This is a genomic window from Crossiella sp. S99.2, from assembly GCF_023094165.1.
Taxonomy (GTDB): domain Bacteria; phylum Actinomycetota; class Actinomycetes; order Mycobacteriales; family Pseudonocardiaceae; genus Crossiella.
In genome coordinates, this window is record NZ_JALMDK010000005.1 from 630,042 (window position 1) to 744,596 (window position 114,555).

103 protein-coding genes, 5 pseudogenes and 1 riboswitch (2 of these 109 running past the window's edge) are annotated in these 114,555 nt (G+C 70.2%); of the genes and pseudogenes, 69 read left to right on the forward strand and 39 right to left on the reverse strand.

Annotated features, from left to right (window positions below; translation table 11 throughout):
- The 8 genes and pseudogenes from MZC64_RS22245 to MZC64_RS22280 all read left to right on the forward strand — a co-directional run.
- Positions 1-138, forward strand: the 3' end of a protein-coding gene (locus MZC64_RS22245; RefSeq protein WP_247758450.1) for a discoidin domain-containing protein. It extends 1,443 nt beyond the left edge of the window; 138 of the gene's 1,581 nt are visible here — the last part of the coding sequence; its start codon lies beyond the left edge, outside the window; the stop codon is at positions 136-138.
- A gap of 14 nt (positions 139-152) precedes the next feature.
- Positions 153-1,382, forward strand: a complete 1,230-nt coding sequence (locus tag MZC64_RS22250; RefSeq protein WP_247758449.1) for an MFS transporter — start codon at positions 153-155, stop codon at positions 1,380-1,382.
- Positions 1,379-2,383, forward strand: coding sequence for a hypothetical protein (locus MZC64_RS22255; protein WP_247758448.1), 1,005 nt, complete (start codon positions 1,379-1,381; stop codon positions 2,381-2,383). Before MZC64_RS22250 ends, MZC64_RS22255 begins: the two co-directional genes overlap by 4 nt.
- Positions 2,384-2,408: 25 nt before the next feature.
- A complete protein-coding gene (locus MZC64_RS22260; RefSeq protein ID WP_247758447.1) occupies positions 2,409-3,266 on the forward strand; it encodes a metallophosphoesterase in 858 nt (285 codons plus the stop codon).
- Positions 3,263-3,907 (forward strand): 4'-phosphopantetheinyl transferase superfamily protein, encoded by a 645-nt coding sequence (locus MZC64_RS22265; protein WP_247758446.1) that lies wholly within the window; start codon positions 3,263-3,265, stop codon positions 3,905-3,907. The genes MZC64_RS22260 and MZC64_RS22265 overlap by 4 nt, the downstream gene beginning before the upstream one ends.
- 55 nt (positions 3,908-3,962) lie before the next feature.
- The gene (locus MZC64_RS22270; protein WP_247758445.1) at positions 3,963-4,559 is read left to right on the forward strand and encodes a hypothetical protein; all 597 of its coding nucleotides are present in this window, start codon (positions 3,963-3,965) and stop codon (positions 4,557-4,559) included.
- 176 nt (positions 4,560-4,735) lie between these two features.
- Positions 4,736-5,327 (forward strand): annotated as a pseudogene (locus tag MZC64_RS22275) (nucleotidyl transferase AbiEii/AbiGii toxin family protein).
- Positions 5,328-5,454: 127 nt separating this feature from the next.
- Positions 5,455-6,624: a serine hydrolase gene (locus tag MZC64_RS22280; protein ID WP_247758443.1), complete on the forward strand. Its 1,170-nt coding sequence runs from the start codon at positions 5,455-5,457 to the stop codon at positions 6,622-6,624.
- Positions 6,625-6,667: 43 nt separating this feature from the next.
- Here MZC64_RS22280 and MZC64_RS22285 read toward each other — a convergent pair whose 3' ends face one another.
- Entirely contained in the window at positions 6,668-7,042 is a 375-nt protein-coding gene (locus MZC64_RS22285; protein ID WP_247758442.1) for an FKBP-type peptidyl-prolyl cis-trans isomerase, read from the reverse strand.
- Positions 7,043-7,165: 123 nt separating this feature from the next.
- Between MZC64_RS22285 and trxB the strand changes: the two genes are divergently transcribed.
- From trxB to MZC64_RS22315, 6 genes are all read left to right on the forward strand, one after another.
- A complete protein-coding gene (gene trxB / locus MZC64_RS22290; RefSeq protein ID WP_247758441.1) occupies positions 7,166-8,077 on the forward strand; it encodes a thioredoxin-disulfide reductase in 912 nt (303 codons plus the stop codon).
- A gap of 62 nt (positions 8,078-8,139) precedes the next feature.
- Positions 8,140-9,015: a hypothetical protein gene (locus MZC64_RS22295; RefSeq protein WP_247758440.1), complete on the forward strand. Its 876-nt coding sequence runs from the start codon at positions 8,140-8,142 to the stop codon at positions 9,013-9,015.
- Positions 9,015-9,944, forward strand: coding sequence for a hypothetical protein (locus MZC64_RS22300; RefSeq protein WP_247758439.1), 930 nt, complete (start codon positions 9,015-9,017; stop codon positions 9,942-9,944). Before MZC64_RS22295 ends, MZC64_RS22300 begins: the two co-directional genes overlap by 1 nt.
- Before the next feature lie 96 nt (positions 9,945-10,040).
- A complete protein-coding gene (locus tag MZC64_RS22305) occupies positions 10,041-10,640 on the forward strand; it encodes a hypothetical protein (protein WP_247758438.1) in 600 nt (199 codons plus the stop codon).
- Between the two features lie 78 nt (positions 10,641-10,718).
- Positions 10,719-13,919, forward strand: coding sequence for an amidohydrolase family protein (locus tag MZC64_RS48755; RefSeq protein ID WP_247758437.1), 3,201 nt, complete (start codon positions 10,719-10,721; stop codon positions 13,917-13,919).
- Between the two features lie 346 nt (positions 13,920-14,265).
- A complete protein-coding gene (locus MZC64_RS22315) occupies positions 14,266-14,892 on the forward strand; it encodes a vitamin K epoxide reductase family protein (protein WP_247758436.1) in 627 nt (208 codons plus the stop codon).
- Between the two features lie 69 nt (positions 14,893-14,961).
- On the opposite strand, the gene MZC64_RS22320 is transcribed toward MZC64_RS22315, so the two are convergent.
- Both MZC64_RS22320 and MZC64_RS22325 read right to left on the reverse strand, forming a co-directional pair.
- A complete protein-coding gene (locus tag MZC64_RS22320) occupies positions 14,962-16,995 on the reverse strand; it encodes an FG-GAP-like repeat-containing protein (RefSeq protein ID WP_247758435.1) in 2,034 nt (677 codons plus the stop codon).
- Positions 16,996-17,144: 149 nt separating this feature from the next.
- The gene (locus tag MZC64_RS22325; RefSeq protein ID WP_247758434.1) at positions 17,145-17,507 is read right to left on the reverse strand and encodes a DUF5313 family protein; all 363 of its coding nucleotides are present in this window, start codon (positions 17,505-17,507) and stop codon (positions 17,145-17,147) included.
- Between the two features lie 86 nt (positions 17,508-17,593).
- Between MZC64_RS22325 and MZC64_RS22330 the strand changes: the two genes are divergently transcribed.
- A complete protein-coding gene (locus MZC64_RS22330) occupies positions 17,594-18,706 on the forward strand; it encodes a glycosyltransferase (protein ID WP_247758886.1) in 1,113 nt (370 codons plus the stop codon).
- A 56-nt stretch (positions 18,707-18,762) separates the two neighbouring features.
- On the opposite strand, the gene MZC64_RS22335 is transcribed toward MZC64_RS22330, so the two are convergent.
- Positions 18,763-20,613, reverse strand: coding sequence for a ricin-type beta-trefoil lectin domain protein (locus MZC64_RS22335; RefSeq protein ID WP_247758433.1), 1,851 nt, complete (start codon positions 20,611-20,613; stop codon positions 18,763-18,765).
- A gap of 114 nt (positions 20,614-20,727) precedes the next feature.
- Between MZC64_RS22335 and MZC64_RS22340 the strand changes: the two genes are divergently transcribed.
- The 3 genes from MZC64_RS22340 (at position 20,728) to MZC64_RS22350 (ending at position 24,896) form a co-directional block, all read left to right on the forward strand.
- Positions 20,728-21,933, forward strand: coding sequence for an ROK family transcriptional regulator (locus MZC64_RS22340; RefSeq protein ID WP_247758432.1), 1,206 nt, complete (start codon positions 20,728-20,730; stop codon positions 21,931-21,933).
- Positions 21,934-22,004: 71 nt separating this feature from the next.
- Positions 22,005-23,507, forward strand: a complete 1,503-nt coding sequence (locus tag MZC64_RS22345) for a glycosyltransferase family 39 protein (RefSeq protein ID WP_247758431.1) — start codon at positions 22,005-22,007, stop codon at positions 23,505-23,507.
- Between the two features lie 90 nt (positions 23,508-23,597).
- Complete coding sequence (locus MZC64_RS22350) at positions 23,598-24,896, forward strand: DUF418 domain-containing protein (protein WP_247758430.1); 1,299 nt, start codon at positions 23,598-23,600, stop codon at positions 24,894-24,896.
- A gap of 11 nt (positions 24,897-24,907) precedes the next feature.
- Here the strand turns inward: MZC64_RS22350 and MZC64_RS22355 are convergent, their stop codons facing one another.
- Positions 24,908-25,720 carry an SAM-dependent methyltransferase gene (locus MZC64_RS22355; RefSeq protein ID WP_247758429.1) on the reverse strand — a complete coding sequence of 271 codons (813 nt, stop codon included), beginning with the start codon at positions 25,718-25,720 and terminating at the stop codon, positions 24,908-24,910.
- 166 nt (positions 25,721-25,886) lie between these two features.
- Here MZC64_RS22355 and MZC64_RS22360 point away from each other — a divergent pair, with 166 nt between their 5' ends.
- Together MZC64_RS22360 and MZC64_RS22365 are read left to right on the forward strand one after the other, a co-directional pair.
- Positions 25,887-27,221 carry a cytochrome P450 gene (locus MZC64_RS22360; RefSeq protein ID WP_247758428.1) on the forward strand — a complete coding sequence of 445 codons (1,335 nt, stop codon included), beginning with the start codon at positions 25,887-25,889 and terminating at the stop codon, positions 27,219-27,221.
- Between the two features lie 80 nt (positions 27,222-27,301).
- Positions 27,302-28,363, forward strand: coding sequence for an alpha/beta hydrolase (locus MZC64_RS22365; RefSeq protein ID WP_247758427.1), 1,062 nt, complete (start codon positions 27,302-27,304; stop codon positions 28,361-28,363).
- Here MZC64_RS22365 and MZC64_RS22370 read toward each other — a convergent pair whose 3' ends face one another.
- Positions 28,364-29,464, reverse strand: coding sequence for a cytochrome P450 (locus MZC64_RS22370; protein ID WP_247758426.1), 1,101 nt, complete (start codon positions 29,462-29,464; stop codon positions 28,364-28,366).
- A 73-nt stretch (positions 29,465-29,537) separates the two neighbouring features.
- On the opposite strand from MZC64_RS22370, the gene MZC64_RS22375 reads away from it, so the two are divergent.
- Positions 29,538-30,104, forward strand: coding sequence for a TetR/AcrR family transcriptional regulator (locus tag MZC64_RS22375; protein WP_247758425.1), 567 nt, complete (start codon positions 29,538-29,540; stop codon positions 30,102-30,104).
- 139 nt (positions 30,105-30,243) lie between these two features.
- Here MZC64_RS22375 and MZC64_RS22380 read toward each other — a convergent pair whose 3' ends face one another.
- From MZC64_RS22380 to MZC64_RS22390, 3 genes are read right to left on the reverse strand one after another with little or no spacing between them, the layout of a single operon-like run.
- The gene (locus MZC64_RS22380; protein WP_247758424.1) at positions 30,244-30,759 is read right to left on the reverse strand and encodes a nuclear transport factor 2 family protein; all 516 of its coding nucleotides are present in this window, start codon (positions 30,757-30,759) and stop codon (positions 30,244-30,246) included.
- Positions 30,756-32,129, reverse strand: a complete 1,374-nt coding sequence (locus tag MZC64_RS22385) for a DHA2 family efflux MFS transporter permease subunit (RefSeq protein WP_247758423.1) — start codon at positions 32,127-32,129, stop codon at positions 30,756-30,758. The genes MZC64_RS22380 and MZC64_RS22385 overlap by 4 nt, the downstream gene beginning before the upstream one ends.
- A 5-nt stretch (positions 32,130-32,134) precedes the next feature.
- On the reverse strand, positions 32,135-32,719 hold the full coding sequence (locus MZC64_RS22390) for an NADPH-dependent FMN reductase (protein WP_247758422.1): 585 nt from the start codon (positions 32,717-32,719) through the stop codon (positions 32,135-32,137).
- A gap of 102 nt (positions 32,720-32,821) precedes the next feature.
- On the opposite strand from MZC64_RS22390, the gene MZC64_RS22395 reads away from it, so the two are divergent.
- The 3 genes from MZC64_RS22395 to MZC64_RS22405 are packed head-to-tail and all read left to right on the forward strand — an operon-like array spanning position 32,822 to position 35,024.
- Entirely contained in the window at positions 32,822-33,469 is a 648-nt protein-coding gene (locus tag MZC64_RS22395; protein WP_247758421.1) for a TetR/AcrR family transcriptional regulator, read from the forward strand.
- Entirely contained in the window at positions 33,466-34,434 is a 969-nt protein-coding gene (locus MZC64_RS22400) for a contact-dependent growth inhibition system immunity protein (protein ID WP_247758420.1), read from the forward strand. Before MZC64_RS22395 ends, MZC64_RS22400 begins: the two co-directional genes overlap by 4 nt.
- Positions 34,431-35,024 (forward strand): hypothetical protein, encoded by a 594-nt coding sequence (locus MZC64_RS22405; RefSeq protein WP_247758419.1) that lies wholly within the window; start codon positions 34,431-34,433, stop codon positions 35,022-35,024. Before MZC64_RS22400 ends, MZC64_RS22405 begins: the two co-directional genes overlap by 4 nt.
- 22 nt (positions 35,025-35,046) lie before the next feature.
- Here MZC64_RS22405 and MZC64_RS22410 read toward each other — a convergent pair whose 3' ends face one another.
- Positions 35,047-36,480, reverse strand: coding sequence for an ATP-binding protein (locus tag MZC64_RS22410; RefSeq protein ID WP_247758418.1), 1,434 nt, complete (start codon positions 36,478-36,480; stop codon positions 35,047-35,049).
- Between the two features lie 100 nt (positions 36,481-36,580).
- On the opposite strand from MZC64_RS22410, the gene MZC64_RS22415 reads away from it, so the two are divergent.
- Positions 36,581-37,120, forward strand: a complete 540-nt coding sequence (locus MZC64_RS22415) for a hypothetical protein (protein WP_247758417.1) — start codon at positions 36,581-36,583, stop codon at positions 37,118-37,120.
- On the opposite strand, the gene MZC64_RS22420 is transcribed toward MZC64_RS22415, so the two are convergent.
- On the reverse strand, positions 37,121-37,909 hold the full coding sequence (locus MZC64_RS22420) for a TetR/AcrR family transcriptional regulator (RefSeq protein ID WP_247758416.1): 789 nt from the start codon (positions 37,907-37,909) through the stop codon (positions 37,121-37,123).
- A 121-nt stretch (positions 37,910-38,030) separates the two neighbouring features.
- Here MZC64_RS22420 and MZC64_RS22425 point away from each other — a divergent pair, with 121 nt between their 5' ends.
- Both MZC64_RS22425 and MZC64_RS22430 read left to right on the forward strand, forming a co-directional pair.
- Entirely contained in the window at positions 38,031-40,265 is a 2,235-nt protein-coding gene (locus MZC64_RS22425) for an excinuclease ABC subunit UvrA (protein ID WP_247758415.1), read from the forward strand.
- Positions 40,266-40,267: 2 nt separating this feature from the next.
- The gene (locus MZC64_RS22430; protein WP_247758414.1) at positions 40,268-41,689 is read left to right on the forward strand and encodes an SIP domain-containing protein; all 1,422 of its coding nucleotides are present in this window, start codon (positions 40,268-40,270) and stop codon (positions 41,687-41,689) included.
- A 21-nt stretch (positions 41,690-41,710) separates the two neighbouring features.
- Here MZC64_RS22430 and MZC64_RS22435 read toward each other — a convergent pair whose 3' ends face one another.
- From MZC64_RS22435 to MZC64_RS22445, 3 genes are all read right to left on the reverse strand, one after another.
- Complete coding sequence (locus MZC64_RS22435) at positions 41,711-43,612, reverse strand: UvrD-helicase domain-containing protein (protein ID WP_247758413.1); 1,902 nt, start codon at positions 43,610-43,612, stop codon at positions 41,711-41,713.
- A 101-nt stretch (positions 43,613-43,713) separates the two neighbouring features.
- Positions 43,714-44,175, reverse strand: coding sequence for a ribonuclease HI (gene rnhA, locus MZC64_RS22440; RefSeq protein ID WP_247758412.1), 462 nt, complete (start codon positions 44,173-44,175; stop codon positions 43,714-43,716).
- Positions 44,176-44,197: 22 nt separating this feature from the next.
- A complete protein-coding gene (locus MZC64_RS22445) occupies positions 44,198-44,719 on the reverse strand; it encodes a hypothetical protein (RefSeq protein ID WP_247758411.1) in 522 nt (173 codons plus the stop codon).
- Between the two features lie 147 nt (positions 44,720-44,866).
- Between MZC64_RS22445 and MZC64_RS22450 the strand changes: the two genes are divergently transcribed.
- Positions 44,867-45,469, forward strand: coding sequence for a hypothetical protein (locus MZC64_RS22450; RefSeq protein ID WP_247758410.1), 603 nt, complete (start codon positions 44,867-44,869; stop codon positions 45,467-45,469).
- Between the two features lie 407 nt (positions 45,470-45,876).
- Positions 45,877-48,327: a LuxR family transcriptional regulator gene (locus tag MZC64_RS22455; protein ID WP_247758409.1), complete on the forward strand. Its 2,451-nt coding sequence runs from the start codon at positions 45,877-45,879 to the stop codon at positions 48,325-48,327.
- Here the strand turns inward: MZC64_RS22455 and MZC64_RS22460 are convergent.
- Together MZC64_RS22460 and MZC64_RS48760 are read right to left on the reverse strand one after the other, a co-directional pair.
- On the reverse strand, positions 48,298-50,100 hold the full coding sequence (locus MZC64_RS22460) for an ABC transporter ATP-binding protein (RefSeq protein ID WP_247758408.1): 1,803 nt from the start codon (positions 50,098-50,100) through the stop codon (positions 48,298-48,300). The genes MZC64_RS22455 and MZC64_RS22460 overlap by 30 nt on opposite strands.
- Positions 50,093-51,904, reverse strand: a complete 1,812-nt coding sequence (locus MZC64_RS48760; RefSeq protein ID WP_247758407.1) for an ABC transporter ATP-binding protein — start codon at positions 51,902-51,904, stop codon at positions 50,093-50,095. Before MZC64_RS48760 ends, MZC64_RS22460 begins: the two co-directional genes overlap by 8 nt.
- Before the next feature lie 344 nt (positions 51,905-52,248).
- Here MZC64_RS48760 and MZC64_RS22470 point away from each other — a divergent pair, with 344 nt between their 5' ends.
- Positions 52,249-53,283 (forward strand): radical SAM protein, encoded by a 1,035-nt coding sequence (locus MZC64_RS22470; RefSeq protein ID WP_247758406.1) that lies wholly within the window; start codon positions 52,249-52,251, stop codon positions 53,281-53,283.
- A gap of 110 nt (positions 53,284-53,393) precedes the next feature.
- On the opposite strand, the gene MZC64_RS22475 is transcribed toward MZC64_RS22470, so the two are convergent.
- On the reverse strand, positions 53,394-54,089 hold the full coding sequence (locus MZC64_RS22475) for a hypothetical protein (RefSeq protein WP_247758405.1): 696 nt from the start codon (positions 54,087-54,089) through the stop codon (positions 53,394-53,396).
- 459 nt (positions 54,090-54,548) lie between these two features.
- Between MZC64_RS22475 and MZC64_RS22480 the strand changes: the two genes are divergently transcribed.
- Both MZC64_RS22480 and metH read left to right on the forward strand, forming a co-directional pair.
- A complete protein-coding gene (locus MZC64_RS22480) occupies positions 54,549-54,968 on the forward strand; it encodes a VOC family protein (RefSeq protein ID WP_247758404.1) in 420 nt (139 codons plus the stop codon).
- Between the two features lie 44 nt (positions 54,969-55,012).
- A riboswitch (S-adenosyl-L-homocysteine riboswitch) is annotated at positions 55,013-55,088 on the forward strand.
- 20 nt (positions 55,089-55,108) lie between these two features.
- Positions 55,109-58,741: a methionine synthase gene (gene metH, locus MZC64_RS22485; RefSeq protein ID WP_247758403.1), complete on the forward strand. Its 3,633-nt coding sequence runs from the start codon at positions 55,109-55,111 to the stop codon at positions 58,739-58,741.
- 289 nt (positions 58,742-59,030) lie between these two features.
- Here metH and rnhA (MZC64_RS22490) read toward each other — a convergent pair.
- From rnhA (MZC64_RS22490) to MZC64_RS22505, 4 genes and pseudogenes are all read right to left on the reverse strand, one after another.
- Positions 59,031-59,471 (reverse strand): annotated as a pseudogene (gene rnhA / locus MZC64_RS22490) (ribonuclease HI); the annotation flags it as partial.
- A gap of 92 nt (positions 59,472-59,563) precedes the next feature.
- Positions 59,564-60,853, reverse strand: a complete 1,290-nt coding sequence (locus tag MZC64_RS22495) for a hypothetical protein (protein WP_247758402.1) — start codon at positions 60,851-60,853, stop codon at positions 59,564-59,566.
- A 260-nt stretch (positions 60,854-61,113) separates the two neighbouring features.
- On the reverse strand, positions 61,114-62,322 hold the full coding sequence (locus MZC64_RS22500; protein ID WP_247758401.1) for an ATP-binding protein: 1,209 nt from the start codon (positions 62,320-62,322) through the stop codon (positions 61,114-61,116).
- A 235-nt stretch (positions 62,323-62,557) separates the two neighbouring features.
- Positions 62,558-63,238 carry an MBL fold metallo-hydrolase gene (locus MZC64_RS22505; protein ID WP_247758400.1) on the reverse strand — a complete coding sequence of 227 codons (681 nt, stop codon included), beginning with the start codon at positions 63,236-63,238 and terminating at the stop codon, positions 62,558-62,560.
- Between MZC64_RS22505 and MZC64_RS22510 the strand changes: the two are divergent.
- Positions 63,228-64,409: pseudogene (locus MZC64_RS22510) on the forward strand (acyltransferase family protein); the annotation flags it as partial. The gene MZC64_RS22505 and the pseudogene MZC64_RS22510 overlap by 11 nt on opposite strands.
- Before the next feature lie 71 nt (positions 64,410-64,480).
- On the opposite strand, the gene MZC64_RS22515 reads toward MZC64_RS22510, so the two are convergent.
- On the reverse strand, positions 64,481-65,230 hold the full coding sequence (locus MZC64_RS22515) for a maleylpyruvate isomerase family mycothiol-dependent enzyme (RefSeq protein WP_247758399.1): 750 nt from the start codon (positions 65,228-65,230) through the stop codon (positions 64,481-64,483).
- Between the two features lie 222 nt (positions 65,231-65,452).
- Between MZC64_RS22515 and MZC64_RS22520 the strand changes: the two genes are divergently transcribed.
- On the forward strand, positions 65,453-66,754 hold the full coding sequence (locus MZC64_RS22520) for an MFS transporter (RefSeq protein WP_247797731.1): 1,302 nt from the start codon (positions 65,453-65,455) through the stop codon (positions 66,752-66,754).
- A 1,817-nt stretch (positions 66,755-68,571) separates the two neighbouring features.
- Here the strand turns inward: MZC64_RS22520 and MZC64_RS22525 are convergent.
- Positions 68,572-68,727 (reverse strand): hypothetical protein, encoded by a 156-nt coding sequence (locus tag MZC64_RS22525; protein ID WP_247758397.1) that lies wholly within the window; start codon positions 68,725-68,727, stop codon positions 68,572-68,574.
- Positions 68,728-69,262: 535 nt separating this feature from the next.
- On the opposite strand from MZC64_RS22525, the gene MZC64_RS22530 reads away from it, so the two are divergent.
- Positions 69,263-69,961, forward strand: coding sequence for a Crp/Fnr family transcriptional regulator (locus tag MZC64_RS22530; RefSeq protein WP_247758396.1), 699 nt, complete (start codon positions 69,263-69,265; stop codon positions 69,959-69,961).
- Positions 69,962-70,193: 232 nt separating this feature from the next.
- Here MZC64_RS22530 and MZC64_RS22535 read toward each other — a convergent pair whose 3' ends face one another.
- The 4 genes from MZC64_RS22535 to MZC64_RS22550 form a co-directional block, all read right to left on the reverse strand.
- Positions 70,194-71,960 (reverse strand): VWA domain-containing protein, encoded by a 1,767-nt coding sequence (locus tag MZC64_RS22535; protein WP_247758395.1) that lies wholly within the window; start codon positions 71,958-71,960, stop codon positions 70,194-70,196.
- The gene (locus tag MZC64_RS22540; RefSeq protein WP_247758394.1) at positions 71,957-73,438 is read right to left on the reverse strand and encodes an AAA family ATPase; all 1,482 of its coding nucleotides are present in this window, start codon (positions 73,436-73,438) and stop codon (positions 71,957-71,959) included. Before MZC64_RS22540 ends, MZC64_RS22535 begins: the two co-directional genes overlap by 4 nt.
- 270 nt (positions 73,439-73,708) lie before the next feature.
- Complete coding sequence (locus MZC64_RS22545; RefSeq protein WP_247758393.1) at positions 73,709-74,509, reverse strand: hypothetical protein; 801 nt, start codon at positions 74,507-74,509, stop codon at positions 73,709-73,711.
- Complete coding sequence (locus MZC64_RS22550; protein WP_247758392.1) at positions 74,506-75,432, reverse strand: ABC transporter ATP-binding protein; 927 nt, start codon at positions 75,430-75,432, stop codon at positions 74,506-74,508. Before MZC64_RS22550 ends, MZC64_RS22545 begins: the two co-directional genes overlap by 4 nt.
- A gap of 246 nt (positions 75,433-75,678) precedes the next feature.
- Here MZC64_RS22550 and MZC64_RS22555 point away from each other — a divergent pair, with 246 nt between their 5' ends.
- The 4 genes from MZC64_RS22555 (at position 75,679) to MZC64_RS22570 (ending at position 80,764) form a co-directional block, all read left to right on the forward strand.
- A complete protein-coding gene (locus MZC64_RS22555; RefSeq protein WP_247758391.1) occupies positions 75,679-76,302 on the forward strand; it encodes a TetR/AcrR family transcriptional regulator in 624 nt (207 codons plus the stop codon).
- Complete coding sequence (locus MZC64_RS22560) at positions 76,299-77,582, forward strand: nucleotide disphospho-sugar-binding domain-containing protein (protein ID WP_247758390.1); 1,284 nt, start codon at positions 76,299-76,301, stop codon at positions 77,580-77,582. Before MZC64_RS22555 ends, MZC64_RS22560 begins: the two co-directional genes overlap by 4 nt.
- A gap of 366 nt (positions 77,583-77,948) precedes the next feature.
- Positions 77,949-79,976, forward strand: coding sequence for a polymorphic toxin-type HINT domain-containing protein (locus MZC64_RS22565; RefSeq protein ID WP_247758389.1), 2,028 nt, complete (start codon positions 77,949-77,951; stop codon positions 79,974-79,976).
- Positions 79,973-80,764, forward strand: coding sequence for a HEAT repeat domain-containing protein (locus MZC64_RS22570; RefSeq protein ID WP_247758388.1), 792 nt, complete (start codon positions 79,973-79,975; stop codon positions 80,762-80,764). Before MZC64_RS22565 ends, MZC64_RS22570 begins: the two co-directional genes overlap by 4 nt.
- Positions 80,765-80,919: 155 nt before the next feature.
- Here MZC64_RS22570 and MZC64_RS22575 read toward each other — a convergent pair whose 3' ends face one another.
- Entirely contained in the window at positions 80,920-82,548 is a 1,629-nt protein-coding gene (locus MZC64_RS22575) for a heavy metal translocating P-type ATPase (RefSeq protein ID WP_308301056.1), read from the reverse strand.
- Positions 82,549-82,611: 63 nt separating this feature from the next.
- Between MZC64_RS22575 and MZC64_RS22580 the strand changes: the two genes are divergently transcribed.
- Both MZC64_RS22580 and MZC64_RS22585 read left to right on the forward strand, forming a co-directional pair.
- Positions 82,612-83,394, forward strand: coding sequence for an MFS transporter (locus tag MZC64_RS22580; RefSeq protein WP_247758387.1), 783 nt, complete (start codon positions 82,612-82,614; stop codon positions 83,392-83,394).
- A gap of 8 nt (positions 83,395-83,402) precedes the next feature.
- The gene (locus MZC64_RS22585; protein WP_247758386.1) at positions 83,403-84,008 is read left to right on the forward strand and encodes a copper resistance CopC family protein; all 606 of its coding nucleotides are present in this window, start codon (positions 83,403-83,405) and stop codon (positions 84,006-84,008) included.
- Positions 84,009-84,140: 132 nt separating this feature from the next.
- Here MZC64_RS22585 and MZC64_RS49150 read toward each other — a convergent pair.
- Together MZC64_RS49150 and MZC64_RS22590 are read right to left on the reverse strand one after the other, a co-directional pair.
- Positions 84,141-84,341, reverse strand: a pseudogene (locus MZC64_RS49150) (VanZ family protein); the annotation flags it as partial.
- Positions 84,342-84,825: 484 nt separating this feature from the next.
- Positions 84,826-85,440, reverse strand: a complete 615-nt coding sequence (locus MZC64_RS22590; protein WP_247758385.1) for a TetR/AcrR family transcriptional regulator — start codon at positions 85,438-85,440, stop codon at positions 84,826-84,828.
- Positions 85,441-85,529: 89 nt separating this feature from the next.
- Here MZC64_RS22590 and MZC64_RS22595 point away from each other — a divergent pair, with 89 nt between their 5' ends.
- The 4 genes and pseudogenes from MZC64_RS22595 (at position 85,530) to MZC64_RS48770 (ending at position 87,867) form a co-directional block, all read left to right on the forward strand.
- Positions 85,530-86,183, forward strand: a complete 654-nt coding sequence (locus MZC64_RS22595) for a class I SAM-dependent methyltransferase (protein ID WP_247758384.1) — start codon at positions 85,530-85,532, stop codon at positions 86,181-86,183.
- Positions 86,184-86,281: 98 nt separating this feature from the next.
- Positions 86,282-87,100, forward strand: coding sequence for an ion transporter (locus MZC64_RS22600; protein ID WP_247758383.1), 819 nt, complete (start codon positions 86,282-86,284; stop codon positions 87,098-87,100).
- A gap of 73 nt (positions 87,101-87,173) precedes the next feature.
- Positions 87,174-87,374: pseudogene (locus tag MZC64_RS48765) on the forward strand (CNNM domain-containing protein); the annotation flags it as partial.
- A 94-nt stretch (positions 87,375-87,468) separates the two neighbouring features.
- On the forward strand, positions 87,469-87,867 hold the full coding sequence (locus tag MZC64_RS48770) for a CNNM domain-containing protein (RefSeq protein WP_308301057.1): 399 nt from the start codon (positions 87,469-87,471) through the stop codon (positions 87,865-87,867).
- Between the two features lie 56 nt (positions 87,868-87,923).
- Here the strand turns inward: MZC64_RS48770 and MZC64_RS22610 are convergent, their stop codons facing one another.
- The gene (locus tag MZC64_RS22610) at positions 87,924-88,313 is read right to left on the reverse strand and encodes a hypothetical protein (RefSeq protein ID WP_247758382.1); all 390 of its coding nucleotides are present in this window, start codon (positions 88,311-88,313) and stop codon (positions 87,924-87,926) included.
- Between the two features lie 153 nt (positions 88,314-88,466).
- Positions 88,467-90,116: a DnaB-like helicase C-terminal domain-containing protein gene (locus tag MZC64_RS22615; protein WP_247758381.1), complete on the reverse strand. Its 1,650-nt coding sequence runs from the start codon at positions 90,114-90,116 to the stop codon at positions 88,467-88,469.
- A gap of 267 nt (positions 90,117-90,383) precedes the next feature.
- Between MZC64_RS22615 and MZC64_RS22620 the strand changes: the two genes are divergently transcribed.
- The 4 genes from MZC64_RS22620 to MZC64_RS22635 all read left to right on the forward strand — a co-directional run bounded on the left by MZC64_RS22620 (position 90,384) and on the right by MZC64_RS22635 (position 93,917).
- Positions 90,384-91,013, forward strand: a complete 630-nt coding sequence (locus MZC64_RS22620) for a hypothetical protein (protein ID WP_247758380.1) — start codon at positions 90,384-90,386, stop codon at positions 91,011-91,013.
- Entirely contained in the window at positions 91,010-92,761 is a 1,752-nt protein-coding gene (locus tag MZC64_RS22625) for a hypothetical protein (protein WP_247758379.1), read from the forward strand. Before MZC64_RS22620 ends, MZC64_RS22625 begins: the two co-directional genes overlap by 4 nt.
- A 107-nt stretch (positions 92,762-92,868) precedes the next feature.
- Complete coding sequence (locus tag MZC64_RS22630; protein WP_247758378.1) at positions 92,869-93,198, forward strand: hypothetical protein; 330 nt, start codon at positions 92,869-92,871, stop codon at positions 93,196-93,198.
- The gene (locus MZC64_RS22635) at positions 93,195-93,917 is read left to right on the forward strand and encodes a sigma factor (protein WP_247758377.1); all 723 of its coding nucleotides are present in this window, start codon (positions 93,195-93,197) and stop codon (positions 93,915-93,917) included. Before MZC64_RS22630 ends, MZC64_RS22635 begins: the two co-directional genes overlap by 4 nt.
- 66 nt (positions 93,918-93,983) lie before the next feature.
- Here MZC64_RS22635 and MZC64_RS22640 read toward each other — a convergent pair whose 3' ends face one another.
- The 4 genes from MZC64_RS22640 to MZC64_RS22655 all read right to left on the reverse strand — a co-directional run bounded on the left by MZC64_RS22640 (position 93,984) and on the right by MZC64_RS22655 (position 97,875).
- The gene (locus tag MZC64_RS22640; protein ID WP_247758376.1) at positions 93,984-95,612 is read right to left on the reverse strand and encodes a DNA polymerase; all 1,629 of its coding nucleotides are present in this window, start codon (positions 95,610-95,612) and stop codon (positions 93,984-93,986) included.
- Between the two features lie 186 nt (positions 95,613-95,798).
- On the reverse strand, positions 95,799-97,115 hold the full coding sequence (locus tag MZC64_RS22645) for a hypothetical protein (RefSeq protein WP_247758375.1): 1,317 nt from the start codon (positions 97,113-97,115) through the stop codon (positions 95,799-95,801).
- 67 nt (positions 97,116-97,182) lie between these two features.
- Positions 97,183-97,539 (reverse strand): hypothetical protein, encoded by a 357-nt coding sequence (locus MZC64_RS22650; protein WP_247758374.1) that lies wholly within the window; start codon positions 97,537-97,539, stop codon positions 97,183-97,185.
- A gap of 78 nt (positions 97,540-97,617) precedes the next feature.
- Positions 97,618-97,875, reverse strand: a complete 258-nt coding sequence (locus MZC64_RS22655; RefSeq protein WP_247758373.1) for a hypothetical protein — start codon at positions 97,873-97,875, stop codon at positions 97,618-97,620.
- An 87-nt stretch (positions 97,876-97,962) separates the two neighbouring features.
- On the opposite strand from MZC64_RS22655, the gene MZC64_RS22660 reads away from it, so the two are divergent.
- Both MZC64_RS22660 and MZC64_RS22665 read left to right on the forward strand, forming a co-directional pair.
- On the forward strand, positions 97,963-98,259 hold the full coding sequence (locus MZC64_RS22660; protein WP_247758372.1) for a hypothetical protein: 297 nt from the start codon (positions 97,963-97,965) through the stop codon (positions 98,257-98,259).
- On the forward strand, positions 98,256-98,939 hold the full coding sequence (locus MZC64_RS22665) for a hypothetical protein (protein ID WP_247758371.1): 684 nt from the start codon (positions 98,256-98,258) through the stop codon (positions 98,937-98,939). Before MZC64_RS22660 ends, MZC64_RS22665 begins: the two co-directional genes overlap by 4 nt.
- Before the next feature lie 13 nt (positions 98,940-98,952).
- On the opposite strand, the gene MZC64_RS22670 is transcribed toward MZC64_RS22665, so the two are convergent.
- Entirely contained in the window at positions 98,953-99,561 is a 609-nt protein-coding gene (locus MZC64_RS22670; RefSeq protein ID WP_247758370.1) for a 2'-5' RNA ligase family protein, read from the reverse strand.
- Between the two features lie 34 nt (positions 99,562-99,595).
- On the reverse strand, positions 99,596-100,930 hold the full coding sequence (locus MZC64_RS22675) for a hypothetical protein (protein ID WP_247758369.1): 1,335 nt from the start codon (positions 100,928-100,930) through the stop codon (positions 99,596-99,598).
- A 376-nt stretch (positions 100,931-101,306) separates the two neighbouring features.
- Between MZC64_RS22675 and MZC64_RS22680 the strand changes: the two genes are divergently transcribed.
- The 12 genes from MZC64_RS22680 to MZC64_RS22735 all read left to right on the forward strand — a co-directional run bounded on the left by MZC64_RS22680 (position 101,307) and on the right by MZC64_RS22735 (position 109,092).
- Positions 101,307-101,513 carry a hypothetical protein gene (locus MZC64_RS22680; protein WP_247758368.1) on the forward strand — a complete coding sequence of 69 codons (207 nt, stop codon included), beginning with the start codon at positions 101,307-101,309 and terminating at the stop codon, positions 101,511-101,513.
- A complete protein-coding gene (locus MZC64_RS22685; protein WP_247797733.1) occupies positions 101,506-101,880 on the forward strand; it encodes a sigma factor in 375 nt (124 codons plus the stop codon). Before MZC64_RS22680 ends, MZC64_RS22685 begins: the two co-directional genes overlap by 8 nt.
- Positions 101,877-102,167, forward strand: a complete 291-nt coding sequence (locus MZC64_RS22690) for a hypothetical protein (RefSeq protein WP_247758366.1) — start codon at positions 101,877-101,879, stop codon at positions 102,165-102,167. The genes MZC64_RS22685 and MZC64_RS22690 overlap by 4 nt, the downstream gene beginning before the upstream one ends.
- 1,193 nt (positions 102,168-103,360) lie before the next feature.
- Complete coding sequence (locus MZC64_RS22695) at positions 103,361-103,654, forward strand: hypothetical protein (protein WP_247758365.1); 294 nt, start codon at positions 103,361-103,363, stop codon at positions 103,652-103,654.
- Positions 103,655-103,754: 100 nt separating this feature from the next.
- Entirely contained in the window at positions 103,755-104,138 is a 384-nt protein-coding gene (locus MZC64_RS22700) for a hypothetical protein (protein WP_247758364.1), read from the forward strand.
- Complete coding sequence (locus MZC64_RS22705; protein ID WP_247758363.1) at positions 104,131-104,724, forward strand: DUF3558 family protein; 594 nt, start codon at positions 104,131-104,133, stop codon at positions 104,722-104,724. The genes MZC64_RS22700 and MZC64_RS22705 overlap by 8 nt, the downstream gene beginning before the upstream one ends.
- A gap of 29 nt (positions 104,725-104,753) precedes the next feature.
- A complete protein-coding gene (locus tag MZC64_RS22710; protein ID WP_247758362.1) occupies positions 104,754-105,950 on the forward strand; it encodes a hypothetical protein in 1,197 nt (398 codons plus the stop codon).
- Positions 105,947-106,708 (forward strand): ESX secretion-associated protein EspG, encoded by a 762-nt coding sequence (locus MZC64_RS22715; RefSeq protein WP_247758361.1) that lies wholly within the window; start codon positions 105,947-105,949, stop codon positions 106,706-106,708. Before MZC64_RS22710 ends, MZC64_RS22715 begins: the two co-directional genes overlap by 4 nt.
- A 125-nt stretch (positions 106,709-106,833) precedes the next feature.
- Entirely contained in the window at positions 106,834-107,223 is a 390-nt protein-coding gene (locus MZC64_RS22720) for a hypothetical protein (RefSeq protein ID WP_247758360.1), read from the forward strand.
- Positions 107,220-107,960, forward strand: a complete 741-nt coding sequence (locus MZC64_RS22725; RefSeq protein ID WP_247758359.1) for a hypothetical protein — start codon at positions 107,220-107,222, stop codon at positions 107,958-107,960. The genes MZC64_RS22720 and MZC64_RS22725 overlap by 4 nt, the downstream gene beginning before the upstream one ends.
- A 100-nt stretch (positions 107,961-108,060) precedes the next feature.
- Positions 108,061-108,288 (forward strand): hypothetical protein, encoded by a 228-nt coding sequence (locus MZC64_RS22730; RefSeq protein WP_247758358.1) that lies wholly within the window; start codon positions 108,061-108,063, stop codon positions 108,286-108,288.
- A gap of 15 nt (positions 108,289-108,303) precedes the next feature.
- A complete protein-coding gene (locus tag MZC64_RS22735) occupies positions 108,304-109,092 on the forward strand; it encodes a hypothetical protein (protein ID WP_247758357.1) in 789 nt (262 codons plus the stop codon).
- A gap of 501 nt (positions 109,093-109,593) precedes the next feature.
- Here MZC64_RS22735 and MZC64_RS22740 read toward each other — a convergent pair.
- Positions 109,594-110,622, reverse strand: coding sequence for a hypothetical protein (locus MZC64_RS22740; protein WP_247758356.1), 1,029 nt, complete (start codon positions 110,620-110,622; stop codon positions 109,594-109,596).
- Positions 110,623-110,765: 143 nt separating this feature from the next.
- On the opposite strand from MZC64_RS22740, the gene MZC64_RS22745 reads away from it, so the two are divergent.
- From MZC64_RS22745 to MZC64_RS22770, 6 genes are all read left to right on the forward strand, one after another.
- The gene (locus tag MZC64_RS22745) at positions 110,766-111,506 is read left to right on the forward strand and encodes a ParA family protein (RefSeq protein ID WP_247758355.1); all 741 of its coding nucleotides are present in this window, start codon (positions 110,766-110,768) and stop codon (positions 111,504-111,506) included.
- On the forward strand, positions 111,503-112,495 hold the full coding sequence (locus MZC64_RS22750) for a ParB N-terminal domain-containing protein (protein WP_247758354.1): 993 nt from the start codon (positions 111,503-111,505) through the stop codon (positions 112,493-112,495). Before MZC64_RS22745 ends, MZC64_RS22750 begins: the two co-directional genes overlap by 4 nt.
- Positions 112,496-112,530: 35 nt before the next feature.
- The gene (locus MZC64_RS22755) at positions 112,531-112,755 is read left to right on the forward strand and encodes a hypothetical protein (protein ID WP_247758353.1); all 225 of its coding nucleotides are present in this window, start codon (positions 112,531-112,533) and stop codon (positions 112,753-112,755) included.
- Positions 112,756-112,956: 201 nt separating this feature from the next.
- Entirely contained in the window at positions 112,957-113,667 is a 711-nt protein-coding gene (locus MZC64_RS22760; RefSeq protein ID WP_247758352.1) for a Crp/Fnr family transcriptional regulator, read from the forward strand.
- A gap of 12 nt (positions 113,668-113,679) precedes the next feature.
- On the forward strand, positions 113,680-114,393 hold the full coding sequence (locus MZC64_RS22765; protein ID WP_247758351.1) for a Crp/Fnr family transcriptional regulator: 714 nt from the start codon (positions 113,680-113,682) through the stop codon (positions 114,391-114,393).
- A 126-nt stretch (positions 114,394-114,519) separates the two neighbouring features.
- Positions 114,520-114,555, forward strand: the 5' portion of a protein-coding gene (locus tag MZC64_RS22770) for a hypothetical protein (RefSeq protein WP_247758350.1). The gene runs 534 nt beyond the window's last position; 36 of the gene's 570 nt are visible here — the first part of the coding sequence; the start codon lies at positions 114,520-114,522; its stop codon lies off the right edge, out of view.

Below are 114,555 nucleotides of genomic sequence, written 5' to 3' on the forward strand. Positions count from 1 at the left end.
AACCGCGAGGGGGTCGAAGCCTCCTTCGCCAAGCACGGTGTGATGAAGCTGATCCTCAACGGTCCCACCATTTCCTGGGAGATCATCGGCATCGACGGCAAGCTGCTCGACAAGGCCGGCCCGTACACCTGTCGCTGAGGGGGTAGCACCCGATGTACCTCGCCACCACCCGGTCCGCTGACACCCCACGCCGCGAACGTGGCGGTGCTCGGCGGGCGGTAGCCGGAAATGTGCTCGCACTGGGTATGGTCAGCCTCATCACAGACATCTCCGCCGAGATGGTGACGGCTGTCCTGCCGCTGTACCTGGTGCTGGGACTGGGATTCAGCCCACTGCAGTTCGGTTTGCTGGACGGGCTGTACTCCGCGGCCACCGCGATCGTGCGGGTCCTCGGGGGGCACCTCGCGGACCGGTGGCAACGCCGGAAACTGGTGGCGGGGCTTGGTTACGGCATGTCCGCCGTGGCCAAGCTGGGGCTCATCGCGGCGGGCGGTTCGGCCGCCGCGATGGGCCTCGTCCTCGCCGTCGATCGCACGGGCAAAGGATTGCGCACCGCGCCAAGGGATGCGCTGATCTCCTTGTCCACACCCGAGGACCAGCAGGGCCGGGCCTTCGGGATCCATCGCGCGATGGACACCGTGGGCGCGTTCCTCGGTCCGCTGACCGCGTTCCTGTTGCTGGGCTTCGTCGCAGGCGGCTACGACACGGTGTTCTTCGTCAGTTTCTGCTTCGCCACCCTGGGCGTGCTGGTCTTCGGCCTGTTCGTGCGGGACCAGCGCGGACCGGCCACCACCCAACGGATTCCGCTGCGTGCCTCCTTCGCCCTGTTGCGCGGCAAGCGGTTCCGCCGGATCGTCGGCTGGGCCACCCTGCTCGGCCTGGTCACCGTCGGCGATTCCTTCCTGTACCTGTTGCTGCAGAAGCGGTTGGAGCTGGAACCGGCCTACATCGCGATGCTGCCGCTGGGCACCGCGGGGGTGTACCTGTTGCTGGCCATGCCCTTCGGCAGGCTGGCGGACAAGATCGGCCGCTGGCAGGTCTTCATCGGCGGCCACCTGTTGCTGCTGCTGGCCTACGCGCTGGTGGCCGGGCTGGCCGACGGGATCGTGCTGCTCTTCGGCGCGTTGCTGGCGCACGGCATGTTCTACGCCGCCACCGACGGGGTGCTGATGGCCGCGGTCGCGCCGCTGCTGCCCGAGGACCAGCGGACCAGTGGCATGGCCGTGCTGCAGACCGCGCAGGCGGTGGCGAAGTTGTTGTCAGCGGTGGCCTTCGGCGCCGCGTGGACCTGGTGGGGCCTGTACCCGGCCGTGCTCGTCGCCTGCGGCGCGCTCGCGATCGTGGTGGCCGGCGCGATGTTCCGGTTGCGGGAGGCACGATGAGCACGCGGTTGCGGATGTTGCTGGCGGCCTTGGCCGCGGTGGTGCTGGGCTCGGCCGCCGTCCTCTACACCATGCACGCCAGGGCCACCGCGCCCGACCGGCAGCCCGCGGTCGACCTGGCCGTGGACCCGGCGCCGTTGCGGCTGGGCGAACCGGGACGGCTGGTGTTCCGCAACACCGCGCCCGGTCCGCATTTCGGCGTCATCGCCTCGGTGTCGCTGACCGATCCCGGCGGCCCGCGCCGGCTCAGCCAGCTGCGCTGCGAGCGGTTCTCCACCGCCGCGGGCCGCGGGCTGTGCGTGGCGGCGCACCCCGCGCCGACCCCGCGGGCGATGGTGCTGCTCCTCGACGATCAGCTGCGCGAGCTGAAGCGGATCGAGATCGTCGGCACCGTCAGCCGCGCCCGGTTGTCCGCGGACGGCGAGATCGCCGCCTGGACCACCTTCGTCACCGGCGACGCCTACAACTCGGCCAGCTTCTCCACCCGCACCGGCATCTACAGCCATCGCGAGGACCGGCTGCAGACCAACATCGAGGAGATCCCGCTGCAACTGGGCGGTCAGCAGCACATGGCCGAGGACGTCAACTTCTGGGGCGTGAGCTTCACCCCGGACAACGAGACCTTCTACGCCACCGTGTCCACCGGCGGCCGCACCCACCTGGTCCGCGCCGCCTACCAGGACTGGCAGGCCGAGACCCTGCGGGAGAACGTGGAATGCCCCTCGCTGTCCCCGGACGGCAAGCGGATCGCATTCAAGAAACGCATCGCCTCCGACGGCGCCCGGCCCTGGCGGATCCACGTGCTGGACCTGGCCACCATGACCGAGACCGCCATCGCCGAACCCGCCGGGATCGACGACCAGGTGGCCTGGCTGGACGACAAAACGCTGGTCTACGGCCTGCCGGGGGAGGAGGTGTGGACCGCGGCCGCCGACGGCAGCGGCGCCAGCCGGAAGCTGGTGGCCTGGGCCTCCTCGCCGTCCGGTCCGGGGACGCGCTGAGCGGCGCCGGGTATCGTCGGCGGTCGTGTCGAGTCCGCAACTGCTGGCCACCAGCGACCTCCACTGTGACCGCGCCGCCAACCGCGAGGTGGTGGCCGCCATCCGGCCCGAGTCCGACCAGGACTGGTTGATCGTCGCCGGGGATGTGAGTGACACGGTCGCGGACGTCGACTGGGCGCTGCGCACCCTGCGGGAGCGCTTCGCCAAGCTGATCTGGGTGCCCGGCAACCACGAGCTGTGGACGGTGCCCAAGGACGAGGTGCAGCTGCGCGGCGAGGCCAGGTACCGGCACCTGGTCGAGCTGTGCCGCAGCCTGGACGTGGTGACCCCGGAGGACGAGTTCCCGGTCTGGCACGGCGAGCAGGAGGACCTGGTCATCGCGCCGCTGTTCCTGCTCTACGACTACTCCATCGGCCGCCGCCCCGGCGAGACCAAGGAGCAGGCGCTGGCCAGGGCCAGGGAGGCCGGCGTGGTCGGCACCGACGAGGTGCTGCTGCACCACGACCCCTACCCCAGCCGGGACGCCTGGTGCCACGCCCGCGTCGAGTATTCCCAGAAGCGCCTGGACGCCATCCCCGCAGACCGGCGCACCGTGCTGGTCAACCACTTCCCGCTGCACCCCGGCCCGACCAAACGCCTGCACTACCAGGACTTCGCGCTCTGGTGCGGCACCACCCTGACCGAGGACTGGCACCTGCGCTACCGCGCCGCCGTGGTCGTCTCCGGCCACCTGCACATCCCGCTGACCGACAAGTTCGACGGCGTCCGGTTCGAGGAGGTCTCCCTCGGCTACCCGCGCGAATGGCAGCCCCGCAAAACCCGCCGCCCCCTGCTCCGCCCCGTCCTGATCGACTCCGAACCCCAGCACCCCCTCCCGTCGTGATCGAGGAACTGCTCCCCACCGGCGTCCGCGCCGCCGAAATCCTCGGCGACGACCCCACCGCATACCTGCTCCCCGAGGAAACCGCCGCCGTCGAACGCGCCGTGGAACGCCGCCGCAAGCAGTACACCCAGGCCCGCACCTGCGCCCGCCGTGCCCTGTCCGCCCTGGGCCTGCCGGAACAACCCATCCTGCGCGGCCCGAAGCGAGAACCGTTGTGGCCCAACGGAGTCGTCGGCAGCATCACGCACTGCGAGGGCTACTGCGCGGCCGCGGTCGCCGACCGGGAAACCATCCGCTCGGTCGGTATCGACGCGGAGGTGCACGACGTGCTGCCCGACGGGGTGCAGCGGCTGGTGGCGGTGCCCGCCGAACACGAGTGGCTGGCGGCGGCGGGGGATGAGCTGCACTGGGACCGGGTGCTGTTCAGCGCCAAGGAATCGGTGTACAAGGCGTGGTTCCCGATCACGGGGGCCTGGCTGGGCTTCCAGGACGCGGAGCTGACCTTCGACCGCTCAGGCGGCTTCCGGGCGAAGGTGCTGATCGAGCCACCGGTGGTGGACGGGCGAGCGGTGACCGGGTTCGAGGGGCGGTACCTGGTGCGGGACGGGCTGGTGCTGACCTCGGTGGTCGTGCCCAAGTAGCCACGACCGGAGGAAATCGTACACACGACCACCCTTCATGTGTACGATTTCCTCCGTGGAGACCGGCACGGCGGACGAACGGGCGATGCTGCCCTCGCCGTTCACCTACAACGACGCCCATCACCGGGGCATGTCGGACCGCCGCCTGTACGCGTTGCGGGACTCCGGCGCCATCGAGTCGATCGGGTGGGGCCTGTTCCGCTGGGCGGAAGACGGTGAACTCACCGATCCCGATCTGCTGGAGATCAGTGTGCGGGCGCCGGAAGCGACGCTGTGCCTGACCACCGCCCTGGCCCGGCACGGGCTGACCGACCAGATCCCACCCAAGATCGACATCGCGCTGCCCCGTGGCCGCCGCCGCCCGCAGGTGCGCGCCCCGGTCTCCTGGCACCTGTTCGCCCCCGGCACCTTCCCGATCGGCCGGGAACGGCTGGCCCTGGACCAGATTCACGGCATCGGCATCTACAACGCGGAACGCTGCCTGCTCGACGCCTTCCGGCTCCGCAGGTGGGAAGGACCGGAGTTAGCCAACGAGGCACTCCGGCGCTGGCTCCGGCGACCAGGCACCCAGCCTTCGTCGCTGCTGCGCATGGCCCGGGAGTTCCCCCGTACCGAGAGGTCCCTGCAACACGCGCTTGAGGTTCTGCTGTGACTCCGGCTCGACCCACCCGTTCCACCAAATCCGGCTCCATCTATCTCGACCTGCAGAACCTGGCCCGCCGGACCAAGCGGCCAACCGACGAACTGCACCAGCTCTACGCACTGGAGGGTTTCCTGGTTCGCCTGGCGGGTTCCGCCAGCGCGGATCGACTGGTGCTCAAAGGCGGCGTGCTGCTTGCCGCCTACGACACCCGTCGCCCCACCAGAGATGTCGATCTCCTGGGCCGACGACAGCGGGGTCCGGGTGACCATGACCGGAAGCCTTGCCACCGCACGGCTGAGCCTGCACGTCGATGTCAACGTGGGTGATCCGGTCTGGCCGGAACCGCAGACCGTCCTGTTGCCCCGATTGCTGGGCGATTCGTTGGCCATCACCGGATATCCGCTGACCATGGTGCACGCGGAGAAGATCGTCACCGCCGTTGCGCGGGGCGTGGTGAACACCCGGTGGCGTGACTTCACCGATGTCCACCTGCTGAGCAGACGTCACGACGTGCCCGGCGACGAACTGCGTGCCGCGCTCACTACCGTTGCGGCCCACCGGAAAACGGACCTCGCGCCGCTCAGCGAGGTACTGGCGGGCTTCGCCGATCTCGCCCAGCCGCGCTGGCAGGCGTGGCGGCGCAAACAACAGCTCCAGGAGCGGACACCGGCGAATTTCTCCGAAGTTCTCACGCAGGTGATGGCCTTCGCTGATCCCTGTCTGGCCGACCAGGTCGGCGGGCAGACGTGGCGGGCGGCTGAGGGGCACTGGACCTGAGTACTACGCCCCAGGGTGGGTGCCCCGGGGTCAGATCAGGGAGATAGCCGGATGACCGCGACCCACCCTCCTCCCTAACCTCAATGATCACCAGGCGCGGACTCGCGCGCCCACGAGGAGGTCACTGATGCGCACGCACCCGGCTCTGCTCGCCACCAGCGTGGCCCTGGTCGCCGGTCTGCTGACGGCCGGCGCCGCGCCCGCGGTGGCCCAGGACCGGCCGGAGATCCGCCAGGTCATGCAGGAGTTGCTCACCCAGGGTGCGGTGGGCGTCCAGGTGCGGGTGCACGACGGGTACGGGGACTGGGCGGGCAGCGCGGGCGCCACCCGGATCGGGGGCCGGACGCCGGTGCGCACGGACGCGCGGTTCCGGGCTGGCAGCATCACCAAGACCTTCGTGGCCACCGTGCTGCTCCAGCTCGTGGACGAGGGGCGGATCGGGCTGGACGACCCGGTCGCCCGGTACCTGCCGCGGTTCGGGCTGGACCAGCGGATCACCGTGCGGATGGTGCTCCAGCACACCAGCGGCCTGTTCAGCCACACCGGCGAGTTCCGCCCGGACGGCACCATGGACCACCCGATCCCCCTGGAGGGCAGGAAGTTCGCCGCCAACCGGTTCCGCAGCTACTCGCCGGACGACCTGGTGCGGGCCGCGCTGACCCGGCCGCCGCGGTTCGAGCCGGGGGCGGACTGGTCCTACTCCAACACCAACTACGTGATCGTCGGACTGCTCATCGAGCAGGTGACCGGCACGCCGTACGCCACCCAGGTCAACCGCCGGATCATCAAGCCGCTGGGCCTGCGCGCCACCAGCCTGCCGGGCACCAGGGCGCTGATCCCCGGCCCGCACGCGCAGGGCTACTACTCCTTCCGGGACGGTGCGGAGGTGGCCACCGAGAACGCCACCGTGCTCAACCCGTCCTGGGCGCACGCGGCCGGGGAGATCATCAGCACCACCGTGGACCTGGACACCTTCCTCGCCGCGCTGCACGGCGGGAAGCTGCTCGCCCCGCACCTGCTCGCCGAGATGCGCAAGCTGGTGCGCAAGGGCAACGGCGGCTACGGGCTCGGCCTGGCCGCCTCGAACCCCGCCCCGGGCTGTGACGTCTTCTTCGGCCACAGCGGCGGCATCCACGGCTACAACTCGCACCTGTACGGCAACGCCGACGGCAGCAGGCGGATCCAGATCTCGATCAACACCGCGGGCGGCGACCTGGACTCCGGCGACGTGGTGCCGCCCACCACCGAGCCGACCGCGTTCAAGGCGATCAAGGCCGTCTTCTGCGCGAAGGCCTGACCGGGTGCCGGCCGACGCCCAGTGCGCCGGCCGGTCACCGGGGTCAGCCGACCGCGATCAGGTCCACCACGAAGATCAGCGTCTCGCCCGGCTTGATCGCCGCGCCCGCGCCCCGGTTGCCGTAACCCAGGTGCGCCGGGATGACCAGCTGGCGGCGGCCGCCGACCTTCATGCCCTTCACGCCCATGTCCCAGCCCTTGATGACCCGGCCCCCGCCCAGCGGGAAGGAGAAGGTGTCGCCGCGGTCCCAGCTGGCGTCGAACTGCTGGCCGGTGCTGTGCGACACGCCCACGTAGTGCACGGTCACCTCCTGGCCCACCACGGCCTCGGGGCCGTCGCCGACCTCCAGGTCGGTGATGTCCAGGTAGTCCGGCGACGGGCCGTCGGGCACGGTGACGGTGGGCTTGGTCTTGCCCATGGGGTGTCCTCCTCGAATGGCTTGCAGCCCGCCGACCCTAACTGAACGGCTCTGAACGGCTGTGGAACCCACCAGCCGGACGGCCGGGGCGGCGGCCCGCCGCGCGCCGGAGGATCTCCGGGTATGGCTGAGCTGATCGTCATCGGGTCCGGGCCCGCCGGGTACACCGCCGCCGTGTACGCCGCGCGGGCGCAACTGCGGCCGGTCGTCTTCGAGGGCACCGGCTACGGCGGCGCGCTGATGACCACCACCGAGGTGGAGAACTACCCCGGCTTCAAGGACGGCATCCTCGGCCCCGAGCTGATGGAGCAGATGCGCGCGCAGGCCGAACGCTTCGGAGCCGAGCTGCGGGCCGAGGACGTGGACGCGGTCAACCTGACCGGCGAGATCAAGTCGGTCACCACCAACGGCGTCACGCACCAGGCGCGGGCCGTGGTGCTGGCCATGGGCGCGGCCGCCCGGTACCTGGACGTGCCGGGGGAGCAGCGGCTGCTCGGCCGGGGCGTGTCCGCCTGTGCCACCTGCGACGGGTTCTTCTTCCGGGACCAGGACATCGCGGTGGTCGGCGGCGGCGACTCGGCCATGGAGGAGGCGATCTTCCTGACCCGGTTCGCCCGCACCGTCACCGTGATCCACCGCCGCCAGGACTTCCGCGCCTCCCGGATCATGCTGGAACGGGCCCGCGCCAACGACAAGATCCGCTGGGTGCTGGACACCCTGGTGGAGGAGGTGCTCGGCGCCCAGACCGTGCAGGGCGTGCGGGTGCGGCACACCGGGACCGGCGCGGAATCGGTGCTGCCGGTGACCGGGTTCTTCGTGGCCATCGGGCACGAACCCCGGTCGGCGCTGGTACGCGGGCAGGTGGAGATCGACGTGGACGGGTACGTGCGGGTGGCCAGTCCGGGCACCGCGACCAACCTGGACGGGGTCTTCGCCGCCGGGGACCTGGTCGACCACAGCTACCGGCAGGCCATCACCGCCGCCGGGTCCGGCTGCGCCGCCGCGATGGACGCCGAGCGCTGGCTGGTCAGCTGATTTTCACTTAGCCCCTGGTCAGCCTTGCTTAAGCGAGGACGGTCCTGGATTCTCGTCGCACCATGACCGGGACCTTCCACGAGACGCTGCACCTGGCGATCACGCACAGCGGGCTCAGCCTGGAGAGCATCCAGCGCAGGCTGATGGACCGGAAGATCGCGGTCAGCCTGGCCAGCCTCAGCTACTGGCGGCGCGGCCGGACCCGCCCGGAACGCCGCACCTCGCTGGCCGCGGTGACCGCCCTGGAAGAGATCCTCGCGCTGCCCAGCGGGTCGCTGCGCAGGCTGCTCGGCAAGGCCCCGCAACCGCCTGGCCAGGAATGGGCGATGCGCTCCAGCTCCTTCGAGGAGAAGCTGGAATGGAAGCTGGCCACCGCCGAGCTGCGCGCGGAGACCAACAACGCGCTGGCCGTGATCAGCGTGGAGATCGACGTGCACCTGGGCCCGGACCGGCAGCAGGTCCGGATGGTCAACCGCAGGCTGCTGATGTCGCTGGCCGACGGCATCAACCGGTACGTCACCCGCTACGCCGCCGAACCCGGCGAGGAGCTGCCGGTGCTCGGCGCGGTGCACGGCGCGACCACCGGCGAGCAGCTGCGCGACCTCTCCCGCCAGGTCAACAGCGCCGAACTGTGCTTCGACCACCCGCTGCCAGCCGGGGACACCCTGCACCTGGAATGGACCTGGGACTTCCCGCTCGGACTGGGCACCAGCTCGGTCAGCCGCACCGTGCTCAGCGGCGGCGCCCGCTCGCTGGGCTACCGGCTGTTCTTCCACCCCGAGGCCATCCCGCCACGCTGCCACCGCACCTGGCGGCCCGCGCTGGCGGTGCCCGAGGAACGGGTGGCCGAACTGCGCATCGGGCCCCGCGGCAGCACCCACTACCTGCTCGCGGACGCCTCCGCGGGCTGGCACGGCGTGGTCTGGGACTGGGACTGATGGCCGACCAGCGGCAGGAATCCGCCCTGCACCAGGCGCTGTCCACCGGACCGTTCCACCTGGCCTTCCGGCTGGCCATCCGGCGCAGCGGCCTGGGCATCGAGGGCGTCAGCCGCCGCCTGCACGCCAGGGGACTGCCGGTGAGCACCTCCAGCCTGAGCTACTGGCAGCGCGGCAACCGGCGGCCCGAACGCGAGGAATCGCTCAACGCGGTGCGCGCGGTGGAGGAGCTGGCCGGGCTGCCCGCGGACTCGCTGGTCGCGTTGCTGGGCCCGCGCCGACCGCGCGGTAGGTGGCTGGACCGGGTGCACGGGCGGCCCAAGGTCGAGCACAGCCTGGAACTCAGCGCGCCCGCCCGTCTACCGGAGCTGGACACCGGTCGGGCGAACGCGCAGCTGCGGCAGCTCAAGCACGACTGGCTGTGCCTGGTGGACGCCCGGCGCCACGAGGTCGAGCACCGGGTCCGGCAGGTCTTCCAGGCCCTGGAGGACGGGGTGGACCGGTTCGTGGCCTTCCAGGCCGTGCCGCCCGGCGCGATCCGGCCTGCCTACCGAGCGGTCAGCGACTGCCGGATCGGCCGCCAGACCCACGACCCGGAGTCCGGGCTGTTCGCGGTGGAGATCATCTTCGACCACGTGCTGCGGGCCAGGGAGACCTACGCGATCGAGACCGTGCAGCTGCCCGCGCCCGGCCAGGCGGACGGGTTCATCCAGTACGGCTGCCGGGCCGAGGTTCGCGACCTGCTGCTGCGGGTGCGCTTCGACCGCGCGGAACTGCCGCTCCGCTGCCACCGGTACCGCAGCCGCCTCGGGGCCGGGGACCGGGAGGTCTTCGGCGAGATCACGCCAGGTCCGAGCGGGGCGGCGCACCACGCGGTGCTCGATGCCCAGCCCGGCATCTACGGGCTGGCCTGGTCATGGGACGGGTGAATCCGTTCGAAGCAACCTTTTGGGGGCCTGCGGCGACCTAAACTGCGACGGTCCCGCCGCCTACGTGGGCCGCTCGCGATCGGAGCCGCCGCAGTGATGTCCTTCCCCCCACCGTCCACAGTGGACACCACACCGTTCCCGTTCGCCGCCGAGGATCCGGATCGCCTGGGCATGGTGAGCGTGGACGTCGACGTCACCGTCGGCGTGCACCGGGAGTGGCGGGAGGTCGCGCACCACCGGTTCGTGCTGGCCAAGGCCGACGGCGTGGGCAGCTACGTCACCGGGCACCGCGGCCCGGCAGGCGAGCGCCACCAGCCCGAGTTCGAGGCGCTGCTGGGCGGCGAACTGGGCCGTCAGCACCGCGACCACCGGGCCACCTACGCCGAACTGGTGCTGGACCAGCCGCTGCGCCGGGGCGAGGCGCAGGTGCTGGAGTGGCGCTGGCTCTTCGCCGACTGCACCCGCACCGCGCACCGCTACCGCGGCCACCTGCGGCACGGGGTGGACTCGCTGGGCGCCCGGCTCACCTTCCACCCGGACGTGCTGCCGGTGCGGGTGGTGCACAGCTGGCAACCCGACAGCGTCACCGAACCGGTGCCGGTGCACACGGTCGAGGTGGACCGCACCGGCCTGGTCGAGCTGCTCATCCCGGAACCCCGCCCCGGCTGGCACAGCTTCCAGTGGGACTGGGAATAAAATCCGCCCGTCCGGAATGCGCTTTTCCAAGAAATCAATACCTCTTGTGGCGTTCACTCGAATGGCTAGGCTCGACGAGTGGAGATTTCGGACAGCAGCGATTCAACCCTGTCCCGACGCCGGTTCCTGCAGGCGGCCGCACTCACCGCGGCCGCCGCTGGCACCGCCGGAGCCCTGGGCTCCGCGCCGGACGCGCTCGCCGACCCCGTGGCCGAAGTGGCCGAAGGGGCAGGTAAACGAGCCCTTTCCTTCACCGCGGCCACCAACGGCGCCGCCACCCTGAATCCCGCCGACGGCAGCCTGGTCGCCGAAGTGCAGAACGTGCTGTGGTCGATTCCGCGCGGTGGCGGCAAGGCGAAAGCCCTCACCCCGGCCGACCTGGAACCCAACCGCCCGGTATTCAGCCCGGACGGCAAACACCTGGTCGTCTGCGCCTACCGCGGCGGCGGTTTCCACCTCTGGCTGCTGCGCGCCGACGGCACCGGCCTCCGCCGGCTCACCGACGGCCCGTGGGACGACCGCGGCCCGGCCTGGTCCCCGGACGGCACCAAGATCGCCTTCGCCTCCGAACGCGGCGGCGACACGGTCACCGGCAGCCCGTACCGGATCTGGGTGGCCGATGTGCGCACCGGCGAGCTGACCCGGATCACCGGCAAACCCGGCCAGGACGGTCCGCTGCAGGACAAGGCATGGGAGGACTTCGACCCGACGTTCTCCGCCGACGGCAGCCGGATCCTGTTCGTGCGCGGCTCCTTCAGCGGCTCCGCGCTGGACTCGCGCACCGTGGCCGCCATCCGGTCGGATGGTTCCGGCGCGGTCGCCGTCGAGCACACCGACACCAGCGGCGCCCAGGTGCTGGCCCCCGCGCTGTCCCCGGACGGCCGGCTGGCCTACCTGCGCACCACCCCGTCGCCGACCGCGGGCTGCACCCTGGTGGTGGCCGGCCAGCCGGTGCCGGTGGCCGGCGATGTCGAGCCGGTGCCGCCGCGCTGGGCGGACAAGGACCGCCTGCTGCTCACCGTCAGCGGCAAGTTCACCCTGCTCCGCCCGAGTTCGCCCACCACCCCGGAACCCATCGCGTTCACCGCGAGCCTGCCGCTGGACCGGCCGCGCTACCGGGGCAAGAACTACGACCACACCGGCGAGGGCGTGCGCGAGGTGCGCTCCCCGCACCTGCCCGCGCTGTCCCCGGACGGCAAGCAGGTCGTCTTCGCCGCGCTCAACTCGCTGTGGACCGTGCCCAGCGCAGGCGGCAGCCCGCGCAAGATCGTCACCGCCGACCCGACCCGGTTCCTGCTCGCGCCGAGCTGGACCGCCGACGGCAAGGCGATCGTCTACACCGACGACCGCGACGGCCTCTACACCGCGCGCCGCCGCGACCTGGCCACCGGCACCGAGACGGTGCTGGCCACCGGCGGCCGGGTGCACCCCGCGCTGTCCCCGGACGGCGGAAAACTCGCCGCACTGGACATGTCCGGCAACCTGGTCCTGCGCGACCTGACCGCGGGCACCGAGAAGGTCCTGGTCGCCCCGCTCGGCGGCGGTGGCATCCCCGGCCGCCCGAGCTGGTCCCCAGACGGCAAGTTCGTCGCCTTCTGCGACCGCAACCGCCTCAACGGCCGCTTCCGCGAGGGCTACAACCTGATCCGGATCGTCGACATCGCCACCGGCAAGGACCGCCTGCACCCGGTAGCCCCGAACACCTCCATCGCCGACCGCTACGACTCCGGCCCGGTCTGGTCCCCCGACGGCAAGCACCTCGCCGTGATTATCGAATCGGCCCTGCACCTGGTCCCCATCCGCGCAGACGGCACCCCCACCGGCGCCCCCCGCACACTGGCCGACGAGGCGGCTGACCACCCGTCCTTCTCCGGCGACGGCCGCACCGTGCTCTACCTCTCCGGCACCCGCCTGCGCCTGATCGGCGTGGACGGCGGCGCCCCGCGCACCGTGCGCGCCCCGCTGGACTACCGGCGCCCCCGCCCCGAGGACACCGTGCTGCACGCCGGCCGCTTCTGGGACGGCACCGGCGACGAGGTCCGCCAGGACGTCGACCTGGTCCTGCGCCGCGGCCGCATCGCCGCCGTCGAACCACACCGTGCCAACCGACCGGCCGGTAGGCGGATCGACGCCTCCCAGCACACCGTGCTCCCCGGCCTCTGGGACGCGCACACCCACCCCTGGCAGTCCACCTACGGCGGCAGGCAAACCGCCCTGCAACTGGCCTACGGCATCACCACCGCCGTCTCCTTCGGCGGCTTCGCCTACGAACAGGCCCGCATCCGCGAGGCGATCAACTCCGGCGCGCTGGCCGGCCCCCGACTGATCGCCACCGGCGAGCTGCTCGACGGCGCCCGCGTCGCCTACAGCATGGGCCGCGCGCACAGCACCCGCGAGGGCCTGCGCCGGTCGCTGGACCGGGCGGCGGCCCTGGACTGGGACTTCGTCAAAACCTACGTCCGCGCCCCCGGCTGGATCATGAAGGAAGCCGCCGACTTCGCCCACCAGCGCCTGGGCGTGCGCAGCGGCGGCCACCTGTGCTCACCCGGCGTGCAACTCGGCCAGGACCTGACCACCCACCTCCAGGCCACCCAGCGCCTGGAGTTCGGCCACGCCACCAGCGCCGCCGGCCGCGCCTACCAAGACGTCACCGAGATCTACACCCGCACCAACTTCCACCTCATCGCCACCCCCTTCACCGCGGCCCCCCTCATCGGCACCGACCCAGCTCTCGCCGAAGACCCCCGCGTCAGCACCCTCATGCCCCCCTGGGACGCCGCCGCGGCCCGCGCCGCCGCCAAGGTGCCCCCCACCCCCGCCCAACTCACCACCCTGTCCACCGAGGTCGACGTCTACAAACGAGTCCTCGACGGCGGCGGCCTGGTGGCCCTGGGCACCGACGCCCCCCTGGTAGCCATCGGCCTGCACCTGCACCTGGGTCTGCGAGCCTTGCACCGCAACGGCTTCACCCCCACCCAGGCCCTGCGCACCGTGACCTCCCTGCCCGCCAAGGTCTTCGGCCAGGACACCGACCTCGGCACCCTGGAGCCAGGCAAGGTCGCCGACGTGACCATCGTCAACGGCGACCCCTTCACCAACTTCAACTCCCTGATCAACACCACCGCCGTCCTCCGCGGCGGCATCCCCTTCACCACCACAGACCTGGTCAACTCCTTCGCCAACCACACTGAAACAGCAGCAGCCACCACCACCGAGCAGGACTGGCTCGAAGTAGCCCACACCATGCGCCGAAACTCCTGCTGCGACCCCGACTGCTAACCCACCTCACCCCGAGTGTTGGCCGATCTCGTACGCCAAGTTGGCCAAACTCGCACCCCAAGTTGGCCCAAGTCGTACACAGTCCCGACGGATGTAGGCGTGCGAGGTCCCACCGCACGCCCACATCCGCCAACCCCCTCCGCGCGTGTTGGCCGTTGTCGTACGCCAGGTTGGCCGTTGTGGGCTGGGTAGCCTGCCGTCTCCTGACCCACCTGGCGCCGAACTGATAAGTGAACAGCTCACTCCGACGTCACCCCACCGGTGCTGTGATCGACCGAGGCGGTGCGCGCGTCCCGGCCACCGCCTACCGTGGTGTGAGCCGGAACCGCACTGGATCGGATGCGCTATGACAAGCAGGCAGGTCGCCCCCAAGCACACCGCCGACGACACCGGAGCCGACCAGCGTCGCCTGGACCGGATCGTCGCCTGGCTGCTCGGCATCGGCGGCCTGGTCGGCCTGGCCGCCTCCTTCGTGCTCACGATCGAGAAGCTCGAACTGCTGATCAACCCGAACTACATCCCCACCTGCACCTTCAACGCCGCGCTCAGCTGCGGCACGGTGATGAAGTCCGAACAAGCAGCCCTCTTCGGCTTCCCCAACTCACTGCTCGGCATCGCCGGCTTCAGCGCCGTCACCGCGATCGGCCTCGGACTGCTCGCCGGCGCGACCTACCGCCGCTGGTTCTGGCTCGGCCTCCAGGCGGGCGCCACCCTCGGCGTGATCTTCACCCACTGGCTGATCATCGAGAGCCTGTACGAGATCCGCACGCTCTGCCCTTACTGCATGGTCGTGTGGGCGGTGACCATCCCGATCTTCGTCTACGTCACCCTGTCCAACCTGGAACGCGGCCACTTCGGCGGGCGCGACGGCGACCGGGCCGTGACCGGCTACCACGGCATCCTCGCCTTCACCTGGCTCGCGGTGATCGCCGCGCTGGTCTTCACCGCCTTCGGCGCCAGCCTGTTCGCCTGAGCGCACAACGCCCGCTCAGCACAACGCCCGGACCGGCCAAGCCGATCCGGGCGTCGTCAGCCGGCTACCTCACGGGATGAACAGCACCCGCTCCCAGTGCCACCCACTCCCCGAATCCCACGCCTCGGTGCCCCGATCGGTGCTGCCATCCGCCTGCCCGCGGAAGTTGAACAGCTTCAGGTGCCCGCCGCCGTAGTTGTAGACGCCGCCGATATCCGTTCGCCCGTCCCCGTCGAAGTCACCGGGCACAAACGCGCTGGACTGCAGGTACCAGTCGCCGGGATTGCTCTCCCACCGCTTCGCGAACGGCTGGACTCCGCTCGCCGTGCCCTTGCCCACGAACAGCGCGATCCGATTGTCGGGGTACCCGTACAGACCCGCGACATCAGTGCGCCCGTCGCCGTCGAAGTCACCCGCCACCAGCCGGGAGCGATCCGGATCCCACTGGTTCTGCCCGGTACGCCACTGCTGCGCGGGCTTGGTGTGCCCATCGACAGTGCCGTCGGCGACGAACAGCGCCACGTCGTAGGTGCCGTAGTTGTACAGCCCGGCCAGGTCGTCGCGGCCGTCGCCGTTGAAGTCACCGGCGATGAAGGTGCTGCTGGTGCGCTCCCAGTTGTGCTCGCCGGAATCCCAGCTGACCACGGGCGCGTCCACCCCGGTCGGGTTGCCGCGGAACAGCCAGAACTTGGTCTGGCCGTTCGGGTAGCCGTAGACGGCGGTGATGTCGGTGCGGCCGTCGCCGTTGAAGTCGCCCGCGACGAACTGCGCCCGGGTCCAGTCCCACTGCCCGGCGGAGTCCCACAGTTCGCCCGCGTCCTTGAGCCCGGTCGGCGAGCCCCAGCGCACGAAGAGCTTGATGCTGCCGCCGCCGTAGGTGTAGAAGGCGCCCCAGTCGGCGAAGCCGTCGCCGTTGAAGTCGCCGTTGAGGTACTTGCCGCTGCTGATCTCCCAGTTGTTCGGCCCGGTCTGGGCCTTGGCGACCGGCGCGGCCGGGCCCTGGGCGGAGCCGTCGAAGGTGAAGGTGCCCAGGTTCTGCGGTTCGTAGTTGTAGACCGCGGCGATGTCGTCCCGGCCGTCACCGTTGAAATCGCTGATGGTGTGCGTCTTCACCGTGGCCGAGGCGACCGTGGAGGCCGGGCCGTCACCGGCGGCGGTCACCGGGACCACCCGGTAGTGCCACACCTGCTTGGCAGGCAACGCGGTGTGCGCGAACTGCGTGTCGGTAACCGTGCCCAGCAGGTTCGCCGGGGCCAGCGGCACATCCGCGGTCCGCGCGCCGTACACGCGGTAGCCGGTGGCCTGCACCGACGTCGGGTTCAGCCAGCTCAGCTTGTTGCCGTGCTGGGCGAGCGGGGTCGCGGTCAGGCCGATCAGCTGTGATTCCAGCCAGCCGTCCAGGTTGTCCACCCTGGACTCGGTGACCGTGCGCCGGGTCTCGGTCTCGCCGACACAGCCGCCCTGCCAGGAGGCCGCGTGCAGCCCGAGGACCTCGAAGCGCCCGCCGACCTCGCGGAAGGCGGGACCGCCGGAATCGCCGCGGCAGACCGAGACCGAACCCTCGCCGAGCACCGACAGGGTGTTCGCCGCGGCCGATTCGACCTTGGCCGCGCCGGTCTGCAACCGGTCCGGGGTCCACTCGGTGGCGGTGCGGCCGTAGCCGGCCAGGCGCACCGACTCACCAGCGGCGGGCGCGGTCCTGGCCACGGCGGCGGGGGCGATGCCCTCGGCCGGGGCGGAGAGCCGGACCAGCGCCAGGTTGCGGTCGGCGCGCGGGATCAGGGTGACCGCGTCCAGCACCTTGCCGGCGGTGCCCGACAACGAGGTCCGGCCGACAGTGACCTTGGTCGGCTGCGCTGGCTTGCCGCCCTGGGCGTTCTCCGGGAAGCAGCTCTTGACGGTCAGCACCCAGTTCGGGTCGACCAGCACCCCGCTGCAGCTCCGGACCCCGGCGCCGACGTCGATCTTGGCCACGAAGCCGTAGGCGCCGTCGGCGGCGGGGGTGCCCCCGGCGATGGCGTTGGCGGGCAGGCTGGTCAGCAGACCTGCGGCCGCGATGAAGGCGAGCAGGCTGACGGCCTTGCCCGCACGATGGCGAGTCACGGTGTGGTGCCCCCAAATCATGGGAAATGCGCTCAAAACCCCAGGAAGTGCCACCCATCCCCGTGTGGTCGGCGCGTAGATGTTCGGACATCCCGGAGGCCGCCGGAAGCCCCGGTGACAATTGTCACAGGCTGTAACAGTTAGCCTGATCAGGGCCAGTCCGGGCCACGCCGGCGGGCCGCTCTGACCTCGGTGGCGTATCCCGGCGGGAACCCGTGCCTGGCCGCCCGGTAGTCCGCGCTTTCGGGGGCGAAGGAGGCCGAGTAGTAGAGGCTGACCAGCAGGCCGAGGCCCAGCGCGGGCAGCACCAGACTCGGCGGGAAGCCCAGCAGCAGATCGAAGACCAGGTAGAGCGCGAGCGCGAACGGCGCGGCCTGGACCAGGGCGCGGGCCGCGTGCCGCAGCAGCCAGGTCGGCGCGGTCACGTCGTGCAGCACCCAGGCGCGGTACCGGGCGGGCAGGCGCGCGCCAAAGGCGTAGGCCAGCCAGCGTGCCGGATTCGGCCGCTCCATGAGGTTCAGGGTAGTCCGGACATTGTTCGGTCGGCTGATCGACGAACCTGTCTGGAGATCCGCGCTACCGTGGCGGAGTGCGCGTCATGATCACCGCGGCTCCGTTGCTGGGCCACCTGTTACCGATGGTCCCGCTGGCCCGCGCTCTCCGCGAGGCCGGTCACGAGGTCCTGCTCGCCACCGCGGGCGAGGCCATGACAGTGGCCGACCAGGCAGACCTGCCCGTCCGCGACATCGCCCCCGGCTTCAAGTTCGAGCCGATCGTCCGCCGGACCCTGCTGTGGCACCCGCTGATCGCCAAGGCGGAGATCGCGGGCAAGTCCGGCACCCGCGGCGCGGCCCTGCTCTTCGGCCACGTCAACGAGGAGATCGCGGACGGCGCGGTCGCGCTGGCCCGCTCCTGGAAACCCGACCTGGTGCTGCACGAACCACTGGCCATCGCCGGGGCCCTGGCCGCCGCGGTCACCGGCGTGCCCGCGGTGCTGGTGGAGAACTCCCTCTTCGACGGCCTGGAACTGCTCGCCGCCACCCGGGAACGTCTGGCCAAACCCTTGCGCCGGAACAACATCGACGACCTGCCCGCGCCCGCCGCGCGGATCGTCACCGCCCCGCCCAGCCTGGTCGGCGAGCAGTCCGGCTGGCCCATGCGCTACGAGCCCTACAGCGGCGCGGGCGAGATCCCGGCCTGGCTGAGCGCCGAGGCAGACCGCCCGCGGATCGCGGTCAGCCGCAGCACCGTCGGCGGTCCTGGCGGCAACCGGCTGATGAGCGCGGTGGCAGACGCCGCCGACGGCCTGGACGCCGAGATCGTGCTGCTCCGCCCGGATCGCCGCATCCTGCGCCGGGAATCCCTGCCCGGCAACGTGCGCACCCTGGACTGGGCCCCGCTGACCAGTGTGCTCGCGCACTGCGCCGCGCTGGTGCACCACGGCGGCGCGGGTTCGGTGGCGGCGGCGCTGGCCGCGGGCATCCCGCAGCTGGTGGTGCCCGGCGCTGGCGACCGCGACCACAACGCCCGGCTGGTCGCCAAGCGCGGCGCGGGCACCGCGGTGGCCGCCAAGGACATCAGCACCGCCGAACTGCGCAGGCTGCTCACCGAACCGGGCCTCACCGAGGCGGCACTGGCGGTGCGCAAGGAGATGGCCGCCATGCCCGCACCCGCCACGCTGGTGCCCAAGCTGGTCGCGCTCGGCCGGTGACGCGTGGGCCCGGGTCCCCGCGCGGACCCGGACCCACGACTTTCACCGGTGAGCGGTCACGCGGTGCTCCACTGCTGGTTCGGCGCGGCCGTGCAGTCCCAGATCTGCAGCTTGGTGCCGTTGGCCGCGTTGTTGCCGGTCACATCCAGGCACCTGTTCGACTGCGGGTTGCGGATGGTCCGATCGGCCTGCACCTGCCAGAGCTGATTTGGCGCCGCGAAGCAGTCCCACAGATGCACCGGCGTCCCGTTGGCGGTGCCGTTCCCGCTCACGTCCAGGCACTTGCCCAGTGCGCGCACGGTGCCGTCGGCGTTGATCGTCCAGCGCTGGTTGTCCGCGCCAACACAGTCCCAGATCTGGGCCAGGGTCCCGTTGGCGGTGCTGTTGTCGGCGACGTCCAGGCATTTGCCGCCCAGCCCGGTGATCTGGCCGCCGGTGGGGCCGCCGCTGGGCTGTCCGGCCCAGGTGAAGGTGGCCGTGGTGCGGGCGGGCAGGGCGTAGGTGAAGGACTGGCCGCCCCAGTTGACCCGCACGTTCTGGCTGGCGCCACTGGTGTTGTAGGCGATCAGCGCCTTGGAGCCGTCCGGGTTGCGCCAGGCCACGTTGCTGACCGCGGCGGTGTTGTTGGTGTCCACCCGGACCGCGCCGGGACGGACGAACTTGGTCAGGTGGCCCATGTTGTAGTACTCGATGGTGTAGTCCACCTGGCCGTGCCGCGGGCCGCCGTTCTGCACCGTGATCAGCCCGGTGCAGGTGCCGCAACCACCGTTGTGCGGTCCCTGGTTCTGATCCAGCCCCAGGCTCCACTTGACCACGCTGCGGGCGTGGTTGCGGGTCGGGTTGATGATGTCGGCGACCATGTCCTCGCGGTGCTGGTCGTTGATCCACTCACCGCCGGAGTGCTCGGTGCCGTACTGCTTGATGCCCGGATACTGGTTGTGCACCTGGGTCTGGGTGGCCACATCGCCGCCGTAGCCGTGCCAGGCCACGCCGCCGAAGAGCGGGTCGTTGCGGATGGCCGGATCGTTCACCTGGGGCGCGCCGAACTCGGCCCACTTGTCCCAGTTCCAGTCCAGCACCAGGGTTTTGCTGGTGATCCCGGCCGCGCGGAAGGCCGGCCAGAGCGCGTTCTTGGTGAAGTGGATGAGGCCGTTGGCGTTCCAGTGCATCGAGGGGTACCCGGCGCAGCAGGTCGGCTCGTTCTGCACCGAGACGTAGTCGATCGGCACACCGCGGGACTGGTATGCCTGCACGTACTTGGCGAAGTACTGGCCGAAGGCGGTGTAGTACTGGGACTGCAACCACCCCTGGTGCATGTGGTTGTTGTCCTTCATCCAGCCCGGCGCGCTCCACGGCGAGGCCATCACCTTCAGCGCCGGGTTGAGCTGTTTCGCTTGCCGGGTAAGGGGAAGCACGTCCGCGAGGTCGTGGTTGACGGTGAAGTCGTTGACGTCGCAGCAGGTGTTGTCGAAGTTGTAGTCGAAGCGGGCCAGGTCGGAGGCGCCCAGCGGGTTGCGGATGAAGGACAGTCCGATCCCCTCGGTGGGGTGGAACAGCTTCCGCATGGTGGCGTCGCGGGTGGCCGGGGTGAGCGCGCCGCTGGAGTTCATCAGCCAGGCGGCGGTGTCGGTGAAGGACGCGCCCGCGCCCTCGAACTCCTGGTAGGTCCGGCCCTCGTTGACGGTGATGGTGGTGCCGCCGCTGCCGGTGCCGGGGGTGAACCGGACCGGGGCCTGCGGTTGCAGCCCTCGGGTGACGGTGCGGCCCTTGTTGGCCGTGGTCGTGGTGGTCAGTGCGATGTTGACGGTCTCCCCGGCGGCCTGCGCCTGCGGGGCCGGGGCCACCAGAGCGGTCGCGGTCAGCAACAGCCCCAACGCCGCTGCGGACCAGAACGGGACACTGCGCATGCGAAACCTCACACAGAGCGAGGGCGGCGGAGCTGACAACTGAGAACACACCTTATTTCAAGCTGTGATTTAACTGGCAGGTTGATAATCGGTCAAGACGGCGAAGGGACCCGGGTGCGCGAGAACAGTCAGACAGTGCACGACCTGCGGCGCGGCAATCGGGCAACGGTGCTGCGCAGGCTGTACTTCGACGGCCCGGTCAGCAGGCAGGAACTGGCCGCGGGCACCGGGCTGAGCCAGGCCTCGGTGAGCAACGTGGTGGGCCAACTGGTCGAGGAGCAGTTGGTCATGGAGGCGGGCACGGTCGGTTCCGACGGTGGGCGCCCACGCGGCCTGCTCCGGGTGAACCCCCGGCAGTCCACGGTGATCGGGGTGGAGGTGGCCGAGACCTGGGTGCGGGTCAAGGCCTTCGACCTCACCCTGGACGTGCTGGCCGAGCAGACCCTGCCGATCGAACCGGACAACCAGGACCGGGACCTGGTGATCAGCCACATCCTGACCGGCCTGGCCAAGGTCCAGGCGGCCGACAACGTCGACCCGGACCGCATCCTGGGGGTCGGCGTCGGCGTGCCCGGCCTGGTCGAACAGGGCGCCGAGCTGCTGGTGCACGGGCACACCCCGGCCTGGCACACGGTCCCGCTGGAAACCTTGCTGCGCAAGGGAACCGACCTGCCCCTGCATATCGACAACGGCGCGAACACCATGGGCCAGGCGGAAATGTGGTTCGGCGCCGGCCGCGGCGCCCAGCACGCGGTGATCGCGCTGATCGGCTCCGGCGTGGGCGCGGGCGTCATCGCCGACGGCAACCCCTTCCGCGGCGCGCGGCGCAGCGCGGGGGAGTGGGGCCACACCACCCTGGCCCTGGACGGCCCCTCCTGTCGCTGCGGCTCCCAGGGCTGCCTGGAGTCCTACACCGGCGCCGCCGCCATGGTCGCCCGCCACCGCAGCCTGTACTCCACCCCCGAACCCCTCCACGACGAGGAATCCGCCTTCCACAAGGCCCTCACCGACCCCTCCCCGCAAGCCCAGGCCCTCATCCAGGAAAGCGCCCGCTACCTGGGCGCGGGCATAGCCAACCTGATCAACCTCTTCAACCCCGAACGCATCCTCCTGGGCGGCTGGGCCGGCCTCCTGCTGGCCGAGGACAACCTCCCCCTCATCCGCGACACCGCCCGCCGCTACGCCCTGCACCACCCCTTCGACGGCACCCAGATCGCCCTCTGCCAACTGGGCCCCGACGCCATCGCCCTGGGCGCCGCCACCCTCTGGGTCAACCGCTTCCTGCGCGCAGGCGGCAAGCTGACCCCTCCACCCCGGTAGACCTGGCACCACCCCCGCCCCGGGGGCGCAGACCCATGGAGCGAAAACCCGTTCCCCGCCAAGCTTTTCCCATGAAGCAGGAGACTTCGGTACGCCAGGCGCTGTCCAGGGGAGCGCTGGCCAGCTCAGCGGCGGTCACCCTGGTACTGATCGCGCTCAGCGGCGGCTACGGCCCCCACCGCGACGAGCTGTACTTCATCATCGCCGGCCAGCACCCCGCCTGGGGCTACCCGGACCAGCCGTCCTTCACCCCCATGATCGCCGCACTGATGGACCTGATCGCCCCGGATTCCCTGATGGCCCAACGCTTCCCAGCAGCCATCGCGGCCGGCCTCACCGTGCTCCTGGTCGCCCTGACCGCCCGCGAACTGGGCGGCACCCGCCGAGCCCAAACCCTGGCCGCCATCGGCACCGCGCTGTCCGGCATGGTCCTGATCCCCGGCCACATGCTGCACACCACCACCTTCGACATCACCTTCACCGCCGCGGTGGTGTGGCTGCTGGTCAAGGTGATCCGCGGCGCCGACCCCAGACTGCTCCTGGCCGCGGGCGCGGTACTCGGCGTGGCCCTGCACAACAAGTACCTCATCGGCGGCGTAGTCCTCTCCCTCCTCGTGGCCATCGCGCTGACCGGCCCCCGAACCCTGCTCCGCAGCCCCTGGCTCTACGCAGGCGGCGCCATCGCCCTCCTCATCTGGCTGCCCAACCTGCTGTGGCAGTTCGAGAACGGCTGGCCGCAACTGGAAATGGCCAAACACCTCAGCGAAGGCAACGCCGAACGAGGCGGTTCCCTGCTCTTCCTCGCCATGCAGGCCCTGGTGATCGGCCCGCTGCTGATCCCGCTCTGGCTGGCTGGCCTGATCCGCCTGCTCCGCAACCCGGAACTCCGTTTCCTGGGTGCCGCCTACCTGCTCCTCACCGCGGCTCTGCTCGCCGCGGGCGGCTCCGCCCTGTACCTCTTCGGCGCCTACCCGGCCCTGCTCGCCGCGGGCGCCCTGTCCGTGGACGCCTGGCTGTCCAACGGAACCGGCAAACTCCGCCCCGCCCTGGCAGCCGCCACCGCCACCCTGTCCGCGATCTTCATCGCCCCCCTGGCCCTGCCGCTGGTCCCGGAGAGTTACCTCGACCGCATTCCGGTGGTGCAGATGAACGGCCTGACCGCGGAACAGTTCGGCTGGCCAGAACTGACCAACACGGTCACCACGGTCTACAACCGTCTCCCGGCAACCCAGCGCAAGAACACCGTCATCGTCGCCGAAAACTTCGGCCAAGCCGCCGCCCTGCAACGCTTCGGCCGCACCCAGGGACTCCCCAGTGTCCACAGTGGATACCGAGGGTACGCGGCCTGGGAACGCCCACCCGCCACCGCCCGCAACGCGATCCTGGTCCAGCCCGCCAAGTACCCGGACGCCCCAGCCTGGGCCAAAAAAGCCTGCACCAACCTCCGCCAGGTAGCCGAAATCCGCAACAACCTGAACATCAAGAACAGGGAGCATGGCGGCACAATCTGGCTCTGCGAGGACACCACCAAGTCCTGGGACGACCTCTGGCCGGAGATCAGCCACCTGAACTAGCGGCAACCGCCAGGGCGTGGCCCGGCCTACGCGACACGACTGCGACAAGGCCGGGACACGACCCGGATGCGCCGCCGGGAACCTGGGGACATGGCCGAGAACCCACAGCAGGAAGTGGAAAGTGTCACCGTGCGGCAACGGGAGGCGGCACCCTCGTGGCGCCGCCACATCCCGGAAGGACGACTGCTGGGCATCGACGTCCTGCGCGCGATCGCCATCCTCGGGATGATCTGGATCCACTTCTCCCTCACCGGCTGGCTCACCGCGGGATCGCCAGCCACCCCGTCGGAATCGATCGGCTGGCTGAACCGCCTGCTCGACGTCCGTTCCCGGGAGATCTTCTTCCTGCTGGCCGGGGTCACCGTCGCGTTGACCACCGGAGGGGTGCGGCGGCACCGGGGACGGGTGCTGGCCCGCAGTGCGCTGCGGGTGGCGGTGCGGGCGCTCGTCCTGTTCCTGCTCGCCTTCGTACTCGGCGAACTCGGTGCGTGGGATGCCCAGATCCTGCACTTCTACGCGATGTGGCTGGTGCTCCTGCTGCCGTTCGCGTTGCTCCGGGCACGGACGCTGTTCGTCATCGCCGGTGTGCTGGCGGTCGCCGCCCCGATCTTCAAGCTCCGCCAGCACAACCTGCGGCTGTTCGAACCGGACCTGGAGCAGATGACGCGGCTGTCCGAGCACGGCGGGTTCAGCCTGCTCGGGCACCCCGGGGACTGGCTGCCGACAGTGCAGAACGTCGTCTTCGGCGCTGGCAGCACCTCCCAGGACACCATCGCCGTCCTGCCGTTTCTGGTGCTCGGCCTCGCACTGGGCCGGCTTGACCTACGCGATCACGTGCTTCGCGTGCGCATGGTGGTGACCGGTGCCGCTACGGCCGTCGGCACCGTCCTCGTCGGACTCCTGGCGATGTATCCGTTCGGCGCGGCTGCCGCGGTCACGGCGGCCAAGAACGCCAAGCCCGCGGAGGGTGTTCGCGCTCCATGGCAGGAACTTGTCACGCTGGCCTGGCCCGGCCCGGCCAGCACCCTGTTCAGCATCGTCGAGTTCGTCTTCATGATGGGCCTCATCACCGCCCTGCTCGGCGGCCTGCTCATCGCGATGGAGCGCACGCTGTGGCGGCGGCTGCTCTGGCCGTTCGCCGCCTTCGGCAGCATGGCGCTGACCTGGTACGTCGTCCACTTCCAGCTGCTCGGTTCCGGCCTGTTCCGCAACGCGCAGGGATACCCGGACAACCGCACGGCGCTGGCCTTCCTCGTCTTCCTCGTCCTCGCACTCGTGCTCTCGGTCCTGTGGCGCCAGTGGGCCGGCCGTGGGCCGCTGGAATGGCTCCAGCACTGGATCGTCACGAACGTCGTCCCGGCCCGAAAGTCCGAGCGGAGGGCAGGGTGATCGCGACGACCTCACACCTTCCGGGCAACCCCCGCGAACGGCAGGTTGTTGATCTCCTGCTTGTCCGTCACATCCCCCACCCCGTCCGGCCGCCAGAACGCGCACCCCACCAACCCCGGCTCCTCCAGCTCAAACCCCTCGAAGAACCGCAGCACCTCATCATGACTCCGCACGATCGGCGCGTTCTGGGTGCGCTTGTACGCCTCCACCGCCTCATCCAGCCCGGTCGCGTTCGCATCCCCGGAAACATGCGACACCGCGAAGAAACTCCCCGGCGCCAACCGCTCCCGGTACTGCGCGATCAACCCGACCGGATCCCACTCGTCCGGCACAAAATGCAGCAGCAGCAACATGGTCAGCCCGACCGGCTGGTCAAAGTCGATCAACCGCTGAGTCTCCGGCGCCTCCAGCACACCCTCGACATCGCGCAGATCAGTCTGGATCACCGCCGCGTTCGGGTTGCCCGCCAACAACATCTGGCTGTGCGCCACCGCCACCGGGTCCCGGTCCACGTACACCACCCGGCAACTCGGGTCCGCCCGCTGCACGATCTCGTGCAGGTTGCCCACGGTCGGAATCCCCGAACCGATGTCCAGGAACTGCCGCACACCGTTGTCCACCATGTGCAGCACCGCGCGACGCAGGAAAGACCGGTTCAACTGGGTGGCGCTGCGCAGGTCGGGCATGATCTTGAGGATTTGTTCGGCCAGGATCCGGTCGGCCTCGAAGTTGTGGCCGCCGCCCAGCCAGTAGTCGTAGACCCGCGCCGGGCTTGGCACGCTGGTGTCGATGCCCGCCGGCACCCAGTTGCGTTCCGCAGCCACGCGGACTCCCCTCCTCGACGATTACGGAGTGCAGCTTAAGACCGACGCATCGCAATCGCCGTAAGGGTTGACTACAGAGTCCATCCGATCGTGTGTATGTCTCTGGAGAAGCGTCGCTAACGTGACCTGCGACTACCTATTGTTAACGGCCGCACACGTTCGGTGGATGAGGTGGGTGCACATGGTCGCGGTGGTTCCCGGACGGTTGCCGCTGCTTGGTCACACGCTGTCCCTACTGCGAAAACCCCTGCCCTTCCTCACTTCCCTGCCCGCGCACGGCGAGGTCGTGCAGATCTTCCTCGGTCCGCTGCCGGTCTACATGGTGACCAGCCCGGAACTGGCGCTGCGGCTGCTCGCGATCGACGCGGACAAGTACGACAAGGGCATCGTCTTCGACAAGATGCGCCCGCTCTTCGGCGACGGCCTGGCCACCTCCAACGGCGCGTTCAACCAGCGCCAGCGCCGGATGGTGCTGCCCGCTTTCGCCCGCGGCCGGGTCGCCGCCTACGCCGAGTCCACCATCTCCTGCCTGGCCCAGGACCTCGCCGACTCCTGGACCGAGGGCCAGCAGGTCGCCCTGGACGCCCGGATGCAGGACCTGGTGCTCACCATCGCCGGGCGCACCCTGTTCGCGGCCGACCTCGGCGCCGAGGTGCTCGCCGAGATCCAGCGGTCCATCCCGATCATGCTGGAGAACGTGCTGATCCGGGCCTTCTCGCCGCGGCTGGTGGAAAAGCTGCCCATCCCGGGCAATCGCCGCTTCGACGAGGCCGCGGCCCGGCTGCGCGCGGTCATCCCGGCGGCGATCATCACCGCGCGCACCCAGGGCGGTGATCACGGGGATCTGCTCTCGGTGTTCCTGGCCGCGCGGGATGAGGACACCGGCGAGGCCATGACCGACGAGCAGATCCAGGACGAGGTGGTCACCATCCTGACCACCGGCGCGGAAACCACCTCGGTCGCGCTGGCCTGGTTCTTCCACGAGATCGCGGTCAACCCGGAGATCGAGCGCCGCTTCCACGCCGAACTCGACGAGGTCCTGGAAGGCCACCCGGTCACCTTCGAGGACCTGCCGAAACTCGAGTACACCCAGCGCATCGTGAACGAGATCCTGCGCCGCACCCCGCCGATCATCCTGATGCGCCGGGCCAGGGAGGACGTCGAACTCGGCGGCGTGCGCATCCCGGCGGGCTCGGAGGTCGCGGTCAGCCAGCACACCCTGCACCAGGACCCGCGCTGGTTCACCGACCCCGGCCGGTTCGACCCCGACCGCTGGACCCCCGAACGGATGGCCGCACTACCCAAGGGCGCCTACATCCCCTTCGGCGCGGGCGCCCGCTTCTGCCCAGGGCATTTCCTGGCACAGACCGAGATCGCGATGGTGGCCGCCACCATCGGCGCGCGCTGGCGCCTGGTCCCGGTGCCGGGCAAGCGGGTCTACCCGAAGGTCAAGGCGACCATGCAGCCCAACCAGCTCCCGATGACCGTCCACTCCCGGTAGTCACCTGAAAGTATCCGTCCGGCTACCGGGTGTATCGTCAGGCAGCTCCCGACCCTTTCCGATCTTGGAAGGCTCTCCCCGTGAGACTGCTACCGAAGCTGTTCGCGGTCGTGTCGGCCTGCACCCTGCTGTTCACCGGTCTGACCGCGCCCCAGGCCGCGGCCGACCCGGTCAACTGCAAGGTGCTCGACCTGCCCGTCACCGGCCCCGGTTTACTGCCGCTGCTGCCCGGTGGTCCGGCCACCGTGCAGGGCCAGCTCTGCCTGCCCAGCGGCACAACCCCGCCGGTCGTGCAGCTGCTGGTGCACGGCGGCACCTACAACCGCGCGTACTGGGACCTGCCGTACCAGCCCGAGCGCTACTCCTACCAGCGAGACATGGCCAAGGCCGGTTTCGCCACCTTCGCCGTGGACCGCCTGGGCACCGGCAAGTCCACCAAGCCACTGAGCCTGCCGATGCTGCTCTCGGCCGAGGCCGACGCCATGCACCAGGTGGTCCAGCACCTGCGCGCCGGCCGGGTCGGCGGGGTGCCGTTCCGGAAGGTGGTCATCGTCGGCCACTCGGTCGGCTCCGGCATCGTGGCCACCGAGGCCGCGCTGTACAAGGACGTCGACGCGGTCATCCTCAGCGGCGTCACCCACCTGCCCGCACTGCCGGTGCTGGGCCTGGGCGCGGTGCTCGGCCTCGGCCCGGCGCTGCTGGATCCGTTGCTGGGCAAGCGCGGCAGCGATCCGCTCTGGTTCGCCACCCGCCCCGGCGCGCGCGGCCCGCTGTTTTACAACGCGGCCAACGCCGACCCCAAGGTGATCGAGGCGGACGAGGCCACCAAGGACCAGGTGTCGGTGCCCGGCATGGGCACGGTCGCGGTGTTCGGCATCGTGCTGCCCACCACCCTGGGCATCACCGTCCCGGTGTTCCAGCCGGTGGGGCAGAAGGACATCCTGTTCTGCGGCCTGCTCGCGCTGCGCGACTGCACCAGCGGCAAGACCCTGCGCCCGGCCGAGGCCCCGTACTACAGCCCGGCCGCCAAGCTGGAGACCTACGTGCTGCCCGGCGCCGGGCATTCCCTTGGCCTGCACAAGAACGCGCACGAGTACCGCGAGGCCACCCGGGTCTGGCTGCGCCGCACCGTGGGCGCCTGATCACCACTCGACCGGCAACCGGCGCACCCGCCCGGTGAAGAGGTTGCCCGTCATCGCCAGCTCCCCGTCCGGAATTCCCAGGCGCAGCAAGGGAAACCGGGCGGGGAGCGCGGTGAACACCTCGATCAGCTGCAACCGGGCCAGCGGCGCGCCCAGGCAGTGCCAGGGCCCGTGGCCGAAGGCGAGTTGCGGGTTGGGGGAGCGGCCGGGGTCGAACCGCAGCGGCTCGGCGAAGGCCCGCTCGTCCAGGTTGGCCCGCGCGGTGTCCAGCACCACCGCCTCGCCCGCGCCGATCCTCACCCCGTCGATCTCGATGGTTTCCCTGGCATAGCGCGCGATCCCGCTGCCCTCGGCCGCATCGGCGTCGCCCAGCCGCAGGATCTCCTCCACCGCCCCCGGCACCGCGTCCGGCCGCACCCGCAGCAGTTCCCACTGATCACGATGCCGGGCCAGTAACAGCACCCCCGCGTCGATCATCACCGCGGTGCTGTCGTACCCCGCGAACAACAGCATGGTGGCGATCCCGGCGATGTCCTCAGTGGACAGTCCGGCCTGCGCGAGTCCGGACAGCACCCCGTCATCCGGGCTGTCCCTGCGCAACTCGACCACCTCGGTCAGATACGCCGACAACTCGGCCTGTCCCGCCTCGGCCCGCGCCCGGTCGTGCACATCGTCCATCTGATCCACCAGGTCCCGGAACACCTCCCGGTCCGGCACGCCGAGCAAGGCGCACAACGTCCGCACGGACAACGGCGCCGACAGCATCGAGTGCAGATCGGCCCCCGGCCCGGCCGCGGCCAGCTCGTCCAGCAACTCCGCCAGCAACCCGCGCACCGACTCGCGCAGCACCGCCATCCGCCGCCCGCCGAAGAACGGCATCAGCGCGGCCCGGATCGCCATGTGCTCCTCGTGCTCCTGCTCGTGGGAGTACAGCTCCGAGGCCGACAGCAACTGGTGATCACCGAGCCGCGCCGCCGCGGCCGGCTCCGGATGAGTCCGCCCCAGCCGCCGGTCCGCGTACAGCTTCCGCACCTCAGCATGTCCGCTGACCAGCCAGGCATCGTCCCCGACCGGCGTCCGGATCCGCCGCACCCGCGCCATCCTCATCCCCACCTCAAGTAGACCCTCCGATGTATATCTCAACGTATACATCAGAGGGTCTACTCTGCAAGGGATGCCTGTCGACGACCGCGCCCCGACCCGGCGGCTACCCCGCGCGCAACGCCGCGAGCAGATCCTGGCCGCGGCCACCGAAGCCTTGTCCCGCAACGGGTTCAGCGCCACCAGCCTGGACGACATCGCGGCCGAGGCCGGCATCAGCCGGATGATCCTGTACCGGCACTTCGAGTCCAAGCACGACCTGTGCCGCGCGGTGCTGGACCGGGCCGCCGAGCACCTGCTGACCGGCGCCGAGGTGGAGGTGGGCGCGGCCAGCGTGCGGGCCCTGGTGGCCTGGGCCGCCGCCAACCCCGCCGCCTTCCGGGTCCTCTTCCAGCACGCCGCGCACGACCCGGAATTCGCGGCTCACCCGGCGAAACTGCGCGCGGCGATGACCACCGAGGTGCACGCCCGGATCACCGAGGACCTCCCGGAAAGCCCGTGGACGCGGTGGGCCGCCCGGCTGGCCACCACCGCCAGCCTGGACGCGATCAGCACCTGGCTCGACGTCGGCGCGCCCGACCCCCATCGGGCGGCCGACCGGATCACCAGCGTGATCGAGTCCGTCATCGCGACCCTCTAAACACTCACCGGCGTGTTGGCCGTTGTCGTACGCAGTCTTGGCCGAACTGGTACCACTTGGCCCAACTGGTACGCCCACTTGAGCCAAACCGGCGTACCAGTTGGGCCAACTCGCCGTCCATAACGGCCAACACGCTGGCTTAGGCTCGCAGCCGGGCCAGGCTCGCGGCCGCCTCCTCGCTTACCAGCGGGGGTTTGCCCTGTTTCCAGGTCACGTGCAGCTCGACCCGGCGGAACCGCCAGCCGTCCGCGGTGCGTACCGCCTCGGCCTGGTACCAGCCGCCGGTCACGAACCGCTCGCCGGGCGGATCCGCCCGGGTCTGCTGGGTGGTGTCCAGGTGCAGGTGCGTGTGCACCGCGTCCCAGCGCACCGTGGCGGTGTCGCCGTCCACCTCGACCAGGTGGTTGCCCGCCAGGTGCTGGGTGGGGCCGAACAGGTTCATCGTCACGGTCTGCACCTCGGCCATGTCGGCCAGGCCGCGGAAGGAGCCGACCGGGTAGTGCACCTCGATGTCCGGCGCGAAGGTCCGCGCGGCCCAGCGGGCGTCGAAGCCGCGCTCGTCCAGGGACCGGAAGAACCGGCTGACCAGGTCGGTGAGTTCGGCCCGGTCGGTCAGCGCGCGGATTTCCCTGCGCAGCAAGGCGATTTCGGTCATGGCTGCCTCCTCGGCAACATCAGCGCGGGCAGCAGCGCGCACGCCACCAGGCCCGCGACCAGCAGGTAGGTCTGTTGGATGGCCGCGCCGGGCGCGCTCGCGGCCAGGTTGGCGGTCAGCACCACCGAGAGCACCGCGGTGCCCGAGGCCGAGGCCAGCGCGCTGACCAGGCCCAGCACCGCGCTACCGGCCGCGGCCTGTTCCGGCGGCAGGGTGCGGGTGGCCGCGGTCATCGTCGGCATCATGGTGCCGCCACCGCCGACCCCGATCAGCGTCACCGCGATCAGCAGTCCCCAGTACGGCCCGTCCATGGCCAGTTGCGCGGCGAAGGCCAGGATCCCGGTCACCCCAACGGTGATCCCGGCCAGCACGATCCGCCCCGGCGGGAACCGGTCCACCAGCCGTCCGGCCACCTGCATGATCAGTCCGGAGCCGAGGGCGGCGGGGATGATCAGCAGTCCGGCCGCGGTGGCGCTCTCGCCGCGGGCGAGCTGGAAGTACAGCGGCATCAGGAACATCGAGCCGAAGTAGCCGCTGGCGTACAGCGCGAGCGTGCCCACCCCGGCCGCGAACACCCGGTCCCGGAACAACCCCAGGTCGATCAGCGGATCGCGGATCACCCTGGCCCGCACCAGGAATCCGCCCACCAGTACCAGCCCGGCCACGATCGCCAGCAGCGTCCCCGCGGTGAAGTCGCCGTGCTCGCCGCCGACGGTCACCCCGTACAGGACCAGCGCCAGGCCGGGGGAGAGCATCAGCAGGCCGGGCAGGTCCAGCCGGCGCGGGGTGAGCGCGTCATCCGGCGGGAACAGCCGCAGTGCCAGCAGGACCACGGCCGCGCCGATCGGCAGGTTGAGGAAGAACATCCAGCGCCAGGACACCTCGTCCACCAGCCAGCCGCCCAGCACCGGACCGGACAACGGTCCAATGAGGACACCCAGGCCCATGGTGCTCATGGCCTTGCCCAGCTCGCCGGGCGCGGCCGCGCGGACCAGGATGGTCATGCTGACCGGCATGATCATCCCGCCGCCCAGCCCTTGCAGCACCCGGAAACCGATCAGCGAGCCGATGTCCCAGGCCGCGCCGGCCAGCACCGAGCCGAGCAGGAACACCCCGACCGCGGCCAGGTAGACCCGGCGTGCGCCGAAGCGGCCGACCGCCCATGCGGTGACCGGGATGACCGCGGCCAGCGCCAGGGTGTACCCGGTGACCACCCAGCCGACCGTGGCCAGCGGGGCGCCGAACTCGGTGGCGAGGTGCTTGAGCGCCACGTTCACGATGGTCATGTCCAGCCCGGTGAGCACCCCACCGAGCACCAGCACGAGCGCGATGACCTGCGCCCGCGACCGCGGAATCGTCTGTGTCGTCATGGTTTTCACGCGCTGTACGGGAGTTCGGCGCGGGCGGTGCGCAGCGCGCGACCCCACCAGGCGAGCTGGTCCAGCATGAGCTTCGCCGCGGTGGCGCAGCCCTCCTGATCGCGGTGGTTGGCCTCGGCGTCGAAGTCGGTCCACGGGCTGTGGAAGCTCACCCCGTCCCGGATGGTCACCGCGTGCAGCTCGGCGAAGACCGGGCGCAGGTGCTCGACCGCGCGCAGCCCGCCGCCGAGTCCGCCGTAGGAGACGAAGCCGACCGGCTTGGCCCGCCACTGGGTGTAGTGCCAGTCGATCAGGTTCTTCAGCGCGGCCGGGTAGCTGTGGTTGTACTCCGGCGTCAGCACCACGTACGCGTCGGCACGTTCCAATAACTCGGTGACCGGCGCGAGTATGGCACTGTCCTCAGTGGACAGATCGCCGCCGAGGACCACCGGCAGCGGCGTCTCGGCCAGGTCGAGGACCTCGATCTCTAGGCCGGGGTGCTGCCCGGCCTGCTGGTCGAACCAGCGCGCCACGGTCGAGCCGAACCGGCCCTGCCGGGTGCTGGCGACGATCACGGCCACGCGCAACGGAGTGTTCGACATGATGACTCCCCCAAGGATGTCCGGTCAGGTATCGTCGCCAAAGTTACAACGATCGTTGCAATAAGTACAACGGGCATTGTAAAAAACTTCTGGAGGAGTGGTGTGAGCAGCGGAAACAGTGGGCGTAAGGGGCTGGCTGAGAAGCGGCAGGCGATCATCGACGGCGCTCGGACGGTGTTCGCGCGGGACGGCTACACCCGGGCGAGCATCGACACCATCGCCAAGGAGGCCGAGGTCTCCAGCCGCACCATCTACAACCACTTCGCGGACAAGAAGGACCTGTTCCGGACGATCATCCTGGAGAGCGCGGCCCAGGTCCGCGAGGTCCTGTTCGCCGACATGGCCCGGCACCTGGACAAGATCCTGGACCTGGAGGCCGACCTGCTCGCCTTCGCGCTGGACTTCACCGCCCCGATGCGCGCCTTCAACGGCCACTTCGCCCTGGTCCGGCACATCCAGGCGGAGATCGGCCACTTCCCGCCGGACCTGCTGGAAGCCTGGCGGGACACCGGCCCGCGCCCGGTCGCCGCCGAACTCGCCCGCCGCCTGGCCGACCTGGGTGAGCGCGGTCTGCTGGCCATCGAGGACCCGCAGCGCGCCGCGGTGCACTTCACCCAGCTCGCCGCGGGCGAGGTGCAGGCCAGCACCATCTACGGCGCGCTGCCGATCAGCGAGCAGGAGCTGGTGGCCAGTGTGAGCGCCGGCGTCCAGGTTTTCCTGCGCGCCTACCGACCGGTCGGTGGGCAGTGAATCTGACCGACCTGGAACAGGACGACTGGGGCCCGCCGCCGCCGGACACCACCCGGCTGATCACCCGCTGCCACGAGCTGCGCCGGGTCCCCCTGGACCAGCTCGCCCCCGCCGACCTGCGGCTGCTGATCGGCCAGCGCCTCGGCCTGTCGCACCTGATCCCCCTCGCCCTGGCGGAGTTGCGCGCCAACCCGCTGACCGAGTCCACCTTCTATCCAGGCGACCTGCTGCACGCCGTGCTCCGCGCCGGGGTGCCGCACTGGGCCGGGCACCCGGACCAGCACGCCGAGGTCGCCGCGCTGGTGCGCGCGGGGGAGTGGCCGCCGGAGCTGGCCACCGCGATCATGGAATTCCACCGCCGCGGCATCCTGATCGACGTCGGCGGCGTGCTGGCCACCGAGAACTGGGACGACCTGGCCGCCCGCTTCACCCCCGAGCTGACCACCGCGGAGCTGCTGGCCGCGGTCTTCGGCGGCAACGACGACACCGTGCTCATCGGCCGGGTGTCCGAGGACAAGTGGTGGCAGCTCATCGGCGACCGCCTGGGCCTGCGCCCCAAACCCCTGGCCGCCCTGCGCGCCGCCACCGACGAGGTCAGCTGGAACCACCGACTGCTCACCGCGCTGGCCGACTTGCGGAGTCCGCGCACCCGGATCGTCATCCTCAGCAACGCCTGGCCCAGCGCCCGCCGCCGCCTCAACCGCTCCGGCCACCGCGCCACCTTCGACGGCGTGGTGCTCTCCGCCGAGGCCGGAGTGGCCAAGCCCGACCCGCGCAGCTACCAGACCGCGTTGCGCACCCTCGCCCTGCCCGCGCACCAGACCCTGTTCGTCGACGACACCCCCGGCCACCTCGCAGCGGCCGGGGATCAGGGGATCGCCGGCCACCTGCACACCGGCACCACGGCCACCATCACCGCCCTCACCCGGTTCGTCACCGCCGGATCAGGCAGGATGGCGCCGTGAAACGGAACCGCGCGGCGCACCACCTGGAAACCCTGGCGCAGACCTGCGCCGGGCTGATCGAGAACCCCAACCCGATCAGCCCGCTGCGCGTGCGCGCGCTGTGGGCGGCCGGGGAGATCCTGGACCCGGCGGCCGAGCCGGAACTGATCACCGTCGCACTGGTCGTGGACCTGCCCCCGGCCGAGGTGCCCTGGCGCGGCGAACCCACCGGCGCACAGCACTGGGCGAACCTGACCCGCCTGTCCCGCAACCCGTTCCTGCCGCTGTGGCGCTCCGCCCATGCCCCGGTGTGGAACCACCACATCGTCCGCCCGGCCCTGATCTGGTCCGCCGAGACCGGCATCGCCGAGGACACCCTGGCCGCACTCGCCGAGGGCGATCCCGAATCGGTCCGCGCCGAGGCTCCGTCCACAGTGGACTATCAGGCCAGGGTGGCCGAGGAACTGGAGATCAGCCACGCCGCGCTGACCGCCGCCAGCGAGACCTACGAGGCCCGCCGCTGGTCGCCCGGCAAGCTGGAACCGTACGCGGACACGCTGTTCCGCGCGGGCAAGGGCTACCTGGAACTGCTCGCCGCGAGCCAGAACTGAGCCCTGACCTGTCGGTTGTGGGTCACCACGCCGTGAGGAGGTCTTCGGGGGTGAGGTGGGTGACGCCTTCGGCGGTGCAGCCGCTGCGGGCGACCGCGAACAGCGGGGTGTCCTCGTCCGCGCCGGGGAGCTGGGCGCGGTGGACGATCAGGCGGGCGAGGTCGCGGTGGTCAAAGGGTTTGTCCTCCCGCCACTTGATCGACCCGACGAGAGTGATCTTCTTGGCGATGGGGGACCGGTCGGCGCCGATGAGGTCGATTTCCGGGTCGTTGGTACGGGTCCAGTAGCCGCCGATGGCGTTGGTGCCCTCGGGTAGCCGCACATCGATCAGGCGCCACAGGCTTTCGCGGAGCACCGGTTCGACGGCCCTGCCCCGCCAGGACGTCCAGCTGGCCCGGATGGTCTCCAGGACCCGGTCGCCGCGGCCGCGTTCGACGGCCGGGATGCCGGGGCGGATGAAGGAAAGCCAGAACCGCAGGTAGGGGTCCTCGATCCGGTACCGGGTCTCGCGGCTGGGCCGGGTCGACAGCGGCAGGTCGGCGGCGACCAGGCGGCGGCCGGTGAGCAGGTCCAGGGAGCGAGTCACCGAACCGGGGTTGAGCCCGCCCGCGGCCCGGCCGATCAGCGTGAAGGTGCGCTCACCGTGGCCAATGGCGCCCAGGACGGTGCGGGCCTGCGTCTCGGTCGGGAACTCGGCGGCCAGCGTGCGCTCCCCGCTCACCAGCAGGGCCGAGGTCGGCCTGCGCAGCGCGAGGTCCAGGTAGCCCCAGAGGTCCGCGCCCCGCGGCCATTCCTCCAGGATCAGCGGGAGCCCGCCACTGACCAGGTAGGCGTCGAAGGCGTCAGCGGCAGGCAGCTCCAGCATGAGCGCGACGTCCGCCGGGGTCAGCGGTGGCACGACCAGCTCGGTGCCACGCTGGTAGAAGGGTCGTCCGTAGGTGTTGAGCTGCTCCATCATGGCGATGTCGGAGCCGATCAGCACCAGGAGGACCGGCAGCTTGGACAGCGTCCGGTCGAACGCCTTCTGCAGCGCGCCCTCGAAGGTCGGGTCCTCGCGCGCGAGGTAGGGCATCTCGTCCAGGACGACGATGCTGGGCGTGTCGGTGGGCAGCGCGGTGGCGAGCAGGCTCAGCGCGGCATCCCAGCTTCGCGGGGCTGCGAAGTCGGCGAAGCGGCCAGCCTCCGGGAGGCTGGAACGGGCTACCTCCGCGGTGAAGCCCGCCAGATCCTCTTCCCGGGAACCCCCGACCGTGGTGAAGAAGACGTGCGCGAGCCCGGAACGCTCCACGAACTCTTCGACCAGTCGGGACTTGCCCACTCGCCGGCGCCCCCGGATCAATACCGCGCGCCCCGGTCGCCCGCTGCGCCCGCCAGTCCTGACCGGCTCCAGCAGGTCCGTCAGGAGGCCGAGTTCGCGACGTCGCCCGATGAACCCGTTCACGGCACCCACCTCCATAGGACAGTGTAAGAGACTTGCATCCAAGATACTTTCATTAATGAAAGCATAGCAAGTGCACGCGGAAGATCGCCGTGCGAGCCAGAACTAGGCTGGCCAGGTGCCCGACTTCGACCGCACTGACGCCGTTGCCGACGCCCAGGGCGAGCAGGTGATCATCTGGCATGTGCAGACCGGCCTGGACGACGGGATGCCCCGGCTGACCGGCGCCTGGGTGGTCGACCGGGCCGAACCGGACAAGATCGCCGCGTTGCTGGAACGCCGCCGCTGCCTGATCACCCTGGCGGCGGCGAAGGCGTTGGCGGACCTGGACATCAGCCCGGGTCAGCGGATCGACCCGGCCGCCACGATCGCCGGGATCGCGGCCGAACGCGACGCACTGCAGGCGGTCTACGACGCATTGCCCGCCCCGCACACCTTCGTCGCGCCGATCTGGCCGGAGCTGCCCGAACCGCTGGATCCGGCCAACCCGCCCACCAGCACCGCGGTGCCGCCGACCCAGATCGCGCACGCGGTGGCCCGCTGGCTGGCCGGGGTCGCCGACACCTGGGAGAAGATCGAGCGCGAGCGGATCACCCGGAAGTGCCTGAGCGAATCGGACGGCCGGGACCGCCGCCTCACCCCGTTCGCGGTGCGGTAGCTACAAACCGGCCTGGATCCGCCGCGCCGCCACCCCGTCCAGCAGCACCGCCAGCCCGACCTCGAAGCTCTTGCGCGCCTCCCACTCCAGGTACGGCTGATCACCGTGGTCATCCGGCGGCGGCGTCTGGTCCAGCTTGCCCAGCAGTGGGAACCGCTCCCGGAAGTCCGGCGCCACCGTGCCCAGCTGCGCCGAGCGCGCGTACCACCAGTCGTCGTCGGACACCCCGGTCACTGCCAGGGACTGCCGCGACTCCGCACCAGGTTGCGCGGCCCCGCGCACGTACTGGGCCAGCGCGCCGGCCAGCCGTCGCACCGTCTCGGTGTCCAGCCCGGTGCCGAAGAGCAGGCGCAGCATCGTCTCCATCACGGTGAACTCGCCCGGTCCGAGCACCGGCCGCGCCTGGGACACCTGCAACACCCACGGATGCCGCAGGTAGAAGTCCCAGGTGTCCTCGGCCCAGGCGGTGATCGCTGCCCGCCAGCCCGCGGTCAGGTCGTATTCGGTCGGCAGTTCGGTGAGCACCCGGTCATACATCAGATCGAGCAGTTCGTTCTTGTTCGGCACGTAGGTGTAGAGCGCCATCGCGGTGCGTCCGAGTCGCTGGCCGACCGCGCGCATGGACAGTGCGGCCATGCCCTCCGCATCGGCCACCTCGATCGCCGCGGTGACCACGCCGGCCAGGTCCAGCCCCTGCTTCGGGCCGGGTTTGGGCAGGTCAGCCGATGTTCCCTGCCAGAGCAGCGCCATCGACCGGGCTGCGTCGCCCTGGGCCGCGTAGACCACCAACTTGCAACTCCTTACGCCATAAAGTACCGTCTCCCGGCCAACACTTTACAGCCTAAAGATCGATGGGGGTCAAGTGGCACTGCCTTCGGATGGTCGTCGTCTCGCTGCCGACAGTCACGATGTGATCGAGGTCAGAGGTGCGCGGGAGAACAACCTGGCCGATATCTCGGTCGACATTCCGAAGCGCCGGCTCACCGTCTTCACCGGGGTGTCCGGCTCTGGCAAGTCCTCCCTGGTCTTCGGCACCATCGCGGCCGAGTCCCAGCGGATGATCAACGAGACCTACAGCGCGTTCCTGCAGTCCTTCATGCCGACCCTGGGTCGTCCGGACGTCGACTCGCTGCGCAACCTGAGCGCGGCGATCGTGGTCGACCAGGAACGCATGGGCGCCAACGCCCGTTCCACCGTCGGCACCGCCACCGACGCGCACACCATGCTGCGCATCATGTTCAGCCGCCTGGGGCAGCCGCACGCGGGCACCTCCGGCGCGTTCAGCTTCAACCTGCCCGAGGGCATGTGCCCGGAGTGCGAGGGCCTGGGCCGGGCCACCGCGATCGACGTCGAGGCCCTGGTGGACAAGGAGAAGTCGCTCAACGAGGGCGCGATCACCGTGCCCCAGTTCGCGGTGGACTCCTGGTACTGGAAGCTGCTGGCGCTGTCCGGACTGGTCGACCCGGACGTCAAGCTCAAGGACTACACCGAGCAGCAGTGGCAGGACTTCCTGTACAAGCCGGCGACCAAGATGAAGATCGCCGGGATGAACACCAGCTACGAGGGTCTCGTGGTCAAGGTGCAGCGGGTGTACCTGGCCAAGGACCGGGAGGCGATGCAGCCGCACATCCGGTCCTTTGTGGACCGTGCGGTCGCCTTCACCACCTGTCCCTCCTGCCAGGGCGCGCGGCTGAACCAGGCCGCGCTAGCCTCCCTGGTCAACGGCAGGAACATCGCCGAGTGCTCGGCCATGCAGATCACCGACCTGGCCGCGTTCCTGCGCGCCATCGAGGAACCCTCGGTGGCGCCGATGCTGGCCGGGCTGCTGGAGACCCTCGACTCGATGATCGGCATCGGGCTGGGCTACCTGAGCCTGGACCGGGAGTCTGGCACCCTCTCCGGCGGTGAGGCGCAGCGGGTGAAGATGGTGCGGCACCTGGGATCCAGCCTCACCGACATCACCTACGTCTTCGATGAGCCCACCGTCGGCCTGCACCCGCACGACATCGCCCGGATGAACGAGCTGCTGTTGCTGTTGCGGGACAAGGGCAACACCGTGCTGGTGGTGGAGCACAAGCCCGAGGTCATCCAGATCGCCGACCACATCGTCGACCTCGGCCCGCGGGCCGGTTCCGGCGGCGGTCAGATCTGCTACACCGGCGACCTGGCCGGGCTGCGTGCCTCCGACACCCTCACCGGCAGGCACCTGGACCACCGCGCCCAGTTGCGGGACGTGGTCCGGGAACCCAGTGGGCAGCTCACCATCAGTGGCGCGAACCTGCACAACCTGCGCGATGTCACCGTGGACGTGCCACTGGGGGTGCTCACGGTGGTCACCGGGGTGGCGGGTTCCGGCAAGAGTTCGCTGATCCACGGTTCACTGTCTACAAGGGAAGGTGTCCGGATCGTCGACCAGGCCCCGATCCGCGGGTCCCGGCGCAGCAACCCGGCAACCTACACCGGCCTGCTGGACTCCATCCGGACCGCCTTCGCCAAGGCCAACGGGGTCAAGGCGGCCCTGTTCAGCGCCAACTCCGAGGGCGCCTGCCCGCACTGCAAGGGCCTTGGCCTGGTCTACACCGATCTGGCCATGATGGCCGGGGTAGCCTCGGTCTGCGAGCAGTGCGAGGGTCGCCGGTTCACCCCGGAGGTGCTCACCTACACCTTGCGCGGCAAGAACATCAGCGAGGTGCTGGCCATGCCGGTGACCGAGGCGCGGGACTTCTTCGCCACCGGCGCGGCGCACACCATCCTCAACCGCATGCACGAGGTCGGCCTGGGCTACCTCGGCCTCGGCCAGCCGCTGACCACGCTCTCCGGCGGTGAGCGGCAGCGGCTCAAACTGGCCATCCACATGGGCGAGGGCGCGGCCACCTACGTGCTCGATGAGCCCACCACCGGCCTGCACCTAGCCGATGTGGACAAGCTGCTCGGCCTGCTGGACCGGTTGGTGGACAACGGGAACACCGTGGTGGTGATCGAGCACCACCAGGCCGTGATGGCGCACGCGGACTGGATCATCGATCTGGGTCCGGGCGCCGGACACGACGGCGGACAGGTGGTCTTCACCGGCACTCCGGCCGAGCTGGTCAAGAACGCCGACACGCTGACCGCCCGGCACCTGCGCGAGTACGTGGGGGTCTGAGCATGACCGAACCGCTCGTCGCGCACATGGAAGTTACCGCGGTACGGCGGCTCAGCCCGCACATGACCAGGGTGAGCTTCACCGGCCCCGGTCTGGAGAACCTGGACAGGTGGCCGGATCAGCAACTGAAACTGTGCTTCCCGCGGCCCGGCCAGACCGAACCGGTGCTGCCCGAGCCGCAGTCCGACGGGGACGCGATGCGCTGGTACCAGGCGTATCTGGCCATCCCGGCGGCCGAGCGGGCGGTCATGCGCAGTTACACCGTGCGGGCCTACCACCCGGACACCGCCACCATCGATGTCGATTTTGTGTTGCACGGCAACGACAGTGGCCCGGCCACGGCCTGGGCGGCCGGGGCACGGGTCGGCGATGTGCTGGGCCGGTACGGGCCGGACGCGCAGTACACCCGCCCGCTCGGTGAGTCCGAGTGGCTGCTCTTCGCCGGTGACCAGACCGCCCTGCCCGCCATCGCCACCCTGCTGGAATCCCTGCCCGCGGGGAAGAAGGCGTTGGTGTACCTGGAGGTTCCGGACGCCGCCGAGGAACAGCGACTCGACTCGGTGGCCGAGATCGAGGTGCGCTGGGTGCATCGCACCGGACCGGAAGTGCTGCTGAACGCGGTGCGCGCCGCGGAGTTCCCACCCGGCAACGGGTTCGCCTGGCTGGCGGGAGAGGCGGGCGCGGTCCGCGCGTTGCGCCGCCACCTGGTGACCGAACGCGGGATGTCCAAGCGCGCCATCGAGTTCAGCGGTTACTGGCGGCGGCAGCTCACCCAGGACGACGCGCCGACCGAGGAGGACCTGGCCGAGATCCGGGAACGCCTCGACCCGAACGCCTTCGAGCAGTCCTACGCCGAGGGCGCCACGCCCTGGGTGATCGGCGAACCGCAGCCGGTGGTGCTCGAATTGGCCGCGCGCGGGGAGTTCCGGGGTGAGGTCCTGGACGCGGGGTGCGGGGATGGCTGGCACACCATCGAACTGACCCGGTCGGGGCACAGCGTGCTCGGCGTGGACTACGCGCCGCGGGCGATCGCCGAGGCGCGGGCCAACGCGCTCCGGGCCCAGGTCCCGGCCCGGTTCGAGCTGGCCGACGCGCTGGACCTGGGTGAGCGACCGCGGTACGACACGGTGCTGGACAGCGCGTTGTTCCACGTCTTCGGCAATCGGGAACGGCCGGCCTACGTGCGGAGCCTGCACCGGGTCTGCCGTCCGGGCGCGACGGTGCACCTGCTCGCGTTGTCGGACAAGGGTCCTGGCTACGGCCCGGAGATCAGCGACACGGTGATCCGGTCGGCCTTCGCCGAAGGCTGGGTGATCGAGGAACTCATCGACAGCCAGTACCGCGGCGTGGTCGGACTGAACGCGGACGGCGGTAAGCAGCTCGGCGATCTCCCGGCCTGGCTGGCCCGGATCCGCCGGGTGTGACCAGGTGCCGCCGGGGCCGGATCAGCCGGCCTCGGCGGTGCCCCACCACAGGTAGTCCCGCGCCCGGGTCGCCGCGACCAGCTGCTGCCGCCCGCGCAGCTCCCGCTGTTCCTCGTCCTCTTCCGGCCGCGCGCTGAACTCGACCACCAGCACCGCCTGGAAGTCCAGGCCCTTGGCCCGGTGCACCGTGCCCACCTTGACCCGATCGTCCTCCGCGCCCAGGTAATCGTCCATGCGCAGCAACGGAATCCCGGCCGAGCGCAGCAACGCGGTGCAGCGGTCCAGATCCTTGCGCTGGAACACGATCACCGCCGTCCGTCCATGGGGGACGGACGAACCCGCCAGCGCGGCCCGCAGTGCCGCACCCAACTCCGCCTCCGGCCCGCGCCAGGACTCGATCTTCCCACCGGAGTTGGCCGACTCCACCTCACGCAACCCGACCCCGGCCGCCCCGTCCAGATCGTCCACCTGGTTGGTCGCGTCGAACCGCTGCGCGAATCCCAGCACCTTGGCCCGGTTCCGGTAGTTCACCCGCAGGATCTCCCCGCGCCCCTGCACCGGGATGCCCGCGTCGGAGAGCCGCCAGCCACCCGGGTACACCTGCTGCTGCCCGTCGCCGACCAGCAGCAACCGGTTCGGCCCGTCCCCGGCCAGCTCCCGCAACAGCCGCAGCCCCATCAGCGTGATGTCCTGCACCTCGTCCACCACCACCGCCGCGTACGGCCGCTGCGGTGGTTCCCGGCGCAGTTCGGCCAAGGCCAGCGCGATCAGGTCATTGTGGTCGTGCAGCCCGCGCTCGGCCAGATTGCGCTGGTAGCTCTGGAACAACGCCCACACCAGTTCCCGTTGCGCGCCGTCCAGCCGGCGCACCCGGCCCCGCCGCGGCGTCCGCTGGTACTCGGCCAGGCTGCTCACACCCCGGCCCTTGATCACCCGGTCGATTTCGGTCCGCCAGTAGCCGACGTCCTCGATGTCCTGCAACGTCAACCGGTGCGCCACCCAGGCCCGGCTGAACGCGGTCTCCGCCGAACTCGACCGCACCAGCACCTCATGCCCGCGCGCCCGCAGGAACTCCCGCGCCCAGGCATGCAAGTTCGTGAACTCCACCCGCTCCACCAGCTCCGGCGCGAGCCGGGCGAAGGAAGCCTTGTGCACCAACGGAAGCGTCCGCACAAAGGTGGTGAACAACAGCGGCCCGGTGCTGCGCCGGGCCAGGAACCGCAACCGGTGCAACGCCACCACGGTCTTGCCGGTCCCGGCGGGCCCGCTGATCCGGGCCGGGCCGCTGTAGTTCCGGACCGCCACCGCCTGCTGCTGCGGGTGCAGGAAGGTCAGCCAACTCTCGAACGGCCGCAGCTGCGCCGCCCCCACCTGATCCTCGGTGACCTCCGCCAGCCCCAGCAACCCCTCACCGGCAGTGGCTTTCTCCGGCGCCGAAACCCGCAGATCCACATACTCCGGCAACCGCTCAACCAGTTGCCCCGCAACAGAATCAACCTGCGCGCGATCCAAATGCGCGGCGTCCCGCCGGAACAACTCCGGCACCTGCGCCTCGGTCAGCACCCAGCCCAGCCGCCGTTCCCGCGGCGGCCCCGCGTCGCCACCCAGCACCACCGCCAGGTGCACCGCGCTGCGCGCCAGCACCTGCCCCCGCGGCCCCGCGATCCCGGCACACCCCTGCTCGGCGTGCAGCACCGCCTGCCCCAACTCCGTGTCTGCCGGCACCCGCTCCCCGACGAGCACCGCGAACACCCCACGAGCCGCCACCAGGAATGCCACCGCCTGTCCCACAACAGGTTCCGGCCGCACCAGCAACCGGGCCCCGCTCGCGGTCCTGGCCAGCAACGCGGTCAGCACCCGCCGGGTGACCGCGTCCAGCCCAGGAGCCCGCTCCGCCAGCAACACCCCAGCCCGGCGCGCCACCTCACGCTCCGCATGCGCACTCGTCCCCACCCGAAACCCCCTGGTTGGCCTGCCCCCAACCTAGGACCAGGAATGCCCGCGAACTCCCGCGAAACCGGGATTCACCCGGATGCCCCCGCCACCGCCTCCTGCAACCCCTTGAGTGCCAACCGATCCGCCCGCTCGTTCTCCGGATGCCCCGCGTGCCCCTTCACCCAGAACCACTCCACCCGGTGCCGGGCCGCGGCCGCCCCCAGCCGCTGCCACAGATCCACGTTCTTCACCGGCTGCTTGTTCGACCCGATCCAGCCGTTCTTCTCCCACTTGGCCATCCACGAGGTGATGCCATTGCGCACATAGGTGCTGTCGGTGTGGATATGCACCACGGCCGGCCGGGTAAGCCCCTCCAGCGCACTGATCGGCGCCATCAACTCCATCCGGTTGTTCGTGGTAACCCCCGGCTCGCCCCCGCAGATCTCCTTCTCGTGGCGCCCATAACGCAACACCGCTCCCCACCCACCGGGCCCGGGATTGGGAATGCAGGCCCCATCGGTGTAAATCTCCACCACGTTCTCGACGTCCACACGCGGACGATACCCGCGCGGTTCACCGCCACTTCCACCGCGCACTCCCGGGAATGAACACCCCACACCCCGGACAAGCCACCTCCACCGCCCGCCCGGCCCCACAGACCACGCAGTCCCGCCCCCACACCGACCCATCCCGATACCCGTCGATCACCCGCGCCACCACCCGCGCCATCGACTCCACCGGCCGCAGATCAGGATCAGGGCAGTACACCTCCAACCGCCGGGTCATCCACTGATCACGCCTGGTCAGCGTCCGCCGCCCCAGTGCCTTCTCCGCCTGCCGCCGCGCCGCGAACTCCGCCACCACCGGCAGCCACACCCCCCGCGCCGCCCGCAGTTCCGCCACCGCCCGCCCCAGCGAATCGAGATCATCCTCCAACCGCCGCGGAATCCGCGCCCAGGTGATCAGATGCCGCCAGGTCGCGTGATGCCCGTACACCGGGAACGCCTTGACGCAGTCCTGCAAAGCGAGCAACCGCTGCCGCACCGGCAACGCCGCGTCCTCGGCCTGACGCGACCGCTCGGGAAAACTGCTCACCGCCAGAAGATAGCCATCAGCGCTTGACCTCCGTAGCGAAATTGACCCGCTGCTGGGCTCACTAGATCGGGTGGCTGTGGTAACGGACCGACCGCGGACGGCGACGAGAGCCACCGACGTGCAAACACCGGTGCCGAAGGGGTCAGAATGTCGCGACGACTCGTGCTGCCCATCCTGCTACTGCCAATCCTCACCGCCTGTGGCGCCGGTGCACCCGGACCACAGTCGACCACCGCCGCCGCCTCGACAGCCGCTGCTGTCACCAGTGCCGCGGCCACCCCGTTCACGGCGTCCGTGCACGATGTGATCAGCCAGATCAACCTTCAGTTGCCGCTGCTTGTCACTGACCAGGGCGGCGTCAAGTTGCCCACCGCCGTGCGGCCCTCGGGAGCGTTCGGCGGCCAGATCGCGCCGGGGACGGAGGTCTACCTGTCGACAAAGGGCAATGCGTTCAGCCCGGTGCAGGCGGTCACGGTTCGGGTCACCGGGTCCGGTGGAGCCGTGCAGACGCCGACCCGACTGCTCAGCGGTATCGGCGTCTCGTTGCATGCGTTGGCAAGCGAGGCCATCGAGGCATTCCGACGCGATGCGCTGCCACACCTGTCCGCGATCAGCACACCTCGCTCGACCATCACCGTCGGCAAGTACTACGACCTCACCGTCGTGGTCATCGATCCCTCGAAACTGGCATTCGTCTACACCCCGATCGGCATTTCCCCGGAACCGGAAGCGCACCTCATCGGTGCCTGACCCGGATCAGCCAGGGTCCTCGGTCCTCCCCGCCTCACGGGCCAGTTTCGTCCGGACGAACACCCCCGCTCCGTCGCGCTCAACGGCCCCAGCACCGCCCGGCTGCCCGCGCTGATCGTGACGATCCGCCGCCGCCGATCACCCTCGTCCGCCCGCCGCTCCAGCTCCCAGGCGCACCGTCCTCGGCCCCACCTCCCGTCACGCGGCCAGGGGCCGGGACTGGATTTTCGGTGGGACGGTTCCATTTGGCGGCAATTCCGATGAGCGGCCCGCCCTAATGGGCAGTTGACAAGCTTGACACTTGGCGGCGCCCCGTTCATGGCCGAGGCTGGTAGCCCTGTCGCCCAGCGGACCAGGGGGTGCCGAATGAGGCTGAGGAAACTGAATTCCGCCGACTGGAGCAATGAATGACTCCGGGGCTGAACGTGGCGAAGTTCGTGGTGCGAGAAAAGGAGCTGGAACAGGCCCTCGGCGCTTTGCTGGCGGGCCGCGGGATGGTGATCGTCGGACCGGTCGGGGTCGGCCGGACCGCGTTCCTGGCGGCGGTGGCCGGGCGGCTCAACGCCGGCCGGTACGCGGTGGTGTGGACCTCGGCGACCGAGGCGAGCCGCGAGTTGCCGTTCGGGGCGTTCACCGGACTGCTCGGCGTGACCGAGCAGGTGTCCCGGGGCGGGCTGGTCGGGGCGTTGCTGCGGCGGGCCGAGGGGCGCACGCCGGTGCTGGTCATCGACGACGCGCACTACCTCGACCCGGCCTCGGCCGCGCTCACCCTCGGCCTGGCGCACGAGCGGGAGGTGCGGCTGCTGATCACCGCCCGCCCGGACGCGCCCATGCCGGACGCGGTCATCGCGCTGTGGAAAGACCGCTACCTGCGCAGACTCGATCTGGAACCGTTCGGCCTGGACGGCACCACCCGGCTGGTGCGCGCGCTGCTGGACGGGGTGGCCGCCGGACCCACGGTGCGCCTGCTGCATGGCTGGACCGGCGGCAACCCGCTGTTCCTGACCGAACTCGTCCGGCACGCGCTGGCCACCGGCCGCCTGGTCACCGAGGGCGGACTGTGGTGGTGGCGCGGCTCGCTGAGCGTGCCGCCGCGGCTGGCCGAACTCTTCGACGGCTGGCTGCGTGGCCTGGACCACGCCCAGCGGGACGCGCTCGCCGCCGTCGCGCTCGGCGAACCACTGCCACTGGCCCTGCTGGACGCGGTCGCGCCCGGCGTGGTGGAAAGCCTGGAAGAACGCGGACTGCTGCGCAGCGCGGACGGCGACGGCCGGATCGTGGTCCGCACCGCGCACCGCATGCTCGGCGCCGCCCTGCGCCATCGGCTGCCCGGACTGCGCAGGCGCAGGCTGTGCGCCGAACTGCTCACCGCGGGCGCGGACGCGGTGGACCCGGTGCGGCGGGCCCGCTGGCAACTCGACGCCGACCACCCGCCCGAACCCGGCACGCTGCTCCGGGCGGCCGCGCTGACCTGCCGGCACGACCCGGAACTGGCCGTCCGGCTGGCCCGCCGGGCCCTGGAACGCACCGACCTGGCCGCGCCCGTGCTGGCCGCCGCCCTGGTCGAACTCGGCGATCCCGACCAGGCCCGGCAGGTGCTCCGTGACGCCGGACCGCGGGCCCGGCTCGCGCTGGCCGCGCACCGCTGCTGGGCCGAACGCGATCCGGCGGGCGCGCACGCCGAGCTGAGCACCCTGCCCGGACCCGCCGCCGCCGGACTCGACGCGCTGGTCCTGCTCTTCGCCGGCCGCACCGCCGAGGCCGAGCAGACCGCGGCCGCGGCGTTGCGCGAGCACGGGTCCGGACTCGCCTCGGCCCGGCTGGCGCACCTGCTCGCGCGGGTGCTGGCCGGACGGACCGCCGCGGCCGCCGCCGTGCCGCCGCGGACCGGGGCCGAACTGGCCGGGTACGCGCTGGCCCGGCTGTGGCGCGGCGAGGACGTCCGGCTGCCACTCGGTGATCCGACCTTCGGCCGATGGCCGCACGCTCCAGGCGATGTGGCCGCCCGGCACATCGCCGAAGCCGGGCTGCCCGACACCGAATGGTCCCTGCTCAGCGGCTACGCGCACACCCTCGCCGGGGAACCGGACCTGGCCGTGGCCCGATTACGCGAGGCGGTGGTCCAGCACAACGGCGGCCACCGCCTCTTCCGCACCGAGGCCACCTCCTGGCTGGTCCTGGCCCTGCTCGCCCAGCGCAGACCCGCCGACGCCGCGGCCGTGCTCACCGCCCACCCACCCGACGCCGTCGCCCTGCTGCCCGGCCTGTCCGACCAGGCCACAGGCGCCCTCGCCGCCGCCCGCGGCGACCTGCCCAGCGCCCTCGCCGCCTACAGCTCGGCCGCCGCCACCGCCCGGTCGGCGGGCGCGCACACCCTCGAACTGACCGCGCTGACCGAACTGCGCTGGCTCGCCCCCGGCGCCTCGCCCGACCGGCTGGCCACCCTGCTGACCAGCGTCGACGCCCCGAGACTGGCCGCGGAGGCGGCCGCCGCGCTGGCCGTGAGCCGGGGCGATCCGGGCGAACTGCTCGACCACGCCGCCCACCTGGAGAAACTCGGCCTGACCGACCGGGCCGCCCGCCTGGCCGACGCCGCCGCCACCACCGCGGGCGACCGCAGGGGAGAAGCGGTGCTGCTGGTCAGCAGACTGCGCGGGCACCCCGCGGTGGCGCCCACCGGCTCGGTCGCGCTCACCCCGCGGGAGATGGAGATCGCCGCGCTGGCCGGGGACGGCCGCTCCGACCGCGAGGTGGCCAGGGCACTCGGCCTGTCCGTGCGCACGGTGCAGAGCCACCTGGCCCGGATCTACCGCAAACTCGGTGTGCACTCACGCCGTGACCTGCCGTTCCGTCGCTGACGGCGGACCGTCCAGATAGGCCGCGGCGTGCAGCGCGTACATGTCCGCGTAGTGCCCGCCCGCGGCCAGCAGGCCGGTGTGGGTCCCGGTCTCGGTGACCCGCCCGTCCCGCAGCACCACGATCAGCTCGGCCTGGCGCACCGTGCTGAACCGGTGCGAGACGACCACCGTGATCGGACTGTCCGGACCGCGCTCGGCCAGGTAGCGGCGCAGCAGTTCGGCCTCGCTGTCCGGGTCCAGCCCGGCGGCCGGCTCGTCCAGCAGCACCAGCGCGGGCGCCGTGCGCATCCGCGCCCTGGCCAGCGCGAGCTTCTGCCACTGCCCGCCGGACAACTCGGTGCCCTCGGGGTGGGTCTTGCCGAGCTGGGTGTCCAGCCCGGACGGCAGCGTGGCCACCACCCCGTCCGCGCCACCGGCGAGCAGCGCGGCGCGCACCGCGCTCTCGTCGTCCAGGCTGGTCAGCTCGCCGACTCCGACGCTCTGCCGGACGAGCAGCTCGAACCGGCAGAAGTCCTGGAAACACGCGGTCACCCTGCCCTGCCACACCGCCGGATCCACCTCGGCCAGGTCTTGTCCGGCGAAGCTGATCACCCCGTGCGAGGGGGCGTGCAACCCGGCCAGCAACGCGACCAGGGTCGACTTGCCCGCGCCGTTGTCGCCCACCACCGCCACCGTCGACCCGGCGGGCAACCGCAGGTCCACCGAGGTCAGCGCGGGGGAGGACTGGCCGGGGTACTGGAACCCGACCCCGCTCAGCACCAGCTCGCCGCGCTCCGGCACCGCGGCCGCCCCACCCGCGCTGGTGTCCTGGGGATGGTCGGCCAGCTTCACGAACAGCCCGATCGTGTGCAGTGAGCGCCGCAGCCAGCCGAGCAGCCAGCTCAGCCCGGTGGTCGCGCCGACCAGCCTGGTCGCCAGCAACACCACCAGCACCGCCGCCCCGGCCGAGGCCGTGCCCTCGAACACCGACCGCGCCAGCAGGTACAGCCCGGTCAGCAGCGCCCCGGCGAAGATCAACCAGCCGCCGGCCACCGCCAGCGCGGCCTTGAGCCGGGCCGTCTCGCGCGGACCGCTGGCCTCGGCGAAGGCCGCCGCGTGCCGCGCCGCGAACTCCCCGCCCAGCCGGTACAGCCGCAGCTCCCGGGCCGCCGCCGCGTCGGTGGCCAGCGCGAACAGGCTCAACCGCCGCCGGTCCGCGGCCGCCCCGGCCTGCTCGGCCTCGTTGACCAGCTTGGCCTGCCAGCGGTTGGCCTGCGCCAGCGGCAGCACGAACAGCGGCAGCAACGCCAGCAGCGGATGCGCGAAGGTCAGCACCACCGCCGCGGCCAGGAACCGGGCCAGCAGGTTCGCGTTCTCCACCAGCGCGGCGAAGGCGATGCTGAACTCACCGCGGCGCTGCCGGAGCAGTTCGGCGGTGTCCAGGAACTCCGGGTCCTGGAAATGCCCGATCCGCCCCGGCCCGGCGCACACCGTCATCAGCCGCCGGTCCAGCTCCAGACCGATCCGCTGCTGCAGGGTCTGGCGCAGATCGGTGCTGATCGCGGCCCACTGGTGCACCGCGACGGTGACACCGCCCAGCAACACCCCGCCCCACACAGCCAGTCCCCAGGACCGGCCGGCCGCCCCGTCGACCAGCCACTGCAGGCCGATCGCCTGCGCCGCGGCGACCACGTTGAGCAGCGGGGACAGGATCAGCACCAGCAACGCCCTGCGCCGGTCCACCCGCAACGCGGTCCCGACCAGCAGGCGGATCGCGGCGAAGCTGCTACGCATGACCATTCCCTTCGGCGGCGGCGAACGGCGCGGACTGCACGCGGAACAGCCGCGCGTACCGCCCGTCGGCGGCCAGTAGCTCCGCATGGGTGCCGTACTCGCTGACCCGCCCGTCCCGCAGCACCGCGATGCGGTCGGCCAGCCGGACGGTGGCGAAACGGTGCGACACCAGGATCGTGGTGATGTCCTGGGTGATCTCCAGGAACCGGGCGTACAGGTCGTGCTCGGCGCGCACGTCCAACTGCGCGGTCGGTTCGTCCAGCACCAGCACCCCCGCGCCGTGCCGCACCGCGTACAGCGCGCGGCTCAGCGCCAGCCGCTGCCACTGCCCGCCGGAGAGGTCCGCGCCCTCGGCGAACTCCCCGCTCAGCGGGGTGTCCCAGCCCTTGGGCAGCTCGGCCTCGATGCCCAGGAAGCCGCCCAGCCGGGCCGCCGTGATCAGCTCCGCCTCGCGGACCGGCGTTTCCACCGCGCCGAAGCCGATGTTGTCGCGCACCGGCAGGGGGTAGCGGACGAAGTCCTGGAACACCACCGCGAGCCTGCGCCGCCACTCGGTGAGGTCGTAGTCGGCCAGGTCGTGGCCGTCGATGAGGATGCGCCCGCCATCCGGCCGGTACAGCCCGGCGAGCAGTTTGGCGATGGTGGATTTGCCCGCACCGTTGTCGCCGACGATGGCCAGCGAAGAGCCCGCGGGCAGCACCAGGTCCAGCTCGTCCAGCACCGGCCGGGACTCGCCGGGATAGCGGAAACTCACCCGCTCGAACCGGATCTCCCGGCGCGGCAGGCTGTCCACCGGTCGCGGGAGGGCGGGCGCCGGGATGTCATCGGTCAGTGCGCCGACGGTGCGCGCGGCCGGGATCGCCGCGCTCGCGGTGTGCAGCGTCCACTGGAGATCACCGGCGAAACCCAGCGCGAACAGGCCGAGCATCGCCTGCAGCGCCACCGCCAGCCGCTCCGGGGACAGCTCGCCGGCCGCGGCCCAGAAGGCCAGCGGGCCGATCACCGCGGCGTGCCCGAGGAGCAGCAACAGGATGGCCGCGCTGTGCTTGCCCTTGTTGATCGAGGTGCGCCGCAGTTCGGTCATCCCGGCCCACCAGCTGCGGGTGAACCCCGCCACCAGCCAGGAATGCAGGCCGAAGAGCCGCACCTCCTTGGCCGCGGCCGGGGTCAGCGCCAGATCACGCAGGTAGGCGGCCTGCCGGAGCTGGGCCACCTCGCCGGAATGCGCCGAGACCGACCGCCGGATCTCCAGCTCCTGCCAGTGCCCGGTGAGCATCCAGGCCGCGCCCAGCACCAGCGGCATCCACCAGGCCCCGGCCCAGCCGAGCAGCACCGCGGCGGCGATCCCGCTGAGCCGCAACGGGATCAAGCCCGAGAGCGCGGCCACCGCCTCCCGCGGCGGAAAGCTGCCGACGCCGATCGCGCGCGCCTGCTCGATGGCATCGGCCACCTTCGGATCGTCCAGGTGCGCGATGCCGCGCGGCCGCAACGCGCCCTCGATGGTGCGCTGCGCGGTGGCCGCGTCCACCGCCGTGCCCAGCCGCGCGGTGACCATGGACCGGATCGGGTCCAGCACCACGTCCAGCACCAGCGAGGCGGCCAGCAAGGCGAGCCCGGCGAAGATCGCGGCCTCCACCCCGGTGAGCGCGGCGACCAGGCGGCCGGCGGCCAGCGGCAACAGCACGGCGCCCAGGACCTGGCCGAGAATCAGGATGAACAGGACAAAGGTCAGCGTGCCCGCGATCCGCGGCAACTGGCGGAGGAGCAACAACGCCCCGTTGGGGCTGCTGGTGGTGGCAGGCACGCGACTGGCCGTCCTTTCACGCGGGTGAGAAAAAGGAGAGCGGCGGCCGCTCGCGAACCGAGCGGCCACCGCTTTCGCCTGGTCAGCGACCCAGGCCGGTGGGGGGATAAGCCACGGGAATCACCTCCTCCGAAGTCGGCCGAATTCACCGCTGGGGGCGGATCCGGTCGCCGCTGACGCTAATCGGCGGCGGCCGAGGACCGAATCCGTAATCGGGTACGCAAAAGCAGTGGCGGATTACCGAGTCCATTCGGCGGATACCCAGCCGTTGGGTAGTCGGTCGCGCTGTTTGCGTAGCCGATTGCGGACGCGACAATTCCGGCGAGTTCGTACCGTTGCTGCCCATGGACGACACCGACCGCCCGAATGTCCTGATCTGGGACATGACCTTCGCCTGCCCGCTGCGCTGCTACCACTGCTACACCGAGTCCGGCCGCCGCCCGGCCCGCAGCCTGGCCGCCCCGGAGCTGATGAAGGTCGCCGACGCGCTGATCTCCCTGGGCGCCGAGCTGATCACCCTGTGCGGCGGCGAACCCCTGACCCTGCGCCCGATCGTGGAAGTCGCCCGCCGGCTGCGCGCGGGTGGCCTGCGGGTGTACGTCTACACCAGCGGCTGGAACACCAAACCCGCCCTGCTGGACCAGCTCGCCGGGGCGGTGGACAAGATCGTGGTCAGCGTGGACGGCCCCGACGCCGCCACCCACGACCGCATCCGCGGCCGCGCCGGGTCCTTCGAGCACTGCATGCGCACCCTCGGCCTGCTCAACGACCGGGTCGAACAGGACCTCGCCGCCGGCCGGACCCCGCTGCGCTTCGGCATCGACTACGTCGTCGTCCGCAGCAACTACGACCAGCTCGACCGCATGTGCGCCGAGGTGGTCCCCCGCTTCTCCAGCCTGGAAACCCTGTCCTTCGGCGCGGTCGTGCCCACCGGCCTGGCCAGCCGCCCCAGCTTCGTCGAGCAGGAGCTGGTCAGCGACGAACAGGCGGCCGAGCTGATCCTCCCGGCCACCCGGGAACGCCTGCGCGCCGCCGCCCCCGCCTGGGTGGAGGTCGACACCACCGACAACTTCGAGGTCCAGATGAACCCGAAGTACCTGGCCGACAACCCCGATTTCCGCCCGATGGAGATCGAACCCGACGGCGCCGTCCGCGGCATGCCCATCTACGAAGGCACTGTAGGCAGCCTGCTCACCGAGGACCCGGTGGAGCTGTGGCGCCGCTCCCGAGCCCGCTGGACCGACCCGTTCGTGCTGGACTGCCTGTCCCGCATCCACACCCGCCGCGACTGGGCCGAGGCGATCCGCCAGATCGACCGCCACTTCGGCACCCCGGAGGTCCGGGCTCGCATCGACGCCCGCCCAGCCCTGGTCCTCTGACCCAGCCCGTGTCGCGTGCGCCAGTCCTGTTCCTCGGACCTGGCCGTGGCTTGCGCCAGCCCTGGCCCGCTGGCCCAGCCCTCGCCCTCCAGCGCGGCGACCGGGGGTGCTCAGGGATGCGGCAGTTCCGCCGCCACCTGCGCCACGGCGTCCAGCGCCTCGCTGCTCAGACTGCCAGCCGCGGCCTCCGTCTCGGCGATGACCACCGCGTTGCCGGACAACTTCGCGTCGTAGTGGTGTGCGCTGAACCGGATGTCCCGCAACTCCAGCAGTTCGGCGCCCAACGGCCGGACATCCCCGTTGCCGTGGATCTCATGCAGTCGCTTGAAGTCCCCGGCCCGCCCCCGGCTGTGGAACCGCACCCACACCACCGAGATCACCACTACGTTCCCCTCGCCGTCCCCGACGCTGAACAACGCCCGGTCGAGCGACTTGCACGGGGTGTGCGCGAGGAACCCGCGAATCTCCCCGAAGGAATGGCTCACACACTCCGCCGCCGTCCGCACCTCCCGCCGCAATCGCCGCAGCCCCAGCCGCTGCCAGGCCTCATCGGCCTTGCCCCGGCGAGCCGACTGCTTGCCGTCGTTCTTCCGCGCGCTGATGTTCCGCGAGGCCGCCGAGTTCGCCGCACCCCCACTCGACCCGCTGCCTGCCCCGCCGCCCAGCCCGAGCCCGCCACCCACACCAGCCCCGGCGGCGCCGATTACGGCCACCGCCGCCACCGCGACCACGGCGGCCCCGCCGCCACGTGCTGCCGGATCCGAACCGCCGCCCGCCCCACCAATACGCCGTTTTTCCCGCGCCATGCCGCTCCTCCCCGAGCTGACCAGACCTTGCCGAGGTAACCCGGCTGCGGAGCGCGACTGACGCGAACCGGGCGCAGGTCGCCCGAACGGCCCAGGAAGCCCACCGGATCCAGTGGCGGGACAGCACCAGTGCCGACTAGCGGTCACCGCCGGCCCGAGGATGGTGACCGCCGGTGCCGCTGGCGTGACGGTCAGTCCCCAGTCGTGCCGCGCCGGTCCGGCGTTCTCACTCTGTGGGACGACTTTCGGGTTGTCGCCAACCCAATCCCGCCCTTCCTGTTTCGCCGCCCAGCCCGGACCCGCCCTCCGCCGCCGGAACGGTCGTCGCGGGGTGCGTGGCGGTGACCGATCGACCGGGTGAAGCTGGGTCGGACACTGGCCGCGGTGACTCGGCTTCCGGTTGTTGTCACCCCGCTGAAGTGCGACGATGCAGCTCCGTCGCACGCCAAGGAGGCCGTCGTGGGCACTCGGCTCAACCCCTACATCAACTTTGGTGACCAGGCCCGCGCGGCCATGGAGTTCTACCGGGAGGTCCTCGGGGGCACGCTGACCTTCTCCACCTTCGGTGAGTACGGCATGGACGCAAGCCCGGAGGCGGACAAGATCATGCACAGCCAGTTGGAGAGCCCGGGTGGGCTGATCCTGATGGGGGCGGACACCCCGGCGGGGATGCCGCCGCACCAGGTCGGCAACAACATCTCGGTGTGCCTCAGTGGGGAGGACGTCGAGGAGCTGAGCGGCTACTTCGCTAAACTGGCGGTGGGCGGCACTGTCGGCGTCCCATTGGAGAAACAGGTCTGGGGCGACCACTTCGGCATGCTGACCGACCGGTTCGGCATCAACTGGATGGTCAACATCGCCGGAACCTCAAGTCGCTGAATCGAAGACCACGGCGCCGGGAGATGTTCGGTACCCTCCGTACCAAGGTCGAGAGGCGCTGCAACGGGTTCCGGCCCGCCACGCTCGACCGGGTGTGACGAACAAGGGCGCCTCCCAGACTCAGTCGGGAGGTGCATTCGGTGGACAGGGTTGGTGACCGCGCGCAGGCGCTCAAGGAGCTGCTGACGCAACGGGTGGTGGTGCTCGACGGGGCCTGGGGCACGATGTTCCAGAACGCCGCGCTCAAGCCCGAGGACTACTACGGCGACCACTTCGCCAATCATGCCCGGGACGTCGCGGGCAACCCGGACCTGCTCAACCTCACCCGCCCTGACCTGGTGCTGGACATCCACCGGCAGTACCTGGACGCCGGCGCGGACATCACCACCACGAACACCTTCACCGCCACCGGGATCGGCCAGGCCGACTACCTGATGGAGTCCTACGTCCACGAGATGAATGTGCGGGCGGCCCAGATCGCCCGGCAGGCCGCGGACGAGGCGGGCAACAAGTTCGTCGCGGGCTCGATCGGGCCGCTCAACGTCACCCTGTCGCTGTCCCCTCGGGTAGAGGACCCCGCCTACCGCGCGGTCAACTTCCAGCAGGTCAAGGACACCTACGCGGGGCAGATCGCGGCGCTGGCCGAGGGCGGGGTGGACCTGCTCCTGGTCGAGACGATCTTCGACACGCTCAACTGCAAGGCCGCCATCGCCGCCGCCCGTGAGGTCGCGCCCGAGCTGCCGCTGTGGATCTCGGTGACCATCGTCGACCTCTCCGGCCGCACCCTGTCCGGGCAGACCGTCGAGGCGTTCTGGAGTTCCATCGAGCACGCCGACCCGATGGTGGTCGGCCTCAACTGCTCGCTGGGCGCCGCCGAGATGCGCCCGCACGTGGCCGAACTGTCCCGCTTCGCGGGCACCTACACCTCCGCGCACCCCAACGCCGGCCTGCCGAATGCCTTTGGCGGCTACGACGAGACCCCGGAGCAGACCGCCGAGCTGCTCGCCGAGTTCGTCGAGTCCGGCATGGTCAACATCGTCGGCGGCTGCTGCGGCACCACCCCGGCGCACATCGGCAAGATCGCCGACGCGGTGTCCAGGCTGAAGCCGCGCACCGTGCCCGACCCGGGGCAGCGCACCCGGTACAGCGGCCTGGAGCCGTTCGAGATCACCAAGGACACCGGTTTCGTGATGATCGGTGAGCGCACCAACGTGACCGGTTCGGCCAAGTTCCGGCGGCTGATCGAGAGCGGCGACTTCCAGACCGCGGCCGACGTCGCGCTGGAGCAGGTCCGCGGCGGCGCGAACATCCTCGACGTGAACATGGACGCCGACCTGCTCGACAGCGAGCGGGCGATGACCGGTTTCCTCAACCTGATCGCCACCGAGCCGGAGATCGCGCGCATCCCGGTGATGATCGACAGCTCCCGGTGGAGCGTGCTTGAGGCCGGACTGAAGTGCGTGCAGGGCAAGGGGATCGTCAACTCGATCAGCCTCAAGGAGGGCGAGGAGCCGTTCCTGGCCCAGGCCCGGCGGATCCGCGACTACGGCGCCGGCGTGGTGGTGATGGCCTTCGACGAGCTGGGCCAGGCCGACAACGCCGACCGCAAGGTCTCGATCTGCGCGCGCGCCTACGACATCCTCACCCAGCAGGCCGGATTCCCGCCCGAGGACATCATCTTCGACCCGAACGTGCTCGCCGTGGCCACCGGCATCAGCGAGCACAACGGCTACGCCAAGGAGTTCCTGGAGGCGCTGCCCCGGATCAAGGAACGCTGTCCCGGCGCGCGGATCAGCGGCGGTATCTCGAACCTGTCCTTCTCCTTCCGCGGCAACGACATCGTGCGCGAGGCCATGCACTCCTCGTTCCTGCTGCACGCCACCCGCGTCGGCCTGGACATGGGCATCGTCAACGCCGGCCAGCTCGCGGTGTACGCCGACATCCCGGCCGATCTGCTGGAACTGGTCGAGGACGTGCTCTTCGACCGCAGGGAGGACGCCACCGACCGGCTGGTCGCGCACGCCGAGACGGTCAGCGGCCGTGGCACCCAGCGCGTGGTGGACCTGTCCTGGCGGGAGGCCCCGGTCGCCGAGCGGCTCTCGCACGCGCTGGTGCACGGCATCGTGGACTTCATCGAGGAGGACACCGAGGAGGCCCGCCAGCTGCTGCCCCGGCCGCTGGAGGTCATCGAGGGTCCGCTGATGGACGGCATGAAGATCGTCGGCGACCTGTTCGGCGCGGGCAAGATGTTCCTGCCGCAGGTGGTCAAGAGCGCCCGGGTGATGAAGCGGTCGGTGGCCTACCTGGAGCCGTTCATGGAGGCGGAGAAGGAGGCGGCCCGCAAGGCAGGCCTGGCCACCGTCGCCCGCGGCAACGGCAAGGTCGTGCTGGCCACGGTCAAGGGCGATGTGCACGACATCGGCAAGAACATCGTCGGCGTGGTGCTGGGCTGCAACAACTACGAGGTCATCGACCTGGGCGTGATGGTGCCCGCGGCGAAGATCCTGGACGTGGCGGTGGCCGAGGGCGCCGACGCGGTGGGCCTGTCCGGCCTGATCACCCCGTCCCTGGACGAGATGGTCAACGTGGCCGCGGAGATGGAGCGCCGGGGCCTGAAGCTGCCGCTGCTGATCGGCGGCGCGACCACCTCCCGCCAGCACACCGCGGTGCGCATCGCCCCCGCCTACCAGGCCACCACGGTGCACGTGCTCGACGCCTCCCGGGTGGTGGGCGTGGTCTCGGACCTGATGGACGAGGACCGCGCCGAGGACCTGGCCGAGCGCAACCGGGTCGACCAGGACCGCCTGCGCGAGCAGCACGAGGCCAGGGAGTCCAAGCCGGTGCTGCCGGTGGAGGTGGCCCGCGCCAACTTCGAGCCGGTGTCCTTCGAGAACCTGCCGGTGCCGGAGTTCACCGGCATCCGCACGGTCTCCCCGGACCTGCCGACCCTGCGCACCATGATCGACTGGCAGTTCTTCTTCCTGGCCTGGGAGCTGAAGGGCAAGTACCCGAAGATCCTGGAACAGCCGGTGGCCAGGGAACTCTTCGACGAGGCCAACGTCCTGCTGGACCAGATCATCGCCAACGGCAGCCTCACCGCCCAGGGCGTGTACGGCTACTGGCCCGCGCACAGCGAGGGCGACGACATCGTGGCGGGCACCCCGTCCGGCGAGATCCGCTTCCCCATGCTCCGCCAGCAGACGGAGAAGCCGGAGAACCGCCCGAACCGGTGCCTGGCCGACTACATCGCCCCGGCAGGTGACTACCTGGGCGGCTTCGCGGTGGCCATCCACGGCGCGGAAACCCTGGCCGCCGGCTACGAGGCCAACCACGACGACTACCGCTCCATCATGGTCAAGGCCCTGGCCGACCGCCTGGCCGAGGCCTTCGCCGAGTACATCCACCTGGAAGCCCGCCGCGCCTGGTACGAGCCAGGTTCCGAGCCGGTGCTGGCCGACCTGCACGCCGAGCGCTTCCGCGGCATCCGCCCGGCCTTCGGCTACCCGGCCAGCCCCGACCACAGCCAGAAGCAGGAGCTGTTCGAGCTGCTGGCGGCGGAAAAGGTGGGGCTGGGCCTGACCGAGTCCTTCGCGATGACCCCGGCGGCGGCGGTCAGCGGTCTGCTGTTCGCCAACGAGGGCGCCAAGTACTTCACGGTGGGCCGCCTCGGCAAGGACCAGGTCGAGGACTACGCCAAGCGTCGCGGCATGCCGCTGACCGAGGTCGAGCGCTGGCTGCGCCCCAACCTCGGCTACGAGCCGGCCGCGCGCTGATCCCGGTGGGGCCGAGCCACCCGGCCCGGCCCCACCCTCAGTGCGAGAACAGGTCGGCAGCAACGGACACCTCCCCCCGATGCGACTTGCACCGGCGGCCGGCGGTCGCGATCCTGCACCGCCTGCCGTTGGCGCGCACCGCGCCGCACTGCAACGCCGGATCGTGCGCAGGGCACAACCCGGTGACACCGGGCACGAGCGGACACGGCCGCCCGTCCCGGGTGAGCGCCTGACATCGTTGCCCCGCAACGGTTACGCGTTGTGGTGGCCGGGTCGGTGGCGCGCCCATCACCTCCCGCACCCCGCGACTGGCCAGCCGATCGGCCCGCTCGTTGCCCGGATGCCCCGAGTGCCCCTTGACCCAGTGCCACCTGGCCTGGTGCGGCGTGAGCGCGAGGTCCAGCTGCTGCCACAGATCGGCGTTCTTCACCGGCCGCCTGCCCCTGGTCAGCCAGCCATTGGCCTTCCACCTGGGCAGGCAGGACAGGACGCCGTCGCGCACGTAGGTGCTGTCGGTGTAGATGCGGAGCACGGCGGGACGGGTCAGCACCCGCAGCGCCTGGATGGGCGCCATCAGCTCCATCCGGTTGTTCGTGGTCGGCCCGGGATCGCCGCCGTGCAGATCCCGTTCCCGTGCCCCACAACGCAGTACCGCACCCCAGCCACCAGGGCCGGGATTCCCACTGCACGCGCCGTCGGTGTAGATCTCGATGACCTGTTCGGAGTTCATGGGGCGAAGCTATGACCACGTCGCCGACGCGTTCGCAGAGCGAAACTTTGTTCGTTAGCGAGGTGGTTGGCGGCAGCGGAGGGGCCCAGGTATCAGTCGACCTGGCCGGTCACGTCAGCGGTGACGGCCAGAACGCGCTGGACCAAGTGGTCCGGCAGGTTCGTGTGTTCGCCGAGCCAGCGAACCCATTCCGGCAGCAGCGCCCGCACCGAGTGGGAGAAGTCGGCGTCGGCCCAGTCGCCGATCAGGCGCAGCTGGAAGTTGATCCTGCGGGGCGAGACCCGGTACGCGGTCTCGGGAAGCGTTCCTTCCAGCCACTCCTCGGCCAGTGCCTCGACGGTCTCCTCATCCGGCGCGACACCGTGCCGCCGGGAATGCCAGTCCCGGAACTGGTCGGCCATCGGCCGCACGTCGATGCCGTGGTACAGCGAGACAAGCTCCGGCAAGGGTTTGCCGTTGTGGCGCAACGCATCGACAAGATCGATGACCCGGCGGCCGGACCGGAACACGTTGTCCGTGACCTGACGTGCGGGTGCCTCCATACCGGAGATGTCGGCCAGCTCCAGGTGAAACAGCGGCAGCAGTTCATCCGGTGAGGCCACAGGGTGGGGCCGGCCGTCCGCCGCGGTGTCGCCGACGGCGGCCCGCCAAGCCTCGGCGGCCTGGTGCATGTCGTCGTGCACGCCGGGTTCGACCAGGTCGACGAAACCACTGACGTCCACATCGAAAAGGAACACCGAGGTGTCCGCTTCCCGCGGATAGGAGAATTCGGCGATCAGGGCAAGTCGAGTGCCGTAGGCGTCCACCATCCGCCACACCTGGCCGGTCGCCTTGATCTTCGCGAGCTGCCGGAGCCATTTCGGTTGAGTCCGCGAGGTCGAACCGCCGATCCGGCTTCGCCGGGCGCGGTTGAGCGCGGCCTGCGTCGCCGCCGCGAGTGAGGGTGACCCGATCGAGGTCAGACCGTACGACAACCGCCACAGCGCGTCCGCGTCCGTGCTGGTCCGGGCCAGCCGCGCCGCGGCTTCTTCGGCCACCAGGCAGAACCAGCGGGGCAGCTGGTTCCCGGCGTCCCCGGTCTCGCTGGCGTGTCGCAGCGCCGAGCCCAGAAGTTCAGCGGTCAGCTGTTCCAGCTCACGTGGCCGGTTCGCCGCGACGAGACCGGGTGCCCCCGCGAGCACCATGGCGGCGGCGGGACCGAACCAGCTGGGCTCCGGAGGCAGCTCAACGGCCTGGTCCTCGTAGTGGAAGGGGTCCGGGTCGAACTCGTCATACAGGTCAACGGGAAAATCCGGGTCAGCGAGGAAGTCCGGCTCGGCGATATCGTGATCCTGAGCGCGCTTCTTGCCCTTCTTCTTCCGTCCACGAGAAACCGGCGACATGCCACGGGAGAGTAGTGGGTGTACACCGCGCCGCTCTGGCCGTAGTCAGTGGTGTCCGAGTTCCCACGGCGCGGTGATGGCGCTTCGGTCGTCATCGGCGAGTAGCCTGCGGCGAGGCGCACAGGTGGCGCTGCCCCGAGGCGGAGCCAGCCAGTACCCGCGGCCGCAGGCATCACCAGCCGAGTTCGTGCCACTCCGGCAGGCCCGGCCCCTTCGTCCCAGACGTGCGCCCGAGGTCTTTGCCGCAGCTGTCTGCCTTGTTACGGAGCGAGGCGCCAGAGAGCCTCCAGCGGCAGGGCTTTGATCTTCTCGCCGAACGGCAGGGTTTGTTGCCCGGTGTAGAGCACGTAGCCGGCGATGAACCGATCGCCCAGTCGGCTCGCGAGATTGCGCAAACCCGTCAGGTCTTCGGTGCGTACCGTCGCGCCTGCCTTCACCTCGATACCGATGACCCGCCCGTCCGGTGTCTCGATGACCGCGTCGACTTCGACTTTGTCCTTGGTTCGGTAGTGGTAAAGCCGGCCACGTTGGTCAGACCAGGTGAGTTGACGGGCGAGTTCCATCGTCACGAAGTTCTCCATCATCCCGCCGGCGGCGCCGTTCGGCTCACCGAGCTGGACGGCGTCCTGGCCAAGGAGGTGGCACGCGATTCCGGTGTCGACGAAGGCCAGTTTCGGCGTGCCCACGGCTCGATGCGCCTGGCCGGTCGACCAAGCCGGGATTCTCTTGATGAGAAAAACCGATGACAGCAGTTCCAGATAGCGGATCAGGGTTGTTCTCGGGATTCCGGACTGGTTGGCGAGAGTGGCCGGAACGAGCAGACAACCGGTTCGGCCGGCGAGTAGGGCAAGCAGCTTGAGCAGGTCACCGTGGCGCTCGATGCTGGCCAACTCCAGCACATCGCGCTCGATCAAGGTTGACAGATAGGAATCGAAGAACGCGGTGCGCCGCCGGGAAGTTCGGCGGACGGCTTCGGGATAACCGCCGCTGGCGACGCGGTCCAGGTAGTCACGGCGACGCAGTTCCGAGGAGTGGTCGAGGTTCGGCCCGTGCTGGAAAGCGGCATCCACGAAGCGATCCGGCCCGTCCTGCATCTCTCCCTGGGAGAATGGCCACAGCTCGATCACCTCCATCCGGCCGGGCAACGCGTCCGGCAGCGTGCGGAGGGCCAGGATCCGCGATGAGCCGGTCAGCAGGTAACGGCCCGGTGTGGGATCCAGATCCACAGACACCTTGATCGGCCCGAGCAACTCCGGAGCGAGCTGGATCTCGTCGATGACCATGAGCGACTCGTGCTCGACGAATCCGGTCGGATCGTCCTTTGCCGCACGCGCGGTCGCCGGGTCGTCCAGGAGCCGGATGACCGCGTCGTGGGGTCCGGCGGTCAGCCTGGTCAAGGTGCTCTTACCCACCTGACGGGCTCCGTTGACCAGAACGACCCTGGTGTCCGCGAGCGCCTCGGTGACCACTGCCTCGGCATGGCGGGGGAGTAGGCCTGATGGGATGTGCACAGCTTGATCTTGCCGCAAAATCAAGATCGATGGTCATCTGGACGGGAAGATCGTGGTCATCTGGACGGGTGGTTTGTGGTCGCTTGGACGGTAGAGTGATGGTCACTTGGACGGACAAAGGTGACCTCGGTGGTCGGTGGATCGTGACGCTTCCGCCGGATCGGGCTGACGGAAGCGTCACCACGCAACCAGCTCACCAGCCGCGTTCGCGCCACTCCGGCACGCTCGCCCGCTCCGCCCCCAGCGTCGAGTCATCCCCGTGCCCCGGATAAAACCAGGTCTCATCCGGCAGGTAATCGAACAACCGCTCCGACACATCGCCGATCAGCGACTGGAAGTTCTCCGGCGTCAGCGTTTTCCCCACTCCGCCTGGAAACAGCGAATCCCCGGTGAACAGGTGCGCCGTTCCTTCCGGGTCCCGGTACAGCAACGCGATCGAGCCCGGGGTGTGGCCGCGCAGGTGGATCACTTCGAGTTCGCTGTCGCCGATCTGGACCGTGTCGCCGTGTTCCACCAGGAAGTCCGCGGGGACCGGGAGGGGTTCCGCGTCCAGGGGGTGGACCACTGTCTGGGCGCCGGTGGCGCCTGCGACGGCGCCCAGGGCCTGCCAGTGGTCGGGGTGCTGGTGGGTGGTGACGATGGTGCGGAGGCGGGGGCGGTCGGCGTCATGGCCCAGCAGGTCCATGAGGCGTTCCGAGTCGTTGGCGGCGTCGATCAGGAGGGCGTCGCCGGTGGCGCGGCACACCAGGAGGTAGGCGTTGTTGTTCCAGTCTCCGCCTACGGACAGTTTGGTGATCGTCAGGTGGGCCAGGGTGCGGCGGGCGGCTGGGCCGCCCGGCTCGACGTGGCCGGTGTAGTTCTCGATGACCTCCACGGGAGCAACCGTAGTACCCGTTGCGGAAAGCTATCGAGCGGTGCCGTTTTTTGTGGGCATTCGGGGGTTGGCTGCCTCTTCAGGTCACGCTCAGCAACGGGGCTTAGGGTTGGGCTGCAAACGATCACCAGACCTCCCAGACCCCTCTGTGAGCGACGTGCCGAACTCCTCCATCGCAGCCGCGACACCAGCGTCAGCGACACCGACGGCGCCGCCCAAAGCGGCCAAGGCCCGTCATGTCAGCTGGGACCTCATCCGGGTCCTCGCCGTGACCGCGGTCCTGTTACAGCACGCCACCAATCTCGGGCCGCACGACCACCCCGAGCTGGGTGGCATGCCGTTCCGGTTCGGCATCCAGGTCGGGGCGAACAGTCTGCTGGTGATTTCCGCCTACTTCACCGCGCGGACGTTGGCGCGTGGGCGTTCCGGCCGTTTTGTCTGGCACAAGCTAGCCCGTCTGCTCCCCGCCTACTGGCTCGCCGCCACCATCACCTACCTGCTGCGCACCAACATCGCGCCCGCGGACTGGACCGGCGGCCTGGACTGGCACGACTACCTGGCCAACCTCGTCCTGCTCCAGGCGCGCATCCCGGACGCCGACTTCATCGACATCAGCTACTGGACCCTCCAGCTGCAGATGACCGCGTTCGTGGTGGCCGCGGTGCTGGCCGCCTGCTGGAAATGGTCCTATCGGGACCTTCGGGTGCTGTGCTGGGTGCTGGTGCTCGCCCCACTGCCGCTGAGCTGGCTGCGGGAGCACTCGCACTCGCTGGACTGGTGGTTCGGCACGTTGCAGCTCAACCGCACCCACCTGTTCGCGGTCGGCCTGGCCGTCTGGCTGTGGTCCCGCCGCCGGATCAGCCCGGTCCAGTTCGGACTGCTGCTCACCGCAGCCGCCGCGGCCCAGGAATGGCATCTCGGCGAACCCGGGGGAGCGGCCGCGCTGGCGGTCATGGTGGGGCTGATGGCGCTGGCCGCGCGGCGGCCGGTGTGGGACCTGCCGGTGCTGCGCTCACTCGGCCGCCCGCTGGCCTGGCTGGCCGGCATCTCCTTCGGCGTGTACCTGGTCAACTACCAGGTCGGCTCGCTGATCTCGTTGGGGCTCAAGCGAATCGGCGTCGACTCCTGGTTCCGCCTGATCCTGGTGCTCGGCTCGCTGGTGCTGCTCGGCTGGCTGCTCACCCGGCTGGTGGAGAAGCCGGTGTTCCGGCTGCTCACCACCAGCAGGGTGCGACGTCGCCGTCAGAGCCAGCGCGGCAGCTCCGGCACGGTGCCGGACAACGCGGTGCCGTCGCCGCGACCGGTCAGCCAGGCCAGCATGGCCGGCGCGTCCCCGCGCACCACCGCCGCCGGCGAGTCCGATCCGTCCAGCGTCCAGACCCGCTGACCGCCCTCGGGCAGCTCGACCTCCAGCCGCAGCGCGGGCGCGCCCGGCCGTTCCCCGTACACCGCCAGCGAACTGCCGATCAGCTCGCCGAGCACCGCCGGGTCGATATCGGTGAATTCCACGCCGATGTCCAGGTCCACCAGGTGCACCCACACCTCGCGCACCCGCAGCCACGGGATCTCGTGCGCCACGAACTGGGTGCCGCTGGTGTGCTGGATCTCCGCGGTCCAGGCCGTCTCGGACAGCGCCCGCGCCGCCGCGGCGAACCGCTCGCTCGCGGCCACCAGGTCTTCCTGGAGCAGCCGCAGCCTGCGGTTGGCGCCCTCCTCGATATCGGCGTCCCGGTCCGCGCGACTGGCGTACATCGGGTGCTCGACCCCGGTGCGGGCCCAGATCACCAGGTTCAGCAGGGCATCGGCGTTGCGGGCCAGGTGGGTCAGCAGGTGACCCCGGCTCCAGCCCGGTAATCCGCTCGCGCCGCGTGCGCCCGCGTCACCCAGTTCGGTGACAGCTCGCAGCAGGCGCTCGTCCGCGTGTTCCAGCGCGTCCAGGGCGGTGCCGGCCCTGGCGGCGGCATCGGCGGGACTACGGCGCGGTGATGGCACGGAAACTCCCGAAAGCTGGCGTGCTAGTCCGGTCATGGCGCCCCTCCCCGACTCGGTAGGCGTGATCCGGTGTGCGTGACGAAGTCCTTGATCCTAGGAGGCCAGGCTACTCGCCCGCTTCGCCCGAATGTGGTGCTCACATAGTGGAAATTGTGGCTTTGGGACACCTCAAGGCGGTTTGATCTGCACGAGATGACCCACCCTGACCCGCTGGAGGCCCCTGTGTCCACAACAGACACCCCGGCGGCGCCGAGCCCGGCCGACCGCCGCAAGGGCCTGGTCGCCGCGGCGATCGGCAACGGCCTGGAGTGGTTCGACTGGAACGCCTACGCGATCTTCGCGGTGTTCTTCGCGCCCCAGTTCTTCCCCAAGGACGACCCGACCGCGGGCACCCTCAGCACCCTGCTGATCTTCGCCGTGGGCTTCTTCTTCCGCCCACTCGGCGGCGCCCTGCTGGCCGCCTTCACCGACCGGCACGGCCGCCGCGCCGGACTCAGCCTCTCGGTGATCCTGATGGCCGGCGGCAGCCTGCTGATCGCGGTCTCGCCGACCTACGAGCAGGCCGGCCTGCTCGCGCCGATCCTGCTGCTGCTGGCCCGGATCGCCCAGGGCCTGTCCACCGGCGGCGAGTTCGCCTCCTCCTCCACCTACCTGGCCGAACTGGCCCCGCCGGGACGCCGCGGCTTCTACGGCAGCTTCATCTACGTCAGCACCACCCTGGGCACCATCGCCGCGACCCTGCTGCTGACCCTGCTCAGCGCCACCCTCGGCCGCGAGGAGCTGTCCGCCTGGGCCTGGCGGATCCCGTTCGCGATCGGTGCGCTGCTCGGGGTGTACGGCCTCTACCTGCGGCGCACCCTGGAGGAGACCGAGGCGTTCCTGCTCGGCAAGGACCGCAGGGTGGCCCGGCCGACGCTGGAGGTGCTGCGCCGCCACCCGGGCGCCGCGCTGCGCGTGGTCGGGTTCACCGCCGGCGGGACCGCCGCGTACTACACCTTCGCCGTCTACCTGCCCACCTACGCGCAGAAGGCGCACGGCATGGCGCCCACCGGCGCGCAGTGGGCCTCGGTGGCCGCCCAGGTGCTGATGGTGCTGATCCTGCCCCTGCTGGGTTCGCTTTCCGACCGGATCGGGCGAAAGCCACTGTTGATCGTGTTCGCCGCGGGCTTCCTGCTGCTGGTCGTGCCGTTGTTCGGACTCATTTCCAGCGCGCCGCTGTCACTCTTCCTGGTGATGTCCGGTGGCCTGCTGCTGTTCGCCTGTTACGGAGCGGTGGCGCCGGTGGCGATGGCCGAGCTGTTCCCCACCGAGGTCCGCTCCGCGGGGCTGGGCCTGCCCTACTCGCTGACCGTGGCGTTGTTCGGCGGCACCGCGCCCTACGTCGTCGAACAGCTGACCGCGGCCGGTTCGGGCGCCCTGTACCCTTGGTACATTGCAGCGTTGTGCCTGGTCAGCCTGGTGGTCTACCTGACATCGAAGGAGACCAGGGACGTGAGCCTGGCCCGTGCCGGAGCCGCCACCTAAGATCGTTCGAACACCTGTTTGAGCGACCAGGATGGTGAGGTTTCCCTGAAGTGGGGAAATCACACCAAGTAGGTTACCGGAGGAATGCTGGCAACGGGCAGGCGCGTGGCACCGCCTGTGGCGGATTCCGCACCTGCTGGTAGATGTCGTGCGTGCGTGGCTGGCCGTGTCACCGCGGTTCACAAGTCTCACCAGGTTCGGACGTGCTCTGTCTGGCTCGTGGCCGGCGGTCGACCATGGGTGCAGTTCGGAACCTGCAGTGCGGGCCGACACGCTGGGCGGTTGCGAACTGCTGAGCTGGGGTGTAGTCGTCGGAGCAGTCGCAATCGGGATTGAGCGGTCCGGCGCGGTGAATAGCGCTGCTGATGAGCCAGGGCAGCACCAGCCCTCCCGGACCAGTGAGGATCGCGACCTGAGCGCTCAGGTCGAACACGCCGCGGCTAAGGACGCAGGACCGGCCCTTCGGACCGGTGAGGATCGCAACTCTCTTCGTCTTTGGCCCAGCCCCGCTCGCGCGGGGACGACCCGGTCATCTGGGATTGCCACCGCGCGCACAGCGGACCACCCCCGCTCGCGCGGGGACGACTGGGGCGGGCCGAGCCTGGTCGGCTTGGAGACCGGACCACCCCCGCTCGCGCGGGGACGACGCGACCAGCACCGGCTGCAACACCATGGCCAGCGGATCACCCCCGGCTCGCGCGGGGACGACGCCAGTCGGCACGTCACGCGGGTGGCCATCAGCGGACCACCCCCGCTAGTGCGGGGACGACGGCCCCCCAGGTCTACGACGTGGTCTTGCACGTCGGACCACCCCCGCTCGTGCGGGGACGACTCCAAACTGGACATCACGGTGCCCGCGGTGCAGGGAGCACCCCCGCTCGCGCGGGGACGACCCGGTCGCGATCCTGCCGACTGTGCTGGCGGAGGGACCACCCCCGCTCGCGCGGGGACGACACTTAGGAAATGTTCCTGAGTACGGTTTCCCCGGGACCACCCCCGCTCGCGCGGGGACGACGCATCTACGATTCCGGGAACGGCGCACATGTCGGGACCACCCCCGCTCGCGCGGGGACGACCCGCCGGATCTGCTCGATCGGCACGGCATGGCGGGACCACCCCCGCTCGCGCGGGGACGACACCGAGTTGCAGGATGCGTGGTCCAACTGGCAGGGACCACCCCCGCGCGTGCGGGGACGACTACGCCGCCCGAGTCACCGGGCGCAGCGCCCCCGGACCAACCCCGCGCGTGCGGGGACGACCCCGATTTCGAGCTGCTTCTAGGACTGGAGATGGGACCAACCCCGCGCGTGCGGGGACGACTCGGGTCCGCCCCGGATGAACATGGCGTCCTGGGGACCAACCCCGCGCGTGCGGGGACGACTCGCGGCGGCAGTGCCGGCAGATGCGGTGCGCCGGACCAACCCCGCGCGTGCGGGGACGACGCAGTAACCTGCTTCTGCTTGGCGCCGCCCTCAGGACCAACCCCGCGCGTGCGGGGACGACGGCCGCCTGTGTCCCTGTGCAGCGGTGTGCGGAGGACCAACCCCGCGCGTGCGGGGACGACACTTCTTGACCAGGGACGATACCGCGCCGGGAGCCATTTCAGCATCGGTTTCGTTCCGGGCCAAGCCACACGGAGTTGCCCCCGCTTCGCAGCCCTGCTGCTCGGGCAAGGCGAACCTTCGGCGTGGTCGAGGAGCAGGAGTGTGCGGCGGTGACCGACGGGAGGCCAGGCATGAGGGTAGGTGTTGCCGGACCAACTGGTCCGGCAACACCTAAGGGTGCACCAGCTCTATGCGCACCCCCATCCACTTTTGCTAGCTGAGAACCAGGTCCTGGCTGATTACGTCTTCCAGCACCTGCCGCACCAGGTGCGGCAACAATTCCTGCTGTGCCGGTGGCACCGCCACGGCGGCGGGCGCGACTTCGCTGAGCAGGTCGTGGTCTGCCTCGGCGAGACCGATGGCCAGCACCAGCACATCCTCGTCGAGCTTGGCGACCTCGGCCGCGGCGGCCGGTAGGTGCTAGTCGAGACGGGCATCGGTGATGATCAGGAGCAGTCGGCGGGTTCGGCGATCGGCCTGTGCAGCGTCGGTCACGTAGTCGTGGGGCGAAGCGAGTGAATATGACCTTGACTGTGGGTGCCCCACGAGCGCGTAAGGCGAGCGTGGACGAGCCCGGCTTGTCGCCGTTGAACGGTGCTCAGGGTGTGCTCTGCGGCAGGAAGCTGAACTGAACCACCGCGTCATTGGCTGGCATCGCGATGGCTACATCACCGGCGAAAACGTCACGGGGCGGTGTGTTATCTGAAGTGGTGTCCCTGAAACAGGCGGACACGCACGTTGACCTGTTCACCACACCAGATCGTCCACAACGGATGGTCATCGCCCCGCGCCAGGGGACTCGGACACCCGGAGAAGGGTGGCGTACCCCCTGGCGGCTTCCACGTGCGTGGCGGCCGCCGAGAGGGCCGCACGTAGCGGAAGTCCTGGCGTGCCAGGGCAATCCATGAACGAACGAACACTAGAACCGTTGCTCACCCGGTGCCCGATCTTCGCCGAGGCGCCATCCGGTCCCGCGGTGGAGTTGGCGATGAGCTTGCAGCGCACCGTCTATCCGGCCGGCAAGCTGGTCTATGCCGAGCGTGACCCGGCGGACCGGATCTTCCTGGTCCTGGCCGGGATCGTCACACTGATCCGGAACTCCTGCGATCGGGAACGGCGCATCCTGATGTCGGTGCGCGGGCCGGCGGAGATCTTCGGCGAGGTCGAGGTCTACGAACGCTGCGCGCGGGAGACCGCGGCGGTCGCACACAACCAGTTGACCGTGCTGTCCATGGAGGAGAAGGCGTTTCGGCGCTGGATCCGTCGCCACCGCGCGGTGGAGGACTCGTTGCTGCGCGACATGGCCCGCCAACTCCGTCGAGCCAACCGGCAACTGACTCACCTGCGCTGCATCGACGTCGACAGCCAACTGGCACACGTCATCGTCGAGGCGTGCTCGAAGTTCGGCACCATCGCCCACCACCTCTGGTCGGTGGAGTTGAGCTTGGCCCTGCTGGAATGCAACCAGCAGATCGGTGCAAGCAAGGAGACGGTGAACAAGGCGCTCGCCGACTTCCTCGACCGCGGCTGGCTGCGGATCGAGGGGCAGACGCTGTTCGTGGTGGCGCCGGAGCAGCTCACCCGGCGAGCCGAGGACAGCTGAGGCTGCCGGTGAACAGGACAACATTTCCTTCGGTGTTGCCGGGCCAGTCACCTGGTCCGGCAACACCTCCCACTCGCCGACCTGGAGCCGCACAGTCCTGTCGCGCGGTTCGCCCGGTCAGCGGGCCGGTGTGCTGAAACTGGGTGATGGGCAGGGTGGTGTTGCCGAACCAGGAGGTCTGGTTCGGCAACACCGGCATGCACATCAGCTCAACGCGTACCTCCAACTTCTGTCAGCCGAGCACACGATCCCGGCCGATCGCGTCTTCGAGTACCTGCTGCACCAGCGGCGGAAGCTGGTCAACTCGATCGGGCGAGACCGTCACGACTACCGGAACAACTCGGCGGAGTTGCGGGTGACTCGTCTCGGCCACGCCGATGGCCACCACCAGCACGTCCTCGTCGATCGTGGTGACCAGGGCGGCGCTGTCGGCGAGGTCGCCGTCGTCGAGGCAGGCATCCGTGATAATCAACAGCAGGCGTCGTGTCCGGCGATCGGCGTCGACCCTCGCGAACTGCGCGGCCGCCCAAGCGAGCGCGGGGGCCAACTGGGTTTGCTCACCGCTGGCCTGCGCCTGTGCCAACCATTCCTGAGCGTTGGCAACAGATGCGCCTTCGGTGAGATCGCGGATGACCATGACCTTGTCGGCGAAACCGGCGATCCCGATAGCGGCAAGTCCGTCGAGTTCACTCACCGAGTTCACCAGCGCCGTCGCCGCGGCATGCGCCGCGGGCGCGGGCTTCGGCCCGGTTTCGGGGTCGAGCATCGAGGCCGAGCAGTCCAGCAGCAGGACGCACTGCAGGCGGTGCAGCCGACGGGCGTTGAGGTTGTCGTTGAGCCAGATCCGTGGGGCGTGCTCGATGTGGTGGTGGGCGTTGAGGTAGACGCGGCCGGCTTGCCGCTCCAGGTCCAGCCGAGGCCCCGAGCTGCTGGGGCAGCGTCGCCGCGCGGGCGCGGTGAGCAGCGGCCGGAGGACCGCCGCGAACTGCTGAGTCAGCACCGGCACCAGATCCGCCCACCGCCTGATGACCTCCATAGCGCCTGGATCGGCCTGCTGCGCCCATTCCTCTGGCGGGAGCACCAGCTCGGCGTAGTTCCGCGGGCCGCGCTCCTCGTGATAGATCCGCACCACTGCTCGCCGATACCGTTGGTGGTCAACAGCTTCGCGGAGGAAACGCAGAAGATCACCTCGCGGCTGAGGCCGGCCTTCCGGGGAGTTCCGGCCGATGCAGTGCGCTGGGTGCGAGGTGGCGTGCAGGTGATCAAGCAGCTGCCGCTCGAACTCCTCGCGGCTGGTGCGTTCTCCTTCCTCACCTTCGTGTTCGCGCTGCCGCACCCACTCCCACAGAACATTGATCAACTCCTCGCCCAGGGGCGCCGCGTGCTGCCAGGACGTGTGCCTGGCCCGGACCAGGGTCGAGGCGATCTCCGGCCAGACCGTGGCGAAGACGGGGTCGGCCGGGTGGTCGGTCTCGGAGCCGTCAGCGCGCCGCAGCCGGCCACAGCGCATGATCAGCATGCCCCAGGCCAGCAACCGTTGGGCGTCCTGGACGGCCGAAGGGCCTGCGGCTGCGTCGGCTGGTTCGCCGTAGGGTTCCAGCAGGCACAGGTAGGCCATTTCCCGGTTGAGTGGCCAGTGGGACAGGCGGTCCAGCATGGGCAGGTGATCGCCGCGGATGTCGGCCAGGATGTTGGCGATGACGCCGCGGAGGGTGGTCGCCGGTTGCGGCCGGTAGCCCTGGGTGTGTTCCCAGGCGTGCATCGCTTCGTGGCCGGCCAGGTAGGAGATCATCTGGTACGGCAACGTGCCGGCCAGCTCCTGCCAGACCGGGTGGAAGTGCCCGGCCGCGAGAACCTGGCTGACCGGGAAGCCCACGGTGAACCCCAGCGGGTTCACCCGGGTGCAAGGTTGCCCAGCCGGGGTGACGAAGACCCGGTGACCCGGCACGATCATGCCGAAGACCCGCCGCAGAACACCCTCGTACTCAGCCTCGCTCATTCGACGGTGCCTCCGATCTCCGGGAAGGCGGCTTGGAGCTGCTGGTCGGAGACCAGCGAGCTGAACGGCAGGTGGGAGACCTTGGGGGTGCCCCACCCTTCCAGCCCGTGCGCGAGGGACAGTGCGTGCAGCGCCAGCGCCGGATCGCGCGGCAACTTGCCGGCGAAGACCGCCACGGCGATTTCGTTGGCAGGTTCACCGAAAGCGCGTCGCTCGACGGCTTCCCGCACCGCGCGGCTGCCCCAGGAGTACCGGGCGGCCAGCACCTGATTGTGGTTGAGCAGACAGGCTGTCCGGGCGGTGAGATCGGCGAAGTTCTCCAGCTCCTCCAGCGCTGTGTCCAGTGTGGAGGAAGAGGCCAGTCCGCGGTGGACCAGCTCGTGGAGAACCCGAGCCCCGGCCCGATAGCCGTCCTTGGCAAGGCAGTCCTGGTGGAGTTGGGTCACCGGCAACACCGTCCACCGTTCCAGCCATTTCGCGCCGAAGTCGACACTCGGCCGGTTCGTCGTCCCGGCGATGAGGACATGGGGATCGATGGGGACGTCGATCGCGCCGCCGGTGATCGGGTAGTAGGCCTGCAACCTGGCCGTGGTCGGGTTGAGCAGTGCTTCGATGGCATCGAGCACGTCCATCCGGTCGGTCCACCGGTGCAGGTCCACCAGTTCGATCACGCACGGGTGCTGGATCGCCTCGACGAGCAGGCTGTGGTGCAGCACCGTGGCCCCGCCTTCCAGGCCGATGCGGAACAGCTCGATCTGTTCAGGGCTGTTGATCGTCAGGTAGGGCACGCCGCGGTTGGCGGCGATGCGGGCCAGCGTCGCGGACTTGCCGGTCCCGGGCGGTCCGGTGAGCAGGAAGACCCGGCGGCCCAGGGCCGTGAGGTTCTCCAGCTGCTGGTGCACCGCCTCGTTGGTGACCGCGTCGGTGAGCGCACGAGGATCCGGGATGCGTTCACCCAGCTCCGGTGACCACCGGGCCGGCGGCCGTAGTGGTGGGACCTGGATGGGCACGAGCGCGCTGGATGCCTTCTGCCAGCGCATACTCACCGGGAAGAACACCAGCCGGTGCTCATCGGCGAACTCGGCCGCCACAGGTTCGCCCATGCCGAATGCGAACTCGGCGATGTTGTCCATGGCCTCGCGCACCGCAGCCCCGGCCTGCCCATCCAGCTGGGTGCCGGCTTCCAGGAGGGCCTGGTGGTGTGCGCACGGGAGGATGGGACAGTCGGCGCAGTACAAGCCGGTTCCGGTGGGCTGGTACATCAGCGTGAACTCCGGCTTGGCGAGTTCGCCGTGGCCGTGGTGGATGAGGATCCGGACGGTGGTGTCCGGGGCGAGGGCGCTGGGGCTGGTGAAGCTCGCGGTCAGCTCGACCACGCTGGTGTCGGTGGTGTCGATGATCCGAGCCGAGCTGTCGTGCAGCTGGTGCCAGAGGGCTTTGGCCTTGCGCCGTCGGATGAGGTGTGTGATTCCGTTCATGGTGTGCCCTGGCACGCCAGAACCCCGCGGTCGCCGGACCGGGGGCCGCCAGGGGGTGCACCGCCTTCCAGCGGAGTGCGGGAACGCCCTGGCGTGGGCGCCGGTCTTGGGGTACGCGTTGTTGAGCTGTCAACGTGCAAGTCCGCGGTTGAACGCGAACAGCAGCTCAGGTAACGCGGCGCCCACAACCAGGACGGGCACGCCGATTCAGACCTTCCGGGTCAGGGCAGCCTCCCCACCCGGGAGGCTGCCCTGTCGACTGCCCGGGGTTCAGCCGATGTCGCGGCGCTGGAAGGTGGTCACCGCGGTGGCCAGCAGCAGGACGCAGCCTGCCGCGAGGGCGAGCATGCCCAGCAGGACCGGTCCGGTCCAGCCTGCTTCCAGTGGCTGGGAGCCGAAGGCCCAGTGGAACGGGCTGAGCAGGCCGAGCAGCGTGGTGTCCACCAGCGGCGTCAGGCCGCTGAGCAGGAAACCGCCGAGCGCGACCCCGGTGCCCACCCCCAGGGCCAAGCCCGAGGAGCCGCTGGCCGCGCCCACGGCGAGGGTGAGCAGGCCGTGCAGCACGCCGAGCAGCGCCAGGGCCACCGTGCCCGCCAGCAGACGGGCAACGGGGATGTCCAGGCCGGTGGGTTCGCGCAGGGCCACCAGCACCACGCCGACCGCACCGGAGACCAGGAAGACTTCGGCGAGCACCGCCAGCGCGTGCGCCGTGAGCACCTGCCTCCGGCGGACCGGCCCGGCCAGGGACATCGCCAGCACGCCGGAGCGCTCGAAGGTCCACGGCAGCGCTCCCGCGCCGATCGCGGTGATCATGACCAGCAGCGGGGCGATCTTGGTGAAGATCTGCGAGGAGACGTAGCCGGCCGGGGTGACCATGTCCGTGCCGAAGAAGGCGGTCAGTTGCGGGGGCAGCGCGGCGGTGAGCGCGCCGAGCTGGTCTCGCAGCGAGGGGTACATCGCCAGTGCGAGGGTGCACATCGTGATCGCGCCCACGGTGAGGCCGAGCACGGTGTGGCGGCGTTCGCCCATTGCCCGCCGGAACAGTTCCGGGATCACGCCGGCGGCGTTCACCGGGTCACCTCCGCCGCGGGACCGTAGTAGCGCAGGAACACGTCTTCGAGTTCGGTCTCCGGTGTGCGTAAGGCCAGCACACGGTAGGCGCCGAGGATGCTGACCACCTCGGTGACCGGTCCCTCGACGGCGAAGCGCACCTCCGCGCCCGCACTGTCCACATGGAACACCGAAGGCAGGGAGCGCGTTTGGTCGGTGAAGGCGACCGCGTCGGCGTGCTCGGCGAAGGTGACCTCGAAGCGGTGGAGTGCCCGCCCGAGTAGCACGTCGGTGCGGGCGCAGGCCACCAGACGGCCCGCGCGCATGATGGCCACCCGGTCGGCGACCCGTTCGACCTCCGGCAAGGTGTGCGAGGAAAGCAGGATCCCGGCTCCCGTCGCGCGGAGTTCGTCGATGATGGTGTGGAACTCCTTCTGCACCAGCGGGTCCAGGCCGCTGATCGGCTCGTCCAGCACAGCCAGCCGGGGCGAGTGGGCCAGTGCGGCGATGATGCCGATCTTGCGCTTGTTCCCCGAGGACAGCGTCCGCAGTGGACGGTGCAGCTCGACATCAAGCCGCTCCGCCAGCTCGTGCGCCCTGGCCTGGTGCGGGCCGGGCGCGAGTTGGCGCAGCGCGCGGAGGTGGTCGAGGTTGGCCAGGCCGGTGAGCCTGGGGTGCAGCGCGAACTCCGCGGGCAGGAACCCCAACTCGTGATGTGCCTGTGGCGCCTGGGACCAGGCGTCGTGCCCGAGCACGCTGGCTCGTCCGGCCGTGGGCCTGGCCAGTCCCAGCAGCATGCGGATCGTGGTGGTCTTGCCCGCGCCGTTGGGGCCGAGGAAACCCAGGATCTCACCCGGTGCGAGTTCGAGGTCCAGGTCTTCGACCGCGGTCAACGCGCCGAAGCGTTTGGTCAGGTGGTGTGTGCGCACCAGAGGGTCGCTCATGGCATACCCGCCCGCCTTCGTCCGTCACTACGGTCGGCTCCGGGCGGAGCGGACCGTGCCGACCAGGCTTCCCGGCACACCGGTGACCACCTTGCCCTACGCGGAGTGCCGCGGGCAATTGGCGCTCGCCGCCGACCGCCCGCGCGCTGCTTGCGAATCGATAACGGCCCTGCCTGGCCGATCCTTACGCCGTCTTGACAGGTGAGCGCTCGACGCCGTGCTGAACAAGTGTTTAGTATCCTGTTCATGCGTTCAGTCGAGGATCTCACCGCGCGGGCCCGGATCCGGGATGCCGCGCTGGCCCGCTTCGGCACCGACGGCGTCGCGGGCACGGGCGTGCGCGCGGTGGCCGCCGATGCCGGGGTCTCACCCGCGTTGGTGCTGCACCACTTCGGTTCCAAGGACGGATTGCGGCAGGCCTGCGACGAGCAGGTGCTCGCCCTTATCCGCGCCGACGGCGAGGACACCGACCCGTCCGATCTCGGCGCGCTCGCGGACATGCTGGAGTCGGCGACTCCGGTGCGCCGCTACCTCGGCCGGGCCCTGCTGGACGGCTCACCCGCCGCGGCCACCGTGTTCGCCGAGATCGTCGAGCGCACCGAGCGGTGGCTGGCCGACGGTGCGGCGCAGGGCTGGGTGCGGCCGACCGAGGACGTGCGGGCGCGGGCGGTGACCTACGTGTCCTGGCTGCTGGCCCCTTTGGTGCTGGGTGAGCAGGTGGGCAGGCTGCTCGGCGGTGATGTCGCCGAGACCGCGACCTCGGTGCGCGGGGCGCGGGCCGGGCTGGAGATGCTGACCCACGGGTTGTTCGCCGATGACCGGTGGCTGGCGGCGTTCACCTCGGTGGCCCGGCAGGGGCGGGGCCGGTGAAGGCTTTTCTGGTCACCCACGGCACCCGGGGCGACGTGCAGCCCTTCCTCGCCCTGGCGGTCGCGTTGCGCGCGGCCGGGCACCAGGCGCGGCTGGCCGCGCCGGCTTCCTTCGCCACGCAGGCGGCTGAGTACGGCGTGGATTTCGTGCCGCTGGATGAGGGGCCGAACCGCCTGCTGACGGATCCGGCGGCACGGGAGGCCATCGAGACCGGCTACCGGGGAGTGCGGGGCAAGATCAGCGCGTTGCGGACCCTGCGCCGGATCAAGCCGCTGATGTCGGCGGTGCTGCGCGATCTCGGCAAGGCCGCGTGGCGGGAAGCCGATGTGGTGGTGCATTCGCCGTCGCTGCCCGCCCAGCACGTGGCCGAACTCCTCAGCGTGCCCGCCGTGCTGGCGACCCTGCAACCCGGCTGGGTGCCGACTTCGCTGTTTCCGTGCCCGATGGTGCCGCTGCCCCGGCTGCCCACCGCCTTCAACCGGGCCACCTACCTTGCGGTCGCGGGCACGCTGCGCGCCCACGCCGGAGTGGCCAACGCCTGGCGTACCGGGCAGTTGGGCCTGCCCGTACGGCGCGGTGGGCATGACGTGCTGCACGAGCCCGGCGGAGCGGATCGTCTTGTTCTGCAAGCGTTCAGCCCGCACGTGACGCGGATCGACCCGGCGTGGCCGGATTCGGTGCGCACCACCGGGTTCTGGTACCTGCCCACCGCCGAGGACTGGACACCGCCACCACGGCTGCGCCAGTTCCTCGACGAGGGCCCGCCGCCGGTCTACCTCGGTTTCGGCAGCATGGCCGGTCAGGCCGACCGGACCGGGGCAGTCGTGGCCGAGGCGGTGCGCCGGGCCGGGGTCCGCGCGGTGCTGGCCACCGGGTGGGGTGGCATCGCCGCGGTCGAGGACTCGCCCGGGGTGCTGGTGATCGAGGCGGCGCCGCACGACTGGTTGTTCCCGCGGCTGGCCGCGACGGTGCACCACGGTGGCGGCGGGACCACCGGGGCGGCGCTGGCCGCGGGCCGCCCGCAAGTGGTGTGCCCGTTCGTGGCCGACCAGCCGCACTGGGCGCAGCGGATGCACGCCGTCGGCGTGGCCCCGGCCCCGGTGCCCCAGCAGCGACTCACCGCCGAGTGCCTGGCCACCGCGATCACCGCAGCCGTCGGTGACGCGGACCTGGCCCGGCGGGCCGAGGAGCTGAGCCGGGTGGTCCGCGCCGAGGACGGCGTCACTGCGGCGATGCGAGCACTGGAAGAACACCTTGCCCGCAAGGCAAAGCAGAAGTAGAAGAATCCACAATGGACATCGCGGGAGCTGTCGCCCACCCGCCAGCGCGTGTTCAGAGCCTGGTTCGAGACCGTGAAAGCGTTGTGCGCCAAGTGTTGAAGCTGGCTTCTTCAGATCAGGCGTGGCGCTGATGGCGCTACGTTGAGCACACCCGCTTCGCCAACTGGGAGCAGGTCGCCCCGGTGGACACCACCGGGGCCGCCGACGTCACGCCCATCTGCACGCCGAAACAGTTGACCAGGAAAGGAAACGAGCCGCGCTCGTTGAGGAGTTACCTAGCCTTCAGGCGATATCGGCACACATACCGATGTTCTTGCGCGCCCGTTCCGCTGTACTGCCCCCCGGGGGATGACCACGGAGGGGGACATGGCCGGATCGGAATTCGCGCCCCGGCGCAGGCGGATGTTCTTGTTCGGCGGCACCGGCCTGGTGCTGGCGCTGGTGGCCGGACTTACGGTGTGGCTGGCCTGGCCCACGCCGCCACGGGACCGGTCGGCGTTCGAGCAGGCGGTGGCCGCCCTCGCCGAGGCCCGAGGGGTGCGCTACACCGACACCACCATCACCGGTCAGAAACGGGACATCACCACCACCGAGTTCGGGGCGCAGTTCGGCGTCACCGGGCACGCGGGCCTGGAAAACCTCGACCAGGGCGTCCTGACCGTGGACGACAAGGTCTACACCAAGTTCAAGAACAACACCGACAGCAAACTGGGCAAGTGGACGGCGGACCAGGCCGGCCGCGAGCAGATGTCCACCGGCCTGATCGATGAGTTCCCCTCACCCGCCGACCTGGCGGACCGGCTCAGCGGGGCGCTGGCCGAACTGCCGGACCTGCCGAGCACCGCGGACCCTGACCTGCCCGCTCTCACCATCGCCGGGGCACCCGCGCTCCGGGCCGAGACCTCCCTGGGCAGCCTGTACGTGACCAGGACCGCGCCACACCGGGTGTTGCGCCTGGAACCCCAGGGCATGCTGTCCCCGTCTCGGCTCGACGAACTGCGTTCACTGCCCGCCCTGCCGTCGATGCCGGTGCTGCCCTCACTCAAAACGTCACCGGCCTCGGAGTCCCGGGGCATGGACCTGTCCCTGATCGAGGACAGCCAGGCCGCCCAGATGTATGACACCCTCACCGGGCACACCCAGCAGCTCGCTGACGCGGTGGACGGCGGCATCAACTTCTCGCTCACCACCTCGGCACAGTTCGACTGCAGCGCCGCGGGCTGCACCGTACAGGCCTCGTTCACCGGAACCGTCTCGTCCAAGGCTCGCACCCGCCTGGCCAGCGGCGGCCAGGTCACCGCCAGGATGACGGTCACCAACGTGACCATCGACGGTCGCCCCGCAGGTGGCTGCGTCAGCTCGCCCGTCACGATCTCGATCACAGGTGACGTCGCCACCGGCCAACTGTCCTGTGTGGACGTTGAAGCCGGTCCCGTCTTCGCCGCGGTCTCCGCGGCGAAGAAGGCGAAAGCCCAGCAACAGGCCAACGCCACCGGCCGCGACGTCACCCTGCGGTTCTCCTCCAGGGGACAGGTCGAGATTGACGCGGTGGCGATCAGCCCGGCGGATGTCACGCGGATCCTCGATGACCAGAAGCGGCAACGCAACGCCGAACCGTGCCGGGACAACAGCTTCACCGCCGCCGCCGTGGTGATGAGCGATGGCGCCCGCAGGCCGATCAACCGGGTCCAGGTCGGGGAAGCGGTGCTGGCAACCGATCCCGAGACCGGGGCGACCGAGGCCCAGCCGGTCACCGACGTGATCATCGGGCAGGGCGCCAAGAAGCTCGTCACGATCGATCTCGCCGATCGCGACGGGCGGATCGGCAGTCTCGAAGCCACCGAGGGGCATCCGTTCTGGGTCGAGGGGCTCGGTCGCTGGGTTGAGGCCAAGGGCCTCCAGCCCAACGCCCGGCTCCGGCTGCCCGACGGCCACTACGTCACCGTCACTGCCACCCATCCCTGGGTCGCCGACCGCGAGGTCTACAACCTCACGGTCTCCGGCCCGCACACCTATTACGCGGCATCCGGGGACTTCGCGGTCCTGGTGCACAATGCCGGTCGGGCCAGTTGTGCCCTCGGTCAGGCAGGTGAAGCTGCCGTCTCCGCCGCGCGAGGCGGCGAGCCGAAGAACACGCTCGTCCTGACGAACACACTCAGCGGACGCAGCCGGATACCGGACTTCCTCAACTACGGCAAGGGTGAACTCGGCGAGGCCAAGAACGCCTCCTACGTCTACCTGTCCTCGCAGCTCAGAGACTATCTCGACCACGCCAAGCAACACTCGCTGAAGATGATCCTGTACGTTCGGAACAACGGGCGAACGACGCTGTCCGGGCCATTGGACAAGCTGCGACAGCAGGGAATCATCGACGTGCAGGACATCATTCCGTGACTGGCAAACACCGTGATCTCGTCGAGTGGATCGCCAACGATCCCGCGGTCCGCGCGCGGGTGGAAGCCGGACTCGCCGACGATCCGGTGATCCAGGAGGGCCGACGGCGGTATGCCGAGGCCGCACAGCCCATCCTGGAACAGATCCAGCCGCTGGTGCCGGACCTGGACCTCATTAACCACCAGCTGGCCGGAATCGGTGATCTCTACCGGATCCACGTCTTCTTCCTCGATGCGCAGGGCAACGAGATCTCCCGTCGCCCCATCGACTACCGGGCGGTGGTACCGGTGTTGCTGGACTGGCTCCCCAGGGTGCGGCATGCCCACGTGGCCGAGGAGATCGTCATCGCGCTGCAGAAACCCTTCGCCAAGAAGCAGGCACACCGGGAGATGCTGCGCCTGTTCCGCGATCCTCCCCGGGTGAGCCATCCGCTACGCCCGGAGAACGCGGAGTTCTTCCGGGAACAACTGCGGTGGCGGATCGGCGAAGCGCTCGGCAAGTTCGCCGGCCCGGCGGTCGCCGCGGAGATGGTCGAACTCGCGCTGGATCGCTCCTACGGTGCGGCGCGTACCCAGATCGTGAACCCCGGGCTCGCCAAGACCAAGGATCCACGGGTCCCCGGAATCCTGCTCGAACTCCTGGCTGACCCCACCGTCGCGCCCGCCGCGGCGCAGGGCCTGGGGCGCCTCCGTCACGCCCCCGCTCGCGGCCATCTGGAGAAAGCACTGCACGGCCCGGACGAGAACGTCCGCCGTCAGGCCAAGCAGGCACTGAAACGCCTGATCTGACCGGCAGACCGGTCACGGCGCGTCGCGGTGTCAGCGTCTGCCGTCCGGCGACGGTGTCGGCCAGCGAGGCAGTTGGAGGATCCAGCTTTAACCTTTGGCGCACAACGCGTTCTCGGTTTCGAACCAGGCTCTCAACTCTCGTCGCGGGCCTTCTCTCACGCCGAGCGGCGCAGCAGGCGCAGGCCGTTGACGGCGACCAGCACGGTGGAGCCCTCGTGCCCGGCCACGCCCAGCGGCAACGGGAGCGTGCCGAACAGGTCCCAGGCGACCAGGCCGGCGATGCAGACCGAGGCGATCACCAGGTTGGCCAGCACCACGCGCCGGGCCCGGCGGGCCAGCGCGATGGCGGCCGGGACGGCGGTGAGGTCGTCGCCGACGATGACGATATCGGCGGTGTGCAGGGTCAGGTCCGAGCCCACCCCGCCCAGGGCGATGCCGGTGTGCGCGGCGGCCAGGGCGGGCGCGTCGTTGACGCCGTCGCCGACCATGGCCACCCGGTGCCCGGTGGCGGCCAGTTCGGTGACCGCGGTGACCTTGTCCTGCGGCAGCAGTCCGGCGCGGATATCGCTGATGCCGACGCGGCCGGCCAGGTGCGTGGCGGTGCGTGCGTTGTCGCCGGTGAGCAGCATCGGTGTGGCGCCGGTGATCCGGGCTGAGCTGGTGGTGACGCGAGCGGCTTCCGGGCAGGGCTGGTCGGTCAGGCCCAGCACACCGATCGGCCTGCCGTCCCGGTGAATCTCGACCACCGTGTCGCCGCGCTCGCGGAGTTCGGCGCCTTGCTGCGGGGAGGCCGAGGTGATCTCCACGCGGGTGTTCCCGATCAGGGCGGTGATTCCCCGGCCCGGCCGGGCGGCGAAGTCGGTGACCGGGAACAGGTCGAGACCGCGGTCGCGGGCGGCGCGCACGATCGCGGCGCCGAGCGGGTGTTCGCTGGGGGTCTCGGCGGAGGCGGCCAGGCGCAGCACCTCCTCCTCGGTCACGCCTGGCGCCGGGAGGACGGAGGTGAGCTGGGGTGCGCCGGTGGTGAGGGTGCCGGTTTTGTCGAAGGCCACCAGAGTGGTCGCGGCGAGGCGTTCCAGGGCCACCGCGGATTTGACGAGCACGCCGTGCCGCCCGGCGTTGGCGATGGCGGCCAGCAGCGGGGGCATAGTGGCCAGCACCAGCGCGCACGGGGAAGCCACGATCATGAAGGTCATCGCCCGCAGCAGGGCGTCCTCCACGTTGGTGCCCCACAGCAGCGGGATGGTGAACAGAGCGATCGTGGCCGCGACCATGGCCACCGAGTAGCGCTGCTCGACCTTCTCGATGAACAGCTGGGTGCGCGCCTTGGTGCGGCCGGCTTGCTCGACCAGACCGGCGATGCGGGCGACCACGGAGTCCTCCGCGCGGCGGCCGACCCGCACGGTGAGCGCGCCGGTGCCGTTGCGGGTGCCCGCGAAGACCTCGTCGCCGGTCAGCTTCGCCACGGGCAGGCCCTCGCCGGTGATGGTGGCCTGATCGACGTCGCTGGCTCCGTGCACGACCAGGCCGTCGGCGGGCACGCGTTCGCCGGGGCGCACCAGGACGAGGTCGCCGACAGCCAGGTCGATCACCGGCACGGCGTGCTCGTCCCGGTCGCGCAGGCGGGTCGCGGTGTCCGGGGCGAGGTCGAGCAGACCGCGCACGGAGTCCTCGGTGCGCGCGGTGGCGACGGCCTCCAGTGCGCCGGAGGCGGCGAAGATGACGATGAGCAGCCCGCCGTCGGTGACCTGGCCGATGGCCGCCGCGCTGCTGCTCGTGCTCACCCCCACCGGCTGTTCTGGGGCACCGCGGCCGGGTTCATCGCCTCGGCCCTGCTGGTGGTCAGCGTGAGCCTGCCCCAACCCGCGCCGCCGGAGCAGGAGCGGGAGAAGGTGTTCGCGCGCACCACCAAGGGACTGCGGGTCTATCTGGCCACCCCGCGGCTGCGGGCGCTGCTGGGCCTCAACCTCACCGCCGCGGCCGCCGGGGCGATGGTGCTGGTCAACACCGTGGTCATCGTCCGGGACGGCACCGGCGGATCGGATGCGGAGGTGGCGGTGACCCTGAGCGCCTACGGTCTGGGCTCGGTGCTGGCCGCACTGCTGCTCATCCGGCTGCTCCAGCGGCTGGGCGACCGGACGCTGATGATCTTGGGCGGCCTGCTGCTGACCGGGGTGCTGGCACTGACCGGGGTCGCCTTCGCCGCCCAGCCGTCCTGGCCGCTGGTGCTGATCGCCTGGGTGCTGCTGGGGGTCGGTACGGCGGTGGTGCAGACCCCGGCGGGGCGACTCGTCCGCCGCTCGGCCCGCGCCGGGGACTGGCCGGTGCTCTTCGCCGCCCAGTTCACCCTCTCCCACGCGGCCTGGCTGCTCGCCTACCTGGTGGCGGGCACCGTCGGCGCCCACGCGGGCCTGGCGGTGGCGCTGTTCGCGCTGGCCGCCCTCGCCGGGGCCGGGATGCTCTGGTCACAGCGGGTGTGGCCGAGGCAGGATGACGGCCCACTGGAACACCTGCACGACGACCTCGACCCCGGCGACCCGCACCTGCGCGACGCCGTCCCCGCCCGCGGCGGCTGGCGGCACAGCCACACCGTGCTCATCGACCGCATCCACCCGAAGTGGCCAACCTGAGGAGCCCCGTGCCCCACTCCAGTTCCCGTGCCACCCGGCTGCGCCGCACGCTGACCGGGTTGCTCGTGGCCGGCGTCGCGTTGCTGGGCGGCACCGGTATCGCCTCGGCCGACGCCGTCCTCAAGGCCAGCGACCCACCCGAGGGCGCCACCCTGGCCACCCCGCCCGCCGCGGTGTCGCTGACCTTCAACCAGCAAGTCAACGCCAAGTTCCTCACCGTCAAGGTCACCGACCCGGCCGGCAAGGAAGTCAACAACGGCGCGCCCACCGCCACCGGCCCGGTCGTCACCCAACAGATCCAGGCGCTGACCGTGCCCGGCGCCTACACCATCGTCTACCGCGTGGTCTCCGCCGACGGCCACCCGGTCAGCGGCAAGCGCACCTTCACCCTGGCCCCGCCCGCCGCCACGGCCGCCGAACCCAGCAGCTTGCAGGCCAGCAGCGCCGCACCCACCAGCCCAGCCGCCCCACCCACGCCCGCGGCATCCCAGGACAACTCCGGCGACTCCGGCTTCCCGGTGTGGCCGCTGTTGCTCGGCGTTGCGGTCCTGCTGCTGGGCGGCGTGGCGTTCGTGCTGCTGCGCAACCGGCCGGACAGCTCCACCAAGAAGTGATCGGCTGAGATGATCCACCGCTGGTAGCTCGAACCACGACCGCGAGGTCTGCCGCTGAGCACCGGGCGCCTGCCCCTGGCCACGTCGCCGCTCCTGGCGGGTCCGGCGACGGGAGACCAGCAGCGCGCCCAGCAGCACACCGGCCAGGCCACCGAGGACGTTGGCCGTGTAGTCCGGAAAGCTGCACAACCGGCCCGGCACCCACACCTGGACCACCTCGATCACCGCGGGCAGGACCAGCGTCGCCACCACCGCCCAACCCGGGCGGGCGGTGGCCAGCACCGCCATGAGACCGAACGGCACCAGCAGCACCAGGTTGAGCTTGCCCTCCATCGAGTCACCCAGGTGCACCAGCACATCCAGCACCTCGGCCGCTCCGTCCGGCGCACAGGCGACCAGCCCGGCCCGCGACCGCTGCACACCAGGCCCCAGGGTGAGGGAGAAGACCAGAACCGTGCTGATCAACAGCCCGGCGGCGGCGCCTGGGCGCCAGTCGGTGTGCCGGCGCAGCAGCAGCCACACCGGAACGCTCACCAGCGCGCCCAGCACCAGCAGCAGGACGGTCCACCAGGACAACGGAAGATACGCGCCACGGATCGTCACCCTCGCCCCAGCTCAGTTCGGCGGGGCGAGCGGCCACCGCGCGCCCGCGGCATCCCCCGGGCGAGGTCGCGGACCTGTTCCGTGTCCTGGGCGAAGCCGACCTCCACCGGATCGACGGCCGGCGCGGTTGCGATCAAGACCACCTGGCTTCCAGGAATGGGGCACCTGCTTGCGGAAGCAGCCCGCACCTGACAGGAGACCATGCCGCGCCAACCTAGCGGGGCGGAGCCAGGAGGAAGCCGAGCACGCTCTCGGCCAGCCGGGTCTCCACCGCGTCCGGATCGGGCGCGGTGGCCTGCCGGAATCGCTGGGATGCCACCAGGGACAACAGCCACCAGGCCGCGGCCTCGGTGTCCAGGTCCGCGCGCAGCTCACCGCCGGCCCGGCCGCGATCGAGCAGATCAGCGACCAGGACGGCGAAGCGCTGGGTGGCCTCCCTGGCCGCGGTCTCCACCTCGGGCTCACCGGAGACCGCGGCGGCCTCGGCGAAGATCGCGCCCACCGTGCCCGCGCTGTGCACGCTCCGCAGATGCCCGGGATCCAGCATCGTGCGCAGCAATCCGGCGACCGGGACCGGGCTGGCGATCAGCTGTTCGAGCAGACCGCACACGTCCCCGGCGGCGTGGCGCACCACGGCGGCGAACAGGCTCGCCTTGGTGCCGAAGTTCTGGAACACCACCGGCTCGCTCACCCCCAGCCGCCGCGCGACCTCCGCGGTGCGGCCGCGCTGGTAGCCGAGTTCGGCGAAGACCTCGGTGGCCGCGGCCAGGATCGACTCCCGCCGGTCCCGCGCACCCATCCGCCGCTGCCGTGCCCGCACCTCGCTCACCCGGCCATCGTAGAACCCTTGCCCCGGAACTTAGTGACGACTAAGTTAGCCCGCGCAGTAACTTAGTCGTCACTAAGTTAGGAGTGGTCATGACACTGGGACAGTGGCTGCACGGCAAGCCGCGGCCGGACGCGCCGGGCGCGATCAGGCGCGCCCGCGCCTACGAGCTGTTCTCCGCGGTGTCCTTCGCCGGTCGCCGGCGACGGATATTCGGCCGCCTGGTCACGCTCGCGGGAGTCGCACCCGGCGACCGGGTACTCGACCTCGGATGCGGGCCGGGTTACCTGACCGCTCTGGCCGCACGGGCCGCCGCGCCCGGCGGGCACGCGCTGGGTATCGACCCGTCCGGTCCCATGATCGAGCAGGCGCGGCGGCTGCGGGCCGGCGTCCGCTGCTCGTTCGAGCTGGGACGCGCGGAGGCGATCGAGGCGCCGGAGGGCAGCGTCGACGTCGTGTTGTCCAGCCTGGCGATCCATCACATCCCGGAAGGGGTGCGGGGCGCCGCCTTCGCCGAGATGTACCGGGTGCTGCGTCCGGGTGGCCGGTTGCTGATCGCCGATTTCCGCCCGCCCCGCGGCAGGCTGGGCCGGCACCTGGTCGGTGCCACGGCGGGCGAGGTGATGCGGGACAACCCCGTCGAGCGGATCGCGCCCATGGCCACCACCGCGGGCTTCGAGTCGGTGACCACCAGTCGGGTGGGCGTGTTCCTGCACTGCGTGCGCGCGATCAAGCCGGACCGCTGACCGTGCGGGCGCCAGTGGGGAGGGGGTTGGCACGGAGGTCGTGATCACTCGATAGGTTGATCACGGTTGTGTGGATCTTCTTAGGTGGGGGGCTGGCTGTGGGTGGGCGCGAGCGCGTGCGGGCGATCGTGGACGCGACGCTGTTCCAAAAGGTGATCACCGCGGTGATCCTGGTCAACGCGGTCGTGCTGGGCTGTGAGACCTCACCGGCGCTGGTGGCCGAGTACGGGCAGGTGCTGCACGCGATCGATCGGGCGGTGCTGGCCATCTTCGTGGTGGAACTGGCCGCCCGCATGTACGCCTACGGCACTGCCTTCTTCCGCGACCCGTGGAACTGGTTCGACACCGTCATCGTGGTCATCGCGCTGCTGCCCACCTCCGGCGCCTTCTCGGTACTGCGGGCGCTGCGGATTCTTCGTGCGCTGCGGCTGATCTCGGTGGTGCCGAGCATGCGCCGGGTGGTCTCGGCGCTGCTGCGCGCCCTGCCCGGGATGGCCTCGATCGGCGCGCTGATCGTGCTGGTGCTCTACGTCTCGGCGGTGATGGCCACCAAGCTGTTCAGCGTGGCCTCGCCGGAGTACTTCGGCGACCTGGGCGACTCCCTGTTCACCCTGTTCCAGGTGATGACCGGCGAGGCATGGTCGGAGGTAGCCCGCAGCGTGATGCGGGAACAACCGCTGGCGTGGATCTTCTTCGTCACCTACATCGTGATCACCACCTTCACCGTGCTCAACCTGTTCATCGCCGTGGCCGTCAGCGCGATGGACGCCCAGGTCTCGGAGGAGACCGGCCAGCGTGCGCCTGACCAGGCCGAGGTGAACGTCGTGGTGCTGGCCGAACTGCGGGAACTCCGCGCCGAGGTCCGGGCGCTGCGCGCCGCCGAGCCGCAGCCGCGCTGGGCGGAGCGCCCCCGCTAGTCCGGTGCGGGTGCTCGCGGCCCGGGACCTACGGTAGGGGCCCACACCTGCCGGAAGGGGTCGCACCGCGGCGATGGACGGCTATGGGTTCAATCTGGCGCTGGTCGGCTTCCTGATCCTGGTCAACGCGTTGTTCGCGGGCAGTGAGATCGCGCTGATCTCGCTGCGCGAGGGCCAGCTCCGCAACCTGGAGCGCCAAGGCGGACGCACCGCCAGAGTGCTGGTCCGGCTGGCCAGGGACCCCAACCGGTTCCTGGCCGCGATCCAGCTCGCGATCACCCTCTCCGGCGCACTGGCCTCGGCCACCGCCGCGGTCACCCTGGCCCAGCCGCTGATCCCGGCGTTCACCTTCGCCCGGGGAGGCGGCCGTGCCGCTGGCGGTGGCCACGGTGACGCTGATCCTGACCTTCTTCACCCTGGTCTTCGGCGAACTCGCCCCCAAACGACTGGCCATGCAGTACTCCCAGCGCTGGGCGCTGCTGGTGGCCCGGCCCCTCGATCTGGTCTCCACGATCACCCGCCCGGCGATCTGGGCGCTGGGCAAGTCCACCAACGTCGTGGTGCGGCTCTTCGGCGGCAACCCCGACGCCGACAAGGAACAGCTCACCCCCGAGGAACTGCACGACCTGGTGGCCGGGCACCGTGGCCTCAACGCCGAACAGCGGATGATCATCACCGGTGCGCTGGAGATCCACGAGCGGATGCTGCGCCACGTGCTGGTCCCGCGCCGCGAGGTCTTCACCGTCCCGGTCACCGCCACGCGATGATCTTGCTGATATGCCTGGCCTGGACCGGGGAACCCTCGCGATGCTGTTCTTGGCGGTCATGGCGAGTCAGCAAGACCCGCCATGCGAAGCGCGGCTGCGAATCGCCCTGTGGTGAACAGCAGCGAGTTCGGGGAGAGGCTGTAGGTCTGGCCGACGATGCCAAGGAGCACGTCGATCCAGCTGCGGAGGTCCCCCGTCGCGGTCTTGTCCACCGTGGGCTGGTTGGCAGCGACCAGGTCGTCGAGTTCGGCCTGCATGCGGCCGGTCCGGGCCTCCTGCACAAGCGAGGAGGGCAACGGCGAGCGCTCCTGCCCTTGGAGAGGCTTGATCGCGCGGTACAGACGGTCTTCCAGCGGGTCGATCTTGCTGGGTGCCAGGTTCAACGCGGTGGTGATGCTGTGGGTGAGGGTCGTGGCCAGCGCTTGGGTGATGTCGTCGGAGTCCACCAGACACCCCCGGTCTCGGCGCGGTTGGCCTGTCGAGGGTAGCTGGCAGGGGGGTGGGGCGCCGCCCGCCACCGCAGCCCCGGCAAGCAGGGCTGGTAGTCACAGGCGGCGTCCCAGAATGGAGCTGTTCCTGGTCGAGACAGCAGAGCGTGGTCAGGGGCCGAGGGGGTCTGGTTGCCAGCCGTCGACCTGTGGGTCCAGGGGGACCCACATTTCCCGCGCGACCACCAGCGTGCCGTCGGTGTGCTCGGTGGCTGGTGGGGAGACCACGTAGCTGGGCAGCAACCACAGCCGGGCCGCGTGCTCGGCCGCCGGGTCCACCGACGGCTCCTCGACCTGGTCGACCGCGGCCTGTTCGTGGGCGGGTGCCGGGTCGCCGGGGAACTCGAACTTGCCGCCGACGAAGCGCAGCGGTAGCTGGCGGGTGGCCACTGAGCGGCCGGAGACCCGCAACACCGCCTGCTCCGGTGGGTGAATCCGGCCTTCGTGATCGCGGGCGAGCATGCAGAACACGCTGGCCGTCTCGAATGTCGAACGCGCCCCGTTGACCTCGGTCGGCGCCGGCGGTTCCAGCGGCGGCCGGTGGGTTTGGCCGGTGCGGAGGTCGGTGGTGACCTTGGGGATGGGTTCGCGGCGGGCGTTGACCTGTTCGCACACCATGACGTTGCTGGGCAGTCCGGCCAGCTCGGTGAACTGGCGGCCGCCCAGGCCGAACCAGCCGGGGTCGAAGACCCGGAGGCTGGTGTCGGCACCGCGGATGAACTCCTCGCACACGGTGAAGTCGTTGCCCGCGGCCAGCATGGAGGTCAGGTAGTCGACGAAAACCCCTGCCAGCCAGCAGTCCGCCACGGGAAGGCCGTGCTGCTCGGACCAGCGAAGGTTGGCCACGGCGAAACGGCGGATCTCGGCCTTGAACGCGGCCAGCCGCTTGTCCGGGTCGCTGCCGGTGCGGGCGAAGAACTCCTTGCCGAACAGCAGGAACCTCGGCCGTCCGAGCGGGGTGGGGCTGAAAATCTGCTCGGGGTCGGGCAGGTACTGCTGGATCCGGGCCAGGAGTTCGGCGCGGGTCATCTCGGTGCAGAAGAACACCACCTGGGACTCCGGGGCGACCGTGCCGGCCGAGCCGACCAGGCGGCTGGCCCACCAGCAGGCCAGGGCGGTCTTGCCCACCTTGGTCCTGGCTCCCAACAGCACCAGTTCGCCCTGCCAGTCGGCGCGTTGGTGAAGCAGGACGTCCAGCTCCGGGTGGACGGGGAAGCCGCGGCCGGTGCCGTGGACTTCCATTTCCCGCCGCAGGATCTCCGCGGCGTGTTCGGCGTAGGGGTTGGCGGCGACCCACTGGTCGTCGTCGGTGCGCACCAGGTCAAGCAGCTCGTGCACGGACTCGGCGGCACGGTCGTTGTCGCCGGAACGGTAGTGGTGGGCGATGGCGCGGATCAGGGTGTCGAAGCGGCGATGCCGGGCGCCGCGGCTGACCAGGGCGGCCAGCACTTCCACCTCGTCCGGGCAGGCCGGTAGCTGGGGATGGCGTTGTTCGGCCTCGCTGTCCCAGGCCGCTAGGGCCCGGTCCAGGTGTGGGTGCAGGCCCTGGTCGAGGTTGTAGCGGATGCCGACCGCGGCCAGCTGGGGGTGGGTCGCCCGGATCTCGCGGAGGCGGTCGAAGGCCCGGCCCAGGCCGGGGTCGACGAACTCCTCCACGCCGCGGACCACCAGCCCGGTGCGGCCCTCGGCAAGGGAGGGTTCGCGGACCAGGCAGGCGGCCAGCAGCAGCTCCTCGCGGTCCCCGGATGAATCGGCGTGCATTCGCTGTCTCCGTCTCTTGTGGACGGCCGGGACCGCGGCGCGGCCGGACGGCCACGTCTCTGCTGTGGAGTTGCCAAAGGACAGTCCTGGACCCGCGTGAGGGCCCTTGTCCGGGTAGGTAACGCGTGCCCCGCGTTACCTGGAGCCACGTCCGACCGGTGGGACGGCCCGGCGCCGCAGCGCGCAGCCGCCCCGGCCGGGTGGACTGCCGTGCGCCGCCTCGGGCGCCACCGACACGTGATTCGCAGGAAGGAAGGGAGGAGCGCCATGAGCCACAAGAACGTGCCCTCGTGGGCGCATCCCGGGGTGATCATCGGCATCGGCAGCAAGCCGGACCGCGGCCACGGCAACCACTGGCTCAACCAGATCGGTCCCCGGCACTGGCAGTGGATCGGGGTCAACCCGCGGCACGGCACCTACCACCACAAGGCCACGTGGGCGGTCCCGGTCAAGGGCGGCAACCTGCCGCCGCAGGCCGAACTCGACAGCAAACGGCACGCGCTGTTCCTGTTGTGGGGACGGCCCGACCTTCGTGCGGGCGAACCGGTGGCCACCGCCGACATCGACGAAGTCGAGGCCGTACTGGCCAAGCTCGCCCGGCAGGAGTCGGCGGTCCTGGACCCAGCACGGCCGGACATGGTCCCGGTGCTCGACGTGCTCTTCCGCGCCCAGTACGGCGGTGTGCACTCCTGGGTCTCGGCCCGGCACGGCGACCTGCTCGCCCTGCACCAGGTGGACGATCCTGGCCTGGCGCGGATCCGCACCCGCCTCGCCGAAGCGCACCTGCTGTGCGAGTGGGCGAGCGAGGACGGACTCAGATGGGCCAAGCCCGCCACTCGTATCGACGAGACCACCGCGGGCCTGGAGACCGCGGCCGTCGAGGGGAAACAGCCATGAGCGCGCCGACCGTCGGGTCCACTGTGGACCGGGCGGGGCTGGTGCGGTGTGTGGAGCGGGATCTGCGTGAGCTGGCCGAGCTGGACACCGTGGTGCACTCCGTCGGCAACCTGGTTCGCCAGTCCCGAGAGGAACCACCGCGGGCGCGCAGCGCGATTCGGATGCTGTGGGAGACCGCCACCGCGGCACGGAAACGGGCGGCGCCCAACCGCCTGCTGCTGGCTCGGGTGCGCTCGGTGTTGCAGGACAGCCATTGCACGGTCTCAGCGGCGGCCACTGCCGCTGTCGTCCACGGCATCCTGCACGGCTGCATCCGGCCAACCGCGCTCACCCCCGACAGCATCACCGCGCCGCCGTTGCGGATTCCGCCCTCGGTCGGTGTGCGCCACGGTGCGCTGGCCGACCTGCTGTGCACTACCGGCAACCTCGCGGACTCGGTGTGGAACCACGCCCACCGCAGCCGGGTCGACTTCGACGAGGACCTGCGGCGGCTGCGGACTTGGCTGGCGAAGGTGCCGGATCTCCGGGCGCCGGATCGCCTGGTGCCTGTGCTGGGCGAGGTGTCGGGGGAGTTCCAGGTGCATCGTCACCCACGACCGGTCCACCCGCGCAGTCCGGAGTTGGAAGCCCCGTCGAGCAGCTACGAGGTGCTGTCCACAGGTCAGCTCGATCTGCTGCACACCGCGATCCGGAAAGGTCTCCCGGTCAAGGTGGCCAGCATGATGGCCGGCACCACCGTGGAGCCGTTGTCGGCCGGTGCGGCCGTGGCGGCGGTGATGCGCTGCGGGGCCTGGCTTCGCAGGACCATCGACGAGAACAGTCAGCAGGTCGTGCGTTCCTCCTCCACTTCGCGGAGGATCTCGCCCAGTTGGCTGATCTCTGTGCCGGTCAAGCGGCACAGGGTGGTTCGGGCATTCGCACAGCACTACACGCCCGAACTCGGCCGGTGGTATCAGATCCTGCGCGGGGACATCCCCGATCTGCGTGGACTGGTGCCGATGCGCCGGGCGCACTACCTGGCGCTGGCCGCGCACGTGGCCGGTGGCGGGCGGCTCTCCGATTTCGCCGAGCACCAGGCCCGGCGGTACCGGGATGTCGTGCAGGCGTGGGACCGGATGACCGCCTTCACCGCCGAACTCAGAACGGCCCGCCAGGCCGTGCTGGACGCCGTCGGTGACTGGCCGGCCGAGTACACCGAGGAGGTGAAACAGCCGGTGGCCGAGCTGATGCAGACGGTACGCACCGGGCTCGCCGAACTCGGTCGCCCGGCCGACCAGGAGATCGGCGCGGCCTACGGGCGACTGATCAACTCCGGCGGTGCTGACGAGGCGGATGCGGCGTTCGGGGCGTTGACCGCGGTGCTGACCGAATGTCGGAACGCGTTGCGGCGGTTCACCGTGGCCGAGCCGACCGACTGGGGTAGTGCGGAGTTCGCGTTGTTCCAGCAGCGATATCCGGACACCGCCCCGTCGGACTTCGGCACATCGAGCCCGCGCGCACACGCGGTGGAGGTGATCCGCGCCGAGGTGCGGCGGTTGCTCGCGGCACGGTTGCCCGCGGTCCCGGCGACCGAGCTGGCCTTGCTCACCGAGCTGCACCGGGAGCTGAGCAACGCTGTCCGCGAACAGCGCGGCCCCGGGCTGGCGTCGTACTGGCGGTTGTGGCTCACTCCCGGAGCGCCCGACGAGCACGTCTGGCGCGCGTTCCTGGAATGGCCGGACCTGGTCACCCTGGCCGCCACCAAGTAGGTCAGGAGGGCGCCGGAACACCTCCGGCGCCCTCCCCAACCAGCCACAACGCGGCGCGTTACCTGTCAGTGAGTCCGAGCAGTCGCCCCGTACGAGAGGACCTCGCGATGCTCACCTCTTCGCCAATGCCGGGTGACCTGGACCCCGACGCCCCGTTTCCCCTGCACATCCGCTTCCGGGTGCCCCTGTGGCGGTTGGAGTGCGGGACCCGGCGGGTCGAGGCAGCCCTGACCCAGCTCGGCCTGATCGGCCTGCCGGTCGCGGTCGTCCTCGCCGACGAGTTCCTCATCACCGTCTCCCTGTCCGCGGGCACCATCGGGCAGGCACTCCAAGGCGAGGAGGCCATCGTGGCCGGGGTCCGGGCCGCCCGCAGGCTCGCCGAGCTGTTGTGGGACTTCGACCCCAGGCTGACCGCGGTGCCAGGGGAAATCTCATGAACGCGTGCACCGGCGACGCCTGGTGGATCGAGGTGCCGCTGGGCGACTCCGGTCACCGTGACCTGACCCGGATACCGCCGGAACGGCTGGCCCTATTGCTGGAGCAGGCGATGGGGCTGGCCCGCCACGCCATCCGGGCCCAGCACGGCCCGCTGCGAGATCTGCTCGGCGGGGCGGAGGATCTGGCCCAGCAACTGCGGTTGTGGATCCTGGCCGCCGCGCGGACCTACGATCCGGAACGCGGCACGTGGACCGGTCACCTGACCCAGCGCGTCCGGCACCAGGCCGCCGACCACTGGCGGGCCACCGTCGGCTACACCGCGCTGAACAAGGTCCGCGCCTTCCGTGCCGCCGACGGCGAGCCCCTCAACGGTCAGGACCAGCTCCAGGTCGCCCGCATCCGCTCGCTGCTCCCCGGCAGACAGTCCACTTTGGACGTTGCCAACGATGTGGTGGACGGAGCAGACAACGCCGAACACGCAGTCGACTCGCACTCGGAGGCGACCGTGGCCACGCTGGCGTTGTTGTACGCCCCGGAGACCGCCGATCCGGTTGCAGCACGGCGCCTGTGCCGTGGGGTGGCCGTGCACGTGCTCCGCCGGGTGTGCGGGCAAGCGCAGAGGCGCATCGCGGCCTGCGGCATTCACCATCGCACGGCAGCCGCGGTGGAGAACGAGCTGCACGCGCGGGTACGCGAACTCCTCGACCCGCCCGGGTGACCCGCGGACACGGGAGTGGGGCAGGGCGTTCGTTCACGCCCTGCCCCACTGAATCTCGTTGGTGGGTCAGGGTTCCCTGACGCCCCAGTCCGAACCGGTGCGAACAGTCAACGGCAGGCTGAGGGCGTCCAGGCCCAGCACCCACGCGGCGCCGAGGTGCACGGCCTGCCGGAGCAGGAGCGTGACCTCCTCGACGGCGTCCTCGGCGACGTCGAGCACGAACTCGTCGTGCAGGAACGCGGCCAGCCGGGCGTCCCGGTCCCGCAACTGGGTGCGCAGGATCGCCAGCGTGGCACAGCAGACTTCCGCCGCGGTGCCCTGCACCGGGAAGCTGCGCCCTCGGCGCCCGGCTCGGGCCACCAGGGACCGCTGCTCGGCGGTGCGCCTGACCGAGGCGGTCTCGATGGCCGCCACGGTCGGGACGTCCGGCAGCGGCATGGTGCGGCCCAGTTCGGTACGCACCGTCGCCCCGTGCCGGGCCCGCTGCTCGTACTCGGCGAGCAGGTCCATCGTGGCGGAGCACGCCGAGGTGAACGGCCGCAACGCCTCCCTGGCCTTGACCGAGCGCCGACCGTTCAGCGCGGCCAGCAGAATTGTCTTGGCCATGGCCCGATCCACGCCGAGCCGGTCACCCAGTTCGGCGTATAGGTCGCCGCGTTCAGCCAGTCCGAGCAAGGTCCGGTCGCCGGCCAGGTAGGCCAGGATCCGGGGCTCCAGCTGCGAAATGTCCGCGATGACCAGCCGTCGACCTGGCTGGACGCGCACACACCGACGTAGCGCGTGCGGCAGCGCAAGACCGCCACCTTCAGCGGTCCAGCGCCCGGTTGACGTGGCAGCCGGGTGGAACACCGGCCACCAGCGTTCGTCATGGGTCCAGCGGGCGGCCCACTCGTAGCCGAACCGGTTGGCCAGGAGGTCCAGGTGCCGCCAGCTGGTCAGCGGTGGCACCGCCGGGTGAGCCAGGTGCTCGAAGTCGGAGACCCGGGACCCCTGCACCTGCAGGCCCGCACCGTCGAACGCCTCCGGCACTTCGGTACGCCACCGGAATCGAGCGCCACCGAAGGCAGCCGTGATCTGCTCGTCCAACTCGGACAGCCGCGGATAGCAGCCGGACTCGGTTGGCTCACCGAGCAGCGCAGCCAGGACTTCGTGGTGGCGGGCTGCGTCCCACGGGATCCCGTCGGCGTTCAGGTCGACCGCGGCCAGGGCGTTCGCCGAGTCGATGTCGACCAACCGGTCCAGCGCGCTGGCGTGCGTGGTGGCGCGGAGGTCCAGCTGAGCCTGACGGTAGTCCTCGCTCAGGTCACCACCGTTGAGCTGACCGGAGTCGGTGCGGTGGTAGCCGTCGACGAGTCGCCGAGCCGAGGTGACGCAGTAGCCCCGCCGAAGCCGAACCCCTGCTCTGGCAAGCGTGGCCGCGGTCGCCATGAGATCCGCTGCCACCCACCTGATCCGGCGCGAGCTGTCCAACGCGTCCAGCTCGCGCGGGTCGATGTCGGTGACATCGGCCACCAGCACCGGTGAGGCGCGATCCATTGGCACCACCCGGATCTGACCGGCCTCGGCCAGCCCGGAGACATCGAGCCCGAGGGCTTGTGGTGCTCCGGCGGTCGGGGTGTTGGCGCGGAGCTGGTCGAGCAGCTCAGGCCAGCTGAGTGTCCGGACGGGGCGAGCTGGTGCGTCGAGGTCAACCATGACGAACCGAACCTCCTTGCGGGCTAAGGCAAATCTGCCTGCTGACGATGAGGAGCGAATGAGGCGCCCATGAGGTCAGGTAACGCGGCCCGGAGAAGGTGGTTGGCGCACAAGGAGAAGAGGGGGTGGGGCGCGCTGGGGGGGTGAGCGCGCCCCACCGTGGGGTGACCGGAGCGTCGAGGTGACTTACTCGACGGGCTCCGGCAGGGCAACCGGCGCAGGCAGTTCGCCGGGCCGACCTTGCGACTGGAGGAGGACAAGGCAGTCGCACAGATCGGTTCCCAGGGGCAGCGGCAGTCGCTGGACCGTTGCGCGGAACGGTCGCAGGCGCTCGCGCCACAACTGCGCGCCCAGTTCGCCGGCATCGTCGGCGTCGTGACAGAGCACGACGCGCCGTCCGGCGAGCAGGCGAAGCCACCAGGTGGCGATCGCCTGTGCCCAGGGCACCCCGATCACGGTCCTCCCGGTGCTGGCCATGGCCAGCCAGTCGGTCGGACCTTCAGCTACGTGCACCGGTTCCTCGGCAGCGGCGTCCAGGAGCTGGGGCAGTCCCAGCGGGCACGGGGTGATGCCGGTCAGGGACCGCCACCGCCACCGCTTGGCCACACCCTGCCGGGTGGACCGTCCCTGGAGCCACACGATCTTCTCGTCCCGGTGGGCCGGGAAGATCAACCGGTGTTGCCGGAGCACGAACAATCCGTCGCCCTCGACCAGACCGGCCGCAGTGACGAACTCGGCCGGGTACGCACCGAGCAGCCGCTGGATCCGGCCGAGCGCCGGGTTGGACACCCAGCGGACCCCGAACTCCCCGGCCAGCACCGGGTTGATCGCCCGGCCGGCCAGGTATCCGGCCACGGGCGTGTCCGCGAGTGGTTCGCAGCAGTCCAGCACGGCCGCGTACAGCTCGGCGAACGCCGTGCCGTCCTGAGTCCCGCAGCCGCGGACCAGTCCAGGATTCACGGTGACCGGGCTGTCCAGTTCCTGCGCGAGCGCGAGCAGTTCCAGCCAGGCGGTCCGGAACTCGGTGGACCGCATCCGTGCCCACACACCGAAGATGTCAGTGTGGAACCCGCAGGCGAAGCAGTGCACCGCGTCCGGGTACACCGCGCACGACGGCGTCACATCGCCCCGCCGGTGCAGCGAGCCGTCCAGGCAGCGGATTCGACCGTGCCGCAACGGGATCCCGAGCCGCCCCAGCAGGTACGGCATCGGCAGCGCTCTGCGCAGGGCCTCCTTCTCCCAACTGGACCAGGAGGTCGCGTTGTCCAGCAACAGGTTTCGAGCCGCCGGAAAGGACAGCCCGGTCGAGGTGAGGTAGTCGACCTGGTCACCGCCGCACGCGCAGGACGGGCAGTTCCACCGGCCGGACCAGCCAGCCGGAAGACGATCTCCGCAACGCGGGCAACCCACGCGCATCGGCTGCTCGAAGCGGCCGATGTGCCGCGCGGCGGCGATGATGCCCAGGCGGCTCAGAGCCAGCCGCAGGGTCGGATCGGTTGACACGGTGGTTCACCTCCTTGGCTTGGCCGGTCACTGGTTCAGGTAACGCGGTCGCTCCGCCGGCGCCGGGCTACAGCGGCAGGCACTTGGCCGAGGTCTTCGCCAGGCTGGCGGCCATGACCCACCCGCCGCCGGAACCGGCGAGTTCACGGACGGTGAAGTGCTCCCGCGGGTGTCGTCGGTTGACGAAGTTGCGCGGGTCGGCCCAGACCACCGTGTCGCTGTGGAGGTAGTCGATGGACTCGTCGACGTCGAACTGCGATGTGGCGAACTTGCGGGTGCCGGGCCACCGCACCACGTATTCGCAGGCGATCACCTGCTCGAAGTTGCGGTTCGGTTCACGGGTTGACGCGGCGGCACCCGGGAGCCCGGCGGCCAGCACCGAGGTGGACGCGATGACCAGCGGGATGAGTCTCGACCTGCGCATGTGCCAGTCCTTCCGAAATGGACAGTGGTTACTCGGACCTGAGTCCTGGTAACGCACTGCGGAAGGGCTGGTGGCAGGTCAGTAACCGCCGGGGTCGAAGCCGCCGGAGAGGTCGGTGAGATCCTGCTGCGCGTACTCGGTGAACTGCCGGTCGCCGGCCTCGACGATGCTGCCGGTGATGTCCTCGTCCCGCTGGCGCGTGTCCGACCAGTCCCGCTCACGGTCAAGCCGGAGGAACTCCTCGCCCGCGCGGCGGTGCCCGCGGTCGATGCCGAAGTAGGCATCGTCGAAGGGCTGGAACTCGTGCGGGACGTGCGGGCGGTCCACGGTGCTCATCTCCTTCGGAACGCCGTCCGAGGCGAACCTCCACGGTAACACCGGGCCGGTGCCGCGCGGTTAGGTGAAGTCGCGACCTCTCCAGGCATGAACATCCGCGCCACCACCACACCGGAGCACGCGCTCGCCTACTGGCTCCCCGCCGATCTGGTTCGCCTCGCACACGAGGTCTGCCGCGGCCTCCCACCCACGCCGACCACCGCTCATCCGGCCTGGAACGGACTACTCGCCGCACTGGGACTCGCCCGCGTGCGTTCCCGGCGCCACCCGCTGATCCACCTCGACCTGATCGAGGTTCGCCTGACCGTCGCCGAACAACAGCTGCTGGCCGGCCTCGCCGGGTTGGTCCCCGGGCTGGCCCCGGCATTGAAGGAGGAACTGTGAGTACCCACCAGTTTGTACGCGCCCTGCGCACCCGGTGGATCCCCGCCATGCGGGACCGGGGCTGGCACGCCGAACTCGTCGACCCGGACGGCGCCGACCCGATCCTGCTGATCGACCACGACGAGCGGTTCGTGCGGGTCCCGCTGAACGCGATCTCCGGCACCGCTGTGGCGGACACCGTGGTGGAGGCGACGCTGGAGTTGTGGGTGGACTACGTCCCGGTGTCCGACCCGGAGGCGGCCGAGCACGCGATGCCGATCCTGACGTGGGGCGAGGCCGGTGGGCCGAGCTGGCAGCTCACGGTTCGCCGCGGGCGGCACTGGGTTGGCTGGAACCCGGGCCCGTTGACCACGGCCGCGGTTGAACACCGGTTGTGGCAGCGCGCCCTCGGGCGCTCCGCCCTCCAGGAGGTCCGGCTCGACGGACAGGAGCACTTCGCCCGGTTGCGGTGCAGCCCGGGACCAGCGGCGGCCGCGTTCGCCTGGCCGACCCGGTCGGCCCGCCCGGCCACGCAGGGCCAGGCAGCGCTGGTGTGCGGACCGGACCTCGTCTACGTCGGCGCGGCGGCGGTGTTGCGTCGCCTCCGCGACACCGAGCTGCCGTACGGGATGTTGCTGGGTGCCGCCCAGCTCCAGGTGCTGTCCCGGCGCCTTCGGTCGCTGGCACACGGCGGGCGATGAGCCGCCGGGTTCCTCACCCGCCCAGCCGGGCGGTCGCCACGTCCGTCCACTCGTAGGCCTGCCGGTCGCGGTTGAGGTCGATCAGCGACACCGAGGAGATGGTCACGGCCGCGGTGTGCGCGCCGTGCTCGTCGAGCGCCCGCGCCACCGGTTCGGCCGGCCCCGCCGCGTTGGAGTAGCCCAGCGACACGTGCGCGCGGAACCCCTCCTCAGGCTCGGGCACGTTGTCCTGACCCCAGACGTCGCCGATCGCCGCGCGGATCGCCAGGCGCAGCTCGGCGAGCGCGGCCAACGGCCGCACCGGCATCTGGACACCCTCGGGATCTGTCTGAGCCGGGCCGATGGTCGCGGCGATCGGCGCCAGGCCGGCGCACCGTCGCTGTGCCGCGGCGACGATCCGGTCGACGTCGCCGCGGGCCACCTCGTCGGTGAACCCGATGCCCTGCAACGTCAGGTGCAACCAGCGCACCGGGATCGGGTCGAGCGTCGGCAGCGTGGAGAGCACCGGCTCGTAGTCGGCGACCAGACGCTGTGCTTCGGGCTGGTCGGCGAAGGTCACGTGCCAGGTGTAGAAGGAACGGCCGACCCGCCAGCCGGGTCGCCACCACCAGTGGTTCCGCATCGGCTCCAATACGGGCACCTGCTCGCCTCCCGGGCTATGCCGTCAGTTCCTTGAGCACCGTCTCACGGCCGAAGGCGGTGATGGAATCCCGCACCCGGCCGGCCACCGCCCCACCGACCCCGGTCACCATCTCGTCCACCTCCCGGACGCGATTGAGCAGCGGGTGGATGCGGTGCTGCGGCGCCGTCTCCAGCACCGGGGCGAGCGCGTTCTCCGCGCTGCCCAGGTCACCGAGCACCAGGTGGGCCTTGACCTGCTGGAGCCGGACCATGCGCTCGGAGCCCCGGTTGCGCTGCCCGTCCGGCGTGGCCTCGAAGACGGCGACCGCCCGGTCGGCGTACTCCAGCGCCGTGCTCGCCTGGCCCAGCGCCAGCTCGGCGTCCGACCACAGCGATCCGGCCCGGTCCACCGAGCAGGTGAACGGCCCGGCCAGCTCGTTCTCGGCGCGCGTCGCCACCTCGGCGGCCTGCTCGGCGTGGCGGAGCGCGGCCATGGCGCCGTCCCGGTCACCGGCGCGGGCCAAGTCCATCGCCAGCGCGCTGTACAGGTAGAGGCGGGCGGTCCCGATCTCGGTGTACCGCAGGCCCTCAGCGGCATAGCCCGCGGCGCCGAGGTAGTCCTGCTGCCAGAACGCGGCGGTGTGCTTGGTGGCCAGCACCCACGCCCGCAACGGGTTGTAGTCGGCCCGCTCGGCGCACACCCACGCCACCCGGGCGTGCGTTTCAGCGGCGTCGACCTCGCCCAGGTCCACCGACATCCACGCCAGCATGGTCAGCGACCATCCCGCGGCGGCGTACAGCTCCTGGCTCTGCTGCGGTGTCTGGTGGCCGGTCAACAGGGTGAATGCCCTGTCCCGCAACGCCTTCGTGCGGGCGAACAGCGGCAGCGTGGGTTCCTTCAGGTACGCGCGGGCGACCTTGCGGACGTCGGAGTGCAGATCCTGGATGGTGAACTGCCCGACGTTCGTCGACTCCGCCCAGGACAGGAACTGCGCGGACTCGTCAGCTGCGCTCATCAGCACCTCCTCGACCTGCTGCACGGCATCGCGCGCGGTCACCGACACCGTGCCGGGCCGGGCGCCGGAAGCCCGCGGCCGAGGACGCCGGAAGCCCAATTCGGCGTCCGTGGCCACGCCGAGCACGTGCCGGAAGCCGAGACGGTAGGCGTCGCAGGGCCAGCGCACGGCTCCCCGTTCCAGGCGGGCCACCGCGTGCGTGTCCAGCCCGTGGACCTTGCCGGTGACCTTCCGCAGGTGGCGGTTCACCGCATCCGCCAGCTCTCGCCGGGACATCGACTCGTCCGGGTTCACCGTCGACGGGGTGCGCTCGCGGGCAGCGCGGAGCAGCAGGTTCGGCTGCGTCACGGTCATGAGCACCACCTTGGCCGGGTCACTTCGCAGTGTAGCCGCGACGTCACCGACCGCTGATCAATCTGCCCGGGGCAGCCCCGCTACCTGCCCTATTGCCGATCGCGCCGGACGTCGACCCTGAACCCATGGCGGCGAACACCGCCCCTGGCGCTCCAGGGGCGCTCGCCGACCTGACCGGGCCCAACCGCATCAACCGGACGGCGCTTCGCAGGGGAGCGTCGGCGGACAAGTTGCCGCGGTGCTGGTTGTGCCCGGCCCGGGTGGACGGGGCGGGAATCCGGCTTAACGCAGCCCCGTCCACCCGCCTGAACCTGCGGCGGGGCACGAGAGGCGCGAACCACGTGCCCCGCCGCACCCAGCAACGGACGGGGTGGACATGGACAGGTGGCACGTCGTGCTGCGGACGATCGCGCTGACCACCGGCTCGATGTCGCTGGCGGTCGCCGCGGTGCACCTGCTGTGCCCAGGCACGCCGGCCGCCGGGCCACCGCGCTCGACTCCCCACGGCGGCGCGCGAGGTCGAGAGGCGCCCGCCCTGCCGGGTGCCGGCCAATTCGTCGGCGGTGGGAGCTGGAATGACTAGTGTGCCACCAGGGATCGACCTGTTCATGCTGGTGCGATTGGGCTGGCATGCGGCCGAAGTGATCCTGATGAACAGGTATCGCCGTGTGGCCAGGGGGTTCGCGCGCCACTTCAGCCAGTGCTCCGGCGAACAGGATCAGATCGTGGCCGAGACGTTCCTGCGGCTGTTCCGCGACGTCAAGAACGGTTCAGGACCACAGAACAGCACGGCGTTTGCCTTCTGCCTGAAGCCGATGGTTCGCCGGGTCGCGACCGACCGAGCCCGGCGCCGAGCCGAAGAACGGCGGGCGGACCAAGCCGCGGAGCGGCGGCACCACGCTGCCGTCGACTTGACCAAGTTCTCCTTGCCAAACAAGGAAAAATCATGACTGGGAAACGTCAGGGTGGACCGATCATGCATGTGGTGGACGGTGCCAAGATTGGCAAACCAGGCTCATCGACAAGCCGGACGAAGCCGATCTCGGCCGCGCTGCTGTCCACGGAGGACGCGGTAGAACTCATCCGCGATCTCGCCGTTCCCGGAATGGCCGAGATCAAGCAGCGCGAACTGGCTCGCATGCTCGACGCGATGGACACCGCGCTCACCGCGGCCGAGGAGTCCGTTGCCCAGGAAGTGCGCCGCTTCCTCACGGAACGGGCGGACAGCAATGACTGAACGACACGCCGTTCCTGATGTTCTCGCACAGCAACATGACCCGGAAGACGCGGCAACGAGAAGTCATGATCGGAAATCCAGTGAGGTGAGGACGATGGCTGACCCGCGTCGCTGTTTCACCTGTAACAACAAGGGCTTCGTCATGGCCAACTGCAACTTCCCGCCGTTCACGAGGCCATGCCCGGACTCGCAGTGCCCGTCCAAGGGTTCTGGTCAGCCGACACCCCGTCCCGTCAGCCCGCTACGACACCTGGCTGCCGCACCTCCTGTCCCCGCCGACGAGGAGAAGGCCGGTGGAACTGAAGAACACAAGGCAGGTTAGCCATGCGGTACAACAAGATCCGGGCAGCACTGCGGAAACTCGGCCAGCGGCGGCCGTTCAGTGGACCCTTTCTGTGCGGCCCCTGCCGGGCTGACTCACACCACTGGCAGGTTGCCGAACGTCGTTTGCCCACCAACGGGTTCATCTCGATCAGCTGTCAGTGCCTACGCTGCGACTGCGGCGCGGGGCGTGTCCTGCGCCTGCACCTCGACGCACATCCGCCCGGCTCACAGCCGGATGACGTCGGCTTGACGAAGTTCGCGCGCCTGCTCGGACTGCCTTCGGCACCTACCCCGCGGGCCCGTTGGCTGCAGGCCGGGAAACTACGGCGCACCAGTCGGGTGTGCGGGCGAATGCGCCGGGAGACACAGTGGACCGTCGGGGTACTTCTCGTTCTCGTCCTGTTGGTCACAGTGGCCTTGTTCAGTCGTCGAGCCGCGACCTGGTCCACATGCGACAGAAGGAGCTGATCCAATGCTGTTTGTCCACCATGCCATGGTGTTCATCGCAGGCATGATCGTCGGCATGGTCGCCTACGGCCTACGGCGGGACCGGGTCGCCGAAGTCACCGGCGGGGCCAGCGAGGCTCGCACAGTTGCGGGCCACCTGACGACCGCCGACCGGCCGGATCCTCAAACTGCTGCGACTCAACCCAACCGCCGGCACGCGTGCCGGTGTTCGCCGCTCGATGTGCGGAACTGTCCACACCGGACCGTGATCGAGCTTCGCCGCTCGACGAGAGATCCGAGCGGGGGCTCCACCGCACTTGCGGGAGTTGCGTGAACCCGTTGCCGATGCGGGCTTTCCCTCCGCAGCGCCAACGGATTCGCCCGGTAGCAATGCCTCACGAGAATAAGGACTGGCTTCGCGGATGACCGACACCCCAGGCTCTGAGAACACCCGTTCCGTCCCGCTCACGCCCGACGTTACGATCACCGTGCAGGTGACCAACGGCGTGCCCACCCTGATGATCACCACCGTCGAGTTGGAGCTGGCCTTCCACCCTCTCGACGCGACCACCATCACTCGCGTCGATCTGGACAAGGCAGCGATCTTGCACGAAGCGACCCAGGTCTATTTCGATGCGTGCGCGCGCCACCTGGCGGTTCGGGAGTCGTTTGGCGACTGGCCAGGACAGGACACCCCGATACCCCCAATTGGGTGACCTAATTGGCTGTCCTCCATTTGGACGGAACATTTCATCGACTCGGACGGTCCCATGTACGGTGACTCGCTGTACGGGGACGCGTACGAGGGGATGGGTCGTGCACGAGGGGAACGGGACCGGGGGCACCAGTCTGCCTTCGGCAGCCGGAGGCAGTGCCGGATTCAAGGTCAACGAGGACAACGTCCTGCAGATCGCCAGGGCCGTCCAGGACCAGGCGAAATGGTTGTATACCGAGATCGACGCGTGTTCGCGGGACATGCGAACCGAACCGGCTCGGCAGGACCCGGTCAGCAAGGACGTGGCCAAGGCGCTGAACCGGAAACTGGTCGAAGACCCGGACTCCTACATCAACCGGGCGATCGCCTATGCCGAAGAGCTGTCCCAGGCGGTCGAGCAGATGAAGGCCGCGGCCAAGACCTACGGATTCACTGACCAGGACATCACCACGGCGCTGAACGGCCCGGTGAGTCCCCGTGTCTGAACGCCGGCTTCTGCCCCTGGCGCTTGTCGTCGGAACATTGGTGCTCGCTGGCTGCGGCGTGGGCGGTACGGCGACTCCGTCGAGTTCGCCAGCTACGAGCCCCACTTCAACCGCGGCACTTCCCGCGCGGCCGAAAGTGATCTCCATCGACTCGCTCGATCCCTGCACCGTGCTGACCACAGGTCAACAACAGCAACTCCAACTTGACCAGCAACCGGAGCGCAACGGGCCCGGCCAGGCCGACAAGAACGGGAACCGGGGTTGCACCTTCTTCAAGGTCGGCTCCAGTCCTCGTTTCACCTACCTGGTCACCCCGGTACCGCAGGAAGGCGCTGAGGTCTGGCTCAAAGGTGAGCGCAACGTCCTGGTCAAGCAGGTCACCGCGGCTGGTTTCGGCGCGGTCGAGACGCGGATCGGCAACACCGCCACCAGCTCGTGCAACGTCGTCATCGACGTTGCACCGGGGCAGAGCCTGGACGTGCAGTTCGGGCTGAAGACGGTGGGCGCGATGACCACGGATCAGGTCTGCGGCAAGGCGCGGGAGGGCGCCGAGCTGATCATGCAGACCCTGTCCGTGCGGAGCTGAGCTACACAAGGTCAACAGGGGGTTCGGGGATGAGTAGTGGAACGGTTGGCAGCTACCGGTTCGAGGGCCATCCGCTGTCGGAGAAGCATGGCTGGATGCAGCAGGGCAAAGGCCCCGCCGAGTTCGTGGCGGCGCAGGCCGCGGTGACCCGGCTCGGCAAGGCCCTCGCCGAGACCGACGCCAAGCTGCGCAAGGTGGTCGGTGAACTCGGCGGGGAATGGAACTCCGTTGCCGGGGCACAGGCCGGCGCGCAGATGCAGCAGGCCGCGGGATGGGCCGGGGGGTCCGGGTCGGCGGCCACGACCACGCAGGGCCGGGTGGTGGCCCAGGCGGATGCGGTGTCCACGGTGAGTTCGGCGGTGCCCGCGCAGCCACCGGTCACCTACAGCTTCGGCGACGGCTTGGCGGATGCGTTCAACAGCCCGTTGCGGGTGTTCGGGATGAGCAGCAACCTCGATCGCGAGGTGGAGAAGCAGCGCGCGGCCGACGACGCGGCCAACCGGGCGCTGTATGCCTACCAGTCCAGCTCGCAGTCCCACGTCGCGCTGGTCCAGCCACTGCCGGAGCCGCCCAAGCTCACCGGCTCGGCCGCGCCGACCGAACCAGGCACACCGCCAGGACCGCCGATCGTCCCGCCGCCGGGCACCCGGCCGCCGGGACCGCGCGGCCGGGACGGCTCCCGCGCTCAGCCTCCGCGGACTTCCAACCAGGGCAACGATCCTGGTGTGCCCCAGCCGAACGACCCGGTGCGCCCTGGGCCGGTGACGCCACCGGGCGGTCAGCGAGAGCCGATCGACCAGGTCATCAGCAGCTTCGACAATCCGACCCCGCCGCCCAGCCTCGGCCAGCAGCCCGGACAGCTTCCGCCACCCGGCGGCGGCACTGCGGCGCCTCTCAGTGGTGGGGCTGGTGGCGTGGGCGGTCCCCTCGGCGGCTTCAGCGCCGGCGGTGGACCTGGTGCCGGTGCCGGTGGTGTGGGAGGCCGCGGTGGCGGTGCCGCTGGGGTGGGTAGCCAACCTGGCGTTGCTCGACCCGCCGCCGGGGCGGCCGGTGTTTCCGGTCGGGCCGGTGCCGCGGGGCAGGGCTTCATGCAGCCCGCGGCGCCCGGTGCTGGGCGCGGCGAGGAGGACACCGAGCACTCCAACACGTTGTGGGTCAAGGACGACAGCCTGTTCGCCGACGACCGGCCGGTGATGCCGCCGGTCATCGGCGAGGGGCCGGAGTGAGCCGGATCGGCTCGGTCCTGCGGCTGTCCGGTGTGGAGTTCGAGGCGTGCTGGGAGTACCTGCAACTCGGCGAACTGCCCTACGCGCTCGACCTGCCCAGCCCAGGACGCACCTGGGAGGAACGCCGCCAGCTCCTCCAGCAGGTTCTCGCCGACCTCACCGACCGCGGCCTGGTTGACCGGGGCGGGCTCGTGCCCGAGCTGGTCGAGTCGATCGCCATGCTCGCCAGGTTCCGGTGGGCCATCGACGGCCGCGTGTTCGGCGAGACCTCGCTCCGGTTCCGGGGCGCGGTGGATGGTGAACACGCTGTGCTGGCCGTGCTCGACCACGACCACCAGATCGAGCTGCGGCAGCTACCCGACCACGCGCTGATCGGCCAGCTCGTCGCCCTCACCGGTGACGGGCCTGCACCTCGCGTTGCCTCGGCCAACGTGCGCGAGGCTGTGCTGGAGGCCGCGGTGCGTGCGGCGGGGGATGACCTTCGGCGGCTGCCCCAGGTGCTGGTCGACCTGGGCGAGCCGGCGGGGCAGGCCAGTGCGTTGGCCCACGCCTGCACCGGCATCCTCGCGATGGGGCAGTTCTCGGTGGTCATCGTCGACCAGGACGGCACCCGCCGTGGCAGTGCGAACGCGGTTGGCTGGCACACCACCGAGGCAGGTCGGTTCGTCCAGCTCCGCAACGACGGCTGGGTGACGGTCACCCCGGGCGGCCCGGCGCTACTTGTCGCGCAGCTCCGGCAACTCGTCGACCGCAGATGATCCGGCGCTCCGCAGGTGTCTGCCGTTAGCGACGTCGAGCGCGCCTGCCAGCCCGAACCGTGCCAGGGATTGGAGAACGTATGCCCAGAGCCGAACGTCGATCTCGCAACCAGCGGTCCGACGCGGTGTTCAGTGTGCTGCTGTTCGAGATATTCATGCTCGGCCCGCTGTTCGTCTGGTCTATCAGTCCAAGTGAAGCTGCCAAAACACCTCTTGGCCAGACCGGCTCCCTGATCACCGTCGTTCTGTTGATGGTGGCGTTCGCGGTGGGAGTGGCACTCACCGCCTTCGTTGGCGCGGCGCCGCGGAAGCTGCGTCTCGCGGTGGTCGTCCTGCTGTGGACGATGTTCGCGGCCGTAGGTGCGCTCTCGACCGCCGTGGTCCTGAACGCCTCAGCCGCCTGGATTCCGCTCCTGGCCGGATGGGTGCTGATCATTCCCGCGACGCAGGCAGCACAACGTGCACTCCGCGCAGCATCCGACTCGCCCACCTCTGGAGGTATCGAGCAGTCATGAACGAGCAGTTGCTTGCGCAGCTCACCCAGCTACAGGACTACGCGACGAAGATGCAGACGCTGATGAGCAGTGCCGAGGCATCCGCGCCCCGCCTGGCCGAGGGAACGGACGCGACCGGATTGGTCCAGGTCACCGTGGGACCAGAGGGTCTGCCCGCCTCCTTTCGGGTGGACAACGCGTGGGCCTGCCGGATCCGGCCGGAGGCGTTCGGCTCGACCGTGCTGGAGGCATTCCAGGCCGCGATCAGCCAGCGGATGGCCTCCTGGTCGGACGCGTTGGTGTCCGACGGCTGGAAGGACCAGCTGGACCGGTTGAAGGCCGCGCCGGTAGACGTGGCTGGGCCTGGGCAGGCACCCACTGGGATCCGCACACCGCGTGCAGCCGAATCGCCGCGCCCGCTCGATGTGATCACCGAGGACGTGCTCAAGGCGTTCAACAACCTCGACTCGTTCACCCCCAGCACGGACGACACCAACGCCACCGGCACCGATCGCTCCGGCAAGCTCGCCCTCGTCCTGTCCCCGACCGGCCTGGTCTCCTGCACCGCGGAGGAACGCTGGGTTGCCGATCAGACCGCGACCCGGCTGATGAACGCACTCGGTGAGGCCCTGGCGTCGGCCAAGGAGGCATTGCGGAGTCAGCAGAACGTGCCCCCCGCGAATCCGGCAGGCGGAATGGACAACGTGGTCGCCGAGGTCATGGCACTGCTCAACAATCCCCACCGGCTCGCGGACTGAAGGGACAACAGCGATGGCGCCACCAACGTCAGATCAGGTCAGGGCAGCCACTGCCGCTCTGCGCAACGAGGCCGGTGTGTGGGACAAGCAGTCTGCGGACATGGCAAAGGTCGGCTCCCAGGTGGAGACGTTGCGGCTCAATCGTGTCGAAGCTGGGCTGTTCCAGATGGTCTTCGACACCTACACCGCGGTGATCGATCAGGTCATCTCCCGGTCCGGCGAGGGCGCGCAGCGCATGGGCGAGGTCGCCACCACCCTGCGGCAGGTCGCCGACACCTACGAGCAGGAAGAAGCGGCCAACCTGCACAAGATGAAGAACCTGTACTGAGGGGGAGATCGCGGAATGGGATTCAGCAACGCGCAGTTCGAGGAAGTCAAAGAGAAGATCATCTCGGGGGCGAGTGATCTTGAAGTGAATGTGGCGGCGCTCCGAGCCGTGATTCGGACCCACCCGCAGATCGCGCTCATGCCTGACTTTGTCAAAGATGCCGTCCAGTGGTGCTCGGAACAGATCTATCGCCTGGGCTACCAGTTCTGCGCCGCTGTCAAGGACGCCGCGATCGGTATCGCCGCCCCAGTGCTGTTCTTCACCTACGCATTCGACTGGCAGGACATCCGGGGCCTGGCGAGCAACGTGGTCGGTCAGCTCAAACCGGAGGCGATGCCGGCGGCCGGCTCGTGGGCAGGACAGGCGGCCGCCACGTACAAGACCAGCATCAAACCCCAAGGTGAGGCCGCCAACAAGATCGCGACCATTGCGGAGAAGACTTCGATCGCATTGGGGTTCAGCGCAGCAGGCGGCTTGGGCTTCTACGCTGGCGTGGGTGCGATCCTGGCGAAGCTCATCGCTACCGTCGTCGCCGCCATTGCCGCACTCGGGACGGGGGTCTTCTCCTGGGTAGGCCTGGGCCTGGTTCTGGGTGAGATCAGTATCAGCATCGGCATGCTCGGGGGCCTGGTCACCGGCCTCACCGCATTCCTGGGGAGCCAGGCGCAGAACCTGATCAGCCTGCACGGCGAGGCAGTCGACAACAGCTTCTTCCCGGGCGGTAAGTGGCCGGACCCGTTTACCGGTTCCTTCAACGACGGCAGCGTCAAGGACGGCGACGCCGACTGGTCGCTCAATCGGTAGCGCCACTTCATCCCCTGATCCAGCGGCTGCGGGAGTTCGGCGAACACATCGTCGACCCCGCAGCCGCACACGCATTGCTCGGACAGGCACGTATGGGCCGTCCAACCTGGGACCCGGCCGTCGCGCTTCGGGCCGTCTACCCCACCGAGGCCGCCTTGAGCGGTGCCAGCGGAGCCGGACAGACGATGCGAGCACCGGGCGCCGAACCTGCGACAAGGCTCGCTGACACCATCGGCCTGGCAACCGCCGTGGAGAAGATCCAGCCTGCCACCAGTGGTTCGCCCGAGGGATACACCGCACAGTCAGCGGTTACTGAACGTGATCGCCAAGGGGGGCGCGGCAAAATGCCGCGCCCCCAAACGGCACGACGGCCAAAGGCCGCCGAAGAAAAGATATGGGCCAAAGGCCCATATCACGATGAATCCACTCTCCGCGACACCGCTTGTTTCCACAGGTCAGCGCGTTGCGAATGTCGTATATGCCGGGGCAGTTCCACAGCGCTCACCACAGCGGCTGAATCGGCACTGCCTGGCCATCGATTCCCCACTCGACCAGTTGGCGCGGCAACGTCGCGGGCGTCGTCACCACGGCCCGGAACGCCACAGAACTTCCCGATTCCGCCAGCGCGCCGGCCACCGCATTCACCCGGCCAGGACTGCGGCGGGCACAGAGCACCGCGACGTGGACGGTGTCTCCGGGCAGCAGCTCAGCGAGCCACCCAAGGCGTCGGATATGGCGGGCGAGCCCGTCATATCGCCCGCGGCGCTCGGCTTCGATCACCAGCAGCAACCGGCGGTCCGCGCACTGGAAGCCGACCACTGCGTCGGGAATGACCCACCCTGGACGGCTGGATTCGTCCAGCCGAAGGCGGCGGGCGACTCGGAGCGTCCCGAGCACCCCCGGCCACCGGAGCAGCAGCCGCCGGACCGCCGAGATCAGCAACTGATCGTGAACCTGGTCCTGTTGTCGTGGACGGCGCGGGGCCGCGGTCGCGGTGGAACTCGCCACCGCGCGGGCACAACGACGGCCGAGTTCGGTCAGCCTCCATCGCCCCGGCGGCACCGCGGTGTCGACGATCCACCCGGCCGTCCGCCACTCCTGGACCGCCTGTCGCACATCCACTTCCCGAACCAGGCGACCCCAGGACGCGGCGACCTCGGCCACTGATTGGCACACTGCCGGAACGTCGTGCTGGCCCCGGACCGGCAGGGCCACAGCCAGCGCACGCCGGGCGACTTCTCGGCTTGGCGCCGTCCACAACGGGGCGCTGACCAGGGCGTTGCTGATCGCCTCGACGCCCGACGGCGTAACCCGGATCGGCCGTGCCGGTCGGCCAGGCGCGCGGTCGCGGGCCAGCCAGCCGATCGTGCTGAGGCGCCGCACCAGGTGGCGGGCCGGCGGCCGTCCGCAGGCATCAGGCAGCCGATCCAGGTCGCCGAGCAGCGTCTCGTCGAGCCACCCGAACTCGCTCAACGCCCACCACACCGGCCGCCAGTCGCGACTGACCACCGGTTGCGGCACCGCCTCCACCAGCCCGATTCGGACGGCGGTCCGCAGGCCCTCACCTCGACGCAGTGCCTTCTCCACGCCCTCGGTAGTCGGGGGTGCCACGCAAGGCGCGGCAGTACCGACCTTTCCCGGCGTACCCGCTCGACCGACGCCGAGGAGCCACAGTGGACACCCCGAAGATCATCCTGGTCACGAAGCCGAAGGGCGGCGTCGGCGCCACCCACGTGTGCGCGCTGCTGGCGCACGGCTTGGCCGCCACCGAACCCACCCTGTTCGCCGACCTGGAACCCCAGGGCGACGGCGCGCAGATCCTGGCCATTCCCATGCGCACCACCGGCACCGTCAAGGACTTCCTGTTCGACATCCGCCCGCACGCCGAAGTGCTGCGCGAAATCCCCACCGCAGCCCGCGGCTACTACCTCGCGCCCGACCCGGAACTCAACCGCCCGACCGGAGCGCCGCTCTACGACCCGGGCCGACTCCGCCGAGCCGCCGCCGAGGCGGGAATTACCTGGGTGGTCGTGGACACCGTCAAGCTGCCCGATGCGCGGACCCTGGCCGTGCTGGCCGAGGCGGACCTGGTGCTGTGCGTCGTCGCCAACGCCTTCGGTATCCGCACCCTCGCACACACCCAGGCGCAACTGGTTCGGCGCGCGCGACCCGGCGCCCTGCACACCCTGGTCAACCGGATCCGCAAGGACCGCAGCGAGATGCTGCTGCTCGACAGCCTGATCGAGCACGCCGACGCGGAGCGGTTCCGGATCTGCCCCGTCCACATTGGACACGACGGCTGGGTCGCGCACGCGGTGCGCCACGGCCGCAGCCCGTTCGCTGTCGGCAACGCCCAGGCCACCCATCGCGCCTCCGCCGCGCTCGCCGACTGGGTGCGGGGCAGGCTGTCATGAACCCGATGCTGACCAACCTGGACGCCACGGACACCAGCACCGCACTCGGCGACTTCGCCGACGCCGCCGACGACGACCGGGTCGCCGTCCCCATCCCCCTGGCAGCCATCACCCGCTGCATCCAGGTGTGCGGGGTCGACGCCAAGCCGGAGGACATCGCCGAGCTGGCGGCCAACATCGACGACGTCGGACTGCTGCACCCGATCGAGGTCAACCCGAACGGCGACGGCACCTACACCCTGATCAAGGGCAACAGCCGCCGCCTGGCCTTCCTCCAGCTCGGGCGGGAGACCATCCCGGCCTTCGTCGACCCACGGCCCTCCAGCGAGGAACTGCTGGCCGAGTTCATCCGCGCCCAGGCGTCGGAGAACGCCCACCGCAAACACCTGACGATCCTGGAGACGCTGAACACCATCAACCGGCTCACCGAGCCGCCGTGCTCCTGCGGACGCAACCAGGTCGGCCGGATCATGCGCCTGCCCGAGACCACGCTGAAGCGCTACTGGAAGGTCCACCGCACCCTCCGCGACCGCGGTACGACCTGGCTGCCCGAGGTCCGGCTGTGGCTCAACACACCGAACGCCACCTGGGCGGTGGCCGCGGCCTTCGCCGCCGACCGGGGCCTGGAGCGCGTGTTCGCAGCCACCGGAGAGCTGCCCAACCTGATGCCGGACAGCCCCGCGCCCGTGCCGCCGACCGGTCCGGAACCAGCTCGACCCGCTACCGCAACGTCATCTGATCGGGGGACCCAATTGGCCCCCCATAACGCACCTGCACCAGCAGCGACCCCCCGCGATTCCACGCCCCTGCCCACACCACCGGCCGTACGGGCTGAGGATTCGCCGGCGCGTGGCCGCCGACTGCTGCAACGGCTTCGGCGCCTGCTCGTGGAACTGCACAACGTCGCTGCCGAGCTGCCGCCTGAACTGCTGCAGGAGATCAGCGAGGAACTCGCGGCCGGTGCCACAAGGACGAGAACAACGGAGTGATCGTCGGAAATCTCTTTCAGCACAAGGAGAACCCTGTGTTCGGAATCCTCATTGGACTGATCATCCCTGGCGGTGCCCAGTGGCACGCCCACCGGTTCTGGGCCGGGCTCACCTACCTCGGCTGCGCGGTGACCATCGGACTGTTCGCCTACCCACGGTTCGGGTGGCCGCCCCTGCTGCTGGTGCCCGTGCTCGCCTTGATCGAGCAGTGGGCGTGGCACCTCGCCCGGCAGTCCGCACGCGGCAGAGGCGTTACCTGAGCGGCTGTTCCCGGCATCCCGGGAACACGTACCTCGACACGTCCACAGCGTGCCCAGCGGTCCTGGCACGGACCGCACCTCCAGCCAGCTCCAGGCCAGGGAGCGTCCACGATCTTGTCATGAAGGTGGTGGAAACCCCTGGCGGCTCTCCAGCTCCGGCCTCGAATCCGGAGCAGGGAGCCCTGGCTCGCCAGGGAAACCATGCAGGACAACAACAACACGTCAACCGTCAACCAGATCCATCCGGCCCTGGTGTCCTCCTCCCTTCTTCGCGGACTCGCGGAGGGCCAGGCGCAGGCACTGGCAGCAGAGCTGACGATGGCCGAGTTCCTCCCCGGGATGAGAATCTTCGGCGAAGGCGCCCTCGGCGACCACCTGTACGTGATCTGCACGGGCAAGATCAAGATCAGTCAGTCGGTGGGCACCGATGCCCAGCGACTGAAGCACCTCCTGGGGCCAGGCGAACTGTTCGGTGCCGCGTTCGAGCTTGAAAGCGGCCTGCACACCACCACGGCAACCGCGGCGACGGGTATCACCGCCGCACGTATCCGATACTCGCGATTGAACGAGTGGATCGCCGTGGAGCCGAACATCCAGCGGGAGATCCTGATCGAGTTGTCCGGACGTGCGATCGAGTTCCATGCTCGGCGCGACGAGCAGCTCGTGCTCAGCGTCAGGTCCAGGCTGGTGAAGCTGTTTCTCCTGCTGGGACAACGATTCGGCCGGGAGGTCGGCGGCGCGATCAGCCTCAAACACCACTTGGACCACTCCGAACTCGGTGACCTGATCGGCGCCGACCGCCAGGCCGTGCATGGAGCCATGACCGAGCTGATCCGCCTCGGGGTGATCTCGCGGAAACGCCGCGGAGTCAACCTGCTCGACCCGCAAGTGCTGGCCCACCTGGCTGAGTGAGGCGACCCCGTCATGCAGATCATCGACAACGACGGGGTGGTCGCGGCCCCGCTGCAGCACAGGTTGGCCTCCTCCTGGCTGTTTCGCAGCCTCAGCCCCGCGCAGGCCGTCAAGTTCCAGCGGGAGATGCGGTTGGCGACCTACCAGCCGGACGAGCTGATGTTCCTCGAAGGCGAGCACGGCGACCGGGCCCACTTCATCTGCACCGGCAGGGTGAAGACAAGCCGGGCGATCATCGACCGGCCGCGCTACCTGCGTGCTCTCCTGGGGCCTGGCGACCTCGTTGGCGTGGCGTCCTTCCTGGACTCAGGGCCGCGGGACTTGACCGCGGTGGCCGTCACGAAGGTGACCACGGCAAGCATCACCTGGGAGCAGTTGCGGACCTGGTGTGACCAAGTCCCGGCGATCGGTCTCGACCTCGCCCGCGAACGACACGCCCGCGCCCGGGAGTTCGAGACGCGAGCATTGCACCTGGCGTTGCTGGACGCGTCGGCCAGGTTGGCCGGCCTGCTGCTGGCTCTGGCGAGGGGCTTCGGCGTCACCGAGCAGGGAGTGGTCCGGGTTGAGCACCACCTCACCCAGGATGAGCTGGCCCACCTGATCGGCAGCAGCCGGGAGACCGTCAGCAAGACGATCCAGCAGTTCACCACCCGGGGCTGGATCCAGCCGATGGAAGGCGAGGTGTGGCTGCTGAAGCCGGACCTACTCCTGCGAAGGGCACGCTGACCGGTTGGTTCGAGTGTTTCCAGGGACATCGGAGTTCGCGACCTGCGGCTCCGGTGTCCCTCCCCATGTGCGCGTTAGCTGGCAGGTCGTGGTGATCAGCAACCCAACCGCGCGGAGGTGATCCGGGTGCCAATCTGCCAACAACGACGCTGGCTCGCCGTC

What these genes read in the sequence shown, in the direction of transcription:
- MZC64_RS22250 (WP_247758449.1), top strand. Translation starts at nt 153, where the DNA reads ATGTACCTCGCCACCACCCGGTCCGCTGACACCCCACGCCGCGAACGT.
- MZC64_RS22255 (WP_247758448.1), top strand. Translation starts at nt 1,379, where the DNA reads ATGAGCACGCGGTTGCGGATGTTGCTGGCGGCCTTGGCCGCGGTGGTG.
- MZC64_RS22280 (WP_247758443.1), top strand. Translation starts at nt 5,455, where the DNA reads ATGCGCACGCACCCGGCTCTGCTCGCCACCAGCGTGGCCCTGGTCGCC.
- MZC64_RS22285 (WP_247758442.1), bottom strand. Translation starts at nt 7,042, where the DNA reads ATGGGCAAGACCAAGCCCACCGTCACCGTGCCCGACGGCCCGTCGCCG.
- trxB (WP_247758441.1), top strand. Translation starts at nt 7,166, where the DNA reads ATGGCTGAGCTGATCGTCATCGGGTCCGGGCCCGCCGGGTACACCGCC.
- MZC64_RS22295 (WP_247758440.1), top strand. Translation starts at nt 8,140, where the DNA reads ATGACCGGGACCTTCCACGAGACGCTGCACCTGGCGATCACGCACAGC.
- MZC64_RS22300 (WP_247758439.1), top strand. Translation starts at nt 9,015, where the DNA reads ATGGCCGACCAGCGGCAGGAATCCGCCCTGCACCAGGCGCTGTCCACC.
- MZC64_RS22305 (WP_247758438.1), top strand. Translation starts at nt 10,041, where the DNA reads ATGTCCTTCCCCCCACCGTCCACAGTGGACACCACACCGTTCCCGTTC.
- MZC64_RS22315 (WP_247758436.1), top strand. Translation starts at nt 14,266, where the DNA reads ATGACAAGCAGGCAGGTCGCCCCCAAGCACACCGCCGACGACACCGGA.
- MZC64_RS22325 (WP_247758434.1), bottom strand. Translation starts at nt 17,507, where the DNA reads ATGGAGCGGCCGAATCCGGCACGCTGGCTGGCCTACGCCTTTGGCGCG.
- MZC64_RS22330 (WP_247758886.1), top strand. Translation starts at nt 17,594, where the DNA reads ATGATCACCGCGGCTCCGTTGCTGGGCCACCTGTTACCGATGGTCCCG.
- MZC64_RS22335 (WP_247758433.1), bottom strand. Translation starts at nt 20,613, where the DNA reads ATGCGCAGTGTCCCGTTCTGGTCCGCAGCGGCGTTGGGGCTGTTGCTG.
- MZC64_RS22345 (WP_247758431.1), top strand. Translation starts at nt 22,005, where the DNA reads ATGAAGCAGGAGACTTCGGTACGCCAGGCGCTGTCCAGGGGAGCGCTG.
- MZC64_RS22350 (WP_247758430.1), top strand. Translation starts at nt 23,598, where the DNA reads ATGGCCGAGAACCCACAGCAGGAAGTGGAAAGTGTCACCGTGCGGCAA.
- MZC64_RS22360 (WP_247758428.1), top strand. Translation starts at nt 25,887, where the DNA reads ATGAGGTGGGTGCACATGGTCGCGGTGGTTCCCGGACGGTTGCCGCTG.
- MZC64_RS22370 (WP_247758426.1), bottom strand. Translation starts at nt 29,464, where the DNA reads ATGGCGCGGGTGCGGCGGATCCGGACGCCGGTCGGGGACGATGCCTGG.
- MZC64_RS22375 (WP_247758425.1), top strand. Translation starts at nt 29,538, where the DNA reads ATGCCTGTCGACGACCGCGCCCCGACCCGGCGGCTACCCCGCGCGCAA.
- MZC64_RS22380 (WP_247758424.1), bottom strand. Translation starts at nt 30,759, where the DNA reads ATGACCGAAATCGCCTTGCTGCGCAGGGAAATCCGCGCGCTGACCGAC.
- MZC64_RS22385 (WP_247758423.1), bottom strand. Translation starts at nt 32,129, where the DNA reads ATGACGACACAGACGATTCCGCGGTCGCGGGCGCAGGTCATCGCGCTC.
- MZC64_RS22390 (WP_247758422.1), bottom strand. Translation starts at nt 32,719, where the DNA reads ATGTCGAACACTCCGTTGCGCGTGGCCGTGATCGTCGCCAGCACCCGG.
- MZC64_RS22410 (WP_247758418.1), bottom strand. Translation starts at nt 36,480, where the DNA reads ATGGAGGTGGGTGCCGTGAACGGGTTCATCGGGCGACGTCGCGAACTC.
- MZC64_RS22430 (WP_247758414.1), top strand. Translation starts at nt 40,268, where the DNA reads ATGACCGAACCGCTCGTCGCGCACATGGAAGTTACCGCGGTACGGCGG.
- MZC64_RS22450 (WP_247758410.1), top strand. Translation starts at nt 44,867, where the DNA reads ATGTCGCGACGACTCGTGCTGCCCATCCTGCTACTGCCAATCCTCACC.
- MZC64_RS22455 (WP_247758409.1), top strand. Translation starts at nt 45,877, where the DNA reads ATGACTCCGGGGCTGAACGTGGCGAAGTTCGTGGTGCGAGAAAAGGAG.
- MZC64_RS22460 (WP_247758408.1), bottom strand. Translation starts at nt 50,100, where the DNA reads ATGCGTAGCAGCTTCGCCGCGATCCGCCTGCTGGTCGGGACCGCGTTG.
- MZC64_RS22470 (WP_247758406.1), top strand. Translation starts at nt 52,249, where the DNA reads ATGGACGACACCGACCGCCCGAATGTCCTGATCTGGGACATGACCTTC.
- MZC64_RS22475 (WP_247758405.1), bottom strand. Translation starts at nt 54,089, where the DNA reads ATGGCGCGGGAAAAACGGCGTATTGGTGGGGCGGGCGGCGGTTCGGAT.
- MZC64_RS22495 (WP_247758402.1), bottom strand. Translation starts at nt 60,853, where the DNA reads ATGTCGCCGGTTTCTCGTGGACGGAAGAAGAAGGGCAAGAAGCGCGCT.
- MZC64_RS22530 (WP_247758396.1), top strand. Translation starts at nt 69,263, where the DNA reads ATGAACGAACGAACACTAGAACCGTTGCTCACCCGGTGCCCGATCTTC.
- MZC64_RS22535 (WP_247758395.1), bottom strand. Translation starts at nt 71,960, where the DNA reads ATGAGCGAGGCTGAGTACGAGGGTGTTCTGCGGCGGGTCTTCGGCATG.
- MZC64_RS22540 (WP_247758394.1), bottom strand. Translation starts at nt 73,438, where the DNA reads ATGAACGGAATCACACACCTCATCCGACGGCGCAAGGCCAAAGCCCTC.
- MZC64_RS22550 (WP_247758392.1), bottom strand. Translation starts at nt 75,432, where the DNA reads ATGAGCGACCCTCTGGTGCGCACACACCACCTGACCAAACGCTTCGGC.
- MZC64_RS22555 (WP_247758391.1), top strand. Translation starts at nt 75,679, where the DNA reads ATGCGTTCAGTCGAGGATCTCACCGCGCGGGCCCGGATCCGGGATGCC.
- MZC64_RS22565 (WP_247758389.1), top strand. Translation starts at nt 77,949, where the DNA reads ATGGCCGGATCGGAATTCGCGCCCCGGCGCAGGCGGATGTTCTTGTTC.
- MZC64_RS22595 (WP_247758384.1), top strand. Translation starts at nt 85,530, where the DNA reads ATGACACTGGGACAGTGGCTGCACGGCAAGCCGCGGCCGGACGCGCCG.
- MZC64_RS22615 (WP_247758381.1), bottom strand. Translation starts at nt 90,116, where the DNA reads ATGCACGCCGATTCATCCGGGGACCGCGAGGAGCTGCTGCTGGCCGCC.
- MZC64_RS22620 (WP_247758380.1), top strand. Translation starts at nt 90,384, where the DNA reads ATGAGCCACAAGAACGTGCCCTCGTGGGCGCATCCCGGGGTGATCATC.
- MZC64_RS22625 (WP_247758379.1), top strand. Translation starts at nt 91,010, where the DNA reads ATGAGCGCGCCGACCGTCGGGTCCACTGTGGACCGGGCGGGGCTGGTG.
- MZC64_RS22630 (WP_247758378.1), top strand. Translation starts at nt 92,869, where the DNA reads ATGCTCACCTCTTCGCCAATGCCGGGTGACCTGGACCCCGACGCCCCG.
- MZC64_RS22635 (WP_247758377.1), top strand. Translation starts at nt 93,195, where the DNA reads ATGAACGCGTGCACCGGCGACGCCTGGTGGATCGAGGTGCCGCTGGGC.
- MZC64_RS22640 (WP_247758376.1), bottom strand. Translation starts at nt 95,612, where the DNA reads ATGGTTGACCTCGACGCACCAGCTCGCCCCGTCCGGACACTCAGCTGG.
- MZC64_RS22650 (WP_247758374.1), bottom strand. Translation starts at nt 97,539, where the DNA reads ATGCGCAGGTCGAGACTCATCCCGCTGGTCATCGCGTCCACCTCGGTG.
- MZC64_RS22655 (WP_247758373.1), bottom strand. Translation starts at nt 97,875, where the DNA reads ATGAGCACCGTGGACCGCCCGCACGTCCCGCACGAGTTCCAGCCCTTC.
- MZC64_RS22660 (WP_247758372.1), top strand. Translation starts at nt 97,963, where the DNA reads ATGAACATCCGCGCCACCACCACACCGGAGCACGCGCTCGCCTACTGG.
- MZC64_RS22670 (WP_247758370.1), bottom strand. Translation starts at nt 99,561, where the DNA reads ATGCGGAACCACTGGTGGTGGCGACCCGGCTGGCGGGTCGGCCGTTCC.
- MZC64_RS22675 (WP_247758369.1), bottom strand. Translation starts at nt 100,930, where the DNA reads ATGACCGTGACGCAGCCGAACCTGCTGCTCCGCGCTGCCCGCGAGCGC.
- MZC64_RS22680 (WP_247758368.1), top strand. Translation starts at nt 101,307, where the DNA reads ATGGACAGGTGGCACGTCGTGCTGCGGACGATCGCGCTGACCACCGGC.
- MZC64_RS22685 (WP_247797733.1), top strand. Translation starts at nt 101,506, where the DNA reads ATGACTAGTGTGCCACCAGGGATCGACCTGTTCATGCTGGTGCGATTG.
- MZC64_RS22690 (WP_247758366.1), top strand. Translation starts at nt 101,877, where the DNA reads ATGACTGGGAAACGTCAGGGTGGACCGATCATGCATGTGGTGGACGGT.
- MZC64_RS22695 (WP_247758365.1), top strand. Translation starts at nt 103,361, where the DNA reads ATGACCGACACCCCAGGCTCTGAGAACACCCGTTCCGTCCCGCTCACG.
- MZC64_RS22710 (WP_247758362.1), top strand. Translation starts at nt 104,754, where the DNA reads ATGAGTAGTGGAACGGTTGGCAGCTACCGGTTCGAGGGCCATCCGCTG.
- MZC64_RS22725 (WP_247758359.1), top strand. Translation starts at nt 107,220, where the DNA reads ATGAACGAGCAGTTGCTTGCGCAGCTCACCCAGCTACAGGACTACGCG.
- MZC64_RS22730 (WP_247758358.1), top strand. Translation starts at nt 108,061, where the DNA reads ATGGCAAAGGTCGGCTCCCAGGTGGAGACGTTGCGGCTCAATCGTGTC.
- MZC64_RS22735 (WP_247758357.1), top strand. Translation starts at nt 108,304, where the DNA reads ATGGGATTCAGCAACGCGCAGTTCGAGGAAGTCAAAGAGAAGATCATC.
- MZC64_RS22750 (WP_247758354.1), top strand. Translation starts at nt 111,503, where the DNA reads ATGAACCCGATGCTGACCAACCTGGACGCCACGGACACCAGCACCGCA.
- MZC64_RS22760 (WP_247758352.1), top strand. Translation starts at nt 112,957, where the DNA reads ATGCAGGACAACAACAACACGTCAACCGTCAACCAGATCCATCCGGCC.
- MZC64_RS22765 (WP_247758351.1), top strand. Translation starts at nt 113,680, where the DNA reads ATGCAGATCATCGACAACGACGGGGTGGTCGCGGCCCCGCTGCAGCAC.